At 59.9% G+C, this 111,198-nt stretch carries 105 protein-coding genes and 4 tRNA genes (2 of these 109 running past the window's edge); 46 read left to right on the top strand and 63 right to left on the bottom strand.

Annotation, left to right across the window (positions count from 1 at the left end):
- The 5 genes from ACFOSS_RS05145 to ACFOSS_RS05165 all read left to right on the top strand — a co-directional run.
- Nucleotides 1–1,551, top strand: partial view of an ATP-binding protein gene (locus tag ACFOSS_RS05145; protein WP_377151048.1) — the 3' portion only. The gene continues 243 nt to the left of window position 1, outside the view; 1,551 of the gene's 1,794 nt are visible here — the last part of the coding sequence; its start codon lies beyond the left edge, outside the window; it ends in the stop codon at nucleotides 1,549–1,551.
- A 223-nt stretch (nucleotides 1,552–1,774) separates the two neighbouring features.
- The gene (locus ACFOSS_RS05150) at nucleotides 1,775–2,317 is read left to right on the top strand and encodes a GNAT family N-acetyltransferase (protein WP_377151049.1); all 543 of its coding nucleotides are present in this window, start codon (nucleotides 1,775–1,777) and stop codon (nucleotides 2,315–2,317) included.
- Nucleotides 2,318–2,479: 162 nt separating this feature from the next.
- Nucleotides 2,480–2,902, top strand: coding sequence for a bleomycin resistance protein (locus ACFOSS_RS05155; protein WP_377151050.1), 423 nt, complete (start codon nucleotides 2,480–2,482; stop codon nucleotides 2,900–2,902).
- Between the two features lie 107 nt (nucleotides 2,903–3,009).
- Nucleotides 3,010–3,450 (top strand): hypothetical protein, encoded by a 441-nt coding sequence (locus ACFOSS_RS05160; protein WP_377151052.1) that lies wholly within the window; start codon nucleotides 3,010–3,012, stop codon nucleotides 3,448–3,450.
- Between the two features lie 85 nt (nucleotides 3,451–3,535).
- Nucleotides 3,536–4,171 (top strand): nucleotidyltransferase domain-containing protein, encoded by a 636-nt coding sequence (locus ACFOSS_RS05165; RefSeq protein WP_377151053.1) that lies wholly within the window; start codon nucleotides 3,536–3,538, stop codon nucleotides 4,169–4,171.
- A gap of 222 nt (nucleotides 4,172–4,393) precedes the next feature.
- On the opposite strand, the gene ACFOSS_RS05170 is transcribed toward ACFOSS_RS05165, so the two are convergent.
- From ACFOSS_RS05170 to ACFOSS_RS05220, 11 genes are all read right to left on the bottom strand, one after another.
- A complete protein-coding gene (locus ACFOSS_RS05170) occupies nucleotides 4,394–4,945 on the bottom strand; it encodes a GNAT family N-acetyltransferase (RefSeq protein ID WP_377151054.1) in 552 nt (183 codons plus the stop codon).
- A 124-nt stretch (nucleotides 4,946–5,069) separates the two neighbouring features.
- Nucleotides 5,070–6,473, bottom strand: a complete 1,404-nt coding sequence (locus ACFOSS_RS05175) for a hypothetical protein (RefSeq protein ID WP_377151055.1) — start codon at nucleotides 6,471–6,473, stop codon at nucleotides 5,070–5,072.
- Nucleotides 6,473–7,057 (bottom strand): hypothetical protein, encoded by a 585-nt coding sequence (locus ACFOSS_RS05180; RefSeq protein WP_377151057.1) that lies wholly within the window; start codon nucleotides 7,055–7,057, stop codon nucleotides 6,473–6,475. The genes ACFOSS_RS05175 and ACFOSS_RS05180 overlap by 1 nt, the downstream gene beginning before the upstream one ends.
- Nucleotides 7,058–7,520: 463 nt before the next feature.
- Nucleotides 7,521–7,865, bottom strand: coding sequence for a hypothetical protein (locus ACFOSS_RS05185; RefSeq protein ID WP_377151058.1), 345 nt, complete (start codon nucleotides 7,863–7,865; stop codon nucleotides 7,521–7,523).
- 168 nt (nucleotides 7,866–8,033) lie between these two features.
- Nucleotides 8,034–8,465, bottom strand: a complete 432-nt coding sequence (locus ACFOSS_RS05190; RefSeq protein ID WP_377151059.1) for a hypothetical protein — start codon at nucleotides 8,463–8,465, stop codon at nucleotides 8,034–8,036.
- A gap of 251 nt (nucleotides 8,466–8,716) precedes the next feature.
- Entirely contained in the window at nucleotides 8,717–9,679 is a 963-nt protein-coding gene (locus ACFOSS_RS05195) for a LacI family DNA-binding transcriptional regulator (RefSeq protein ID WP_377151061.1), read from the bottom strand.
- A gap of 153 nt (nucleotides 9,680–9,832) precedes the next feature.
- Nucleotides 9,833–10,954, bottom strand: a complete 1,122-nt coding sequence (locus ACFOSS_RS05200) for a carbohydrate porin (protein ID WP_377151063.1) — start codon at nucleotides 10,952–10,954, stop codon at nucleotides 9,833–9,835.
- A gap of 138 nt (nucleotides 10,955–11,092) precedes the next feature.
- A complete protein-coding gene (gene chbA / locus ACFOSS_RS05205) occupies nucleotides 11,093–11,404 on the bottom strand; it encodes a PTS N,N'-diacetylchitobiose transporter subunit IIA (RefSeq protein ID WP_377151065.1) in 312 nt (103 codons plus the stop codon).
- A 54-nt stretch (nucleotides 11,405–11,458) separates the two neighbouring features.
- The gene (locus ACFOSS_RS05210; protein ID WP_377151066.1) at nucleotides 11,459–12,841 is read right to left on the bottom strand and encodes a glycoside hydrolase family 1 protein; all 1,383 of its coding nucleotides are present in this window, start codon (nucleotides 12,839–12,841) and stop codon (nucleotides 11,459–11,461) included.
- Nucleotides 12,842–12,892: 51 nt separating this feature from the next.
- Nucleotides 12,893–14,218, bottom strand: a complete 1,326-nt coding sequence (locus ACFOSS_RS05215; RefSeq protein WP_377151068.1) for a PTS sugar transporter subunit IIC — start codon at nucleotides 14,216–14,218, stop codon at nucleotides 12,893–12,895.
- 26 nt (nucleotides 14,219–14,244) lie between these two features.
- Nucleotides 14,245–14,550 (bottom strand): PTS sugar transporter subunit IIB, encoded by a 306-nt coding sequence (locus ACFOSS_RS05220; protein ID WP_377151069.1) that lies wholly within the window; start codon nucleotides 14,548–14,550, stop codon nucleotides 14,245–14,247.
- 253 nt (nucleotides 14,551–14,803) lie between these two features.
- On the opposite strand from ACFOSS_RS05220, the gene ACFOSS_RS05225 reads away from it, so the two are divergent.
- Both ACFOSS_RS05225 and ACFOSS_RS05230 read left to right on the top strand, forming a co-directional pair.
- Nucleotides 14,804–16,126, top strand: a complete 1,323-nt coding sequence (locus ACFOSS_RS05225; protein ID WP_377151071.1) for a PTS sugar transporter subunit IIC — start codon at nucleotides 14,804–14,806, stop codon at nucleotides 16,124–16,126.
- 126 nt (nucleotides 16,127–16,252) lie between these two features.
- A complete protein-coding gene (locus ACFOSS_RS05230; RefSeq protein WP_377151073.1) occupies nucleotides 16,253–16,942 on the top strand; it encodes an aspartate/glutamate racemase family protein in 690 nt (229 codons plus the stop codon).
- A gap of 218 nt (nucleotides 16,943–17,160) precedes the next feature.
- Here ACFOSS_RS05230 and ACFOSS_RS05235 read toward each other — a convergent pair whose 3' ends face one another.
- The 5 genes from ACFOSS_RS05235 to ACFOSS_RS05255 all read right to left on the bottom strand — a co-directional run bounded on the left by ACFOSS_RS05235 (nucleotide 17,161) and on the right by ACFOSS_RS05255 (nucleotide 26,496).
- The gene (locus ACFOSS_RS05235; RefSeq protein WP_377151074.1) at nucleotides 17,161–20,346 is read right to left on the bottom strand and encodes an ImpA family metalloprotease; all 3,186 of its coding nucleotides are present in this window, start codon (nucleotides 20,344–20,346) and stop codon (nucleotides 17,161–17,163) included.
- Between the two features lie 183 nt (nucleotides 20,347–20,529).
- Entirely contained in the window at nucleotides 20,530–21,426 is an 897-nt protein-coding gene (gene rarD / locus ACFOSS_RS05240; RefSeq protein WP_377151076.1) for an EamA family transporter RarD, read from the bottom strand.
- A 240-nt stretch (nucleotides 21,427–21,666) separates the two neighbouring features.
- Nucleotides 21,667–24,750: a multidrug efflux RND transporter permease subunit gene (locus tag ACFOSS_RS05245; RefSeq protein WP_377151077.1), complete on the bottom strand. Its 3,084-nt coding sequence runs from the start codon at nucleotides 24,748–24,750 to the stop codon at nucleotides 21,667–21,669.
- A gap of 13 nt (nucleotides 24,751–24,763) precedes the next feature.
- Nucleotides 24,764–25,909 (bottom strand): efflux RND transporter periplasmic adaptor subunit, encoded by a 1,146-nt coding sequence (locus ACFOSS_RS05250; RefSeq protein ID WP_377151078.1) that lies wholly within the window; start codon nucleotides 25,907–25,909, stop codon nucleotides 24,764–24,766.
- Entirely contained in the window at nucleotides 25,906–26,496 is a 591-nt protein-coding gene (locus ACFOSS_RS05255; RefSeq protein ID WP_377151079.1) for a TetR/AcrR family transcriptional regulator, read from the bottom strand. The genes ACFOSS_RS05250 and ACFOSS_RS05255 overlap by 4 nt, the downstream gene beginning before the upstream one ends.
- A 283-nt stretch (nucleotides 26,497–26,779) precedes the next feature.
- Between ACFOSS_RS05255 and ACFOSS_RS05260 the strand changes: the two genes are divergently transcribed.
- The 5 genes from ACFOSS_RS05260 to ACFOSS_RS05280 all read left to right on the top strand — a co-directional run bounded on the left by ACFOSS_RS05260 (nucleotide 26,780) and on the right by ACFOSS_RS05280 (nucleotide 27,991).
- Nucleotides 26,780–26,856 (top strand) — tRNA-Arg (locus ACFOSS_RS05260).
- Nucleotides 26,857–26,897: 41 nt separating this feature from the next.
- A tRNA-His gene (locus ACFOSS_RS05265) sits at nucleotides 26,898–26,973 on the top strand.
- An 18-nt stretch (nucleotides 26,974–26,991) separates the two neighbouring features.
- Nucleotides 26,992–27,077, top strand: a tRNA-Leu gene (locus tag ACFOSS_RS05270).
- A gap of 47 nt (nucleotides 27,078–27,124) precedes the next feature.
- Nucleotides 27,125–27,201 (top strand) — tRNA-Pro (locus ACFOSS_RS05275).
- A gap of 133 nt (nucleotides 27,202–27,334) precedes the next feature.
- Nucleotides 27,335–27,991 (top strand): PilZ domain-containing protein, encoded by a 657-nt coding sequence (locus ACFOSS_RS05280; protein WP_377151080.1) that lies wholly within the window; start codon nucleotides 27,335–27,337, stop codon nucleotides 27,989–27,991.
- A 70-nt stretch (nucleotides 27,992–28,061) separates the two neighbouring features.
- Here the strand turns inward: ACFOSS_RS05280 and ACFOSS_RS05285 are convergent, their stop codons facing one another.
- From ACFOSS_RS05285 to ACFOSS_RS05295, 3 genes are read right to left on the bottom strand one after another with little or no spacing between them, the layout of a single operon-like run.
- The gene (locus ACFOSS_RS05285; RefSeq protein ID WP_377151082.1) at nucleotides 28,062–29,438 is read right to left on the bottom strand and encodes an efflux transporter outer membrane subunit; all 1,377 of its coding nucleotides are present in this window, start codon (nucleotides 29,436–29,438) and stop codon (nucleotides 28,062–28,064) included.
- The gene (locus ACFOSS_RS05290) at nucleotides 29,431–32,586 is read right to left on the bottom strand and encodes an efflux RND transporter permease subunit (protein ID WP_377151083.1); all 3,156 of its coding nucleotides are present in this window, start codon (nucleotides 32,584–32,586) and stop codon (nucleotides 29,431–29,433) included. Before ACFOSS_RS05290 ends, ACFOSS_RS05285 begins: the two co-directional genes overlap by 8 nt.
- Nucleotides 32,587–32,603: 17 nt before the next feature.
- Nucleotides 32,604–33,764, bottom strand: a complete 1,161-nt coding sequence (locus tag ACFOSS_RS05295; RefSeq protein WP_377151084.1) for an efflux RND transporter periplasmic adaptor subunit — start codon at nucleotides 33,762–33,764, stop codon at nucleotides 32,604–32,606.
- A 136-nt stretch (nucleotides 33,765–33,900) separates the two neighbouring features.
- Here ACFOSS_RS05295 and ACFOSS_RS05300 point away from each other — a divergent pair, with 136 nt between their 5' ends.
- Complete coding sequence (locus ACFOSS_RS05300) at nucleotides 33,901–34,554, top strand: TetR family transcriptional regulator (protein WP_377151085.1); 654 nt, start codon at nucleotides 33,901–33,903, stop codon at nucleotides 34,552–34,554.
- On the opposite strand, the gene ACFOSS_RS05305 is transcribed toward ACFOSS_RS05300, so the two are convergent.
- From ACFOSS_RS05305 to rssA, 6 genes are all read right to left on the bottom strand, one after another.
- Nucleotides 34,532–36,265, bottom strand: a complete 1,734-nt coding sequence (locus ACFOSS_RS05305; protein ID WP_377151220.1) for a methyl-accepting chemotaxis protein — start codon at nucleotides 36,263–36,265, stop codon at nucleotides 34,532–34,534. The two genes, ACFOSS_RS05300 and ACFOSS_RS05305, sit on opposite strands and share 23 nt — an antisense overlap.
- Nucleotides 36,266–36,405: 140 nt before the next feature.
- Nucleotides 36,406–37,416, bottom strand: a complete 1,011-nt coding sequence (gene mglC / locus ACFOSS_RS05310; RefSeq protein WP_377151086.1) for a galactose/methyl galactoside ABC transporter permease MglC — start codon at nucleotides 37,414–37,416, stop codon at nucleotides 36,406–36,408.
- Between the two features lie 14 nt (nucleotides 37,417–37,430).
- On the bottom strand, nucleotides 37,431–38,951 hold the full coding sequence (gene mglA, locus ACFOSS_RS05315; protein ID WP_377151087.1) for a galactose/methyl galactoside ABC transporter ATP-binding protein MglA: 1,521 nt from the start codon (nucleotides 38,949–38,951) through the stop codon (nucleotides 37,431–37,433).
- A gap of 47 nt (nucleotides 38,952–38,998) precedes the next feature.
- The gene (gene mglB / locus ACFOSS_RS05320) at nucleotides 38,999–39,982 is read right to left on the bottom strand and encodes a galactose/glucose ABC transporter substrate-binding protein MglB (protein WP_377151089.1); all 984 of its coding nucleotides are present in this window, start codon (nucleotides 39,980–39,982) and stop codon (nucleotides 38,999–39,001) included.
- A 250-nt stretch (nucleotides 39,983–40,232) separates the two neighbouring features.
- The gene (locus tag ACFOSS_RS05325) at nucleotides 40,233–43,295 is read right to left on the bottom strand and encodes a beta-galactosidase (RefSeq protein ID WP_377151090.1); all 3,063 of its coding nucleotides are present in this window, start codon (nucleotides 43,293–43,295) and stop codon (nucleotides 40,233–40,235) included.
- Nucleotides 43,296–43,486: 191 nt separating this feature from the next.
- Complete coding sequence (gene rssA, locus ACFOSS_RS05330; protein WP_377151091.1) at nucleotides 43,487–44,419, bottom strand: patatin-like phospholipase RssA; 933 nt, start codon at nucleotides 44,417–44,419, stop codon at nucleotides 43,487–43,489.
- A gap of 95 nt (nucleotides 44,420–44,514) precedes the next feature.
- Here rssA and ACFOSS_RS05335 point away from each other — a divergent pair, with 95 nt between their 5' ends.
- From ACFOSS_RS05335 to acs, 3 genes are all read left to right on the top strand, one after another.
- The gene (locus ACFOSS_RS05335) at nucleotides 44,515–44,958 is read left to right on the top strand and encodes a DUF423 domain-containing protein (RefSeq protein ID WP_377151093.1); all 444 of its coding nucleotides are present in this window, start codon (nucleotides 44,515–44,517) and stop codon (nucleotides 44,956–44,958) included.
- Between the two features lie 31 nt (nucleotides 44,959–44,989).
- A complete protein-coding gene (locus ACFOSS_RS05340) occupies nucleotides 44,990–45,880 on the top strand; it encodes a LysR substrate-binding domain-containing protein (RefSeq protein ID WP_377151094.1) in 891 nt (296 codons plus the stop codon).
- Nucleotides 45,881–45,990: 110 nt separating this feature from the next.
- The gene (gene acs, locus ACFOSS_RS05345) at nucleotides 45,991–47,874 is read left to right on the top strand and encodes an acetate--CoA ligase (protein WP_377151095.1); all 1,884 of its coding nucleotides are present in this window, start codon (nucleotides 45,991–45,993) and stop codon (nucleotides 47,872–47,874) included.
- A gap of 39 nt (nucleotides 47,875–47,913) precedes the next feature.
- Here the strand turns inward: acs and rnk are convergent, their stop codons facing one another.
- Both rnk and yciA read right to left on the bottom strand, forming a co-directional pair.
- Nucleotides 47,914–48,306 carry a nucleoside diphosphate kinase regulator gene (gene rnk, locus ACFOSS_RS05350; protein ID WP_377151096.1) on the bottom strand — a complete coding sequence of 131 codons (393 nt, stop codon included), beginning with the start codon at nucleotides 48,304–48,306 and terminating at the stop codon, nucleotides 47,914–47,916.
- A 159-nt stretch (nucleotides 48,307–48,465) separates the two neighbouring features.
- A complete protein-coding gene (yciA, locus tag ACFOSS_RS05355; RefSeq protein WP_377151098.1) occupies nucleotides 48,466–48,903 on the bottom strand; it encodes an acyl-CoA thioester hydrolase YciA in 438 nt (145 codons plus the stop codon).
- A 301-nt stretch (nucleotides 48,904–49,204) separates the two neighbouring features.
- Here yciA and ompA point away from each other — a divergent pair, with 301 nt between their 5' ends.
- Nucleotides 49,205–50,242, top strand: coding sequence for a porin OmpA (ompA, locus tag ACFOSS_RS05360; RefSeq protein WP_377151099.1), 1,038 nt, complete (start codon nucleotides 49,205–49,207; stop codon nucleotides 50,240–50,242).
- A gap of 153 nt (nucleotides 50,243–50,395) precedes the next feature.
- Complete coding sequence (locus ACFOSS_RS05365) at nucleotides 50,396–51,616, top strand: DEAD/DEAH box helicase (RefSeq protein WP_377151100.1); 1,221 nt, start codon at nucleotides 50,396–50,398, stop codon at nucleotides 51,614–51,616.
- Between the two features lie 28 nt (nucleotides 51,617–51,644).
- Here ACFOSS_RS05365 and ACFOSS_RS05370 read toward each other — a convergent pair whose 3' ends face one another.
- On the bottom strand, nucleotides 51,645–52,562 hold the full coding sequence (locus tag ACFOSS_RS05370; RefSeq protein ID WP_377151101.1) for a LysR family transcriptional regulator: 918 nt from the start codon (nucleotides 52,560–52,562) through the stop codon (nucleotides 51,645–51,647).
- A 218-nt stretch (nucleotides 52,563–52,780) separates the two neighbouring features.
- Here ACFOSS_RS05370 and aguA point away from each other — a divergent pair, with 218 nt between their 5' ends.
- Together aguA and ACFOSS_RS05380 are read left to right on the top strand one after the other, a co-directional pair.
- The gene (gene aguA / locus ACFOSS_RS05375; protein WP_377151103.1) at nucleotides 52,781–53,875 is read left to right on the top strand and encodes an agmatine deiminase; all 1,095 of its coding nucleotides are present in this window, start codon (nucleotides 52,781–52,783) and stop codon (nucleotides 53,873–53,875) included.
- Between the two features lie 86 nt (nucleotides 53,876–53,961).
- Complete coding sequence (locus tag ACFOSS_RS05380) at nucleotides 53,962–55,665, top strand: amidase (protein WP_377151104.1); 1,704 nt, start codon at nucleotides 53,962–53,964, stop codon at nucleotides 55,663–55,665.
- An 88-nt stretch (nucleotides 55,666–55,753) separates the two neighbouring features.
- Here the strand turns inward: ACFOSS_RS05380 and ACFOSS_RS05385 are convergent, their stop codons facing one another.
- Complete coding sequence (locus ACFOSS_RS05385; protein ID WP_377151105.1) at nucleotides 55,754–56,512, bottom strand: SDR family NAD(P)-dependent oxidoreductase; 759 nt, start codon at nucleotides 56,510–56,512, stop codon at nucleotides 55,754–55,756.
- A 118-nt stretch (nucleotides 56,513–56,630) separates the two neighbouring features.
- Between ACFOSS_RS05385 and ACFOSS_RS05390 the strand changes: the two genes are divergently transcribed.
- Entirely contained in the window at nucleotides 56,631–57,539 is a 909-nt protein-coding gene (locus tag ACFOSS_RS05390) for a LysR family transcriptional regulator (RefSeq protein WP_377151106.1), read from the top strand.
- A 508-nt stretch (nucleotides 57,540–58,047) separates the two neighbouring features.
- The gene (locus ACFOSS_RS05395) at nucleotides 58,048–58,524 is read left to right on the top strand and encodes a DUF2846 domain-containing protein (protein ID WP_377151108.1); all 477 of its coding nucleotides are present in this window, start codon (nucleotides 58,048–58,050) and stop codon (nucleotides 58,522–58,524) included.
- Nucleotides 58,525–58,979: 455 nt separating this feature from the next.
- On the opposite strand, the gene ACFOSS_RS05400 is transcribed toward ACFOSS_RS05395, so the two are convergent.
- The 7 genes from ACFOSS_RS05400 to ACFOSS_RS05430 all read right to left on the bottom strand — a co-directional run bounded on the left by ACFOSS_RS05400 (nucleotide 58,980) and on the right by ACFOSS_RS05430 (nucleotide 65,206).
- Entirely contained in the window at nucleotides 58,980–59,501 is a 522-nt protein-coding gene (locus tag ACFOSS_RS05400; protein WP_377151109.1) for an REP-associated tyrosine transposase, read from the bottom strand.
- Nucleotides 59,502–59,727: 226 nt separating this feature from the next.
- Nucleotides 59,728–60,963, bottom strand: a complete 1,236-nt coding sequence (locus ACFOSS_RS05405; protein ID WP_377151110.1) for a DEAD/DEAH box helicase — start codon at nucleotides 60,961–60,963, stop codon at nucleotides 59,728–59,730.
- An 88-nt stretch (nucleotides 60,964–61,051) separates the two neighbouring features.
- Nucleotides 61,052–61,681, bottom strand: coding sequence for a DUF1294 domain-containing protein (locus ACFOSS_RS05410; RefSeq protein ID WP_377151111.1), 630 nt, complete (start codon nucleotides 61,679–61,681; stop codon nucleotides 61,052–61,054).
- A gap of 96 nt (nucleotides 61,682–61,777) precedes the next feature.
- Entirely contained in the window at nucleotides 61,778–62,389 is a 612-nt protein-coding gene (locus ACFOSS_RS05415) for a pentapeptide repeat-containing protein (RefSeq protein WP_377151112.1), read from the bottom strand.
- A gap of 22 nt (nucleotides 62,390–62,411) precedes the next feature.
- A complete protein-coding gene (locus tag ACFOSS_RS05420) occupies nucleotides 62,412–63,332 on the bottom strand; it encodes a substrate-binding periplasmic protein (protein ID WP_377151113.1) in 921 nt (306 codons plus the stop codon).
- Nucleotides 63,333–63,464: 132 nt separating this feature from the next.
- Complete coding sequence (locus ACFOSS_RS05425) at nucleotides 63,465–64,355, bottom strand: alpha/beta hydrolase (RefSeq protein WP_377151114.1); 891 nt, start codon at nucleotides 64,353–64,355, stop codon at nucleotides 63,465–63,467.
- 347 nt (nucleotides 64,356–64,702) lie between these two features.
- Nucleotides 64,703–65,206 carry a hypothetical protein gene (locus tag ACFOSS_RS05430; protein WP_377151115.1) on the bottom strand — a complete coding sequence of 168 codons (504 nt, stop codon included), beginning with the start codon at nucleotides 65,204–65,206 and terminating at the stop codon, nucleotides 64,703–64,705.
- 184 nt (nucleotides 65,207–65,390) lie between these two features.
- On the opposite strand from ACFOSS_RS05430, the gene ACFOSS_RS05435 reads away from it, so the two are divergent.
- The 5 genes from ACFOSS_RS05435 to ACFOSS_RS05455 all read left to right on the top strand — a co-directional run bounded on the left by ACFOSS_RS05435 (nucleotide 65,391) and on the right by ACFOSS_RS05455 (nucleotide 68,048).
- Nucleotides 65,391–66,248, top strand: a complete 858-nt coding sequence (locus tag ACFOSS_RS05435; RefSeq protein WP_377151117.1) for a substrate-binding periplasmic protein — start codon at nucleotides 65,391–65,393, stop codon at nucleotides 66,246–66,248.
- A 72-nt stretch (nucleotides 66,249–66,320) separates the two neighbouring features.
- Nucleotides 66,321–66,587, top strand: a complete 267-nt coding sequence (locus ACFOSS_RS05440; protein ID WP_377151118.1) for a type B 50S ribosomal protein L31 — start codon at nucleotides 66,321–66,323, stop codon at nucleotides 66,585–66,587.
- Nucleotides 66,584–66,709 carry a type B 50S ribosomal protein L36 gene (ykgO, locus tag ACFOSS_RS05445; RefSeq protein ID WP_377151119.1) on the top strand — a complete coding sequence of 42 codons (126 nt, stop codon included), beginning with the start codon at nucleotides 66,584–66,586 and terminating at the stop codon, nucleotides 66,707–66,709. The genes ACFOSS_RS05440 and ykgO overlap by 4 nt, the downstream gene beginning before the upstream one ends.
- Before the next feature lie 101 nt (nucleotides 66,710–66,810).
- Nucleotides 66,811–67,314, top strand: coding sequence for a thiol peroxidase (gene tpx / locus ACFOSS_RS05450; protein ID WP_377151120.1), 504 nt, complete (start codon nucleotides 66,811–66,813; stop codon nucleotides 67,312–67,314).
- Between the two features lie 194 nt (nucleotides 67,315–67,508).
- Nucleotides 67,509–68,048 carry a DUF4124 domain-containing protein gene (locus ACFOSS_RS05455; protein ID WP_377151121.1) on the top strand — a complete coding sequence of 180 codons (540 nt, stop codon included), beginning with the start codon at nucleotides 67,509–67,511 and terminating at the stop codon, nucleotides 68,046–68,048.
- A gap of 94 nt (nucleotides 68,049–68,142) precedes the next feature.
- Here ACFOSS_RS05455 and ACFOSS_RS05460 read toward each other — a convergent pair whose 3' ends face one another.
- The 3 genes from ACFOSS_RS05460 to eda form a co-directional block, all read right to left on the bottom strand.
- Nucleotides 68,143–68,703, bottom strand: a complete 561-nt coding sequence (locus tag ACFOSS_RS05460; protein ID WP_377151122.1) for a gamma carbonic anhydrase family protein — start codon at nucleotides 68,701–68,703, stop codon at nucleotides 68,143–68,145.
- Between the two features lie 113 nt (nucleotides 68,704–68,816).
- Entirely contained in the window at nucleotides 68,817–69,953 is a 1,137-nt protein-coding gene (locus ACFOSS_RS05465) for a CobW family GTP-binding protein (RefSeq protein ID WP_377151123.1), read from the bottom strand.
- A 61-nt stretch (nucleotides 69,954–70,014) separates the two neighbouring features.
- Nucleotides 70,015–70,638, bottom strand: a complete 624-nt coding sequence (gene eda / locus ACFOSS_RS05470; protein WP_377151124.1) for a bifunctional 4-hydroxy-2-oxoglutarate aldolase/2-dehydro-3-deoxy-phosphogluconate aldolase — start codon at nucleotides 70,636–70,638, stop codon at nucleotides 70,015–70,017.
- A gap of 716 nt (nucleotides 70,639–71,354) precedes the next feature.
- Here eda and ACFOSS_RS05475 point away from each other — a divergent pair.
- Entirely contained in the window at nucleotides 71,355–71,618 is a 264-nt protein-coding gene (locus ACFOSS_RS05475) for a GNAT family N-acetyltransferase (protein WP_377151125.1), read from the top strand.
- A 232-nt stretch (nucleotides 71,619–71,850) separates the two neighbouring features.
- On the opposite strand, the gene ACFOSS_RS05480 is transcribed toward ACFOSS_RS05475, so the two are convergent.
- From ACFOSS_RS05480 to ACFOSS_RS05490, 3 genes are all read right to left on the bottom strand, one after another.
- Complete coding sequence (locus ACFOSS_RS05480) at nucleotides 71,851–72,039, bottom strand: hypothetical protein (RefSeq protein ID WP_377151126.1); 189 nt, start codon at nucleotides 72,037–72,039, stop codon at nucleotides 71,851–71,853.
- 99 nt (nucleotides 72,040–72,138) lie between these two features.
- Nucleotides 72,139–72,294, bottom strand: coding sequence for a hypothetical protein (locus tag ACFOSS_RS05485; RefSeq protein ID WP_377151127.1), 156 nt, complete (start codon nucleotides 72,292–72,294; stop codon nucleotides 72,139–72,141).
- A 115-nt stretch (nucleotides 72,295–72,409) separates the two neighbouring features.
- Nucleotides 72,410–72,844 carry a universal stress protein gene (locus ACFOSS_RS05490; protein WP_377151128.1) on the bottom strand — a complete coding sequence of 145 codons (435 nt, stop codon included), beginning with the start codon at nucleotides 72,842–72,844 and terminating at the stop codon, nucleotides 72,410–72,412.
- A gap of 226 nt (nucleotides 72,845–73,070) precedes the next feature.
- Between ACFOSS_RS05490 and fabV the strand changes: the two genes are divergently transcribed.
- Both fabV and ACFOSS_RS05500 read left to right on the top strand, forming a co-directional pair.
- Nucleotides 73,071–74,213 (top strand): enoyl-[acyl-carrier-protein] reductase FabV, encoded by a 1,143-nt coding sequence (gene fabV / locus ACFOSS_RS05495; RefSeq protein WP_377151129.1) that lies wholly within the window; start codon nucleotides 73,071–73,073, stop codon nucleotides 74,211–74,213.
- Nucleotides 74,214–74,288: 75 nt separating this feature from the next.
- The gene (locus tag ACFOSS_RS05500; protein ID WP_377151221.1) at nucleotides 74,289–75,473 is read left to right on the top strand and encodes a BaiN/RdsA family NAD(P)/FAD-dependent oxidoreductase; all 1,185 of its coding nucleotides are present in this window, start codon (nucleotides 74,289–74,291) and stop codon (nucleotides 75,471–75,473) included.
- On the opposite strand, the gene ACFOSS_RS05505 is transcribed toward ACFOSS_RS05500, so the two are convergent.
- Complete coding sequence (locus ACFOSS_RS05505; protein WP_377151130.1) at nucleotides 75,474–77,057, bottom strand: sensor domain-containing diguanylate cyclase; 1,584 nt, start codon at nucleotides 77,055–77,057, stop codon at nucleotides 75,474–75,476.
- Between the two features lie 160 nt (nucleotides 77,058–77,217).
- Nucleotides 77,218–77,736, bottom strand: coding sequence for a DNA-deoxyinosine glycosylase (locus ACFOSS_RS05510; protein WP_377151131.1), 519 nt, complete (start codon nucleotides 77,734–77,736; stop codon nucleotides 77,218–77,220).
- Nucleotides 77,737–77,950: 214 nt separating this feature from the next.
- On the opposite strand from ACFOSS_RS05510, the gene ACFOSS_RS05515 reads away from it, so the two are divergent.
- The 4 genes from ACFOSS_RS05515 to ACFOSS_RS05530 all read left to right on the top strand — a co-directional run bounded on the left by ACFOSS_RS05515 (nucleotide 77,951) and on the right by ACFOSS_RS05530 (nucleotide 80,827).
- A complete protein-coding gene (locus ACFOSS_RS05515) occupies nucleotides 77,951–78,808 on the top strand; it encodes an AfsA-related hotdog domain-containing protein (protein ID WP_377151133.1) in 858 nt (285 codons plus the stop codon).
- Nucleotides 78,809–78,873: 65 nt separating this feature from the next.
- Complete coding sequence (locus tag ACFOSS_RS05520) at nucleotides 78,874–79,593, top strand: HAD family hydrolase (protein ID WP_377151134.1); 720 nt, start codon at nucleotides 78,874–78,876, stop codon at nucleotides 79,591–79,593.
- A 63-nt stretch (nucleotides 79,594–79,656) separates the two neighbouring features.
- Entirely contained in the window at nucleotides 79,657–80,085 is a 429-nt protein-coding gene (locus ACFOSS_RS05525) for a YbaY family lipoprotein (RefSeq protein ID WP_377151135.1), read from the top strand.
- 88 nt (nucleotides 80,086–80,173) lie between these two features.
- Nucleotides 80,174–80,827: a glutathione S-transferase family protein gene (locus ACFOSS_RS05530; protein WP_377151136.1), complete on the top strand. Its 654-nt coding sequence runs from the start codon at nucleotides 80,174–80,176 to the stop codon at nucleotides 80,825–80,827.
- 14 nt (nucleotides 80,828–80,841) lie between these two features.
- Here the strand turns inward: ACFOSS_RS05530 and ACFOSS_RS05535 are convergent, their stop codons facing one another.
- From ACFOSS_RS05535 to manA, 8 genes are all read right to left on the bottom strand, one after another.
- The gene (locus tag ACFOSS_RS05535; protein WP_377151137.1) at nucleotides 80,842–81,642 is read right to left on the bottom strand and encodes a Cof-type HAD-IIB family hydrolase; all 801 of its coding nucleotides are present in this window, start codon (nucleotides 81,640–81,642) and stop codon (nucleotides 80,842–80,844) included.
- Nucleotides 81,643–81,724: 82 nt separating this feature from the next.
- Nucleotides 81,725–82,795, bottom strand: coding sequence for an alpha/beta fold hydrolase (locus ACFOSS_RS05540; RefSeq protein WP_377151138.1), 1,071 nt, complete (start codon nucleotides 82,793–82,795; stop codon nucleotides 81,725–81,727).
- 138 nt (nucleotides 82,796–82,933) lie between these two features.
- Nucleotides 82,934–83,674: a tRNA (guanosine(18)-2'-O)-methyltransferase TrmH gene (gene trmH / locus ACFOSS_RS05545; RefSeq protein ID WP_377151139.1), complete on the bottom strand. Its 741-nt coding sequence runs from the start codon at nucleotides 83,672–83,674 to the stop codon at nucleotides 82,934–82,936.
- A gap of 18 nt (nucleotides 83,675–83,692) precedes the next feature.
- On the bottom strand, nucleotides 83,693–85,816 hold the full coding sequence (gene spoT / locus ACFOSS_RS05550; protein ID WP_377151140.1) for a bifunctional GTP diphosphokinase/guanosine-3',5'-bis pyrophosphate 3'-pyrophosphohydrolase: 2,124 nt from the start codon (nucleotides 85,814–85,816) through the stop codon (nucleotides 83,693–83,695).
- 140 nt (nucleotides 85,817–85,956) lie between these two features.
- Nucleotides 85,957–86,241: a DNA-directed RNA polymerase subunit omega gene (gene rpoZ, locus ACFOSS_RS05555; RefSeq protein WP_377151142.1), complete on the bottom strand. Its 285-nt coding sequence runs from the start codon at nucleotides 86,239–86,241 to the stop codon at nucleotides 85,957–85,959.
- Between the two features lie 49 nt (nucleotides 86,242–86,290).
- Entirely contained in the window at nucleotides 86,291–86,920 is a 630-nt protein-coding gene (gene gmk, locus ACFOSS_RS05560) for a guanylate kinase (protein WP_377151143.1), read from the bottom strand.
- 386 nt (nucleotides 86,921–87,306) lie between these two features.
- Complete coding sequence (locus ACFOSS_RS05565; RefSeq protein WP_377151144.1) at nucleotides 87,307–89,205, bottom strand: PTS fructose transporter subunit IIABC; 1,899 nt, start codon at nucleotides 89,203–89,205, stop codon at nucleotides 87,307–87,309.
- A gap of 303 nt (nucleotides 89,206–89,508) precedes the next feature.
- Nucleotides 89,509–90,702: a mannose-6-phosphate isomerase, class I gene (manA, locus tag ACFOSS_RS05570; protein ID WP_377151145.1), complete on the bottom strand. Its 1,194-nt coding sequence runs from the start codon at nucleotides 90,700–90,702 to the stop codon at nucleotides 89,509–89,511.
- A gap of 108 nt (nucleotides 90,703–90,810) precedes the next feature.
- On the opposite strand from manA, the gene ACFOSS_RS05575 reads away from it, so the two are divergent.
- Nucleotides 90,811–91,677 carry a helix-turn-helix transcriptional regulator gene (locus tag ACFOSS_RS05575; protein WP_377151146.1) on the top strand — a complete coding sequence of 289 codons (867 nt, stop codon included), beginning with the start codon at nucleotides 90,811–90,813 and terminating at the stop codon, nucleotides 91,675–91,677.
- 239 nt (nucleotides 91,678–91,916) lie between these two features.
- On the opposite strand, the gene ACFOSS_RS05580 is transcribed toward ACFOSS_RS05575, so the two are convergent.
- The 3 genes from ACFOSS_RS05580 to ACFOSS_RS05590 form a co-directional block, all read right to left on the bottom strand.
- Nucleotides 91,917–92,696 carry a PTS sugar transporter subunit IIA gene (locus ACFOSS_RS05580; protein ID WP_377151147.1) on the bottom strand — a complete coding sequence of 260 codons (780 nt, stop codon included), beginning with the start codon at nucleotides 92,694–92,696 and terminating at the stop codon, nucleotides 91,917–91,919.
- Nucleotides 92,683–92,994: a PTS fructose transporter subunit IIB gene (locus ACFOSS_RS05585; protein ID WP_377151148.1), complete on the bottom strand. Its 312-nt coding sequence runs from the start codon at nucleotides 92,992–92,994 to the stop codon at nucleotides 92,683–92,685. The genes ACFOSS_RS05580 and ACFOSS_RS05585 overlap by 14 nt, the downstream gene beginning before the upstream one ends.
- A gap of 147 nt (nucleotides 92,995–93,141) precedes the next feature.
- Nucleotides 93,142–94,002, bottom strand: coding sequence for a YicC/YloC family endoribonuclease (locus tag ACFOSS_RS05590; protein ID WP_377151149.1), 861 nt, complete (start codon nucleotides 94,000–94,002; stop codon nucleotides 93,142–93,144).
- A gap of 128 nt (nucleotides 94,003–94,130) precedes the next feature.
- On the opposite strand from ACFOSS_RS05590, the gene rph reads away from it, so the two are divergent.
- The 4 genes from rph (at nucleotide 94,131) to ACFOSS_RS05610 (ending at nucleotide 98,438) form a co-directional block, all read left to right on the top strand.
- Entirely contained in the window at nucleotides 94,131–94,847 is a 717-nt protein-coding gene (gene rph / locus ACFOSS_RS05595; RefSeq protein WP_377151151.1) for a ribonuclease PH, read from the top strand.
- Between the two features lie 116 nt (nucleotides 94,848–94,963).
- Nucleotides 94,964–95,611, top strand: coding sequence for an orotate phosphoribosyltransferase (pyrE, locus tag ACFOSS_RS05600; protein WP_377151153.1), 648 nt, complete (start codon nucleotides 94,964–94,966; stop codon nucleotides 95,609–95,611).
- 10 nt (nucleotides 95,612–95,621) lie between these two features.
- The gene (locus tag ACFOSS_RS05605) at nucleotides 95,622–96,374 is read left to right on the top strand and encodes a sugar nucleotide-binding protein (protein WP_377151154.1); all 753 of its coding nucleotides are present in this window, start codon (nucleotides 95,622–95,624) and stop codon (nucleotides 96,372–96,374) included.
- 168 nt (nucleotides 96,375–96,542) lie between these two features.
- Complete coding sequence (locus tag ACFOSS_RS05610; RefSeq protein ID WP_377151155.1) at nucleotides 96,543–98,438, top strand: hypothetical protein; 1,896 nt, start codon at nucleotides 96,543–96,545, stop codon at nucleotides 98,436–98,438.
- 349 nt (nucleotides 98,439–98,787) lie between these two features.
- On the opposite strand, the gene ACFOSS_RS05615 is transcribed toward ACFOSS_RS05610, so the two are convergent.
- The 4 genes from ACFOSS_RS05615 to coaBC form a co-directional block, all read right to left on the bottom strand.
- Entirely contained in the window at nucleotides 98,788–99,615 is an 828-nt protein-coding gene (locus tag ACFOSS_RS05615; protein WP_377151156.1) for a mechanosensitive ion channel domain-containing protein, read from the bottom strand.
- Nucleotides 99,616–99,655: 40 nt separating this feature from the next.
- On the bottom strand, nucleotides 99,656–100,267 hold the full coding sequence (slmA, locus tag ACFOSS_RS05620) for a nucleoid occlusion factor SlmA (RefSeq protein ID WP_377151157.1): 612 nt from the start codon (nucleotides 100,265–100,267) through the stop codon (nucleotides 99,656–99,658).
- A gap of 72 nt (nucleotides 100,268–100,339) precedes the next feature.
- A complete protein-coding gene (gene dut / locus ACFOSS_RS05625; RefSeq protein ID WP_377151158.1) occupies nucleotides 100,340–100,795 on the bottom strand; it encodes a dUTP diphosphatase in 456 nt (151 codons plus the stop codon).
- A complete protein-coding gene (coaBC, locus tag ACFOSS_RS05630; RefSeq protein WP_377151159.1) occupies nucleotides 100,782–101,981 on the bottom strand; it encodes a bifunctional phosphopantothenoylcysteine decarboxylase/phosphopantothenate--cysteine ligase CoaBC in 1,200 nt (399 codons plus the stop codon). The genes dut and coaBC overlap by 14 nt, the downstream gene beginning before the upstream one ends.
- Nucleotides 101,982–102,205: 224 nt before the next feature.
- On the opposite strand from coaBC, the gene radC reads away from it, so the two are divergent.
- From radC to ACFOSS_RS05655, 5 genes are all read left to right on the top strand, one after another.
- Nucleotides 102,206–102,880, top strand: coding sequence for a RadC family protein (gene radC / locus ACFOSS_RS05635; RefSeq protein ID WP_377151160.1), 675 nt, complete (start codon nucleotides 102,206–102,208; stop codon nucleotides 102,878–102,880).
- A gap of 135 nt (nucleotides 102,881–103,015) precedes the next feature.
- Nucleotides 103,016–103,252 (top strand): 50S ribosomal protein L28, encoded by a 237-nt coding sequence (gene rpmB / locus ACFOSS_RS05640; RefSeq protein ID WP_345009774.1) that lies wholly within the window; start codon nucleotides 103,016–103,018, stop codon nucleotides 103,250–103,252.
- Between the two features lie 11 nt (nucleotides 103,253–103,263).
- Complete coding sequence (rpmG, locus tag ACFOSS_RS05645) at nucleotides 103,264–103,431, top strand: 50S ribosomal protein L33 (RefSeq protein ID WP_377151161.1); 168 nt, start codon at nucleotides 103,264–103,266, stop codon at nucleotides 103,429–103,431.
- Between the two features lie 159 nt (nucleotides 103,432–103,590).
- Complete coding sequence (gene mutM, locus ACFOSS_RS05650) at nucleotides 103,591–104,403, top strand: bifunctional DNA-formamidopyrimidine glycosylase/DNA-(apurinic or apyrimidinic site) lyase (RefSeq protein ID WP_377151162.1); 813 nt, start codon at nucleotides 103,591–103,593, stop codon at nucleotides 104,401–104,403.
- Between the two features lie 136 nt (nucleotides 104,404–104,539).
- Entirely contained in the window at nucleotides 104,540–105,883 is a 1,344-nt protein-coding gene (locus ACFOSS_RS05655) for a 3-deoxy-D-manno-octulosonic acid transferase (protein ID WP_377151163.1), read from the top strand.
- A 46-nt stretch (nucleotides 105,884–105,929) separates the two neighbouring features.
- Here the strand turns inward: ACFOSS_RS05655 and coaD are convergent, their stop codons facing one another.
- Nucleotides 105,930–106,415: a pantetheine-phosphate adenylyltransferase gene (coaD, locus tag ACFOSS_RS05660; protein WP_377151164.1), complete on the bottom strand. Its 486-nt coding sequence runs from the start codon at nucleotides 106,413–106,415 to the stop codon at nucleotides 105,930–105,932.
- A 107-nt stretch (nucleotides 106,416–106,522) separates the two neighbouring features.
- Here coaD and ACFOSS_RS05665 point away from each other — a divergent pair, with 107 nt between their 5' ends.
- A complete protein-coding gene (locus ACFOSS_RS05665) occupies nucleotides 106,523–107,551 on the top strand; it encodes a glycosyltransferase family 9 protein (protein ID WP_377151165.1) in 1,029 nt (342 codons plus the stop codon).
- Nucleotides 107,552–107,569: 18 nt separating this feature from the next.
- Here ACFOSS_RS05665 and ACFOSS_RS05670 read toward each other — a convergent pair whose 3' ends face one another.
- On the bottom strand, nucleotides 107,570–108,352 hold the full coding sequence (locus ACFOSS_RS05670; protein ID WP_377151166.1) for a glycosyltransferase family 2 protein: 783 nt from the start codon (nucleotides 108,350–108,352) through the stop codon (nucleotides 107,570–107,572).
- A complete protein-coding gene (locus ACFOSS_RS05675) occupies nucleotides 108,349–109,416 on the bottom strand; it encodes a glycosyltransferase family 9 protein (RefSeq protein WP_377151167.1) in 1,068 nt (355 codons plus the stop codon). Before ACFOSS_RS05675 ends, ACFOSS_RS05670 begins: the two co-directional genes overlap by 4 nt.
- A gap of 89 nt (nucleotides 109,417–109,505) precedes the next feature.
- Between ACFOSS_RS05675 and ACFOSS_RS05680 the strand changes: the two genes are divergently transcribed.
- Nucleotides 109,506–110,225, top strand: a complete 720-nt coding sequence (locus ACFOSS_RS05680) for a 3-deoxy-D-manno-octulosonic acid kinase (protein ID WP_377151168.1) — start codon at nucleotides 109,506–109,508, stop codon at nucleotides 110,223–110,225.
- A gap of 1 nt (nucleotide 110,226) precedes the next feature.
- On the opposite strand, the gene waaA is transcribed toward ACFOSS_RS05680, so the two are convergent.
- Nucleotides 110,227–111,198: the 3' portion of a lipid IV(A) 3-deoxy-D-manno-octulosonic acid transferase gene (gene waaA / locus ACFOSS_RS05685; RefSeq protein ID WP_377151222.1), read on the bottom strand. Its footprint extends 294 nt past the window's final position; 972 of the gene's 1,266 nt are visible here — the last part of the coding sequence; the start codon falls outside the window, past its right edge; the stop codon is at nucleotides 110,227–110,229.

Raw genomic sequence — 111,198 nt, forward strand, 5'->3', positions numbered from 1 at the left:
CAGAACACCAAAAACTGGTGGGGGCAGATAGAGCAGCATCAACGCAATCTGATAAACGCACGAAACAACGGCGAGCAAATATCTGGACCAATTGAGAATTTCCTAGCCAGATGGGGGCACAACCCCCAGTTAATTTCCATAATCAAAAGCGTCACCCAAAAAACCGGGAGAACTTTTGAGCAATTATCAGAAGACGATGTTTATTTCAATCTAAATATTGCAGAAGCAAATTCGGGGACACTGTTTGCGTCCCAGCTTGCCCTCATATTCAAAACATATCACGTCAGATATACGAAAAATAAGTTTAAAAAATTTCTAAACCTAGAAAACAACACCAACATACCGACCCTTTCAGATGAGGAATTTTCAAGCATTTATGGCCCCAAGCCTTGGGTGTTGGTTAATGAAATACTGGCAAAAGCAGGCCTAACTTATGAGGTGGTAAATCCAGAGGCAATCGACACTGAATCGACATATCGGCTGAGATTAGTAGATCGAGATACCGGGACTGAGATATCAGCAAATGACCTATCAACGGGAGAAAAGGTTCTGATGTCTTTGGCGCTTGCCATTTACAACACTCAGGAATCGTCTGGCAAGCCAGATGTGCTAATTCTCGATGAACCTGACGCCCCTCTGCACCCTCAATATTCGAGTCTGCTTATAGAGACGCTGCGAGATGTGGTAGTAAGCAAGGCGGGTGTGCAAGTTGTTATAACCACACATTCGCCTTCAACTGTTGCAATGTGTCCAGACAACTCGCTTTTTGAAATCAATAGGGATACAAAAATACCAGAAATGGTAAGTATAAGCCGTGGCCTTGAAGTGCTAACGGACGGCATACCCCACCTCAAGATATCCACTGACGACAGACGGCAAATTTTTGTAGAAAGCAAACTTGACGTAATTTACTTTCAAAGATTGCATCAAATTACTTCCAGATTTTCCACCATAGGTTACACGCCAATATTTCTTGAGCCGCACAGCGGTACTTCAAATTGCACAGATGTTGAATCAATTGCAAATCGACTGCACGAATCTGGCAGCGATCTAGTTCGTGGGATTATTGACTGGGATGGAAAGAATATTGACAAGCATCCCATTTATGTTCTGGGCGGAGGAAGTCGATACTCAATCGAAAACTATGTTTTAGATCCGCTTTTCCTAGGGCTTGCGCTTGTTCGTCTTGGGAAGCGGAGTCTAAGTGATTTCTCCATACCTCATCTTCATACCTACATTGATGCAGCAAAACTGACCAACGAAGAAGCTCAAAAAATCTCGGATCACATAACGCTGGCAACAGGAATATCTAATGCATCGACAGCGGACTGTGAACTCCATAACGGCTGGGTTCTTAAATTACCTACACAGTTCCTAATGATGCGAGGTCATGACTGGGAAAAGTCTGTTCTTTCGTGCATTCCGGAGTTAAATGCGATTTCCAGCAAAAATGGGGATGCAGGACTTAAGCTAGGGATTATGCAAGTTATTGAGGAATTCCCTCAATTCTTATCAACTGATATTTCAAGAACCCTGATCGCACTTAAGTAGCCCGTAGGGCGCAATAGCGTAGCGTATTGCGCCGTGTGGCCGGGGATGAATGATTTTGGCCGCAGGGTTAATCTAAATAACCGCATTGTTATATCAACGCAATTTGGCTGCGTTATCTGTGCGACTGGCTGGGCTGATAGGGAATCGGAATTTCAAATGGATGGCATTTTGCCGTTTAAAAGGTTGTTGGATTCATTCCTTGGGCGGTAAAAAAGGAAAACGAATGTTTGATTTAATAAATATAAAACTGCGAAAGCCAACATACGATGATGGTAATGGCTTTATTGCCATTTGCGCTGAAAAAGAAACCATGCGGTATTACGGTGCGGCGGGATCCAATATAACCACGGAAGCTCAAGCTAAAAACCAAATCGACTGGTGCCTTGAAGAGTTTAATAATAATGGCGGGCGATGGATTATCACATTACATGATAGTGACGAATATATAGGTGATATTGGCTTTCATAATTACGATGCGAACTCACACAAGGTAGAAATTGGCTTTAGATTGAAGAACAAATATTGGGGTCAAGGGATAATAACGAAATGCATCAAACATTTGGTGGCACATGGTTTTACAAACAATCATTACAATAGAATCGAAGCGCTGGTAGATGAAAGAAATCAAGGTTCAAAAAGCGTGCTGATAAAAAGCGGATTTAAATACGAAGGCACGCTAAGGGAATACGAGCTAGAAAGTGATGGTTATGTCAATCTTGAAATGTACTCACTATTAAAAAGAGAATATGAAAATCCGACAACGTAACAAACGTTTCGTATTTACACGTTGTAAAAAATATTGCTGATGGAGTATATCCAATAACTTGGCGTGGCGATGAGTTTATTCGCCAGCAACCTTACAATTAACCTGCGTGCGATTACGCTTCGCTAATCGCACCTACGGTCCTCATATTTATCAAGGAATGAAATGGAAGAATATTGGAATCCAATGGTTCCTGAGCTATCGGTCTCGGACTTTAATAAATCACTGAGTTTTTATCGTGATCTGCTCGGTTTCAAAGTTAGAAACCAGCGGCAAAATCCAGATTTTGCTTATCTTGAGCTTGAGCGAGTTCAGATCATGATCGAGCAGATACATCAGAGTGCTTGGATTACTGGTAGCTTAGAATCGCCATTCGGTCGAGGCGTAAATTTTCAAATGGAGTTATCAGATATTGGTTCTGTATACAGCCAACTTAAGGCAGCGCAAGTTGAGCTGTATAGAGAACTATCTGAAGCATGGTATGACATTGGAGATAAACTCTCTGGTCAGCGTGAGTTTTTAGTTCAAGATCCAGACGGCTATTTGTTGAGATTTTCGCAGTATTTAGGTGAAAAAAGTAAGTTGTAAATCGCGTTATAACAAATAGTTTAAGTCGTTCGTGGACTTGCCCGCTCACTGGGCGCGGATATGGTCCGCGACCCATAACTAACATGTTGTATACCCAAGGAATGGTCATGATTGGATCACATACATTAAGAACTATTGGCGCATTAGAGATTTTTGGTGGAATCACAGGGGTCGTATCCACTGTCACAACTATGTTGCAGGGTGGATTTGTAGGGTTTGGTATAATCTTTGCGATGTTGGTTATTGTTTTTTGTTTTTTTAGTCTTTTAGCTGGAATTTACCTAATAGAAGGTAAGCCCAAAGGCATCAAAATATCCATGGTAATTCAAGCAATACAAATACCATATCTGGTCAATAGTGTTTTCGCGTTTTTTATTGTGAGTGGAGCAAATCTTCTCATTTACATCGGAAATCCGGCAGGATGGAATTTAAATATTACCTTTGATTGGTTTATCTCTTTGAGTGGTGGAAATGGCACATCCTTTGGGATTAATTTTATTGCACTAGTTGCATTTTTGGCCCTTAAAAAAATGGCCAATAGCAATTGAAACCACAAAACCACGCATGGCTTAATGTCCATAGATGCGATTACGCTTCGCTGGCACCACCCCATAGCAGAGGAAACCGCAGACGATGCATGCCTTTAGCGCGCAGTTGGTGGCCTATTTGACGGCGACCTATCAGGCCAGGACCATAGTGTTGTATGGCTCGTTTGCCAGCCACAGTGCGCATGCCGACAGTGACATTGATGTCGTGGTGTTTGCCGACGTGGAGCAGGCGACGCACGATGCCACGCTGCTTGACGGCCATCCGCTGGATGCCTGGATCTATCCGCTGGCCGACTGGCAGCAGAGCGAACGCTTGCGCCATATTTATCCGTTCACCGTGCTGCTGGATGAGGCCGGCATCGCCGCCGAGCTGGCGCGCCGCCTGGCTGAACTGCGTGCGCAGGCAACCCGCACTCTCTCGGCCGGCGAGCGCCAGCAACTGGTCGCCTGGGTGCATAAAATGCTCAAGCGCGCCAGCCAGACGTCGCTAGAGGCCAATTACCGCTATCACTGGCTGCTGCATGATTTTCCGGAGTTATTTGCCAATTTCCGCGGCGAGTATTACGACGGCCCGGTAAAAACCCTGCGCCGCATGCAAACCGTGGCGCCGGCGTTTTATCGCGAATATGAGTCGCTATTAACCCAGGCCAAGGATGTGGCGCGGGTGGGCGCATTATATCGCCAGCTGATTGCCGATACCGACTCGCAGCCCAGTGCGTAGGGGGCAATAGCGTAGCGTATTGCGCCGTATAATCGGCTAGGAATAATAATCGCCGGAGATTTACGCTCAACAATCGCATGGCGAGACATACAACTTGTTTCGCTGGCGCAATACGCATGGCTATTGCGCCCTACTCGTTGAATTGTTTGGGGTGTTATTGGGCTAATGGTTGGGGCAATAACAAGCGGGGCGAAATAAGCCGATTATTTCGCCCCGTGTTTTTTAGCGCTGCGTCAGGCAGGCCATTTCGTAGTAGTGGTTGTTGTTGTATTCAAATTCGGCGATCACCTCGAGGCCGACTTTGCGGGTGTGGGCGGCGTAGGAGCGCGGGTTGTTTTTATTCACGAACGTCACCAGCACCGGATAGCGCCGCGCCATCTGTTGCAGCGCGAACGCGAACAGATCCTCCAGCACGCCGCTACCGCGCACGCGCTTATCCAGGCACACCGGGCCGTATTGGTAGGAGTTGTCGATGCTCAGGGTATGGCCGCGGTATTGCAGCTTCGGCAGATCCTGAATCATGTAGGCGAACATCGGCCAGGCGGACCAGAACTGCCAGGAGGCGGCCATGATGTAGCCGACGACCTGGCCCTGCTGCCGGGCAATGAACAGCCCTTGCTCCTGTTCGATCAGCGCGCTGAGCTGGGCCGCGGTGAACGGCGTGGTGACAAAGCCGTCGGCCTTGTCTTCCGGCGCAATTGAATCGACCTGGTAGGTGTAGTGCAGAGCGAGGACATCCTCGATATCGGAAAGCGCTGCGATCTTCAGTTCCATCTAGTACCACCTTGCATTGTGATGAGTCGGCCGCGCGGCCGGATGCCGGCGCGGCGAACCGCCAATCTAACAAGCTCCCCCGGCAAAATGAAGCCAAGGTTACCCGGTTGGCCGGCGGCAGCTACTAGGGCAGATAGCCGACGGTGTGGAATGCCACCACGCCGCGGCGCAGGAATTGCAGCTCCAGCCGCGGCTCGTTGAAGGCCGGCGCGACAAACGGCGGCGCCTGAAAGCGGGCCGCAGCCAGCTGTTGTGGCGCGAAAAGATCGAAGCCGGCGCGAGCGAGCACCGCTTCCGGGACCACATAGTTCTGCTCCACCAGCCCCCAGAAGGTCCAGTCCTGTTCCACGCACAGTGCTAACGCCTTGTGCTGTGCCGCCTGAATGCTGAGGGCACCCAGCGTCGAGCCGAGCAGATTGCCGAGGGTGGCGCCGAGCAGCGGAATGGGGATCAGCAGTTGCCCCAGCATGGCGCCGCCGGTGCCCATCAACAGGGTGAGGGTATCGCGCGAGCTGTTGAACGCCAGTTCCCGGCCGCTGATCTCGCCGCGGGCGTATTGCCAGCCGTGTTGCAGTGAATTCAACGCCAAGGCCGTGGCCATGCCAATCGCCGCCGGGGGGAGACGCTTCAGGGCCGGTCCGAGCAGCCCCGAGCGGCAACCCCCGGTGATGATTGCGGCCAGTCCACCGCGCAGCCCGGCATTGGCCGACTGCCCCACCAGCTGCCGGGCGGCGGTCGACCAGGCGTGGTAATCGAGCTCGCCGCTGCGCTGGGCCTGCAGCAACAGCCGGTACAGCTGTGGTGCGCAGCTCAAGGCGGCGCTGAAGGCGGCGGCATGCAGCGCCGCGGTACCGGACTCGCGCAGCAGATCAGACCAGGCGATAAAGGCTTCCGTGGTCAGGCCGTACGCCTCGGCATCCAGCTCGCCATCGCGTTGCAAATCGGTAGCCAGCGCCCTGGCATCGCCTTCGGTCAGCGGCGTGGAGGTGACACCATCCACCTCGAGCCGATCGCTGACGGTCTGTGCAGTATTCTGATTGGCGGCCGCAATATCGGGGCGCGTGTCGCGGTTGCGCGCCGCCTGGCGCTGAGCCTCGGCAATCACCTCCTGCAACTGGTCGGCCGGTACCACCTTCTGGCTGTCGTTATAGGCCGGGTTGCCCAGCTGGCGTGCGGTTTCTTCGCCGGTCTTGTAATACTTCAGCTCGGCATTCCGTGCCGTGGTCGCGTCGCCATACTGCACATCCTGCCCGGTCTTGTTGTTGCCGACGGCATTGGCCCAGATATCGGTGCGCCCCTTGGCGCTGGCGGCGACTTTCAGCGTTTCGGCATGCCAGACCTCGGCCAGATTACCCTTGACGTAATTGACGTCGACGTTGGCGCGGCGCTCGGCCTCCCGTTGCAGGGCGGCGATGGCTTCATCGAGGCTGGTCTGTACCTGGTTGACGAACTCCCGCGACAGGTTGGCTCCCTGACTGGCGGCCTGATCCCGGCTGGCGCGCCAGAAGGCGTCGGCAAATTCTGCCATCAGGCTTGATCCTGCTCGCCGAACCAGTTGTCGAGCTCGTTGGCGACAAACTGGTAGAGCGCGAGTCTGGTCTGTTCGCGGCGCAGTACCTTGCGCGCCCGCTTGGCCTGCACCAATTGCACCAACTGGTAGCCCAGCCCCCCCAGCAAGCCGCCCAGCAGTGGCGCCATAGGGATAGCCAGAAAAAACGCGGCGCCGATGGTGGCTCCGGCACTGAGACCGCCAGATAATTTGCTGGCCTGGTACAGGGTGCGGCGCAAGGCATCAAAGGCGCTGGCCTGCGCCAGCTGGCCCTCACCAAACACCACCGCCTTGCTGCCGTCAAAGCCATAGCAGGCACCCTGCTGGTTGACGATCTGGCCGATCTGTTCGAGGTAGATGCGCGAGTAGGGGTTTTCGTCTCCATCGCCGAGAAAGATGACGTGGCTGCGACCGGATAACGTCGGCAAGTTCTGCCGATAGTGGGCTATGGTCCAGGCGGCACTGTCGAAGCCATCCTGTTTTGAGATTTGGTGCTGCAAGGTAATGGCCAGTTGCTCATAGATCTCGGGATAGACCACGATGACCTGCTTGTTGAATAACATCCCGTACTCCCACTGCTGATGTGCTGCTGGCCGTTGGCCGGCGTGACCGCTGCCGGTCGCTTCTGGTGTGTCAGGCTAACGCAACTGACCGGCGGAAGAAATGGCGACACAGCGAAAATCCGGCCCGGATTGACGTTTTTATTCAATGACCGGTACGGCGCTGGCGGCAGCCCGGCAATGGCCGCCGCCGCCAATGCCGGGCACTTCAGAAAAAGCAGCAAGGTTCCCTTTCAGCGACACGTCGTAAACCCATCCATGGGCTCGCTGGCGCCATGCCTGCCGCCAGCGCTTGGTTGCATGGGAACACTGGCTGCCGTATCTGATCAGCCTTCAGCCTTCAGCCTTCAGCCTTCAGCCGCAGCCGCAGCCGGGAGTTGTCGTTGCGGTGAGCGAGTGTGGCCGGTGTGACTCCCGGCCTCTTCTGGCAGCGGCAGCGTGCTGTTGTGTCCGCCGCTCCCGGCGGCTAACGGTTGAAGCTCAGGCCGTTGATGCGCGCACCGCAGTAAAAGCAGTTGCTGCGGCGCTTGCTGATGCGATGGCCGCAATCGGGGCATTGCGTCGGTTGCGCCAGCTTGCCATCCACCTTGCCGTCACGCAGATCGATCTCTTCAATCTTGTTCATGATCTGCATCTTGGTGACACCCTGTTCATGCAACAGCTCCAGCGCGGCCAGCGTCATGATATACAGCGAGTCGATTTTTTCTTCCAGCACGCCCAGATGGCCCTCGCTGTTGCGCTGCGCCGATTTGTTCTGGGCGATATCCCGTTCATTTTGTTCAATCTGCAGGCTTTGAAACCAGTCGATCATCGTAACTCCCTTCCTTGAGGAAACATGCCCAGGTCGGGATGGGGTCCCGTCAGGGGCGGCTCTGTTATCGCCAGCGCGGATGGCCAAGTCCGGGTCTGCATGGTCTGGTCAATCGGCTGGCGGCCAGGTGGTGCCATACCGGGCTTTCGTGCACAAGACGCCGGTGAGCTAGGGCGTGGCGGGCATCTCCAGCCGTTGCCAGGTCTCGGTGAATACGCCATTCGGATCTGTCTGTTCCATCTGGTCTTGGGACAGATGGATGGGATTGCTGAAGGTGCGGCCGATCAGTGCCGAGGTGGCATCACCTGCGAAATCAACGGTTTCCTGTAACACCTTGCCATCAAAGGTGTAGTGACCCCCATGCTGGAACAGGATTTGACCGCTGACCGGGTCGGGCTGAATCACGGTCCAGTGTGTGTCGGTGAACAGCTTGAGCCGGGTTCCGATCCCGGAAGGTCTGCCTGGATGGGTCGCCTTCTGCAACTGCCAGGTACCGATCAATGAGGGGGCTACAGCGCCGCCTGATGCGGTTTTATCGTGATGAGCCTGTGCCGTGCCCGTTGTGCACAGCGCAAGCAGCAGGGGGAGTATGCGGTACACAACAGCAGCTCGTTGCATGACAGATTTAGTCTCGGTAGTGAATGTTAGGCGGTAGAACATGATGTTTGCCGCGCACAGAAGGTCACCCGCATAAGGGCGGGGACAATCGAGGCGGAGTGGCCTACGCTAGCGCATCTGGTCGGGTCCGAGAATGCTGTGGTGCAAGAAAGCCGATGCAGCTTACGTTTTTATTCAGTGACCGGTACGGCGGCGGCACCGGTCATGAACAGGGACCGCCGGCGCGGCACGGATCAGCGGCTCTGCACCGAGTCGCGACTGACGAGGCGGCCGCTGAAGCGCTGCTGTTCGGCACTGGGCAGCGGTTGCCCCTCCAGTTGTTGCACCGTCATGCGTACGGCTTCCTGGGCCAGCCGGTCGCTGGGGTATTCGATGCAGGTCAGCGGCGGATTCAACTGCTCGGCGAGGCTGGAACCCTCGAGGCTGATCAGCGAGACGTCGTGCGGGACCTGCAGATTGAATTCGCGCAACAGGCGCATCGCCTCGGCGGCCATGGCGTCCTGCTGTACCACCAGAGCAGTGAACGGCAGGTAGCGGTTCAGCAGGCCGAGCAGGGCCTGCTGGTGATCGCCGGCCTCCAGTACCAGTTGCCGGTTATACGGCAGCGACTGCAGTTGCAGCGCCTGCTGATAGCCCCGGACCATCTGCAGGCCGATCGGCGCCGTCAGCTGCTCGGCCAGCAGGGCGATCTGGCGGTGGCCCTTGCCGAGCAGGAAGCGGCAGGCGCTTTCGCAGGCGAAGGCGTAGTCATAGCTCAGATTGATGCTGCTGGCGCCGTCGATGCCGTCGAGCTGCACCACGCGATCGTCGGTTTGCAGTGCCGTGTCGGCACCGATCAGCAGCACGGCATCACAGCGCCCCCCCAGCAGTTCATCCAGCGCCTCCTGCTGGCGGGCAGCGCCGTCGGCGAAGCGCACCAGCATATGGCGGTTGTGCTGGCTCAGTTCATGTTCCAGCAGCGGGAGGAGTCGGGTCAGCCGGCCGGTATCCCGAGCCGACAAGACGATGCCGATACAGTCGGTGGTCTGGTTGGCCAGAGAGCGCGCGAGGGCATTCGGGCGGTAGTTCAGCTGCTCCACCGCTTGCAACACGGCCAGTCGGCTCTCTTCGCGGACACCGCGACTGCCGCTGAGCACCCGTGACACTGTGGCTTTGGAGACATTGGCCAGGCGGGAAACATCGGTAATATTAGCCATGGCGTTGATCCTGGTAACCGGTTTTAACTTGTTTCAGGATAACACAAGCCCGTTGGCTGACCCAGTGCAAACACCCTGGAGTGCGTCAAGTGATCACAAAAAAGGCCGGCAAGCCGGCCAAAAGCAGCATGGACGCAATTCAGGGCGCGTTGTTCAGAAGAAGTACTTGAAACGGACACGGCCACCGTAACGATCCATATCGGAAACGGTATCGGAATCCGGTTGCAACTGTGACCAGTAGGCACCGAGGTAGATGTCAAAGTTCTTCAGCTCGAGCACGGCCGGGATCTTGTAGGACGCATAGGTGGTGTGGATCTTGTGGCTGCCGACCAGCGCGCCGTAGTCGTTGCCGGCCGCCAGGTTCACGGCATCGATGTCGTTGATGGCATAGATATAGCCGAGGCCGAGGTTCTGCCACACCAGGTTGGCACCGGCTGTGGTGTCGGTTTCATCCACCGCATCCATGCGTGCCAGGTTGAGGTTGACGGTCATGTCGCTGGCCAGCCAGCTGCCGGTCAGGCCATAGCCAGTCCGTTCGGAAACCGCCTCGCCGTTGGCTTCCATCGCATGGTCGATCAGGTTGGCTTCGGCGCCGAGGGCCAGCTTGAACGACTGGTTGCTCCAGGCGACCACTGGCCGGGCGATCAGCGAATCCTTGACCTTCTCGACCTGGTAGCCGTGATACTGCTGGTCGGCGAACAGGTTGGTGCGGTCGCCGATCAGCGTCGACAACTCCAGATACCAGTTGCCGGCCTGCTGATTCAGCAGCACCTGGCCGCCCTTGCCGGCCCGACCACGCCCCTCCTTCAGCATATAGATGTAGCCATGGCCATCTTTGTACAGATCGTTGGCGCTGTCACCGGAGTGCTCGACGAAGATGTCCTGGCCGAGCGGAAACATGTCGTAGGCCTCGAAGCGGCCGACCTTCATGCCCCAGCCATGGCGTTTGCCGAAACCAAGCCAGGCATCATCGGCGCTGGCACCGGCGTTCACCGATACCGTAGGTTGCACGACGATCTGGCCATAGGCACCGCTGTCCAGCTCCTTGAGGGCGGTGAAGTTGAGCAGGATGCGGCCATCCATATCCCAGCGATCCTGTTGATGGCTTTGGCCCATCAGGGTACCGGGGCTGGTGTTGGCGGCATTCAGGTTCAACTCGGCATCCCCGCCGAGGCTGAGTTTGCCGAAGTCGCCATTGGTTTCGACGACGGCCTGACTTTGACCGGCCACGGCCAGCAGCGAGGTGAGCAGGGTAACAGAGGCGATTGTTCTCATGGTGTTTCCTTAGTGATGGATGGCAATCCAAGTTGTTGTTGTTTTGCCCGCTGACGCGGGGTTCAGGGTGCAGGACGCCGCTCCGCACGGGCAGAGTGGAGTCCGGTTTCAGGTAACAGCGGGCGTCGGCCCGCGCGATCAGGCCGCCCGCAGGCGGTAGAGATCGATCAGTTCAGTGACCAGTTCGCGGGCCAGCATCGAGGTCATCAGGTGGTCCTGGGCATGGACCAGCACCAGAGTGACCGGGATCTTGCCTTCGCCCTGATCGGCCTCGATCAGCCGGGTCTGTACGGCATGGGCGGCGTTGGCGGCGGCGGTCGCCTGCCGGAGCAGGTCGTCAGCTTCGGTAAAGTGGCCCTGCTTGGCCTGGCGCAAGGCCTCGTAGCACAGGCTGCGGGATTGTCCGGCATTGATGATGATGCCCATGACGGTCTCTTCGAGTTCAAACATGTGATCACTCCATTCGTTGCGGGCTGTGTGCGCACCGGCCCGGGGTTGTCGGCTTCAGAAACCGTTGTTGCGTGCCACCTGGGCAAACCAGTCACCGCTTTGCTTGATGCGGCGTTCGCCGCTCTCGCGTTCGAGGCGAACCAGGCCGTAACGGTTTTTGTAGGCGTTGCTCCACGACCAGTTGTCGATGAAGGTCCACAGGTGGTAGCCACGGCACTGGCACCCCTCCTGCAACCCCTGATGCAGCCAGCGCAGGTGCTCGCGGATGAACTCGATGCGGTAGCTGTCGGCGATGTGGCCGTCGGCTGCGCGGAACTTCTCCTCGCCCTCAACCCCCATGCCGTTTTCCGAGATGTAGCTGGGAATGTTGCCGTACTCGTCGCGCAGCCGGCACAGGATGTCGTAGATGCCCTGTTCGTAGATCTCCCAGCCGCGGTGCGGGTTCATCTTGCGGCCCGGCATCTCGTAGTAGTCGAAGAACCACTCCGGCAGGAAGGGGCTGGCCGGGTTGACGGCGCTGTCGCGTGCCTTGACGCGGCGCGGCTGGTAGTAGTTGATGCCGAGCAGGTCGACCTTGCCGGCTGCCAGCAGCTCGGCGTCGCCGGGGTGGCTGGCCGGCAGCTGGCCGTATTCGCGCAACAGATCAACCAGGTCCTGCGGGTAGTGGCCGAGCACGGCCGGATCGAGAAAGCTGCGATTGAAGAACAGGTCGGCCAGGTGCGCCGCCTTCAGATCCGCAGAGTGGGTCGAGCGCGGATAGGAGGGGGTCAGATTGAGGATGATGCCGATCTCGCCCTCGAGCTGGCGGGTGCGGAAGCGGGTTACCGCGGCAGCGTGGGCCAGCATGGTGTGGTAGGCGACGGTGGCGGCGCGACGGAAGTCGACGACGTTCGGGTAGTGGAAGTCATACAGGTACCCGCCTTCGACCGGCACTATGGGCTCGTTGAAGGTGAACCAGTGTTTGACCTTGTGACCGAACAGCCGGAAGCAGGTGTCGGCATAGTCGGCATAGGCGGCAATCACCTCGCGGTTCTCCCAGCCGCCCTGTTGCTGCATGGTCAGCGGCATGTCGAAATGGAACAGGCAGATGAAGGGTTCGATGCCGTTCGCCAGCAGGGTGTCGATCATGTCGTGATAGAACTGCACCGCCTCGGGATTGGGTTCACCGACCCCTTGCGGGATCAGGCGTGCCCAGGCAATCGAGGTGCGGAAGCTGTTGTGGCCCAACTGGCGCAGCAGGGCGATGTCGTCGCGGTAGTGCTGGTAGAAGCCGGAGGTGTCGGCCGGGCCAACCTGCTGATGAAAACGCTGGGGTTGCAGCGCGAACCAGTGATCCCAGATGGTCGCGGCTTTGCCGCCCTGCAGGCTGGCACCTTCTGCTTGGGCGGCAGAGGAGGCGCTGCCCCACCAGAAATGGTCAGGAAAACGGTATTGCATGCTCTTTCTCCTTTACCCGGCTGCCCGCAGGCAGCCGGTCTACATCAGCAGTTAACGGGCGGTGGCCAGGGCCAGTTCGGGTTCGGCAGCCGCTTCTTCGGCTTCCTGTTTCAGCAGGGTGCGCTCGTAGGCCTTGAGGAACGGGTAGTACATGGCAGCGGCGGTCAACATGCAGAACAGGCTTAGCAGCAGCGGGCTCAGGGACCAGTTGGCGGCCCAGGAGGCACCGAGCGGGCCCGGCGTGGTCCATGGCGTCAGTGACATGACGCGCTCGACGAGGCCGAAGTCCAGGGCGAACCAGGCCAGGGTGGCGTTGATCATCGGCACCAGCAGGAACGGCAGGAAGAACACCGGATTCATGATGATCGGTGCGCCAAACAGGATGGGTTCATTGATGTTGAACAGCCCTGGCACTATGCCCATCTTGCCGATGGTGCGCAGGTGTACCGCCTTGCTGCGCAGCAGCAGGAACGCCAGCGGCAATGTCGAGCCGACCCCGCCGATCAGCAGGTAGTGGTCCCAGAAACCTTGCAGGAAAATGTGCGGCAGCGGCTCGCCGGCAGCCAGCGCGGCCTGGTTGACGGCCAGATTGGCCATCCAGAACGGATTCATGATGCCGGTGACGATCAGGGCGCCGTGAATGCCGGCAAACCACAGAATCTGGCAGATCAGCACCGCCAGCAGCATGGCCGGCAGCGAGTCCGAGGCCGCGACCAGCGGCTTGACCAGCGACATGATGGCTTCCGGCAGGATCATGCCGGTGCTGTGTTCGACCAGCAGGTTCAGCGGGTGCAGCGTCAGTATGATGAACAGCACCGGGATCAGCACTTCAAAGGAGCGGGCAACGCCGGTCGGCACCTGGGGCGGCAGCGTGATGGTGATGTTGTTGCGTTTGAGGAAGGCGTAGGCCTCGCTGGCGTAGATCGCCGTCAGCAGGGCGGTGAAGATGCCCTGGCCGGAGAAGTACTGCATCGACAGGGCGCCGTCCTTGATGGGGGCCGCGACCAGCATGAAGGCCATCAGGCACAGCAGGCCTGTGGTGACCGGCTCCATGTCATTTTGCCGCGCCAGACTGGCGCCGATCCCCACCGAGATGAACAGCGTCATCAAGCCCATGCTCAGCTGGAATGGCAGTAGCAGTTGCGGCTGGTACCTGGCCGAGAAGTCGAGCCAGGCGCGGGCAAATCCCCACTGCGTCTCCGGCGAGAAGGGCGGGAAGATGAACACCAGCATGAAGCTGCCGACGATCATGAACGGCAGGGCGGCGATGAAACCATCACGGATGGCCTGGATGTACTTCTGCTGGCCCAGACGACCGGCCAGCGGGCTGACCTGGTTCTCTATGGTCTGTACGAATTTGTCATAAAGGGTGCTCATGGTGTTTTCCTTGTGCATTCACTGTGTCAGGCCAGCAGTGACAGCGCATGGTCCAGGACCTTGTCGCCGCGCTGCATGCCGTAATCCATCATGTTGATGACATCCACCGGGATGCCGTGCTCGGCGGCGCGGACCTGCAGGTCCGGCAGCATGTACTTGACCTGCGGGCCCAGCAGAACCACCTGGTAGTGCGGCATCTGTACTTCGAACTCGGAGGCACCATAGGCCCGGATTTCGGCTGCGAGTCCGCGGCGGTTGGCCTCCTCCTGCATCTTTTTCACCAGCAGGCTGGTGGACATGCCGGAGGAACAGCACAGCATGATTTTTTTCATCGTCATCTCCCGATTGATGTGTTCTGACAGCGGCGATTCTTGATCGTTTGGATAACAAATGGAAACCGGTTTCCGTTCGCTTTGTCCCGCTCTGTGATCCGGATCGTCAAATGTAATGAAAGCGCTATCAGAACTGTGATCCTGTCTGGAATTTCGTGATTTGACTGGCGGAACAGACGGAAACCAACGCCGGAAACGGCGAGAATGGCGCCAACAATCGCCGCTGGATGCCAGGCATGGCAGGAGAATCGGAGTGGGTCAGGGCTTGAATCTGCAATTGATGGGCATGATTGCCGGCATGATCGAGCAACGCATGGTGCCGCTCGCCAACTGGTTGACACGCAGCCAGCATGTGCTGGCTCTGCGTGACGGTTTCCAGCTGGCGATGCCCTTTATCATCATCGGCAGTGTGCTGGTGCCCTTTCTCTACCCGCCGGTCATGGCCGGCAGCCAGCATCCGCTGGCGTTGCAGTTTCTGGCGTTGTCGCACTGGCTCGCGCCCTGGCTGGCTCCGGTGTATGCCCACACCCTGGGTCTGCTGGCGGTGATCATTGCCTACGGCTCGGCGGCCAGTCTGGCCAAGGCCTACCAGTTGCCGGAGCGGCTGTGTGGTCTGAGCGGCAGTCTGGCGTTTTTGATGCTGATCGACTTTCACTCGCTGCAGCCGGGGATCTTTGGCTATCTCGGTGGTCTGGGGATCTTCACCGCCCTGTGTACCGCCTGCTACAGCGTCGAAGTGATTCGATTGTTCTATCGCTGGGGCTGGTTTATCCGCATGCCGGACGAGGTGCCGCTGATTACCCGCAAGGGGTTCCAGCTGATCGTGCCTATGCTGTTTGTGCTGCTGTCACTGAGCCTGTTGAAGGTGTGGTTGCAACACCAGTTCGGCATTACGCTGGCCGAGTTGATGATGGCCCTGTTCCGGCCGCTGCTCAGCGGGGCCGATACGTTGCCGGCGCTGTTGCTGGCCTTGCTAGTGGCCCACCTGCTGTGGTTCATGGGTATCCACGGCACCATCATTGTTACCGGCCTGCTGTCGCCGTTCTGGATGAGCAATCTGGCGAGCAACCAGACGGCGCTGGCGGCCGGCGAGGCATTGTCCCACATCTTCCTGCAGGGATTTTGGGACTACTTTTTGCTGATCGGTGGCATCGGCTCGACCCTGCCGCTGGTGCTGATGGCACTGCGCAGCCGCAGCCGCACCCTGCAATCGGTAGGGCGTCTGGGTTCGTGGCCGGCGTTGTTCAATATCAATGAACCCTTGCTGTTCGGCTTTCCAATCATCATGAATCCGCTGTTCCTGCTGCCGTTTGTCGGCGTCCCGCTGATCAATGCCGTGCTGGCATGGACGCTGACCGAGTGGGGTTTTCTCGACCGCTTCATTGCCTTGCTGCCCTGGTCGATGCCAGCCCCGCTGGGCGCGGTCTGGGCGGCGAATGGCAGCTGGCACAACCTGCTGATGTCCCTGTTCTGCATGTTCAACAGCTGGATGATTTACCGTCCGTTCTTCCTGATCCACGAGAAGGTGCTGCTGCAACAGGAACAGGCACGCAGTGAGGCGAGTGCTACCACGTAGTGGAAACCGATTGCCGTCATGCGGGAATGCGCGGCGTCAGGCCATCTCCTTGTGCCGGGCAGGGGCTTGCCTCCCGCCGGCAAAGTTGCGATGGTAGAAGGCTACAGCACGCGACAGGAGGAGACGATGCGGACCCTGGGTTTGATTGGGGGCATGAGCTGGGAGTCGACGGCCAGCTACTACCGGTTGATCAATGAGGGCATCAAGCAACGGCTGGGTGGCTTGCACTCGGCGCGGCTGGTGCTCTATTCAGTCGACTTTGCCGACATCGAGGCGCTGCAGCAGGCTGGTGACTGGGTGCGTGCCGGCATGGTGCTGGCCGAGGCGACTCGTGCTTTGCGCGCCGCCGGCGCCGAGGGGGTGTTGCTGTGTACCAACACCATGCACAAGGTGGCGCCAGCCATCGAGGCGGTCGGTCTGCCGCTGATCCACATCGCCGACGCCACGGCGGCGGTGATTCGGCAGCAGGGACTGACGCAGATCGGTCTGCTCGGCACCCGCTTCACCATGGAACAGACCTTCTATGTCGGCCGCCTGCAGCGGCAGGGAATTCGCGTGCTGACGCCGGATGCGCCAGGGCGCGAAGCGGTACACAGCATCATTTATCAGGAGCTGTGCCTGGGACAGACGCGGCCTGCATCGCGCCAGCGTTACCGCGCCGTGATGGCGGATCTGGTGGCGCAGGGTGCCGAGGGGATCATTCTGGGCTGTACCGAAATCGGTCTGCTGGTCGATGCCAGCGATGCCAGCGTGCCGCTGTTCGACACCACGGCGTTGCATGCCGACGCGGCTGTAGCGTGGATGCTGGCGAGCTAGCATCGCCATGGCACCCACAGCAAGGGGCCTGTGGCCAATGCCGTTCACTGAAGGAAAAAGCAGGCCGGTTCCTGTTCGCCAACGCACCAACAGGCCGTAACCCCACCCATGGGGGCCGGCTGGCGGCATCCCTGCCGCCAGCGGTCGGTTCAATCGGAGCACTTCCTGTCTTATCGGCTCCGCAATGGGGCCAGCGGCCCCTTGGTGGTTTCACGCCGTTACGGTGCGCATTGCGCCGGGCTGCTGCCATCCGGCCACAGGGTGCTGGCATTGTCGGTGGCCAGCGGCAGGAAGGTCAGACCCGCGCTGAGGTTGGCCGGCGGCAGGTTGGTTTCCAGCACGTACATGCCCATCGGCAATGCCCCGCGACTGGCGTTGAGCGCCACCTGTTCTGCTGCCAGCGAGCTGTAGCGCAACCCCAGCAATTCGAAGTGGCTGCGCCAGTCCAGCCCGGTCAGGCGGCTCAGCGCGACCAGCATGAAGTCGTTGCCGGGTATGCTGCTCACCTTGTTGCCGCCATACACTGTGTGCCCTTCATACGGGAACAGGCTGAAGCCGAGGCGGTCGCGGTTGGCCAGCCAGTCATCGGCATTCGCCGCATAGCGACCGAACAGCCGGCTGTGCTGGTAAAGCAGGGTGAAGAGATTGAAGCCGTTGTCCAGACCTGTGCCATCTGCCAGCGTCAGGCCATCGGCGCGCAGCGCCATCTGGATGTAGAACGCCATGCGGTAACCGTTGTGTACCGCATAGGCGTTGCTTTTCCATGGCCCTTCGTAGCGATCGCCGCTGTCGAGCGGTTGGCAGTTGGCCCCCACGACCTGACGGTTACCACTGGCGTCCTTGCGTTGCAGCACGTCGGACATGAAGACATAGAACAGATCCTTGTGGTTCATGTGACCGTCGGTGAGCGGGCTGGTATTGCCATCGCGCAGGTAGTGGGCGCGCCATTTGACGAAATAGGGGAAAAGGTTGTTGGAGTTCTCGCCGGCGCGGCTGCTGTAGCTGGGCCAGTTGTCACGGTCGTTGGCGGCCACGTACTGGACGTTGAGGCGGTTGGTCTGCAGATTGTGGCCGAGTTCGTGGTTATCGCCCCAACCGGTCGGCGAGATATCCCAGGCGGCATCCCAGGGGTTGCCGCTGCAGCCGGCGCCACACTGGGCGTTCTGGTCATAGTTGGCGTGCTGGATCAGGCTGCGGGTGTGCAGGTCGGCATCCAGACACGCCTCTCCCAGCAGCGCGCTGCAGGCGCTGACGACGTCGGCCGGCAGGCTGTCAGCCAGGCTCTGGCCCTGAATTTTAAGGCCCGCCAGCGTATAGACGGCATTGATATGATCATCGGCGATGCTGCGCAGCAGGCTGGCCACGTCCGGGGTGGCTGCGGTGCCGATGGCATTGGTCAGACGGTCGCGGCGCAGATGCTGTTCGGCGCCATCACTGCGCAGATCGACATGGGGCAGTTCGGTCTGTTGCAGCCGGGTCTGGAAGGTGGCGATCTGGTTGGCATCGCTGAAGTCGGTGATGCTGGGGTGCCAGGTGATGCCGCTGGCACTGATGTCGGTTTGCAGGGCACCGCTGCCACCGCTGAGCGCCAGATAGAGCGGGCCGCCGTAGGGGCTGGAGAAGCTCAGGCTGGCGCCGGGTTCGAGGCGCAGGCGCTGGGTCGCCAGTTCCAGCGGGCCGCGGTAGACCTTTTGCTCGTAGGCCCGGTTGGTGTTGCGTCTGTGGTAGTTGAGCTTGACCTCGACCGTGGCGGAGCTGCTGTCGTGGCGCGTCAGCGTGATGGTTTGTCCCGGCAGCACATACCAGCCGGTGGTGGTCCACTGTCCCGAATAAGGCACGCCGATGGTCTTGCGCTCCTCGCCGGTGGCCGGGTAGGCATAATGGGCCTGGCTGTTTTTCAGCACCTGGTTGCGTTCGGTGACGAACTCCCCCAGATCCGCTTGGGCGGCATTGTTCGGTCGCGCATAGTTGACCAGCCAGTCGGCAAACATCGCCTGTTGCCAGGCGGCCGATTCCGTCCACTCGATCGGATAGTCGATCTGGCTGCGGTACTTGTCGGCCAGCAGCAGCGTGGCTTTAAGCAGATCGGCGTTTGCCAGCGTGAAGGCGCTGCGCCCCTGCTGATCCAGCGTGATGACTGCGCTGCGCAACCAGTCGGCACCGCGCTTGAAGGCCGTTACAAAGCCATCGCTGTTGCAGTCAATGAAGTTGCTGCTGCAAGCCGCCAACAGCGTCATATCCAGACGCTGGCTGCGCAGATTGGCCAGCAGGGTGTCGACGCTGGCCAGCTGGCTGTCATCCGCCAGCAGGCTGCTGTAGCTGATCGCGTTGGCGTTCAGCTTCGACCAGTAGTTGCCGTAGGTGGTGAGGCCCATCTGCTGGTAGAGCGGGCTCAGCAGCGGGCTGGCCTCGCGTTGATAATTGGCCAGCAGCAAGGGGATGCCGGCGGCCTGTGCCTTGCTGATCGCGGCGGCGATGCCGGCGTAGCCGAGGCTCTGACGATCGATGTCGCTGAGGATGATCAGATCCGGTTGCCGCTCGTCGATACATTGACTCAGTGCCGCATAGTCGCAGCTGTTGGCATCATTGATGCGATGAGCATCCGGATACTGGCTGGCCAACCAGCTGCGGATCGCCTCGTTGTGCGGGAAGTAATGGCTGTCGCTGCGGCTGGGGACCTGGGCGGTCACCACACTCAGCCCGGCCTGTTCATCGGCGCCGGCAGTCAACCAGTGGATCAGCCCGCGCAGCAGGCGATCGGTTTGTGCTGAGGTGTTGACGGAGAACAGGTTGCCGGCCATCGCCACCGCGCGGCCATGCGGCAGTTCGGAGGCCATGATCAGACCGCGTACCGCCGGGTTGCCACTGCCATCGACATTTGACTGCAGCACCGTCGTCGTCATCTCCGGCAGGTAGCTGGTGAAGGTGATGGAGTCGTGGGTTGGGTGCCAGCTCAGGCTGTCGATACCGGCAAACAGGGTGCTGGCCAGGGTCCGGTGCTGGCGCTGGGCCTGCTGCAGGCTGGCCCGGGCATGATCGATCAACTCTTCGCCACTGGCCAGACTGTGCTGTTGCGCGCGGATGGCTAAGGCGGCGTGGCTGATGAAGCTGACCTCAATGGTGCAGTCGGCATCGAGTGCGGCCGTGGTGTAGGTCTGCTCGCTCAGGGTGCCGCCACAGCCACGGATGCTGTCGAGTTGATGGCCACTCTCCGCCTCGATGCGGAAGGACCCGCTTTGACCGGCCGCCAATTGCAGCCGGCTTGGCACCAGTCGGCCGCCGCTGCTGGGGCTGACCGAGGCGGTATAGCTGGTGGTCGGCTGGCGGTCGGCATCGCTACCGCCGCCACCGCCACAACCGACGATCCCCAGCATCAGGGCTAGCAGTGTCACTCTGGGTTGCATCTTCACTCCATGAAGTGTCAGGGCAGCATCGCTGCCGATAAGATATTAAAAATAAAGGTAAAACCACGAATGTGGCCATGGAGATAGCAGACACGGCTTTCCGGATGGTGTCAATTGGCGGCGGTTTCGATTATTTCGAACTGAGAGCTCGGGATGGCGGAAGCCATCCCGGGGAGCAGTGGATCAGGGGGCGGTTGCCAGCCGTTGCCGACGGGCGTAACGCCAGCTTTCAGCGCTGAACAGCGCCAGGGCCAGCCAGATAAATCCGAAGGTCAGCAGCTTGGCGCCCTGGATCGGTTCGCCATACAGCGTGATGGCCAGCAGGAACATCAGGCTCGGGCCAAGATACTGGATGAAACCGAGTGTGGATAACGGGATCAGGCGGGCGCCGGCGGTAAACAGCAGCAGCGGGACTGTGGTGACAACCCCGGCGGCCAGCAACAGCAGGTTCAGCGACAGCGGGTTGGCACTCATGTCACTGGTCGGGCTGTCGGCTATCGCCAGCAGATAGAACAGTGCCAGAGGCAGCAACAGCAAGGTTTCTACAAACAGGCCGCTCTGGGCATCCACCGGTATCTTCTTGCGAATCAGGCCGTAGATGCCGAAGGAGCCGGCCAGGGTCAGGGCTATCCAGGGCAGGTGACCGATCATCACCACCTGAATCAGTACGCCCAGGGTGGCCAGCCCCACGGCCAGCCATTGCAGGCGGCGCAGCCGCTCGCCGAGGAACAGCATGCCCAGCAGTATGTTCAGCAACGGATTGATGTAGTAGCCGAGGCTGGCTTCGAGCAGATGGTTATGGTTCACCGACCAGATGAACAGCAGCCAGTTACCGGCCACCAGCAGTGCCGACAGCGTCAGGTTCAGCAGCTGGCGCGGTTGGCGCAGCACTTGCCGCACCTTGTAGCCCTGGCGGGTAACAACCAGCAGCACCAGCAGCAGTACGCAGGACCAGATGATGCGATGGGTCAGGATTTCACCGGCCGGTACGGCCGTCAGCCATTTGAAATAGATGGGGCAAACCCCCCAGATCAGGAAGGCACTGAGGGCATACAGGATCCCTTTTTGTTCATTCGACATAACGACTCCTCGCAAGCTGTGGTCATGAGTGTAACGCTTGCGCTGCGCAACCAGAATCCTGCTGTCATGCTCTGCCAGCAAAATAGTGTTTTGTGATATGAATCGCAGTATCGGTGCAGGGTAATGGCGAGTACGACTGAGAACTTAGGTAACGGGTAGCGTTTTGTGCTGTCGCGGTCGGCGCTTGATGGTGGCAAAAAAAACCGGGCAGCCTGGCTGCCCGGTCGTGAGGGTCACACCTTAGTGATGCTGACCTTCTCCTGCTTTTGGTGGTACGGTTTCGTCGAACTCTTCGAGCGGCTTGTGCGTCTCACCCAGGTAGGTGTAGATCACCGGCAGCACGAACAGCGTGAACAGGGTACCGATTGACAGCCCCGCGACGATAACCAGACCGATGCCGAAGCGGCTGATGGCACCGGCACCCGATGCTCCCATCAGCGGAATCAGACCGGCGACCATGGCGGCTGTCGTCATCAGGATCGGCCGCAGACGGATACGGGTGGCCAGCTTGACGGCGGCCATCTTGTCCAGCCCGCGCTTGAGCTGCTCTTCCTTCGTCACTTCACAGATCAGAATACCGTGCTTGGTAATCAGACCGACGAGGGTAATCAGCCCGACCTGGGTGTAGATGTTCATCGTTGACAGCCCCCAGGCCATGGCGATCAAGGCCCCGCTGATTGCCAGCGGCACCGACACCAGGATGACCAGCGGATCACGCACACTCTCGAATTGCGAGGCCAGTACCAGGAAGATGACGAACAGCGCCAGCGCGAAGGTACCGATCAGGGCATTCCCTTCGGTCACATACTGACGGGCCTCGCCCATGTAGTTGTGCTGATAGCCGATCGGCAGTGATGGCGTGATCTCGTTTTCGAAGAACGCCACGGCGTCGCCCATCGAGACCCCGGGTGTTGGCACCACACCGATGGTGGCCGCGTTGAGCTGGTTGAACTTCGGCAGTGAACGCGGCTCGGTCTGCAGCTGGACATTCACCAGGTTGCCCAGGGGAACCGCAGTGCCATCTGCCGCCCGGACGTAGTAGCGCTTGATTGATTCCGGGTTAAGACGGAACTTGCGCTCTACCTGCGGTATGACTTCATAGCTGCGGCCGTTCAGATCGATGCGGTTGACGTAGCCATCGCTCATCATGGTGCTCAGCGTGACGCCGATGTCCTGCATCGTGATGCCGTAGGCACCGGCCTTGTCGCGGTTGACCGTGATGCGCATGGTGCCTGAGTCGTAGGCCAGGTCGAGTTCAGAGTAGACGAACTGACGGTTGGCCGAGACTTTCTGCATGATGCTGTCGGCGACCTGGAACAGGCTTTCGAAGTTGTTCGGGGTCGTGATGACATACTGCAGCGGCAGGCCGCCACCGGCCCCCGGCAATTCCGGGAACTGGAAGCTGCTGACCGTCATCTCCGGAATGTCCTGCAGCGACTCGTTGGTACGGTGCAGCACCTGCTTCAGGTCTTCACGCTGGCTCCACGGCTTCAACACCGCTATGCCCATGCCCTGGTTCGAGTTCGGAATACCGGCAAACGACAGGGTGGTGGCCATGGCCGGATCCTTCATCAGGCGGCCGGTGACTTCACCCATGGTGGCTTCGATGTAGTCGAGGTTGGCAGTGTTCGGCCCCTTGGTCATCACCATGTAGGCGCCCTTGTCCTCGGACGGTGCCAGCTCGGCCGGAATGAACTTGAACAGAATCGGCAACGAGGCGAAGACACACACCGCAAAGGCGATGACCACCGGACGGTGCAGCATCACCCGGTCCAGTGCCCGTGAATAGGCATCGGTCAGGCGATTGAGGGTGTTTTCGACACCGCGTTCAAACGCATTCGGGTTGGAGTGCTCTTTCAACATCTTGGAGCACATCATCGGCGACAGCGTCAGCGCTATGACCCCGGAGACGAACACCGATCCGGCCAGTGTCAGCGCAAACTCCTTGAACAGCGAGCCGGTCACGCCGCCCATCAGGGCGATAGGGGCATACACAGCGGCTAGCGTGATGGTCATCGAGATGACCGGCAGGGCGATTTCCCGGGTACCTATGATGGCGGCGCGGAACGGATCTTCACCGGCCTTGATGTGGCGGTCGACGTTTTCCACGACGACGATGGCGTCGTCGACCACCAGACCGATGGCCAGCACCATGGCCAGCAAGGTCATCAGGTTGATGGTGAAGCCAAACACCTGCATCAGCATGATGACGCCGATCAGTGACAGCGGAATCGTGATGACCGGGATGACGACCGCGCGCAACGACCCGAGGAACAGCGTGATGACCACCAGAACGATGACGCCAGCTTCGACAATGGTTTTCACCACTTCGTCGATGGATTCGTTGATCGCTTCGGTCGAGTCATACAGCAGGCTCATCTTGATGGTCGACGGCAGGTTGCGTTGCAGCTCCGGCATCATCTTGACGACGCTGGCGGCAATTTCCAGCGGGTTGGCTGTCGGTGAGGCGTCGAGGCCGACAACGACCGCTTCCTTGCCATTGGCCATGGCCCGGTAGACGTCATGGCTCTTCTCGAGGCTGACCTTGGCGATGTCGCGCAGGCGAATGACGGCCCCATCCCGGCTGGCGACGACCAGTTTCTCCAGATCGGCAACGTTGTCGACCTGGGTCTGGGCATCGGCGTTATACAGCGTGAAATAGCCGGTAGCCTGACCCGGAGAGGACTGGTAGTTGTTGGCTTGCAGCACGTTCATGACCTCGCTGGAGGTCAGGTTGTATGCGGCCATGCGTTCCGGGTCCAGCCAGATCCGCAGCGCAAACTCGGTACCCCCGTAGAGATTGACCTTGGCCACCCCTTCGACGGTAAACAGCTGCGGCTTGATAACCCGCTCCAGATAGTCGGTGATCTGCGATGAGTTCAGCTCGTCACTGGAGAACGAGATATACATGATCGAGGTGCTGGAGCCGGTCGACATGTCGAGGCTCGGATCCTCGGACTCCTTCGGCAGCTGGGAACGAACCGAGTTGACCTTGGCGAGGATATCCGACAGGGCTGCGTTCGGGTCTGTGTTCAGCTTCATGTTCACCGTGATGGTGGAACTGCCGAGCTGGCTCTTCGAGGTCATGTAGTCGATGTTGTCAGCCTGGGCAATGGCCTGTTCCAGCGGTTGGGTAATAAACCCCTGGATCAGACTGGCGCTGGCACCGTAGTAGCTGGTCGAGACCGTGATCACCGTATTGGTGATCTTGGGGTACTCCCGGACCTGCATCCCCTTCAGTGCCTGCAGACCGAGCAGCACGATCAGCAGGCTGATGGAGATCGCGAGCACCGGTCGACGAATAAACGTATCGGTAAATTTCATCTCTCGCTCCGCGTTACAGCATCGGGGTGGTATCCGGCTTGGTCAGCAGCGAATCCGGCATGATCTTGACATGGCTGCCGTTGGACAGGCGGACCTGGCCACTGGTAACCACCTGTTCGCCCGGCTTCAGGCCATCCAGGATATGCGCCATATCTTCCTTGCGCTCACCGACGTGCACGACGACCTGACGGGCCACCATGACCGGCTTGCCTTCGGCATCCTTCAGCGCCTCGCCCTTCTCATCCTTACCCGGCTCGACGACGTAGACGGTCTGACCGTACAGCGTGAAGTTGATGGCAGTCTGCGGAATGGCGATCTGTTGCGGCAGCAACGGTAACAGCACCTGCACCTTGGCGAACATGCCGGAACGCAGCAGGCCATCGGAGTTCGGGATCGCGGCTTGCACCTGAACCACACCGGACTGGGCACTGACCGCAGGTTCAATGGCCGAGATGGTGCCGCTGAACGGTTGGTTCGGATAGGCATCCACGTAGATGTGCAACTGCTGGCCGACCTTGACCTGGGCCAGATCGGTCTGCGGTATGGTGAAGCGGATCTTCATGACGCTGGTGTCTTCGAGGCGCACTATGTCGCTACCTGCTTGCAGGTACTGGCCCAGATAGACGTTGCGGATACCCACCTGGCCGGCGAACGGGGCTCGGATGTTCATCCGGTCAATGGTGGCTTGCAGCGACTCGATCTGACCGGCCAGTTGCAGGTAGTCGGCCTCGGCGTCATCCAGGTTGCCCTTGGAGACAGTTCCCTTGGCATACAGGCTGCGCATGCGGTCGAGATTGGCCTTGGTCGCCGGCATCCGGCCCTGGGAGGCCTTCAGGTTTGCTTGCTCAACCGAGGCATCCAGACTCAGCAGCAGTTCATTCTTCTGTACCTGCTGGCCTGACTCGAACGCGATCCTGGCCACCTTGCCGGCGGTTTCGTTGCTGATATCCAGCCCCTGATTCGGTTCAATGAAGCCAATCGCCTCTATGGTAGGTGTCCAGTCATTGGCCTTGACCTCCTGTACCGCTACCGGGAAGGTAGGGACTGGCATGTTGGCAAAATACTGGGCCATCATGTGGTTCTTGACGAGGTTGAATCCAATCACGCTGCCGAAGATAAGCAGCACCAAGACCAGCATTATTGCCGTCCACTTTTTCATTGTTGTTCTCTCCCGGATGAAGATGAGGGGCTGGCGAGAATGGACTGCCAGCTGGCCTCGGCCATGTGTTCTCTCAGTGAATCGTTTAAATCAAAATCGTAAAACTTGTGCTCATGTTGTACGCATTGCACCGTCGCCAGGCTCAATGCGCCGAGCAAACAGGGCGGCATATTGCGAAACAACCCCTGGTCGATGCCGCGCTGGAAGAAGTCGTCCAGCGGTTGCCACTGCGCCCGGGTCCAGGCGCGGACCTCTTCGGTGAAAAAAGGAGTGCGTTCATAAAGATCCTTGAACAGCATGACATCCGCATGATCCTGGATACCCTGGCAGCCGTTGAACCACATCTGGCGATAATTGGCATAGCTGGTCACGTTCAAATCCACCTGCTGGAACAGGATGTCGCAGATGTGCTGCATCGAACTACGGTACAGCTGGTGAATCAGCTCTTCCTTGCTGGAAAAATAGCGATAGAAAGAGCCGGTAGCCATGCCAGCTTGTTGAGCCATGTTCTGGACCGAACAGCCATGAAAGCCCTGTTCGATAAATAACCGCAGTGCTACCTGCATCAGCCGGGTGCGCTTATCCATATTGCCTCGTCGTCATCGCTGGCCATGCATGGTCCCATGCGGGAACTAAACTGGCGCTGAATAAGAGTTCATATTTGTGAATGAACGTTCATTCATTATCGCTGAATTCTTACGGATGCAACAAATTTTTAGTCAATTGGTTGCACTTTTCGCGCGTGCGACGCAACAAGAATGTGTGTTTTTTATTCACTCCAGTCAAAAAAACGGCAAACACGCTTTTTTTTCCAAAAAAACTGGACAAGCCGGGCCTCGGTTCGTACTATTTCGACCCGTCCGATGACGAGCGCCCGTAGCTCAGCTGGATAGAGCGCTGCCCTCCGGAGGCAGAGGCCACAGGTTCGACTCCTGTCGGGCGCGCCATGCTCAGCGGCGTGTCATCAGATGGACAAAAAACAGCAATGGTGGCTGTAGCTCAGTTGGTAGAGTCCCGGATTGTGATTCCGGTTGTCGTGGGTTCGAGCCCCATCAGCCACCCCATTTTGCTGTTACACCCGTGCGAGGGTGGCGGAATTGGTAGACGCGCTAGCTTCAGGTGTTAGTGTCCCCCGGACGTGAGGGTTCAAGTCCCTCCTCTCGCACCACATATTTTATCGATGGGCCATTGTGCCGATCAGATAACACAGTTTTTCGGTGATTAGCGCAGCCCGGTAGCGCATCTGGTTTGGGACCAGAGGGTCAAAGGTTCGAATCCTTTATCACCGACCACTTCCATAAAGCCCGGCTTATTGCCGGGCTTTATGCTTATTTACGTAGTGTGTATTTATTCTAACACGCCTCAATCCTATCCTCGGTACATCAACACAATGCCACACCCTGCCGTTTGCGTCCGAGGTGTCAAATGCAACACTCCTTTGTTCTGAATCAGGATGAGCGACTCATGTTGCGTGAGCTGTTTTCTGCACCGGCCGTGGCGGACGAAGACCTGTCTTCGTTGTCGCTAGGGTGGGACCACGCCAGTGCGGGCGATGCAGAGACCATGCTGGCGATGCTGTTGCCGTTGTTGCAACAAGCCGAACAGCTGGTGTTGCATGCCAATTATGGCCAGCACAGGTTCTCCTTTCGTCTGTCGGTGGCGGAAGATGAGTGGGGACGGCCCGAGCTGCGCTTCTCGCCACCGCTGATTCTGGATGTCACCCACAGTCAGCCTCGCGCCTGGCGAGCCTGCCACCCGAGCGGCATCCATCTGACCGATCAGGCCGGCCGACCGCTGGATTGGCATATCCGCAACCTGTCCGCGACCGGCATGCAGCTGGATGGCCCGGTGCCACCCTTGCCGGCCGGCATCCGCTTTCAGGCCTGCCTGGCGGCACCGGAGCTGGAGCCGATTCCGATCTGTGGCCAGATGGTGCGTCAGGAGGAGCTCAGCTCCGGCTGGCGGCGTTGTGTGGTGCGGCTGCACCTCGACGATGAGGCATGCTTTCAGCTCAACCAGTATCTTTACCAGCAGCATCTGCGCCAGTATCCGATCCCTGAACTGCTCAAAGCTGTCAGTTAAGCCGTTCCGCGGCGCAAAGCAGCCATGAAAAAGCCCCTGCGAGAGGGGCTTTGGTGTCTTCAGGGCCGGGCTATTTCTGCCAGCCACCGCCAATGGCCTTGAACAGCGCTATCTGGTTGCTTAGCTGGGCCAGCCGGGTCGAAACCATCGTCTGGCGGGCAGAAAACAACGAGCGCTGGGCATCGAGGCGTGTCAGGTAGCTGTCGACCCCCTCGTTGTAGCGGTAGTCAGCCAGCTGGAAATAACGCTCATTGGCGGCGACCAGTGCCTGTTGGGCATCGGCCTGCTGCTGGAAGTAAGTCTCGGAACCCAAGCCGTTCGCCACTTCTTGAAACGCCGTCTGGATGGTCTTCTCGTAGGTGGCAACGGCCTGCTTGGCCGCGATCTCGGCAACATCCAGGTCCGCTACCCGCTTGCCGCCATCGAAGAGCGGAAGGTTCAGCTGCGGAATAAAACTCCAGGTTCCGGTGCCGCCATCGAACAGGTGTCCCAGCTCTGTGCTGGCAGTGCCGGCGGTTGCCGTCAACGTGATCGTCGGGAAGAACGCGGCACGGGCAGCGCCAATGTTGGCATTCGCTGCCTTCAGGCTGTGTTCCGCGGCCAGAATGTCCGGACGTTGCTGCAGCAGCGAGGAGGGGGCACCGACCGGGATGCTGGCCAGTTTCACCTCGTTCAGCGAGGCCGGCAGCGACACATCCGCAGGCAGCGGGGTGCCCAGCAGTAACGTCAACGCATTGCGATCCTGCAATACCAGCCGTTGATACTGGGCGACACTGACGCGGGCGCTCTCCAACGAGGTCCGACTCTGCGCCAGCTCCATGTCGGAAGCCGAGCCGAGTTCATATTTCTTTTGCGTCAGAGCATAGGTTTCCTGCTCGGTCTGCAAGGTTGATTGACTCAGCGTAAGCAGTTCCTGGTCGGCGATCAGCGTCAAATAGGCGTTGGCCAGCGAGGCGACCAATGCAATCTGGGTACTGCGCTGGGTTTCGACCTGAGCCAGGTAGGTTTCCAGTGCCTGATCTTTCAGACTCTGGATTCGGCCGAACAGATCCAGCTCGTAAGCCGTGATGCCGACCTGGGCATTGTATTGTGAACCGATCTGTTCCTGGCCGGTGCCATTGGTATCACCGGAGGTCTGCTGGCGGGTGCTGGAGGCGCCGGCCGCGACGGTCGGTAGCTGTGCGGCACGCTGGATCCGGTATTGCGCCTCGTAGCTCTGAACATTCAGGGCGGCCAGGCGCAGGTCGCGGTTGTTTTCCAACCCGAGCGCAATCAGCCGCTGCAACTGCGGATCGAGGAACTGCTGTTGCCAGCCGCTGAGGGTGGCACTGGTCTCTGCGGTTTGCCAGCTGGCGCCTGCCGGCATCTCCGGGCGCTGATAATCAGGTGCCATGGAACAGCCTGCCAGCAGCAGGCCGAGGGAGAGGGCGAGGAACGACTTAGTCATGATGGACCTCCTGCGCAACCGGCGTCGTGCGCTCATGCCGCGGACGGTATTTGGTGAAGTAGCGCATGATCAATACGAAGAACAGCGGGACAAAGAAGATCGCCAGCACGGTCGCACTCACCATGCCGCCGATGACGCCGGAACCGATGGCGATACGGCTGTTCGCGCCGGCCCCGGTACTGGTGGCCAATGGCAGTACGCCGAGGATGAACGCCAGCGAGGTCATCAGGATCGGGCGTAGACGCAGGCGGGCGGCTTCGACGACGGCCTCGGTCAGCCCCTTGCCCTGGTCATACAGCTCCTTGGCAAACTCGACGATCAGGATGGCGTTCTTCGCCGACAAGCCGATGGTCGTCAGCAGACCGACCTGGAAGTAGACGTCGTTCTCCAGCCCGCGCAGGGTGGCAGCCAGAATTGCGCCCAGTACACCGAGCGGCACGACCAGCATGACCGAGAACGGCACACTCCAGCTCTCATACAGCGCCGCCAGCGACAGGAATACGACCAGCAGCGAGATGGCATACAGCGCAGGGGCCTGTGAGCCGGCCTGACGCTCCTGGTACGAGAGTCCGGTCCATTCGATGCCGATACCTTCCGGCAGCTGTTTCACCATCTCCTCAATCGCCGCCATGGCTTCGCCGGTACTCTTGCCGGGTGCGGCCTCGCCGACTATCTCCATGGCGGGCACGCCGTTATAGCGCTCCAGTCTTGGCGAGCCAAAGCTCCAGCCGGTGCTGGCAAAGGCCGAGAAGGGCACCATCTTGCCGTCACTGTTGCGGACGAACCAGAGATTCAGATCTTCCGGGTTCATGCGGAACGGGGCATCGGCTTGCAGATAGACCTTCTTGACCCGGTTACGATCGACGAAGTCATCGATATAGGAGGAGCCCCATGCCGTGGACAGTGCATCGTTGATATCGGAGACGCTCAGCCCTTGTGCCAGTGCTTTTTCATAGTCGATTTTGACATCAAACTGCGGCGCATCTTCCATGCCGTTCGGTCGGACACGCACCAGGGTATCGCTCTTCTGTGCCGCCATGCCAAGCAGTTGGTTGCGGGCGGCCATCAACTTGTCATGACCGAGTCCGGCCCGGTCCTGCAGATAGAAGTCAAAGCCGGTAGCCGTGCCCAGCTCGGGAATCGAGGGCAGGTTGAAGGCGAAGACCTGCGCCTCCTTGATGCTGAACAGGAAGCCCATAGCGCGGCCTATGATGGCGTTAGCGCTGCGGTCCGGGGTGTTGCGCTCATCCCAGTGTTTCAGCTTGATGAAGGCCATGCCGCTGTTCTGGCCACGGCCGGCGAAACTGAAGCCGGAGACGGTCAGCACAGAGTCGACATTGGCTTTTTCATTCTTCAGGAAGTAGTCGCGCATCTGGCCAAGAACCTTCTCGGTGCGCTCCTTGGTGGCGCCAACAGGCAGTTGCACCATCGACATGATGACCCCCTGATCCTCTTCCGGCAGGAACGAGGTCGGCAGACGCATGAAGAGCACACCGAGCGCGATCAGCATCGCCAGATAGATCAGGCTGAAACGCACACCCTGACGGACAACCTTGCCGACCCGGCTCTGATAACGCTGGGCACTGCTGTCGAACAGACGGTTGAACCAGCCGAAGAAGCCGCGTTTCTCTCCAAACTCGCCATGCTTGATCGGCTTGAGAATGGTGGCGCACAGCGCTGGCGTCAGAATCAAGGCCACCAGTACCGACAGCACCATCGCCGAGACAATGGTCAGCGAGAATTGGCGATAGATGGCACCGGTCGAGCCGCCAAAGAAGGCCATGGGCACAAACACGGCAGACAACACCAGGGCGATCCCGATCAGGGCGCCGGTGATCTGGTCCATCGACTTGCGCGTGGCCTCGAGCGGTGACAGATCTTCCTCGCTCATCAGACGCTCGACGTTCTCGACCACGACGATGGCATCGTCAACCAGCAGACCGATGGCCAGCACCAGACCGAACATCGTGAGGGTGTTGATCGAGAAGCCGAATGCCGACATGACGCCAAAGGTGCCCAGCAACACCACCGGCACGGCAATCGTCGGAATCAGCGTGGCGCGGAAGTTCTGCAGGAACAGGTACATGACACAGAAGACCAGGATGATGGCCTCAAACAGCGTCTGTGCTACCTCTTCGATGGAGATCTGGACGAACGGGGTGGTGTCGTATGGATAGACCACCTCCATGTTGTCCGGGAAATAGGGCTTCAGCTCGTCGATCTTGGCCCGGACCTTATTGGCGGTATCCAGAGCATTGGCGCCGGTCGCCAGTTTGACGGCGAAGGCAGCGGTTGGTTGTCCGTTATACTTGGCTTCGGCATCGAAACTCTCACCGGCCAATTCGATGCGGGCCACATCCTTCAGACGCACCTTGGCACCATCTTGTGTCACGCGCAGCAGGACATTGCCAAAGGCTTCCGGTGTCGTCAGACGGCTCTGCCCCATGATGGTGGCGGTGAACTGCTGGTCGCTGATGGCCGGGGTGCCGCCCAGCTTGCCGAGGGCGATCTGGGCATTTTGTGCCGTGATGGCGCTCTTCACATCCGCCGGGGTCAGTTGGTAGCTGTTCAGCTTGTGCGGATCCAGCCAGATACGCATGGCGTACTGACTACCAAACAGCTGGATTTCACCGACACCATCAAGCCGGCTAATTGGATCCTTGATGTTCGAGACGACATAGTCGGCGAGGTCATCGTTACCCATTTTGCCATCGGTGGAGATGAAACCGGCCACCATCAGGAAGCTGCTGGTGGTCTTCTGCACCTTGATCCCTTGCTGCTGCACGATTTGTGGCAGCTGGGTGGTGGCTTGTTGCAGTTTGTTCTGTACCTGAACCTGGGCGATATCTGGATCAGTCCCTGGCATGAAGGTCAGAGTGACCGAGACGTTGCCGGACGAGTCACTCTGGGCCGACATATAGAGCAGGTGGTCGAGGCCGGTCATGTTCTGCTCGATGATCTGGGTCACCGAGTCTTCTACCGTCTTGGCCGAGGCTCCAGGGTAAGAGGCGGAAATGGCCACGGCCGGCGGGGCTATGGTGGGGTATTGGGCGATCGGCAGCTTGAGGATGGACAGACCACCCGCCAGCATGATCACCAGGGCTATCACCCAGGCAAATATGGGTCGATCAATAAAAAAACGGGCCATGAGGAATCTACTCCATCCTACTGCTTGTTAGCCGGGGTGACCGGGGTGACATCCTTGGGGTTCACGGCGGCACCCGCCTTGACCTTTTGCAGGCCGGCGACGATGACGCGTTCACCCGCCTTGAGGCCAGATTCGACAACCCAGTTGCCGTTCAGCGCCTGGCTGACCTCAATATCACGTTGTTCGACCTTGTTATCGCCGCCGACGAGCATCACGCTGGCGCCACCGCGCGCGGTACGGGCAACGGCGGCTTGTGGTACCAGCAATCCTTGCGGGCGCTCACCTTGCTGCAACTCGGCACGGATAAACATGCCCGGCAGCAGCAGCTTGTCCGGATTCGGAACCTGAGCGCGCACCGTCACCATGCCGGTAGATTCATCTACCGTGACATCGGAGAATTGCAAACGCCCACTTTGTGGCAGTTGGCTGCCATCCTCCAGGCGGAAGTGCACCACGGCGCCGTCCTTGGTGCTGGTCAGCTTGCCGGCGGCATACAGCTGGCGCAGGCGCAACAGATCGGTCGAAGATTGAGTGACATCGACATACATGGGGTCGAGTTGCTGGATGCTGGTCAGGCTGGTGGCTTGCTGGGCGGTCACCAGCGCGCCTTCGGTGACGGCGGATTTGCCGATGCGGCCGGAAATCGGCGCTGTGATACGGGTATAGCCGAGATTGATTTTCGAGCTCTTCAGGGCCGCCTTGGCGGCCGCGATGTCGGCGACGGCCTGACGCCAGCTGGCCTGGGCATCATCGTTATCCTGGGTGCTGATAGCCTTGACCTTGGCCAGCGCCGCATAGCGCTGCGCCTTCAGGCGTGCACTCTGTTCGGTCGCTTCCGCTTTGGCCAGTGTCGCTTCGGCGCTGGCGACGGCGGCCTCGTAGGTAGCGGGATCGATTTGGTAGAGCACCTGTCCGGCGCGGACATCACTGCCTTCGGTGAAATAGCGCTTGAGAATGATGCCGCTGACCTGAGGGCGCACTTCGGCCAGACGCAAAGCCGCAGTCCGGCCGGTCAGCTCAGTGGTCAGGGTCAGCGGTGCCTGCTGCAGGGTGACGACATCGACCGCGGTGGGTGGCATGGCACCCGGTGCCGGCGCCGCCGCTTCGTTGCAACCTGCGAGCAGTGTGCCGGCCATCAGGGCCAGCGTCAGAGAACGGGAAAGTGTATGTCTTTGCATGGTTGAAAAGCCTCTGGCTGGAGAGCATGGCTGCATAGGCAGCCGAAGAATAATTGGCAGGAGTGCCACGCTATGGCAATATACATACATTCGTGTATGTATGTAAGACGCTTAACGCAGATTAACGAGAAAAGCTATGGTTCGACGCACAAAGGAAGAGGCACAGGCGACACGGCGGCAGATTATGGATGCGGCCTTGTGTCTGTTTAGTCAGCACGGCGTGAGTCGTACCAGTCTTGTCGACATCGCGCGTCAGAGCGATGTGACACGGGGTGCCATCTATTGGCATTTTTGCAACAAGGAGGAGTTGTTCAGCGCCCTGTGGCAGGAGTTCTGCGGCCCCATGATGCAGTTGATCGTCGCGTCGTCGGAGGCCTCCGAACCGGATCCGCTCGGTAAACTTCGCCTGTTGCTGATCGAGATGTTGACGCTGGTGGCTGAGAACCCCCGACATCAGCAGATGTTCCGTATTCTGCACTCGCTGCTATTGCGTGACGTCGAGGATACCGAGTTGCGCAACATGCTGAGTCTGGAGCTGCGTTTTTACCTTGAGCGTTTGCATGACGCATTGCGTCATGCCATTGATAAGCAGCAATTGCCTGCGCGGCTGGACACTCGGCGTGCCGCCGTATTCCTGCAGTGCACGCTGGACGGGTTCATCCTCAACTGGTTAAGCCGGCATGAAGACCTCAGGTTGCCAGAGCAGGCCGTCGAGCTGGTCGATGGCCTGCTGCTGGCGTTGCAACATGGTGCCTGCTGGCGTCCAGCTATTGCAGACGGAAGCGATTGACGATGTCGCTGAGCTGGCGGTAGCTGTTTGCGATATCGCCGGTGCTGGCCACGGTGGCGTCCCCGGTGGCCTGCAATTGATGAATGACTTCCTTGATGGCATTCATGTTGCGGGTAATTTCTTCTGTCACGGCGCGTTGCTCCTCTGCGGCCGTGGCCATCAGACAGCTCAGATCGTTGATATCGACGATATGGGTCGCCATTTCATCCAGCGAGTGGGTGACCTGGGCACTGTTTGCCGCTGTCCGCTGACAACTGGCCTTGGTGCTGTTCATCGCCTGCACCACGGTTTGGGTTCCCTGTTGTAACCGTCCCAGCATCTCCTTGATCTCCATGGTGCTGGTTTGGGTGCGTGCGGCCAGCGCCCGTACCTCATCGGCCACAACGGCAAATCCGCGGCCCTGTTCACCGGCGCGGGCTGCTTCGATCGCGGCATTCAATGCCAGCAAGTTGGTCTGTTCGGCAATGCCGCCGATGACCCCCAGCACTGAGCTGATTTGTTCGGCATGTCCTTGCATCGCCTGAATCGAGTGGGACGTTGACTCTACCTCGTCGACCAGGGCGGAGACGCTGTTGATGGCCGTATCGACCACCTGGCGTGAGTCCTGAGCCTGGGTGCTGGTCTCCTGTGTCAGGCGTGCCGCGGTAGCGGCATTTTCCGCGACCGAGCTGGCGGTGCTGCTCATCTCGGTGATGGCGGTGACGGCCTGGTCGGTCTCCTGCACATGATGATCCAGCAACAGCTTGCTCTCATCGGTTTGCTCACCAAGTTGACGGATGCCGTCATTCAGCCGTTCTGTCGCCTGCTGCACTTCAAGCAGCATGCTTTGCAGGCGACTGATGAACTGATTGATGCCGGAGGAGATCATCCCCAGATCATCCTCGCTGGTCACCTTGAGGCGACGCGTCAGATCGCCGTTGCCCTGTGACAGTTCGCTGACCAGGTTGCGCAGTGACAGAATGGGGCGATAAGCGACCCGGATGGCAATGATCGACAACGCTATGATGAGGACACCTGCCACCGTCAGTGCCAGGGTGATGGTCCGGTTCAGACCATTGGTAATGCCCTGGATGTAATCGCGGTCGACATAACCGGTCAGTTGCCATGTTTGGCCTTTGATATCCAGCGCATGAGGAAGCGGCTGCCAGTCGGGTCGTGGCTTGGCACCATACAGAACCGTTCCCTGACTGTCCTGCAAGGCATAATGGCTGCTACCTGCACTGGCTTTTTGCAGCATGGCCGCAACGGGCGTCAGATCCAGATAGAAGAAATAGGCTGAATCGGCACCGCGGGGCACCAGGATGCGCAACAGGGGCTTGTTATCTTCAAATAGAATCGGGCTGACTTGCACCGCCTTGCCGGCCGGGGCGATCAGACTGCGCAACTGGTTGACGCGGTTGGTATCCTCGATGACACCGTTGGCGTCAAAAGCCATGTCGCCAATGACTTTGACGATGTTATGAAAGCCGGTTTCTGCCAGCATTTTCTTGACGTTGGTGACACCAAAATTCAGGTTCGATGCCAGCAAAATCTTCTGTTGTATGTCGTCGCCGAGTTTTTGCTGTACGAATGCGATCTGCTGGTTGATGGCCTCTTCCTGAGACGACTGGATGTAGCCACTGACAACATGGTTGACGCTCAGATAGGAGGTCAGCACTGTGATGACGATGACGCAGCAAAACAGCGCATAGATTTTGGTTTTAAAAGGAATGGTCTTCATCATGCTATTCCTGTGGCGGGCAACGGGCATCTTGTCTAGTTATAGTCACTGTGTGCACAACGTGCGGAAAACAGCGCTGAGTGGGGGAGCCCCTCCGCGACAGGCGCCGGTCACCCGGCGCCTGATGGCGGTTACTTCTTCTTCGCGTATTTCAATGAGTCCAGCGCTACCGCCAGAATGATGATGCTGCCTTTGATAATGAACTGCCAATACGGACTGACACCAATGTAGGTCAGACCGTAGTTGATCAGCGTGAAGATGATGACCCCGGTGACAACTCCGGCCACGGTGCCGACCCCACCCGCAAACGAGACACCGCCCACCACACACGCGGCGATGGCATCGAGTTCATACATGAAACCGAGGTTGTTGGTGGCACTGCCGATGCGACCGGCCTCCAGCATGCCGCCAAAGGCGTAGAACACACCGGCAAGGGCATAGATCATCACCAGATTGACGGCCACATTGACACCCGACACCTTGGCGGCCTCGGGATTGCCACCGATGGCGAAGATGTTTTTGCCAAAGCGGGTCTTGTTCCACAAGATCCAGACAAAGACGATGGCGATGGCGGCATAGAACGTCAGATAGGAGAGTTTAAATCCGCCGATGCGGACGAATCCCTGCGCAAAACTCGAATAGCGGGGATCGAAACCGGCCACGGGTGATGCACCGACATAGTCGAAATAGAGGGAGTTAATCCCGTAGACGATGATCATGGTGCCGAGCGTGGTGATAAAGGGCGTCACGTTCAGGTAGGCGACGATCAGGCCGTTGATTAATCCGATCAGCCCGCCAATAAAGCAGACAATCATGATGACGACCGGAATCGGTACCTCTCCGAGTTCGGGAAACACCTTGTTGGCGTTAGTCAGCGATTGCAGCAAGGTGGCGGCGATCAGGGCAGCCAGGCCAACCTGCCGCCCGGCAGACAAGTCGGTGCCTTGGGTGATGATCAGCCCGGCGACACCCAGCGCTATGATGATGCGCACCGAGGATTGGGTCAGGATGTTACTGAAGTTGGTCAGACTCAGGAACGAGGGTTCCTTGATGACGATGATCAACAGCAGAATCAGCAAGACCGCGTAGATGCCGCTCTCCTTGAGGGTGCGCATCAGATTGAAATTTTTAGCCCACTCCATACATTCCCTTCCTGTCAGAGATAACGAGATGCCAGACGGAGGATTTCGTTCTGGTCTGTTTCTTTGGTATTGACGATACCGGCCAGACGGCCGTTGCTCATGACCAGAATCCGGTCGGTGATGCCAAGTAATTCGGGCATTTCGGACGAAATGATGACGATCCCCTTGTCCTTCTTCGCCAGTTCCAGAATCAGTTGGTAGATCTCGAATTTGGCACCGACGTCAATGCCGCGCGTCGGTTCATCAAGCATCAGCACTTCCGGCTGTGTCAGCAGCCAGCGGCCGATGATCACCTTCTGCTGGTTGCCGCCCGACAGGGAGCCGATATTGGTACGTTGACTGGGCGTCTTGACGCGCATCGAATCGATCACCCACTGGGTATCACTTTTCATCCTGGTGTTACTGAGCAGGCCCATGCCGTTCTTGTATTTGTCCATGTTGGCGATCAGCGAGTTGAAGCTGATATCCAGCTGGGCATAGATGCCGGTAGAGCGGCGCTCTTCGGTGACGAGGGCAAAGCCGTTGTGAATGGCCTCATGGGCATCGCGATTCTGCACCTCCTTGCCGTGCAGGCGGATACTGCCCTGGCTGCGTTCGCGTACGCCGAACAGTGTTTCGACAATGTCGGTCCGCTTGGCGCCCACCAGACCGGCGATCCCGAGGATTTCTCCCTTGCGCAGTGAGAAGCTGATGTCCTGAATCGAAGGCTGGTTCAGGGCGGTAAGATGTTCCACCTCCAGGATGACTTCTTTGGGCTGGTTGGTTTTCTCCGGGAAACGCTGGGTCAGCTCGCGACCGACCATCATGCCGATGATCTGGTCCATCGTGAGCCCCTGCAGCGGTTGTGTGGTGATCCACTGACCATCCCGCAGTATGGTGATCTCGTCGCAGAGCTGGAAAATTTCTTCCATCTTGTGGGAGATGTAGACGATGCCACAGCCCTTCTTCTTGAGCTTGTTGATGATCTTGAACAGGTGGTTGACCTCCTTCTCGGTGAGTGAGGAGGTGGGCTCATCCATGATGACGACCTTGGCGTCATACGAAAACGCCTTGGCGATCTCGATCATCTGCATCTGGGAGACGGTCAGGTTGGCGACCTTCTCGCGCGGGTCGATATCGATGTCGAGCTCGTCGAAGATGTGTTTGGTATCGGTAAACATCTTGCTGTGATCGACAAACAAGCCGCGGGTCGGGTAACGACCCAGCCACATGTTATCCATCACGGTGCGTTGCAGCACCAGGTTCAATTCCTGGTGGACCATGGAGACGCCATTTTCCAGCGCTTCCTTGGAAGAGGTGAAATTGACCTCCTGACCGAGCAGGAAAATCTTGCCTTCATCTTTTTCATAGATGCCGAACAGGCACTTCAGCAGGGTGGATTTACCTGCGCCATTTTCGCCCATCAGGGCGTGCACCGAGTGCGGGCGAACACGCAGGTTGACGTTATCGAGCGCCTTGACGCCAGGGAAACTCTTGCTGACGTCAATCATCTCCAACAGCCATTCGGATTGTTGCTCAGTTGTCATAGCGGCCATCGCCAGTTGGGGAAGGGCAGGGAGCGGACTCCCTGCCAGCTTCCTGATTACTTGAATTGAGCCAGGTTGTCCTTGTCGACACCGACATAAGGAACCCGTACAACCTTGTTGACGATATTCCAGCTGGTGCCTTCACCGGCTGCCTTGCCTTCGGCGAGGTTCTTGGTCAGATCGAAGGTGGCTTTGGCCTGGTTCTTCGCGTCATTCAGCACGGTCCCGGCCAGCTCTCCCTTCTCGACGAGAGCCAGGGCTTCACTCAGTGCATCCACCCCAAACACCGGGGTCTTCTTGGCTTGTGCCTTCAGCGACTCGATGGCACCCATGGCCATGGCGTCATTATTGGCGATGACCACTTCGATCTTGGCGGCGTTCGGGCCGGAGATCCAGGCGTCCATCTTGTCCTTGGCCATGGCGGTATCCCACATGGCGGTGTCCAGATGCAGCTGCTCGGTCTTGATGCCCTTTTCGTTCAGGGTCTTGATGACATAAGTGGTACGGGCTTCGGCGTCCGGATGACCGGGTTCGCCCTTCAGCAGCACGAACTGGATGGCACCATCCTTGTTCAGATCCCACTCCGGATGAGCCTTCCACTGTTTGGTAATCAGCTCACCCTGGATGATGCCTGACTCTTTGGAGTCGGTGCCAACATAGTAGGCCTTGTCATAGCTGGCCAGGTCGGCGGCGCTCGGTTCCTTGTTGTAGAACACGATCGGAATGCCATCCCCTCTTACCTTGTCGATCACAACGGAAGCCGCAGCCGGGTCGACCAGATTGATGGCCAGTGCCTTGACACCCTTGGCCAGCATGACGTCGATCTGATCGTTTTGCTTGGATTGGTCGTTCTGCGAGTCGTTCATCAGCAGTTTGACATCCGGTGCCTTTTCCGCCTCCTGCTCGATGCTCTTGCGGACCACCGACATGAAATTATCGTCGTACTTATACACGGTGAAACCCAGCGTGGTTTCGGCCTGGGCCAGGGCACTCATGGACAAACCTGCCATGATGGCGGCAACTGTAGTCAGTTTCTTCATTATCCTTCTCCGGCTTCCTATGTTGTTGAGTTAGGTTGCGCACCGTTGGCATACGACGTGGTTGTGTGCGCTCATTTCAATGTAGCCAAGTTGTTACATTTTGGTCTGTGATCGAAACAACAATATGAAAACGATTACAAAGTGTTACAAAGAAGTGCAAATATAGTTAAAACAATGAGTTGGCAAGAATGATCTGCTTTGGCTCACGATTGGTTTTCTTTTGGAACCGTGTCGGGGTTCACAGATTGGTTTACCCCTCCCAGTGCCAGCGGTGGTGGTAGCGCCCGGGCGCAATCAGGTATTCGCTTCGGACGCTGGGGCTCCATGAGTCATCGCCGCCAACACCCATATGGAATCCGTCGAGACAGAGATGGACGCCATCGTCCGACAGCAAGCTGTGCTGGTGAGACGTCTTGGCGAGGGTGGCAGGACTGAAGCGGCTCAGGCTGAAATGGAACTGGCCGCGGAGGGTGATGTCGGCAAACTGCAGCTGGCTGACATCACAGCGTAGCCCGTTCTCGCACGGGAACAGATACGGGGTGTGCAGACTGGCCAGCGGTTGCGTCCACAGCCCGAAATCGGCCGAGAGCTTTCGATCCGGGTAGTTTTCATGAGGGCCGCGGCCCAGCCAGCTGACCTGTTCAGGGATCTGTTGCAGTTGCAACAGCACGCCGAGGCGCGGCAGAGAGGGCATCTGTGCGGCAATCTGATCTTCTATGTCAACGGTCAGCTGTCCGGGGGCCGTCAGCTGGAAGTGTTTACGCCGGATCAGGCAAAGCTGCTCATGATGGTAGAAAGCATGTTCGACCAGGATCCCCGGCACCGGGCCGCTCTGGGTCGGCTGCACACTCAGGCAGCGCCGCTGCCAGCGCCCCAGCCCCACCGCCGCCCAGCGGGCAATCCATGACTGCGGGTCGAGGTGATCGGCTTCGCTGGTGCCGATATCGTTGTCCAGCGGGGCACGATAGAAATGATCCTGTAGCGGTGCCAGCAATTGGGGTGTGCCCCGATGAAACCATTGCACCAGATCGCCGTGTTGCCGTTCGAAGTGCCAGCACGCGAGATCGTCTCCCAGCTCCCAGCCATCGGCAACAGCGCGCAGCGCGTCGACAGCCCCGACGGCGGGTATTGGCAATGCCAGGGGAACGGTGAGCGGCCATTGCTGGCGCGCACAGAGGTGTCCTGCCGCCGACCAGGCCGTGGCAGCGGTCTGCTCCACCCAGACGTCGAGCCAGACCTGTTGTCCGGCCGGCAGCGGTGGCAGCGTGGCTGACAGCGTCAGTGATGTCGCGTGCTGGGGCGCCAGGGTCAGCGCTTGCGAACCGCTGGCCAGGACATCGCCATCGGCACAGATCTGCCAGTGCAACCGCTCGTTGTCACTGACGCGGAACAGGTAGTCACTGCGCACCTCGAGTTGCAACGGCTGCTGGTTGAGGAGACGAAACAGGAAAAACTGTTGCGCGCGGGCGGCTTCATACAGCGCAGGGTGAGGAGTCCGATCCGGAAACACCAGCCCATTCAGACAAAACTGCCGATCATTGGGCTGGTCACCAAAGTCACCGCCATAGGCCCAGTAGGCTTGCCCCTGAGCGTCTTGGTGGCTCAGCCCCTGATCCACCCAGTCCCAGACAAAACCGCCCTGCAGCCGCGGGTATGCATGGAAGGCCTGCCAGTAGAGATGAAACCCGCCGAAGCTGTTTCCCATCGCATGCGCGTATTCGCACAGGATTAACGGGCGTGTCTCGCCCGGTAGACCAATCCACTTCTTCAATGACCATTTCGGCACCGCCGGGAACGGCTGATCCTCGTCGACCCGCGCGTACATAGGGCACAGTATGTCTGTCGCCGGGGTATTGGCGCCACCGCCCTCGTATTGTATCGGCCGGCTAGGATCCGCCCGCTTGATCCACTGGTACATGGCATCGTGCGCGGCGCCATAGCCGGATTCATTACCCAGCGACCAGATCAGGATGCAGGGGTGATTGCGATCGCGCTGTACCATGCGGCTGGCCCGCTCGCAACAGGCGGCCAGCCACTGCGGGTCATCCGTCAGCCGGTTCATGGGGATCATGCCATGGGTCTCGAGATTGGCCTCGTCGACCACGTATAGTCCGTAGCGATCACACAGGGTGTAAAACAGCGGGTGGTTCGGGTAGTGGGAGGCGCGTACGGCGTTGAAGTTATGCTGTTTCAGCAGCCGGATATCTTGCTCCATCCGCTCGGCGGTCATGACCTGGCCAAGATCCGGATCAAACTCATGGCGGTTGACGCCGCGGATGCGAAGCGGCTGGCCATTCAGACGCAAGAGGCCGTCACGGATCTCTATTTTGCGAAAACCGACGTCGCAGGCTTCCACTTCGATCAGCTGGCCATCGGCCGCCAGCAATTCGACCGTCAGCCGATACAGCTCGGGCTGTTCGGCACTCCACTGATGGGGGCTTGAGACCTGCAGGGTATGATGAATGTGATCCGCGTAGGCCCCACGTTCGTCGATGGGCCCGGTTCCCGGGCTGAGCTGTTCACGGCAGATTTTGTCGCTGCCCCGATACAGGGTCAGCCTGACACTCGGGCTGGATGCCACATGGTTTAGCACGATGCGTACGGCCAGTCGGCCATCGCGGTAGCAAGCATCAAGATCCGGGGTCACCTGCAGATCGGCAATATGGAGTGCCGGCTTGTGCAGCAGGGTGACGTCACGAAAGAGCCCGCTGAGACGCCACATATCCTGATCTTCGAGGTAACTGCCATCCGACCAGCGCAACACCATGGCGGCAATGCGGTTGCGCCCCGCATGCAGATAGGGGGTGAGATCGAATTCTGCCGGCAGGCGGCTGTCCTGCGAATATCCGACCCAGTGGCCGTTACACCACAGGTGCAGCGCACTGTTGGCGCCATCGAAGATGACTCGCACCTGGCCTTCACTGAGCCATTCCTGCGGTAGCTCAAATTCGCGGCTGTAGCAGCCGGTGGGGTTCTGTTCCGGGACGCGTGGCGGTTGGCAGGGAAACGGGTATTTGATGTTGGTGTAAATCGGTGTATCAAAGCCCTGGCACTGCCAATTACCAGGGACTGTGAGGGCGACGGCGTCGGGTAAGTCCTGCTCTATCCAGTCGGCTGGAACCTGTTCCGGGGCGGCAAACCAGTTGAATTGCCACATCCCGTTCAGGCTCACCCGGCTGGTGGAGCGCAGATCGCAGCGCGCCGATGCCAGATCTCGCCAGCTGGAGAGCGGCGTGTGGGACGGTAAGCGATGCACATGGGTGATCGCCGGGGTTTGCCAATCCTGACGGGCGAGAATTTCTGCCAAAGACATGGGGATGCATCCTTGATACCGGGGGTGCAGCCAAGTCTAGTTCACTCCTTGTACAGCAAAGGCGATCCTTCTCACACGATCGTGAAATCGTTACCACAACATAATCCGTGCTTTTTATCCGGCTTTTCGCTGTGAAATGGCATAAAAGGCGAGTTTAATGCGCCTGATACCAGATGGTGCCCAGTTTGCAGTTATGCGTTTACATCCTGCCCTGGCACGGCGACCGGCTTGTTCTCCGCTGGCTCCGCGGCCACGAGCGGTACGCCGGCACGACGTAACTCGGCTTCAATCAGGGGTCGCATGCGCTCGACACAGACTTCCCCTTCGGCGATGGCCTCGTTGGCGCGATGAAAATCCATGATGGCGAGATGGCCAACCTGGGGATTGAGGATGATATCCGGTGGATCCCCCGCCATCCGCGCCCGGGTGATGCGCTCCTGCATGATGCTGATGGCGCCGTTCATCACACCCAGCATGCCGGGAGCACCGTGGCCGTTGCGCTTGGCCAGCCATTGCAGCAACGGGTTCTTTGGCGTGACCTCATCATCCCGGCTGGCCCAGGCATGACGCGAGTCGGAGTTCAGATTGACCGCAATCACCAGATCGGCGCCCATGGCGCGACACAGCGAAATCGGCACCGGGTTGACGACGGCACCATCGATTAACCACTGACCATCGACCTGGACCGGTACGAACATGCCGGGAATCGAACAGGAGGCGCGAACCGACGCCATGACGCCGCCCTGTTGCAGCCAGCGCTCGCGGCCGCTTTCCAGCTCGGTGGCGACACAGGCAAACGGCTTCTTCAGCTCCGAGAACGTCAATTCGCCAACCCGCTCCTCGGCGACGCCAAACACCTTGTCACCGCGCAGCAGGCCACCGGAAAACGCCGGGTCGAGCAGCGTCATCACCTGAAGGCGGGTGAAACCGCGCACCCACTCCTCCAGTGCGGACAACTCACCGGCGGCATAGGCTGCACCGACCAGGGCACCGATGCTGCAACCGGCCACCAGATCCGGGGCGATCCCGAGTTTGGCGAGACCGCGTAACACGCCGATGTGCGCCCAACCGCGGGCTGCGCCACTGCCCAGTGCAATACCGATTCGTAAGGGTTTCCTGTCCATCCTGACCTCGGATTCCGTTCTCAGTGCTGGCATCATAGCAGCAGCCGGATGGCAGAGGTATGACGGTATGTCGCAGTTGAGACCAAGGAGCAAGCATGCGGATTCGACAACAATCATGGTGGATGGGAATGTGCGGACTGGCGGGCGCGACGGCCGTGGCCATGGGCGCCTGGGCTGCCCACGGTATGGCTTCACGTCTGCCGCCGGAGGCGGTGGCCATCGTCCAGCTGGCGGTACAGTATCAACTCTGGCATGCGCTGGCGTTGGGGCTGGTGGTGGTGCTGGCGCAGCGGGCGCCGTGCAGCCGGAGTTTGTGTGTCGCCGGCTGGGCCTTTGTGGCCGGACTCTGGCTGTTTTGTGGCAGCCTCTATCTGCTGGCGCTGGCCGGCGTCAAGGCGCTGGGCTGGTTGACCCCCTGTGGTGGCCTGGCGCTGATGCTGGGCTGGGTGTGCCTGTTGGTTCATGGCGTCACGGCGTCGGGTCGCGGCTGGCGTAATTCGCAGCCGGATCCAGGCCATAACGATGCTAATATCGGATAGTAGCCACCTTGATTAGCAGGGAAAGTCGAACATGCGCGGATTGAATTATCACCATCTCTACTACTTCTGGGTGACAGCCCGTCTGGGCAGCCTGCGGGCGGCAGCACAACGTCTGCACCTGGCGCCGCAGACGATGAGCGATCAAATCAAACTACTGGAAGAACGGCTGCACCATCCGTTGTTTGAGCGGCAGGGGCGGCGTCTGGTCCTGACGGTCGAGGGACACCAGGTTTTTGCCTATGCCAGCCGCATGTTTGCTATCGGTGAAGAGCTGGCCTCGTTATTTGATGGCAAGCGCCAGGGGAGTTGGCCGGCGTTTCGCATCGGCATTACCGATGCCTTGCCCAAGCGACTGGTTCAGCAGTGGTTATCGCCGCTGTTTGCCCAGCAGCCGACACTGCATCTCAGCTGCCAGGAGGGGCCCATCACCCGGCTGCTGGGGCAGTTGAGTGTGCATGAACTCGACGCCGTGCTCTCCGAGGTGGCCTACAGCGCCGGCCTCGATGTGCAGGCGCGCAGCTATCCGTTATTGCGTACTCAGGTGGCGTTTTTTGCCGCGCCGGGCCTGCTGGCCCAAAGCGAGCTGCCGTTCCCGGCTTGTCTTGGCGAGTTGCCGTTGTTGTTGCCCGATCCCGAGCATCCGTTGCATGCCCAGTTGTTGGGCTGGTTGCACGATCAGGGCATCACCCCCTGGGTGCGAGCCGAAATTCGCGACAGCGGACTGATGCAGGTCATGGCGGAGGCCGGCGATGGTGTCATGCCGGCACCGGCCCAGATGGCGATGCCGCTGGCGCGTCGGCATGAGCTGCAGTTGCTTGGCGAATGTGGCGATCTGCACAGCGAGGTGTTTTTGATTCTTCCCGGCCAGCGCAATCCCCATCCCGCGGCCGAGGCCCTGCTGCGTCACGCCGAACAAGGTTAATAAAATGTTAATTGCGCCACAAACCCGGCGGCGCAGAGCCAGGATCAGGAACTAAGCTGAACCAGACATCGGCCTGAAGCAGGCAAACTGGACAGCACAAGGAGATCCTGATGGCGGACACTATCTATTACCCGAGCGCGGAGGTGTGCGCGCAGGCTACGGTACAGGAGTATGACGAACTGTACCGCTACTCCATCGCGCATCGCGAGGCGTTCTGGGCCGAGCAAGCGGCGACGCTGGGCTGGTACAAGCCGTGGCAGCAGGTACTGGATGACAGCAACAAGCCGTTTTACCAGTGGTTTGTCGGTGGCGAAATCAACATAGTGCACAACGCCATCGATCGGCACCTGAGCGGGGCCACGCGCAACAAGCTGGCGATTATCTGGGAGAGCGAGAAGGGGCAGGTGCGTTCATTCTCGTACCATGCGCTGAACCGCGAGGTGTGCCAGTTTGCCAATGTGCTCAAAAGCATGGGGGTCCGGCGGGGTGACATCGTCACCATTTACATGCCCCAGATCCCGGAACTGACCTTCGCCATGCTGGCCTGCGCCAAGATAGGCGCCGCACACTCAGTGGTGTATGGCGGCTTCTCTGTCGAGGCGCTGGCGGCGCGGATTGAAGATGCCGACAGCCGGGTGTTGATCACCGCTGATGGCGGCTACCGGCGTGGCAAACCTACGGATTTGAAATCCATTGCCAACGAGGCCATGCAGCGCTCGCCGAGCATCGAAGTCTGTATCACGGTCCGCAACAACGGGCTGGATGTGCTGATGGAGAGCGAGCGCGACTTCTGGTACCACGATCTGCAAGCCCTGCCGATTGCCAGCCCGCGCTGCGAGACCGAGGTGATGTCGTCGGAGGATATGCTGTTCATCCTCTATACCTCGGGTACCACCGGCAAGCCCAAGGGGCTGGTGCATACCCATGGCGGCTATGCCGTCTATACCGCGACCACCCACCGGATGGCGTTCGATATCAAACCGGAGGACCGCTGGTGGTGCGCGGCCGATCCGGGCTGGATTACCGGCCACAGTTACATGGTCTATGGTCCCTTGATTAACGGCGCCACGCTGATCATGTATGAAGGGGCCCCGAATTACCCCTATCCCAGCCGTTGGTGGCAGATGGTGGAAAAGTACGGCGTGACCATTCTTTACACCTCCCCGACGGCCATCCGCGGCCTGATGCGCTTCGGCGATCGCTGGCCGAGCCGCTACGATTTGAGCAGCCTGCGTCTGCTGGGCTCCGTCGGCGAATCGATCAATCCCGAGGCCTGGCGCTGGTACTACGATGTCATTGGCGGCGGCCGCTGCCCTATCATCGATACCTGGTGGCAGACCGAAACCGGCGGCTTCATGGTCTGTCCGCTACCGATCACCCCCCTCAAACCCGGTTCGGCGACCCGACCCTTCTTCGGTAATGAGGTGGGGGTGGTCGACGATGCCGGCAACGAGGTTCCGGTTGGAGAAGAGGGGAAACTGGTGATCAAGAATCCCTGGCCGGGGATGGCGCGCACCATCTTCCGCGATCCCCAGCGCTATGCCGAACTCTACTGGGGGGATTATCAGGCGCAGGGCTATTACAAGGCCGGTGATAGCGCAAAACGGGATCAGGATGGCTATCTGTGGGTCATAGGGCGCATGGACGAGGTGCTGAAAGTCTCCGGGTACCGCCTGGGGACGGCCGAAATCGAGAGTGCACTGGTCAGTCACCCTGCCGTCACCGAAGCGGCCGCCATCGGGCTGCCCCATGAGATGAAGGGCACAGGTATTCATACCTATGTGCTGCTGAAGACGGGTATTAGCGGGGACAAGCATCTGGAGGCCGAGCTCAAGGAGCATGTGGCCCGAGAGCTGGGACGCATAGCGGCACCGGAGTCGGTGCACTTTGTCGACACCCTGCCCAAGACCCGCTCCGGCAAGATCATGCGTCGGGTATTGCGCGCCCGGGCGCTGGGGCAGGACGAAGGCGATCTGTCGACGCTTGAGGAGTAGGGCATGACGGGGCGCCGTCTCTCGACGCCCCGTTGCGGCTCAGAGCGCGGCGTGGCTGACGTCGATCAGTTCGACTCGCAGCGGCTTGCCGCCGGGCCCTGGCCAGTCAATGCGATCGCCGACAGTCAACCCCAGCAGGGCACTGCCCACTGGCGCCAGAATCGAGATGCGTTCCTGCTGGCCCTGTACCTCATGGGGATAGACCAGTGTCAGGCAAAATTCGCTATCGCCCGGCAACAGGCGAAAACGCACGCGGGAGTGCATGCGGACCACATTGTCAGGCATCTGCGCCAGCGGCAGAATCTCTGCCCGTGCCAGTTCGGCTTCGAGTGTCTCCAGCCCGGGACACTGCTGTGGGGTCAGGGTTTCCAGTAGCGTTTCGATGCGAGCCAAGTCAGTAGCAGACATGCGAATATGAGGCGGAATGCTCATGGATTTCTCCTTGGGTTGGGTAAAAACCTCAACCGTAACGCAATGCCCTTCGGTGATGCAACAGGATGGCGCCCATCGTGCAATCACGCTTAGGCGACCGGGCCGTCGGCGCGGAGACAGCCTGGAGTGGCGAGCTGTCGTATCGGGCAGACCGCGCCGTCATTCACCCGCCGCCATGCGCTGACGGGCCAGATCGGGCACCGCGCGCGGCCGGCCGAGGGCATCGACCGCCACATAGGTGAAGGTGGCATCGGTGACCCGGCTGCGTTCGCCGATCGGTTCGCTGGCGACTTTCTTCACCCAGATTTCCAATCGGACCTTCAGTGAACTGCGGCCGATATGCACACATTCGCCATAACAACAGACCACATCTCCGACGGCGACCGGTTTGAGAAACGTGATGGCATCGACGGCGACGGTGACCACGCGCCCTTGAGCCAGCTCCTTGGCCAGGATGGCGCCCCCCATATCCATCTGCGCCATCAACCAGCCACCAAAGATGTCGCCGTTGGGGTTGGTGTCGGCTGGCATCGCCAGCGTTCTCAGCAGCAGGGTGCCACCGGGTGCAGCAGGTTGTGTCGAGCTGGAAACGGGCATATCAGGACTCCTTGGACTCTATTTTCTCGGTTTTCCTTTCAGCAATTTGCCGCGGAAAGCTGGGAAAATCACCAATTTGTAGTTCTGTTAGGCTTCTGTTTAGGTCGTTTGCTTAAAAAAACATCGTTCGGCTTGGCGTCGGAACTCTTTGAGTACTACACTACCCAGGTCACGTTTTTACGTGCAACCGGATGACTTGTCGTCGAAAAAATGCTGTGGCGAGTCAGCTTGTCCGGATCGTTCGGGTAAATACTGGCATACCTTGCTTTGATGCAATGGAACCACAACGAGGCAAACAATGATGAAAAAGACAGCAATCGCAGTGGCCATCAGTGGCCTGTTTATGGTGGCTGGCGCACAGGCAGCGCCGCAAGACAATACCTGGTATGCCGGTGGCAAACTGGGCTGGTCCAATTTCCAAGTCTCCAAAGATGATGTTTCCAGCACCCTGAACACCTACGACGTGACTCGTCACGATGATGTCGGTGGTGGTGTTTACGGTGGTTATCAGTTCAACAACTGGTTCGGTATCGAAGCCGGTTACGACTATCTCGGCAAGATGGACTTCGACTCTTCTGCCGGCGCGGGCGATCTGCAATCTCAAGGTCTCCAACTGGCAGCCAAACTGAGCTACAACCTGGGTGCCGCGGATATTTACGGCAAGGTGGGTGGTTTCGGTTACCACACCAAGTCGCTGGGTGAGAGCGACGACGGTGTTGCGCCGCTGCTGGCCTTCGGTACCGAATATGCGATCAACCGTGACTGGGCTGCCCGTTTCGAGTACCAGTGGGTGTCCAAGATCGGCGATAAAGAAGATCTGGGCTTCGAGCCGGACAACGGCTTGCTGAGCGTCGGCGTCAACTACCGCTTCGGCCAACAGGCTCCGGCTGTCGCCCCGGCTCCGGCTCCGGAACCTGCTCCGGCTCCGGCTCCGGTCACTGTGACCAAGGAGTTCAGCCTCTCCTCCGACGTACTGTTCGACTTCAACAAGGCCACGCTGAAGCCGGCTGGTGTTGAAGCTCTGGATGGTCTGTATGGCCAGATCAAGGCCGAAACGCCGAAGGATGGTTCTGCGCTGGTGATCGGTTATACCGACCGTATCGGTTCTGACCAGTACAACCAGGCGCTGTCCGAGAAGCGTGCCAAGACCGTTGCCGACTATCTGGTAGGCAAGGGTATCCCGGCTGACAAGATCTCCACCCAAGGTCGTGGTGAAGCGGATCCGGTCACTGGTACCCAGTGTGACGGCGTGAAGGGCAAGAAGAAGCTGATCAGCTGCCTGGCTCCGGATCGTCGTGTCACCATCCAGGTGACTGGCGTCAAGGAAGTGACCGAATAAGCGCGACGCGTTCACGGTCCATACAACGCCAGCCTGCGGGCTGGCGTTGTCATTTCTCCTCCGTTGAAATCACTCAGCAATCGGCTGCGGCTTTTACTTCATGCCCCGCGCTGGCTAGACTTCACCCCCGTCCTCTTTTCTGCCTGGCGTATCATGACGTTTAGTGAACTGGCGCTTGCGCCCTCCCTGCTGGCCAGCTTGCCTGCCACCATAACCACACCTACCCGCATTCAGCAGCTGGCGATCCCGGCCATCCTGGGCGGCCGGGATGTGCTGGCGCTGGCCCAGACCGGTAGCGGCAAGACGCTGGCCTTTGGTCTGCCGTTGTTACAACAGCTCGATGCAACACAACCGCAGGTTCAGGGACTGGTGTTGGTGCCCACCCGCGAGCTGGCGGCGCAGATTGCCGGCGCCTTGCACGCCGGAGCCAGCGCGCTCGGGCTGAGTGTGGTGATGCTGTGCGGCGGCGTCGATCCGGCCAGCCAGCAGGCCGAACTGGCACAAGGGCCGCAGCTGCTGGTGGCCACACCGGGACGGCTGCGCGATCTGCTGGCGCAACAGCTAGTGTCGCTGGATGACGTGCGCCATCTGGTGCTCGACGAAGCCGATCGCCTGCTGGAGATGGGTTTCTGGCCCGATATCCAGGCCCTGCTGGCGCAGATGCCGGCCGAGCGGCAGACCCTGCTCTGTTCGGCCACGCTACCGGCGGCGTTACAGCAGCTGGCGACGGCGCTGCTGCGCGACCCGCTGCGACTGGAGGCCACGCCGCTGAACAGCGTGGTCAGCGAGATTAGCGAACAACTCTATCTGGTGAACAAAAGCAGCAAGGTGGCTGCGCTGATCCAGCTACTGAATACCGAAGCCTGGCCGCAGCTGCTGGTGTTTATCAGTGCGCGCGATCAGGTCGATGCGGTGGTGAAAAAACTGACCAAAGCCGGCATCGCTGCCGCGGCGCTGCATGGCGACAAGGTCCAGGTCGAGCGCGAGCAGGTGCTGGCCGAGTTCAAGCAGGGGCGGCTACGGGTGCTGGTGGCCACCGATTTGCTGGCGCGCGGCATCCACATCGAGGCGCTGCCGGTGGTGGTCAACCTGGATCTGCCGGCCAATGCACCCGTCTATGTGCATCGCATTGGTCGCACCGCGCGGGCGGGGCAGAGCGGGCTGGCGCTGTCGCTGGTCTGTCATGGTGACAGCGAGGCACTGGCGGCGATCCGCACGCTAACGGGCCGGCCATTGCCACTCGACACCTTGGCCAATTTTCCGCTGACCGACACCCCGGCTAGCGGCAGTGGCAAGCGTCCGCCGCGCGACAAACAGGCCAACCGGCGGACCGCCAGCAAGCGCAGTATCAAGCAGTTTCAGCGCAAGGGCTGAGGCTTCTCCGCGCCGCGCTGGCTGCCGGTCAGTCGCGCAACTCATTGGCCAGCCCATGCATCTGTTCGCGCAACCAGCATTGCGCCGGCTGGCGCTCATACAGCGGGTGCCAGACACAGTTCAGGTGATAGGCCGGCATCTGCGCCGGCAGCGTGACGATGCGCAGCGGCCAGCCGCTGGCCAGCATCCGCGCCACGCGCTGCGGCAGCACCAGCAGCTGATCGCTGCGGCTGACGATGGCCGCCGCCGACATATAACTCTGACTGTTGACCGAAATGGTGCGGCTCAACCCCTGTGCCGCGAGGAACTGATCGACGATTGCGTCGCGGGTGCCGAGCGGTGAGTGGAAGACGTGCGGCATGGTGATCAGCGCCTCAAGGCTCAGCGCGTTGCCGACCGCGGGGTGATCGGCACGCACCACGCCGACCAGCGGCTCGGTGAGCCAGGTTTCGCGGCTCAGGTGCGGCGGCACCGACATGTATTCATCGAAGCCAAGCACCAGATCGATGCTGCCGCTGGCCAGCTCGCGTTCCGGCAACTGGTCGCGCAGGATCAGGATCTCCACCTGGATGCCCGGCGCCTGCTGGCGCAGCAGGCCAATCAACGGCGGGATCAGCACGCACTCCACATAGTCGGTGGTGCTGATGACAAAGCGCCGCGTCGAGCTGGCCGGATCGAACGCCTCTTCGTCGCTCAGCTGTTGCTCCAGCAACTGCAGCGCCTGGCGCACCCCGGCATGCAGTTTCTCGGCGCGCGGCGACGGCAACATGCCCTGCGGCGTGCGCACCAGCAGCGGATCATCGAAGAACTGGCGCAGCCGGTTTAGTGCATGGCTCATCGCCGGTTGGCTAATATAAAGCAACTCGGCCGCACGGGTGACGTTGCGCGCTGTCATCAGGGCGTCAAAGGCGAGCAGCAGATTCAGGTCGAGCTGGTGCAGTTTCATCGTCGATTATTCATTTTGTTCATGGGACAATAAATACTATTCATTTGATGGATGATGGTGCAAGTTTCTACACTGCGCAGTATCGCAACCGCCTGTGCTGAGCGTCGACGGCGTCAGCCTCAGGATGCGCTAAGCCAGTCAATCTAACCCAGTGGCGGGTCACGCCCGTCCGTTGCCGCTGTTCTGGCCATCCGCCTGCCAGCGCGAGGAGTCTGTTAATGAGCACACGTTTGAGCACCCTGCCTGCTGCCGATGGTTTCTTCATGCCCGCCGAGTGGGCGCCGCAACAGGCGGTGTGGATGATTTGGCCGTTCCGCCCGGACAACTGGCGCGAAGCCGGCCGTTTTGCCCAGACCACGTTTGCCCAGGTGGCAGAGGCTATCGGTGGCGCGACGCCGGTGTTTATGGGCGTGCCTGGCGAGTTTATGGAGCAGGCTCGCGCCATCATGCCAGCCCATGTCACGCTCGTTGAGATGAACAGCGATGACTGCTGGGCGCGCGATACCGGCCCGACCGTGGTGATCGACGGTCACGGCCACTGCCGCGGTGTCGACTGGGGTTTCAACGCCTGGGGTGGCCACAACGGCGGCCTCTACTTCCCGTGGGAACAGGATGAAGCCGTGGCCGGCCAGATGCTGGCGACGCATGGCTTTGACCACTACAAGGCGCCGCTGATCCTCGAAGGTGGCTCGATCCACGTCGATGGCGAAGGCACCTGTCTGACCACCGCCGAGTGCCTGCTGAACGCCAACCGCAACCCGCATCTGAGCAAGGCGCAGATCGAGCAGCACCTGCGCGACTACCTGAACATTGAACAGGTGATCTGGCTGGAGGAGGGCGTCTACCTGGACGAGACCGACGGCCACATCGACAACATGGCCTGCTTCGCCCGTCCGGGCGAGGTGATCCTGACCTGGACCGATGATGTCAACGACCCGCAGTACGCCCGCTCCAAGGCGGCGCTCGAGGTGCTGGAGAACAGCACCGATGCCAAGGGACGCAAGCTGAAAGTCTGGCTGATCCCGCAACCGGGCCCGCTGTTCTGCAGCGAAGAAGAGGCGCAAGGCGTGGTGGATGGCAGCGGCGTCCCGCGCGAATCCGGCCACCGTCTGGCGGGCTCCTATGTGAATTTCCTGATCAGCAACGACCGCATCGTCTACCCGCTGCTGGATCCGGCCACCGACGGTCTGGCCCAGGCCAAGCTGGAAGAGATCTTCCCCGACCACACCGTGATCGGCGTGCCGGCGCGTGAAATCCTGCTCGGCGGTGGCAACATCCACTGCATCACCCAGCAGATCCCGAGCGGTTACTGAGTTTTCGCGGCGGCCACGCCATCACAGCGCTATCGGTCGGTTGCGGCCGGTGGCGCCACCCCGTCACCGTTTTTTAGGAGGTCCGCATGATTGAAGTGACCGAAGTTTCCATTGCCGAGCTGCGTGCCGCGCTCGAATCTGGCCGCACCACGGCGGTCGAACTGGTTCAGGCCTATCTGGCGCGTATCGACGCCTATGATGGCCCCGAGACCGCGACCAAGCTCAATGCCGTCGTGGTGCGCAACCCCGATGCGCTGAAAGAGGCCCAGGCCTCCGATGAACGCCGCGCCCGGGGTGAGCTCTTGAGCCCGCTGGATGGCATTCCCTACACCGCCAAGGACAGCTACCTGGTCAAGGGGCTGACCGCCGCTTCCGGCAGTCCGGCGTTCAAGGATCTGGTGGCCCAGCGCGACGCCTTCACCATAGAACGGCTGCGCGCCGCCGGGGCGATCTGCCTGGGCAAGACCAATATGCCGCCGATGGCCAATGGCGGCATGCAGCGCGGCGTCTATGGCCGCGCCGAGAGCCCGTATAATGCCGACTACCTGACCGCACCGTTTGCCTCCGGCTCCTCCAACGGCGCCGGTACCGCCACTGCCGCTAGCTTCGCCGCCTTTGGTCTGGCCGAAGAGACCTGGTCCAGCGGCCGGGGCCCGGCCTCCAACAACGGCCTGTGCGCCTACACGCCGTCGCGTGGCGTCATCTCGGTGCGCGGCAACTGGCCGCTGACCCCGACCATGGACGTGGTGGTGCCCTATGCCCGCACTATGGCCGATCTCTTGGAAGTGCTGGAGGTGGTGGTGGCCGACGATGCCGACACCCGTGGCGATCTGTGGCGTCTGCAGCCCTGGGTGCCGATCCCCAAGGCGTCCGAGGTGCGTCCCGCCTCCTATCTCGAGCTGGCAGCCAGCGCCGACAGCCTCAAGGGCAAGCGTCTCGGCGTGCCGCGCATGTTTATCAACAAGGATGAACTGGCCGGCACCAGCGACAACCCCGGCATCGGCGGCCCGACCGGCCAGCGCATCCACACCCGCGCCTCGGTGATTGCGCTGTGGGAGCAGGCCCGTCAGGCGCTGGAAGCCGCCGGCGCCGAGGTCATCGAAGTGGACTTCCCGCTGGTCTCCAACTGCGAAGGCGACAGACCCGGTGCGCCGACGGTATTTAACCGCGGCATCATCAGCCCCGAGTTTCTGCACGACGAGCTGTGGGAGCTCTCCGGCTGGGCGTTCGACGACTTCCTGCGCGCCAACGGTGACCCCAAGCTGAATAAACTGGCCGATGTCGATGGCCCCAAGATTTTCCCCCACGATCCGGGCACATTGCCGAACCGCGAGGGTGATCTGGCGGCCGGCATGGACGAATACGTCAAAATGGCCCAGCGCGGCCTCAAGCGCTTCGACGAGATCGCCTCGGTGCCGGACGGCCTGCGTGGTCTGGAGCAGACCCGCAAGCTGGATCTGGAGGAGTGGATGGATGGGCTGAAGCTCGACGCCGTGCTGTTCCCCACAGTCGCCGACGTCGCCCCGGCCGATGCCGATGTGAATCCGGCCTCCGCCGATATCGCCTGGAGAAACGGCATCTGGGTCGCCAACGGCAACCTGGCGATTCGCCACTTAGGTGTGCCGACCGTCACCGTCCCCATGGGGGTGATGGCCGATATCGGCATGCCGGTGGGGCTGACCTTCGCCGGTCGCGCCTATGACGACAACAACCTGCTGCGTTTTGGCGCCGCGTTCGAGGCCACCGGCAGCAAGCGGCTGGTGCCGCCGCGTACGCCGCCGCTCAAGTGAGGTCAATCCGGCGTATGTGACGCCGGATGTGCCCTGCGTTCGTATATTAAAAACCACCTGCCTGGCAGGTGGTTTTTTATTGCGCAGGTTACAGGAACATACCGCCGGAGGCCTCGATACGCTGGCCAGTGATCCAGCCGCTGTCGTCGGCCAGCAAGGAGGCCACCACAGGGCCAATATCATCCGGCAGACCGACCCGGCCAAGCGCCGTCTGGGCCGCAACCATCTGATTAATGGCCGGATTATCCCGCACCATGCCGCCGCTGAAGTCGGTTTCGATGGCGCCCGGAGCCAGGGTGTTGACCCGGATGCCGCGACTACCCAGTTCCTTGGCCAGATAACGGCTCAACACTTCGACACCGCCCTTCATCACCGCATAGGCCGAGGAGCCCGGCAGCGAGAAGCGCGCCAGTCCACTGGAGATATTCAGGATCCGCCCGCCATCGGCGAGCGATGGCAGCAGGGCCTGGGTCAGGAAGTAGGGGGCTTTCAGATGGATGCGGAACAGTTCGTCAAACTGCGCCTCCGTGGTATCGACGAAGGCAGCATGCAGGCCGGTACCGGCATTGTTCACCAGCGCATCGAAATGCGGGCGCTGCCATTCGCGCTCCAGCAGGGTGCTCACCTCGGCGGCGAAGCCGGCAAAGCGGCTGCTGTCGCCCACATCCAGCTGCAGCACGGCCACCTGGGCCCCTAACGCCCGCACCTCGGCGGCGATCGACTCGGCCTCGTCGTGGCGGCTATGGTAGGTCAGTATCAAATCCATACCCCGTTGCGCCAGATGCAGCGCCATATTGCGTCCCAGCCCTCGGCTGCCGCCGGTAATCAAGGCAATCTTTCGGTTCATGTGGTGGCTCTCCTGATGCGGGCTCATTCCCGATAACATCAGTCTATTGATTTGCCGTGGCAGATAAATCCGTCTTATTTTGTTAGATTGTTTATCTGATTTTGACAATGGTGCAGTTATGGACCAATTACAGGCCATGCGGGTCTATCTGAGAGTCGCCGAACTCGGCAGTTTTACGGCGGCGGCGGACAACCTCGGCATGCTCAAGGCCAGCGTCTCCAATGCGGTACGGCAGCTGGAACAGGAACTCGGCACCCGGCTGTTGCACCGCACCACCCGCAAGGTGCAGATGACGCAAGACGGCCAGCAGTACTATGAACGCTGCCGCGATCTGCTGGCGGATTTCGAGGAGCTGACCACCCTGTTCAGCGCCAGCGAGGATCGGCAACTGCGCGGCCGCTTGCGGGTCGATATGCCGCTGGCGCTGGCCCGTATTCGGGTGATTCCCCATCTGCCGGAGTTCCTGCTGCGCCATCCGCAGCTGGAGATTGAACTCAGCAGCACGGATCGGCGCGTCGACATGGTACGCGAGGGTTTTGACTGCGTGGTGCGGGTCGGCGGTGTGGGGGAGCAGGGGGTGATCGCGTTACCACTGGGCGAGCTGGCCCAGTGCAATTGTGCCAGCCCCGGCTACCTGCAACGCTATGGTATGCCACAGCAGCTGGCCGATCTGGCCGCCCATCAGCTGGTGCACTATGCCCAATCCCTCGGCAGCCGACCGACTGGCTTTGAATATCAGGATGCCGAGGGGCAACTGCAACGGCTGGCGATGCCGGGCAGTGTGACGGTGAATAACTCCGATGCCTATCAGCAGGCGGCCCTGGCCGGGTTGGGCATTATCCAGGTGCCACGGCGCGGCGTACAGAGCGGGCTGGATAGCGGCAGCTTGGTCGAGATCCTGCCGCTGTATGTCCCGCCGCCGTTGCCGGTCTCCCTGCTGTATGCCAACCGGCGGCAGCTGCCCCTGCGGGTACGCCGTTTTATGACCTGGCTGCAGGAGCTGCTAAAACCGGAATTACAGGGGTAAATTCGCTGCCAGCGGTTTTGAGGTTCAGGCGAGACAACCTCTCTCGCCTTCGCTCATTGACGGGTATTACCGTCGGGCGTTTTGTTTATTTTCGTATCGGGGCGTCATTAAATCAATTTAACTATCTGTGATGATGAAATATCACTGGTTTTTTCACGCGAACAATATTGAGCTATGTGTAGGGGTGATTAGCGCAGCGTAATCGCCCGCGTGGGAGGCGAAAACAAAGCCTGTGCTATAAATGTTCTCTCGACAAGCAGGATACAATCTTGGTTAATTTTTAATTCAAGTTAATCCATTAACCATGGACGCTATTTTATACGGGCGATTACGCTACGCTAATCGCCCATACGGTCCTCCGCGCTCCTGCGGCCCTTTTATCATTGATTCTTTTTTCTGCGTGGCTCTCATTTTTTGGCTGGTTGGTTTCTGTTTTTTATGATTAACTTCATGCGTTTTTAAGTTTTGGATTGTTAAGTCATAATTAACAAAAAGCATGGAGAATAAAATGAAGTTTCAAGATTTAGCTGTAGTTTCACTTGCCAGCTGCGCATTGTTTCTGACGGGATGTGCGACCGTGCCATTGGCGGATACACAAGCAGAGACTCAAGCCAAAAGTTTTTCTGCTCCTGAAAACAACATGGCTGCCCTGTATATCTACCGTGACAGTTTCGTTGGCAAGGGATTGAAAAAGGATATTTTTGTTGACGGCAAGTGTGTCGGCGAGTCGGCAGACAGAACTTTCTTCTACCAGCTGGTCGAAGGCGGTAAAGATCACGCGGTTACGACCGAGTCCGAGTTTTCCCCCAACAAACTCTCTATTCATACTGAACCGGGGAAAAATTATTTCATCCGCCAGTATATAAAGATGGGTGTGTTTGTTGGTGGGGCGAATGTGGAAAGCGTGTCTGAAGAGGAAGGCAAGCGCGTCGTATCCAAGGATGTTGTTCGCTTGGCTCAGCCCGGCACCTGTAGCGCCAAGTAGGAATTTATTTCTGCGCTAGCCGGATAAAAAGCAGGGGCCGTCGGCCCCTGTTCTGTTTTATCACGAACAGCGTCGAATTATTAACGATGTGTTCATTCCGTTAAGTGCAAAACTGTTGGACTAGATATATTAACCGTCAATTGTCCAGCCGGCCGGCGATTCCATCATGGAATAGGTAACACAGAATGGTTGATCTGCATGTGGCGGCGATTAGCGCAGCATCATTGCCTGCATGGAAAACGAAAATAAGGTCTAAACGATTAATGCCCCCCGAGACGTTGTATAAGAGCTTGGTTAATTTTTAATTAAATTTAATGCGTTAAACCTGAACGCACTTTTATACGGGCGATTACGCTACGCTAATCGCCCCTACGGCCTATCGGTGAAAACGGTATGCGAATTGGCACGGCACGTAGGTTGGGCTGAGCTGGCGAAGCCCAACGTTTACCGCGCAACTACTCGTGCCCCAACAGGATAGCGTCTGCGGCACTCCAATCCGCCGCCATCCAACCCCGTTCGATAAATTGGTGAATCGACGAGTGTGGCCATTCGACGGGCAAGCGGTCGTGGCCATGTTTGACTGGGTTGTAATGGATGTAGTCCACATGTGCTTGCAAGTCGGCATCATCCTGAATCTGGTGCTCCCAATAGCGGCGCTGCCAGATCCCGCGTTCACGCTTGTGGAGACGACTCTGCCGGATGGCTTCGCTTTTCGGCAGGCTGCGGGAAAAGCCGGCTTTAATCAACGACCAGCGCATGGGGTAATCCGCATCGTCGGCGGGCAGCGTCCAAATCGCATGCAGATGCTCAGGCAGCACCACCATGGCGACAATCTCGAATGGGTGACGATTTTTGACCTCGCGCGTCACATCACGCAGCAAATCGACATGGCGGATCAGCAAATCATGTCCGCGCTCAGCCAGGTTAACAGTGAAAAACCAAGTTGCCCCTTGGACATTGGCTCTGCGGTAGAGCATGGGTGACATCCTACTCGCGGTAAACGTTGGGCTTCATTTCATTCAGCCCAACCTACTCCGGGTGATGGATTTTCCAAACCTGCTACTTGCTCTTTGCTCTGCTGCTCGATGAAAGTTGGGCTTCGTAAACTCGACCCAATCTACAACTTAATGTGCCGCCAGTTCGCGGAATAGGGACGGGTTATCGGCGATGGTGGCTAGCACCTTGGCGGCGAGGCCGGTCGGGTTACCGCTTGCCCTTGCTGCCGAACGCCCGCTTCTTGGCGCGCTGTTTCTCGGCAGCCTTGCCGTGGCGGCGCGGGGCGGGGGCGCTGCGCGTCAGATCCGGTTCGAAGCCGGGGAACCACTGCTGCGGCAGGCGCCGATCGAGCAGCGACTCCAGCTCCTCCAGCAGCAGGCTGTCGTCGACGCTGAACAGGGTGATCGCCAGACCGTTGCGTCCGGCACGACCGGTGCGGCCGATGCGGTGCACATAATCTTCCGGCTGGAACGGCAGCTCGAGATTGAGCACATAGTCCAGCTCGGGAATGTCCAGGCCACGGGCGGCGACATCGGTGGCGACCAGCGCCTGCAGGCTGCCGTCGCGGAAATCCTGCAACACCTGTTCGCGCGCGCTCTGCGACAGATCGCCATGCAGGGCGCGGGCGCCGATCTGCCGTGCCGCCAGCGCCTTGGCCAGCTGGTCGCAGCCCTGACGGGTGCGGCTGAAAATCAGCACCGGGCGGTAGCCGCTGACCTGGATCAGATGGCTGACCAGCTCGGCCTTGCGTTCGCTGTCGACCACGTAGACGCGCTGCTCGATCTCGCCGGCGGCGCTGTTGCGCGGCGCCACCTCGATGCGCAGCGGATCCCGCAGCCGGCTCTTTGCCAGCTGGTAGACGCCGTCGTTGAAGGTGGCGGAGAACAGCAGCGTCTGGCGCGCAACCGGCAGTTGCGCCAGCAGCGCGTTGATCTCGTCGGCAAAGCCCATGTCCAGCATGCGATCGGCCTCATCCAGCACCAGCACCTCAACACCCGAGAGCGACACCACCCCCTGACGCAGGTGGTCCAGCAGCCGGCCCGGCGTGGCGATCACCAGCTCGACACCGGCTTGCAGCACCTCGGCCTGGGCGGCGATGCTGACGCCGCCATAGACCAGTGCGGCGCGCAGCCCGGTGCCGGCGCCATAGCGCTCGACACTCTGGTGCACCTGCAGCGCCAGCTCGCGGGTCGGCACCAGCACCAGGGCGCGCACCGGGGTGGTCGCGGCGGCCGCTGTGGTCAGCAGCCGTTGCAGGATCGGCAGCACGAATGCGGCGGTCTTGCCGGTGCCGGTCTGGGCGCCGGCCAGCAGATCACGACCGGCCAGAATCGGCGCGATCGCCTGCTGCTGGATCGGGGTCGGCTGCGTGTAACCGAGCTGTTGCAGGTTGCTGAGCAGGCGCGGATCGAGGGCAAATTCGGCAAAGGACATGGTGGACACCTTGGGGCTGGAAACGGGATCAGGCCCGGCGCGGCGGGCGGTGCGCCATGGTAGCAGATTGCCGCCTGGCACGCAGGCGGCGGACACACTAGTGCGGGATCAGCGTCAGCAGCCAGGGCGGCAGGTGAGCATCGGAGAACAGGAACCAAAGACCGGCCAGCAGGCTGCAGTTCAGCAGCACCGTCAACCAGAACAGGCGCAAAAAGGCGCCTTTGCGGGTCTTGTGGCGCAGCTGGCGCTGGGCGAACAGGGCACCGGGCCAACCGCCACACAGGCCGCACAACAGCAGGGTCCGCTCCGGGATGCGCTCGCCGTTTTGCAGGGCTCGCGCTTTGTCAAACAGGTACAGCAACCAGGCCAGCAGGCTCATGCCGGTGTAGAGCAGTGCCACCGGGATCGGCAGCACGCCGGTGGCGGTCAATCCGGCCAGCAGCAGGCAGAACAGCAGGGTAAACAGCGGGGCCAGATAGCTCATGTGGCGTGCCGCGAGCAGGGTCTCCGGCGTTTCACCGCGCACGTAGCAGATTTCGCGCGCCACCGGTCGCCCCTGTTCATCTTTGCCGAGCTTGTAGATCAGCAGATCGCCGATGGCCGGATGGCGCGAGCGGTCGAGAAATTCGCGCCGGTGCACGAACGCACGGGTGCCGCCGCCATTCGGCTCGACAAAACCATATCCTTTCTCGTCATTCCATTGAAATAGCGGGCCCTGATAACGCATGTTTGTCTCACTCGGGTCTTGTTGATGTGTCGATCTTGCCGCGTGCCGTCAGCGCTGTCGAGTCTGGGCGTGCGATCCCGTTGTCGCGGTCACAGCTCACTCCACCAGTTCTATGCCGAGACCGAGCAGCAGGCGCAGCGCCTCGAAGCGGCTGAAGCGTGCGCCCTGCAGCCGGTTGTTGAGCGGATCGATGTCGTAGTCGCGGGCGTCGCTGAAGTCCGCCGCCTCCAGGTTGGTCTGGCCGAACAGGCTGCCGGCCAGATCGCTGCCCCGAAAATCGGCGCGGCGCAGACTCGCCTCACGGAAGTCGACGTCTCGTAGCTGACAGTCTCGCAGGACCAGCTGATCCAGCGGCAGGGCGAAGAAACTGCCATCATCCAGCAGGCAGCGCGCGAAGCTTAGCCGAGGCTGCGGCGCCAGCAGCGGCGTGCTGGCGCGGGTCCAGTCAACGCCCAGCAGCTTGCACTCCTGAAATGTCACGCCGGCCAGTTCGGTGAACGGCAGCTGCCACAGGCTCAGATTGCAGCGCTCGAAAAGACACTCCCGCACCTGACCGTGCCGCCAGACGGCGCCGGTCAGATCGCAGTCGAGGAAGTGACATGCCTCGAAGCGCGCCGCCGACAGGGTATGACCTGGCAGCTTGAGGTGGCGAAAGTCGGTATCGTAGTACTCGGTATTGGATATCCATGTGGCAGCGGGTTTCGCCATGGGGCTCTCCTGTGGCTGCGGCTCAGTGCTGCCGGGGCAGGGGTTTGAGCGGGTCGAGCCAGAGTTCGTGACGTTGTAACGGCGTGTCGGCCGGCAGGAACGGGTTGTCGAGATAGAAGATGCGCCGGCCCGGTAGTTTGGCTTGTTCCAGTACCGGAAGGTAGTAGTCGAAGAAAAAACGGTCGAAGCTGCCATCGGCCTGCATCTGTTCCAGGCCGGCTTGCAGGCGTCTGGCCAGTGCCGGGTTATTGCGGCTGACATAGAAGAACACCGGATAGCGGTAGACCAGCAGCAGCGTTTGCTCAATGGCCAGTTCGGGGTGGTGTTCTCGCTGGGCCGCGTACTCCAGCGGCGCCTCGTTGACGCCGCGCGGGAAGTAGTCAAAGCGGCCGCTGGCCAGCATATGGAACAGGTTCTGGTAGCTTTCGCCGGTCGTCACGCTGAATCCGTTGTGCTGGTAAATTTTGATGTCTCCCCAGTTGGCACCCTGACCAAGCCGCAACTGCTTGAGCTCATCCAGAGTTCGGATGGCGCTGAAGCGTGGTTGGTCTGCCTGGCGGATCAGGAAGATGCGGTAGCCCAACAGCCCTTTAAGCAGCGGAAACGGGATGCGGATCATCTGACTGTCGAGATCCGGGTGTCCGGCATCGCTCCACATCAGGTTGATGCGCTTGCCGCGGATTGCCTCGTTGTTCAGTCGGCGCGACGTCATCTTCCCGGTATAGGGCTGCAACTGATACGGGCCGAAGCGGGCGGCAGTGCGCGCCATCAGTTCGGCAATCAGCCGGTATTCATAGGTGTAGCGCACGGCGTCTTCCGGCTGCTGGAGGTAGCGCACCAGCAGGGGCGCCGGCTCATTGGCGTGCAGTGTATGGGCACTGGCCAGGTGCGGGTTGAACCACAACAGCAAGCACAGCCAGAACAGGCGTGAGCGCAGCGACATGACTTGGTTCCGTTGGCGAACTGACATGAGTCTAGTCGCTGCCGGCGCCGATGACCGCGATAGTGTCTCGCTTTTGCCCCATGGCTGCGGGTCAGTGCGACGGCGAGTGCATGCGCCCACCCACAGTCCGGGTTAGTCCGTGCGGGTCGACGCAGTCAGCGCCGTGGCCGGATCGGCAAACAGGAAGCGCAGGCCAAGGCGTAGCGCGCTCTTGGCATCGTCACCTGCGCCGCTGGCCATCAGCTGGGTGTGCAAGGTCAGGCCGGGGTAGTGACGGCTGGCAAGCTTGCTGGCGATCTGCTGCAGCAAGGTGCCCTGCGGCCCGCGCTGCTGGGCGAGGAATACGCGCGCCGGCAGGTCGTCACTCTGGCCGGCGTATTGGCCTTCGAGCGTCATGGCGAGGGCCTCATTGACCAGTGCCGGATCGGTGATCAGGTAGCGGTTGAACAGGCCGGTGGACTGAAACAGCGCATAGTAACCAAACAGGCCACCGAGCTCGGTGCCCACCAGTGTCCGTTCATCCGGCGCGGCACGATACTGGGTCTCGATGAATGGAACTATCTCGGCGCGCAGCGTGTTCAGGAACTGGGCCGCCCGGCCGCTGTCAGCCTGACCTGCCGTCGGATAGGGTGACAGGTCGCGCTGACGCTCGGTGGTAAAATCCGGCTGTTCGCCCTCGGCCAACCAGGCCAGGGTGTCGTCATCGGCTACCCAACTGATGCCGACGACGATCAGCTCCGGAGCCTGCTGCTGGTAGTAGAGGTTCAGCGCATGGCCGACGACATCCGGAAACCAGCGTTGACCATCCAGTACATACAGCACCGGGTATTGTTTGCCGATGTCGCGGGCATAGCCCGGCGGCAGGCTGACTGACAGCTGATAGTGCAGACCGCTCTGGCTGGCGCGTAACGTGTGCGTCTCCGGGGTGATCTTGATGCGCAACGGTGCTTCGGCCGCGATCGACGGCATGGCTGCGGCCAACAGGCTGCACCACAGGCACAGCAGGGGGAAAAACAGTCTCATGGTTCTTTTCCTTGTGCCCGCGCCAGCGCTGGGGGTGACGCGACAGTGGACGGCGGTTGCCGGTTGAGCGCATCAGCACGTCAGCAGAGCGCCGCCGGGATGTCGGTTCGCGCCTTGTGGTGTGCGGTGCATGCTGGTGGCGGATGGTAACGTAATGACTCGAATCTGAAAAGGGTTTCATGGCGGCCATGCCAGCATTAGCCTGAGGATGATGGCTGGCGGCAGCACAGGATATTAAATTGAATTTAGATCGATTCAGCTTCGCTTTCTTGCCGTGAACATGCGTGCAAAAGCTCTTGTTGATACAAGTGAGACTGCTCGCTAGTATGCGCGCAAAATCAGCAGGCTTATTCCAGCCAGACTTGGTGAAAGTCGAGGTGATGCAGCCACTCGCGCAGGATCAGCAGCGCGCCGGCGGCGTCGTTATTCGGCAGTGGCCAGCCGTTGGCCAGGGGATCGCCCTCACTGCGCGCCGCCAGTTGCTGGAAATGGCGTTCGACCTGGTCCCGGCTCAAATTGCGTTCCCCTACGCTGGGGCGCAGCAAGGCGAGCGGAGGACAGATGACATGCAGACTGCCGGGTTGCAGCCAGCGCGTCAGCGGCATGATCTGATCCTCGGTGACGGCAATGGCACGCTCCAGCTCATAAGGGCTGGGCGGAGAGTGGCGCAGGGGGCCATGCCCGAGCTGGCGAAAGCCGAGTGCTAGCTGGTGCTGACGTTTGGCGTCGAGACCGGCATGCAGGCAGCTGAGCTGCTCGGCATCGATCTGCAGCAGAGTCAGGGGTCGGGTGCCGGTTTCGCTTTGCAGCGCATGCCAGCGGGCCGCGAGCGTGACAGGAAGGGGGAGCATACTTACCTCGGCAAGGAGCGGAGACCTGTAGATTGCGCCTCGAAAATTGATTTATGTCAAGGTGTTGCTCAGCGCCATCCGTGGTGATGACCAGCATGCGGGTAAATGAATGTCATGGCTGCACCGCGCTGAGCAATCAGATCGCTATGCTTAACAAGCCGCATGATGAGTGGACGTGGATAAGATGAACAAGAGAGGCACCCGGTTATGGCTGGGGTTGTGGTTGTGGTGTCTGCCGTGGTTGGCGATGGCGTGTGAGGTGCGATATTTCCAGACCGAGGCGCGTTACGCCTATCGCACGGCCGTACTGAAACTGCTGCTCGACAAGACGGCGGAGGCAGGCGCCTGTCCGTTGCGCGCCGAGTTCACAGGCGTCACCCAGGATCGCGGCCTGGCGCTGTTACAGGAAGGGCGCCTGGATGTGGTCTCGATGCCGACGACGATGGCGCGCGAACGCGCCATGCGTCCGGTGCGTTACGACATTCTCGCCGGACTGCTCGGTTATCGGGTGTTACTGATCAATCAGCAGCAGCAGGCGGCGTTCGCCGGGGTCAGGACGCTGCAGCAACTGCGGGCTTTTACCTTCGGCTTCGGTAGCCAATGGGCAGATCTGCCGTTGTTGCAGTACAACGGTTTCGACGTGGTCTCGACGCCCCATGCCGAGGCGCTGTTTGGAATGCTGGCGCGCGGCCGCTTTGAAGCCTTTCCTCGCGGGCTGAATGAAGCCTGGCTGGAGTTGGGCGAACAACAGGCCCGCTATCCGACACTGATGGTCGAACCGACACTGGCGCTCTACTATCCGTGGCCGGTTTACTTTTTTGTTGCCCGCGAGAACAGCGCGCTGGCGGAGCGGCTGCAACTCGGGATGCAGCGGGCGCTGGCGGATGGCTCGCTGCAGGCGCTGTTCCTGCGTTATCACGGCGATTTGATTCGGCAGGCCAGACTGGGTGAACGTCGGTTGTTTCGGCTGGCCAATCCCGGCTTGCCGCCGGGGACACCGGAGTCCGACACCCAGTGGTGGTTACCCGTGACCGATCTTTAGGCTGGACTTTGAGATCTATTCTCAATAAGATGCGCGCCATGAGTGTTATAACATAACATCTGGAGCCTGAGCATGAAGCCACACATCCATCCGCAATACCGCACTGTCGTGTTTCACGACACCGCTGCCGATGCCTATTTTGTCGTCGGTTCGACAATAGCGAGCACGCGCACCATCGTATGGGAGGACGGCAACACCTACCCGTATGTGACACTGGATGTCTCCAGCGCCTCGCACCCGCACTATACCGGCAAGCAGAAAGCCGTCTCCTCTGAGGGGCGCGTGGCCCGTTTCAATCACCGCTTCGGCCAGCTGGGTCTGGGCAAGGAGGGCGTATGAAGGTACTGGCCTCGTTGAAAACCGCCAAGTTGCGGCATCCTGACTGTCAGGTCGTCAAACGCCGTGGCCGCCTGTATGTGATTTGCAAATCGAATCCACGGTTCAAGGCTCGACAGGGCTGAAACAGATTATCCCTGCGCTTGCTCGGTGTTTGTCATCGCGGCGACCGCCTATACTCAAGGCCGTCGTGCATGCTGCACCGAGCCCTACCCAAGGAGTGATCATGAGCCATACCGTAACCCTGCAAGGCAACCCGGTTTCCGTAGCCGGCGATTTTCCGGCTGCCGGCAGCCAGGCCAAACCGTTCTCGCTGGTCGCCAAGGATCTGTCTGATGTGACCCTGGCCAGCTTCGCCGGCCAGCGCAAGATTCTGAACATTTTCCCGAGCATCGACACCGGCGTCTGTGCCACCTCGGTGCGCACCTTCAATGCCGAGGCCAGCGCCCTGGCCAACACGGTCGTGCTGTGTATTTCCGCCGATCTGCCGTTCGCCCAGGCGCGCTTTTGTGGCGCCGAAGGGTTGGACAAGGTGGTCACCCTGTCGACGATGCGTGGGGCCGAGTTCCTGCAGGATTACGGGGTAGCGTTCAGCTCAGGTCCGCTGGTAGGCCTGACGGCGCGGGCCGTCATCGTGCTGGACGAGCAGGACAAGGTACTCCACAGCGAGCTGGTGCCGGAAGTGGCGCAAGAGCCGAACTATGCCGCCGCGCTGGCGGCGCTGGCCTAAGACACGCCACGCCGTTCACCACAGGGGCCATGGGCCCCTGTTTTTTTGCGTGTTAAGTGCCCAAAAGCGGCTGCTTTTTTGCCCGCCCATGCGAAAGCGTTGTCATCTCCGGACTCGATTGTAAGCAAATGTAAAGTGTGCGATCCTGCCGCCGATCGGACATGTTCGAGACTATTTCAGGGATGGAAAGGCGCATGGTGAAGCGGATGGTTGCGTTGGCGGTGCTGTTGACGTTGGCGCAGAACAGCGAGGCAGAGATTTATCGCTGGATCGATAGCAAAGGGGTGGTCAACTACAGTACGACGCCGCCTGCAGTGCCGAAGTTGCAGGAGGTTAGGCCGATGATGAACACGCCGGCGGTCACCCGGCCTGATGTCTCGGATGATTCGTCCGAGAGTTATGCTGGCGATTCCCAGGAGTACGCATCAGACCAGGAGTATGGCTCGGAGGCCGGGGGCACCATGTCCGCAGCCAGCCTGTGCAGCGCGGCCAAAGCCAACTTGCGCAGCAGCCTTGAACAGTGGCGCCAGATTGGCAAGGAAGTCTATGAGTCTGGCAAAAACGACAAGGCACGCTACGAGCAGGGGATGGCGGCGATGAGTGAACTGGAGTCGATGCTGAAGGTGGGGCTCGATAACTGTGCGGCGGAATATCACAGTGAGCCAACCCTGCAGCGCGTGGTGGATTGTGCCGCCGCGCGGGACGACGGGATGGCGATCTACTGCCTGCGCTAGCCGGGCCGTTTACGGAGGCTCGGATCACCCCTTCGCGGTGCTCGACCCATATCCCCGCCTTGGCGGGGATATGTCGTTCAGGCCGGCTTCCGAGTTAGAACTCGTTGGACAACGCCTTGTAACCGCGCACCAGATCAATATTGGTATGGGCCACGTCTTCGGAAAATTCGGTGGCATCGGCGGTGACGCGCGGGATCTGGCTCAGATCGGTTTTCGGGCCGATGCGGGTTGTCGACGGCACGTAGAAGCCGGGCGGCAGATCGCAGCCATCTACCACGGCATTGTGTCGCACCACACAGCCCTCGCCGATGCGACAGTTGAACAGCACGCTGTTGAAACCGAGGAAGACGCGATCGCCGACTTCACACGGGCCGTGCACGATGGAGCGGTGGGCGATGGAGCTGAATTCGCCGATCACCACCTGGGCACCGGATTTGGAGTGGATGACGACGCCATCCTGAATGTTGGAGTTGGCGCCAATGATGATCGGCTCCATGTCGCCATGCTCATCGACCTCGTCGGCACGGATCACGACGTAGGGACCGACAAAGACATTCTCCTTGATGATCACCTTGCCACAGATGATGGCCGTTTTGTCGATATAGGCGGATTCATCGATGACCGGCAGATGGCCGGACGGGTTCTTGCGAATCATGCTGTTTCCTCGGCTGTGGGTGAAAAGTACTCACCGCCAGCCGGCCGCCAAGGCAGCCGGCTGGCTGGTGACGGGGAGTCAGATTACGTGACACCGTCGCCGCTGGAAACAAATTACTGGTCCGTCCCCTGCTCCGCAGGGTTAAACATGGCGTACAGCCGCTCCTCGAGCGAGGGCTCCGGCGCGGCCAGCACATCGCGAAACAGGGCTTCGAGTGGCTCGCGTACCGCGGCGCGGACAATGAATACCAGCCGGGTCTCCGCCTTGCCTTCCGGCCAGTCGCCGAGGGTGGTCAGCGGATAGAGCTGGCCGTGGACGCCATGGATCACCAGCGGCTGGCTTTCGCCGGCGAGCTGGACGATGCCTTTCAGACGCAGCAGCGAGTCGCCGAAGTGGGCCTGAATCGCCTCGACGGCCGCCAGTAGCCGGGCGGCGGCGATCGGCTGACCGAGGCGCAGACTGAAGCTGGTAATGTCACTGTGGGCCGAGACCGGTGTGCTCTGGGCGCCGATGGGCGCGTTGCCAGAGGCGACGGGACGCAGCGGTATCGCCAGCCCCAGTTGCTGTGCCTCGCTCCGCAGCCAGGCCAGCAGCTGGCGCACGTTCTTGCTGCGCTCCTGATCATAGGGGCCCATCTGATCCAGTACCGCCGGAGCGAGCTGGCCATGGTCGACCAGGTGTTGCGGTGCCGCCGGATTGAGCTGGGCCAGACGCGCCTGAAGCGCTGCCAGCGTGTCGGCATCGACGCGATCCTGCTTGCTGATCAGCAACTGGTCGGCCAGGGCGACCTGCTTTACCGCCTCATACTGGCGGGCCAGTTGTCCACCGATATGCTCAGCATCCACGACCGTCAGGGTGCCGTCGAAACGGTAACGCTGGGCGATAAAGTCATCCTGACGCAGCGTGAACAGCACGGGGGCCGGATCGGCCAGCCCGGTGGTCTCAATCAACAGGCGGCGGAACGGCTTGATCTCCCGGCGCAATGCCTTCATGAACAGCTCCTGCAGTGCACTGGCCAACGAGCCTTGCACCGAGCAGCAGATACAGCCGGAGTCGAGCACCATCACCTGCTCGTCTATCTTCTTCACCAGTTGATGGTCGAGACCGACGCTACCGAACTCGTTGATCAGTACGGCGCAATCGGCCAGTTCGGGCTGTTGCACCCAGTAATTGAGCAGCGTGGTCTTGCCACTCCCGAGGAAACCGGTGATCAGGTTGACGGGGATGCGGGTATCGGCAGCAGGGGTCATGACAGGGCTCCGGGAACAACGGGAGCCCTATTCTGCCTGTCACAGGCGGCAGTGCAAGTGTTCAGCGGCCACAGAGGGCGAGCGCCGCAGTGATGCGTCGCCGAATTTCAGTCCAGTCGCCGGCGGTCAGCAGCTCCGGTGTCACCAGCCAGGAGCCGCCACAGGCCACGACGGACGGTTGAGCCAGCCAGCTGCCGAGGTTGTCGGCACTGATGCCACCGGTTGGCATAAAGCGTACCGGGTAGACGGCGGCCAGCGCTTTGAGCATGGGCAGACCGCCAGAGGGCTCGGCGGGGAAGAACTTCAGCAGGGATAGCCCCAGCTCCAGCCCCAGCTCGATCTGGCTTGGATTATTGATGCCGGGAATGATCGGGATGCCGGCTTGCAGGCAGTGGCGCACCGTGGTGGGGTTCAGGCCCGGACTGACGACAAAATCGGCGCCGGCATCCATCGCCTGATCGGCCTGGGCCCCGGTCAGCACGGTACCGGCGGCCAGGCGCAGGGTCGGGCAAGCCTGGCGCAGGCGGCGGATGGCATCCAGTGCCGCCGGCGTACGCAGGGTGATCTCGGCGCAAGGCAGGCCGGCTGTCAGCAGGGTATCACCCAGGCGTTCGGCGTGGGTGGCGTCATGCAGTGTGATGACGGGGATCAGCCGCAGGCGACCGAGTTCGGCAATCAGATCCATGGTGGGCTCCGGTAACGGGTCATGGCGCCACTATAGCCGATGGAGCGCAGAAAAATAAAAGACCGCCGCAGCGGTCTGTTTGTCACATTCAGCGTCTACGCTGCTTCAGCGTACGTAACGGAAGTAGTACTGGCGAGTCGCCGGAGCGTAGGACTCGGCCTTGTTGTCAGTGAACAAGCTGTTCAGATTGAGGAGTGCTTTCATGGTTCACCTCGTCTCGTCAGTGTGTGTCTGGTTGCGGGCCGGCTTCAGCGCTGGTAGCTGAAGTAGTAGGCGCGGGTGGCCGGTGCATAACCGGAATGACGTTCGGTGTGCAGCAAGTTGCTCAGATTTTGATACAGTGCTTTCATGATTCACCTCGTGGTCAAGGGCTGTCTGGTGGCGACGTTGCGGCTTAGCGAACGTAGCGGAAGAAGTACTGACGGGTTGCCGGTGCATAGGTTGCGGCAGGGTCGGTATTCAGCAGTGCAGTCAGGTTTTGATACAGTGTCTTCATGATTCACCTCGTGGTGTTTTGTGACCTTCGTCACTGTTGATACTAGGTAATCTGTGATGGTGATCAAGCTATTTTTTTATGAAAACGCTTGATTTTATTATGATTACGTTTTCATGCTTACTGGTAAGACCAGTGTTCTGTGATGAGAGCGCTTGCAACGCGGCGGCCGACAGGCCACGCTGAAAAAAACGGAGTGACTCTAGTCGTAGCAGGAGGTCATATGCAGGTTCAGGTCCAACATCAACACGATCTTCATCGTTTCATCATCACGCTGCCGCAGGGGGTAGCGCGGCTGGAATACTCACTGCAGGAAAAGTGGGTCAATATCTTTCATACCTGGGTGCCGGACTCGTTGCGTGGTAAAGGGGTGGCCGATGCCCTGATGCGAGCCTGTGCCGACTGGAGTACACAGCAACATCTGCAAATGGTTGCGACCTGCAGTTATGCGTTGCGCTGGCTGGATCGGCATAAAAACCGCAAGTAATTGACGCGACGGCAGGCCGTCACGCGCCTGCCGCCAGTGCACCTGGTGTGTGGCCGTGGTCGCCTTGTTGCCGCATGGTGGCAGGCTGGCTCCGTAAGGGACTGCATGTCCACGACGATACTGCCGGCGCCATCAGGCAAGGTGGATGGGGGTCTGCCCCGTTGACCACAGGATGTGGACTCGTACCGGATATCTGTTCGGATATCTCTTTTTTCTCCCCCTTTGACATGCGCTATCTCCTGGCAACCCGGGTGGATCGCGTGCGTCCGCCGTTGAGCACCGGGGGCTGGCAAGGGATGCCGGCACTGATGGTCGATGGCGTCTGGATGGCTGCGGATTCCGGCTGCGGCTGCATCAGGTCGTGGCCACGCTTGCACACCAGGGTATCCCGTTGCCGGCTATCGTCAGCCAAAGCCAGCATGCGCTGGCGCCCGGCGATGTGTTATCCGCCCGCCATCGGGGGCATCAGTCGGTGGCAGGCCAGTTACGACAAGGCCGGCTTGGGGCCGGCCTTGTTTCATCATTCTTCTTCATCGTCGAAGTCATCATCGTCGTCGATGAAGTCATCATCATCCCAGGAGCCTTCGTCATCATCCCAATTGTCTTCGTAGCCTTCCTCCTCGTCGTCATCTTCCCAGAGGTCGTCATCAGGATCGTAATCGTCGTTGCCAGCCATCAATGGATCTCCTCGTGTGTGGGTGACGATTCAAGTCTAAACACATTTTGTGACGCAAACAGATCCCCGCCATAAAAAAACCGCGGGGCAACACGCAAAACCGATGGGATACAAGTTATCCCTTTAACGGCACTATCAGCATTTCACAGGGCACTTGATTCATCAGCTGGCGCGCCGAGGAGACCAGCAGACTCCAGAAGCTCTGATGGTGGCCGCAGACCAGCAGATCGACCCCATACTGCGCTACGGCATCCTGTACCCGTTCCCCCAGATCGCCAGTCACCAGCAAACGGCGCTCCAGCGGGTAGTCACAATGGGCCAATATGGTATCAAGCCGGGTTCGGGCGGAGTCCAGGTGCTGGTCCTGCACCGTTTGCAGATCGAGATCCACCAGTTCGCTGTAGATTTCGGCCATGTTGAGATCGACATGGATGACCGAGAGTCTGGCGTGTTGACTGCGGGCCAGCGCCACGGCGCGAGCCAGCAGCTGGGTATTGTCGCCCTCCAGATCGAGTGCGACCAGCAGATGTTGATAACAGGGTTGGGACATGGTGCCTCCTGATGACCATAGCGAGAGCCGGGTTATAGTGTGCGCCCCGGACGTGGGCCTGAAAACCAAAATATTCGAGTCATTATACGAACCTGATCACGCAGTATGATTGTCATCCGGGTCCTGCTGGCGTAGCCTGACCAAGATTCGTCTCTGGAGTGCTGTTATTTCAATCGCTTGCCATTAATGGTCTGCCCCTTGGTAGACCTGTCAGCAGGAGTGCCCGATGCTAGTTCCAGAACCAGAAATTGTCGGCTGTGTGGTGCGCAATGCCAACCCGGCCGGTTGCCAGGCAAGGGTGGCGCAACAGATCGCGGCGGTACGACAACGCGGAACCTTTGCCGCGCCGCGCCGGGTGCTGATCCTCGGTTCGTCGTCCGGATTTGGCCTGGCGGCACGGATCCAGCTGGCATTTGGCGGTGGCGCGGCCACCTTCGGTGTGGCCTATGAACGGGCACCCGACGCCGAACTGACCGGCAGTGCCGGTTGGCATAACCAGCAGGCCTTTGATCACTTTGCCGAAAGCGCCGGCTTGCAGGCGCAGAGCCGGTTTGCCGATGCGTTTTTGCCGCAGACGCGTCAGGCGGTCTTGGCGTGGATCCGCGAGCAGTGGGGTCAGGTTGATTTGCTGGTCTATTCATTGGCTAGCGGGGTGCGGGTGTTGGACGATGGCCGCCGTTGTCGGGCGGTGATCAAGAGCTTGCACAACCCACTGGAGGGGTGGGGGCTGGACCTGGCGGCAGAACAGCTGATCCGCCAGCAGGTGATGGTGGCCGCTGAACAGGAGCACCGGGATACCGTGACTGTCATGGGGGGCGAACCCTGGCAGCAGTGGGTGCTGGCGTTGCAGCAAGCCGGTTTGCTGGCGCCGGGGTTTCACACCCTGGCCTTTTCCTACGAGGGGCCGGCGTTGACTCATCCCTGGTACCGGGATGGGACCCTTGGTGCAGCAAAGCGGCACCTGCAGCAAACCGCCGATGCTCTGCGCATGGCATTGCGGCCACTTCAGGGTGATGCCCGTGTGGTGATGTGCAAGGCGTTGGTGACGCGAGCCAGCTTGGTGATCCCGTTTTTACCTGTCTATCTGATGCTGCTGATGGCCGTGATGAAAGACAAGGGGCTGCACGAAGAGTGCCCTCAGCAGATGGCGCGGCTGTTTGCCGATCAACTGTACGGCCCGGGTGCGCCGCGGTGCGATGCGCTTGGCCGCTGGCGCCTCGACGAGTTCGAACTCCGCCCCGATGTGCAGCATGCGGTGCTGGCCAGGCTGTCGGAACTGACCGCCGACAACTTCCGTCAGCTCGGCGATTACGCCGCAATGCGCAGCGAGCTGCTGCATCAGCACGGGTTCATGCCGATAGCGGGGTGATCCGGCGGCGCGCTGTCGCTACAATGGCGCCCCGCAACCGATCACAGCAGGAGAGTCAGGGTGTCACAGTCAACCATTGCCCGATGGGATGTCATCATCCTCGGTGCCGGTGCCGCCGGTTTGATGTGTGCCGCGCAGGCCGGCTATCGAGGGCGCCGAGTGCTGGTGCTGGATAATGCCAAGAAGCCCGGGCGCAAGATCCTGATCAGTGGCGGCGGGCGTTGCAATTTCACCAATTTGCAGGCGGGTCCTCATGCCTACGTCTGCCGCAATCCGCACTTCACCAAGTCGGCACTGGCACGTTACACCCAACGCGACTTCATCGATCTGGTGGAACGGCACGGTGTCGCGTACGAGGAGCGCGACCATGGCCAGCTGTTCTGTACTGAATCGGCCAAGGAGATAGTCCGTGTGTTGCTGACCGAGTGCGACTGGGCCGGCGTCACGCTACAGATGCAGACCGAGATCCTCAGCGTCGAGGCTCTGGAGAGCGGGTTTGCGTTAACCACATCTCGCGGTGTCCTGGCCTGCGAATCACTGGTCATCGCCACCGGCGGCTTGTCATTGCCGAAGCTGGGGGCGACGCCGCTAGGCTATCGTCTCGCCGAACAATTTGGTCTGCCGGTTGTCGCCACCCATGCCGGTCTGGTGCCGTTTACCCTGCATACCGCCGATAAAGAGGCCTTGGCCGAGCTGTCGGGTATCAGCCTGCCGGTGACCATGACTGCCGCCTGCGGTCAGTCGTTTACCGAGGCGCTGCTGTTCACCCACCGCGGGCTGTCCGGGCCGGCGGTATTGCAGGTGTCCTCCTATTGGACACCTGGTGAGGCGGTTGTCATCGATCTGTTGCCCGGACGCGATGTGGCTGACTGGTTGGTGCGGGCACAGCGAGAAAATGGCGCTCAGGAGCTGAAAACCCTGCTGGCGCGCGAACTACCGCGTCGTCTGGTGGAGAAGCTGATGGAACAGGGCGTGCTGCTGAACAAACCACTGCGTCAATACACCCCCCGCGAGTTGGCCGAGGCGGCCGAACGGCTGACGCACTGGACGCTGAAACCAAATGGCACTGAAGGCTATCGCACCGCCGAGGTAACGCTCGGCGGTGTGGATACCGATGCGTTATCGTCAAAAACCATGGCTGCTCGCGAGGTGCCCGGGCTCTACTTCATTGGCGAGGTGATGGATGTGACCGGCTGGCTTGGGGGCTTCAACTTCCAATGGTGCTGGAGCTCGGGCTGGGTGGCCGGCCAATATGCCTGATCACTCCATGGCTGAGCTTTCCAGGGCGCTGGAATAGAAGCGGTAGGTCTGCTTGCCACTGTGTTTGGCGGCATACATTGCCAGATCGGCGTGGTGAAACAGGGTGGTATAGCTGCAGCAATGAGCGCCACTGAGGCTGACACCAAAACTGGCAGAGACCGGCACCTGTCCGCCGCTGACCTCGTCGGCCAGCTCGGTGATGCGTTGTTGCAGGCGCTCGAGAATCGGTGGTAATTCGCCAATCCCATTGCTCAGCGGAAAGGCGAGGATGAATTCATCGCCGCCCAGCCGCGCCACCAGATCGCCCAAGCGGGTTTCAGCAAGCAGCGCCTGGGCGACCCGCTGGAGTAACCGATCGCCGTGGGAGTGGCTGAGCTGATCGTTGACCTGCTTGAAGTTATCCAGGTCCATCAGACAGATAGCAATCTCAAAGGAGCGATCCGGTTGTTGTAACAAGGTCTCCAGCCGCTGCTGAAAGTAGCGTCGGTTGTAGAGTCCGGTCAGACTGTCACTATTGGCTTGCTGGCGCAGATCAATCCGTTGGCGCTCCAGTTTGCGGTTCTGACTCTTGAGGCGTAGATAGCGTTCTATGCTCCGTTCGGTACCGATTACCACGACCAGAGTCAGCGTCAGCAGACACAACAACAGCCAGTGGGCGGTATGGCTCACTGGCAGTGCATCGTAACCGTAAATGGTCAGCACCCAACGACGCTCGGGAATGGCGATCGGATAATCAAAACGCAAGCTGGCCTGGTGCGTCTGCGGGCGGGGGCGATTGCTGGCGATGACCCTGTCCTGATCATCCCGATCGGCCAGTTGCATCACAAACCGGCTTTGTCGCGGAGAGCCGAACTCATTCTGCAGCAAGACTTGTGGCGTGAGCAGCAAGATGACAAAACCGCGGAATCCTGAGCCCGGCATCGGCTCGGCGCGCCCCGGAACGCTAACCGGATAGTAGATGGCTACCGACTTCCCGGCCCCGGGATGACTCAAATTGGCAAACACGGGCGTCGTAAACGCCAGACCGGTTTGCATGCTTTGGCGTCGTAACGCCTCATTGCCGGGGCGGCCATGCACGTCGAGCCCGATCAGGCCTGGGTCAACCTGTACCGACTGCGACAGAAAGTGGATGGGCAAATAGTAGTCGCGCTGCGGCGCGCGCACCCTGTGGTGCCCGGGTTCGACTAAATCGATGATACCCAGTTGATGACCGGTATGCTGGCGCAGCTGCTGCTCGAACTCAGCGCGTTGGGTGGCGGAGACGTAAGGCGTCCACATGATGGCCGCGATTTCGTGTTCATCCCGCACCATGTAGCGCGCATAACGCGCAAACTCGTCACCTGTCACCAGGTCAGACACCGTGAACAGGGCCGCGAAACCGCGGCCGATCTGGGTGGCGCGGGTAAACAGCAGGCTGGCTCTCACCCCTTGCTCATAGGCTTCCTTCTGCCATTCCGCTTCCGCCAGGGCCTGTTCGCCAGCGCGCTGCTCAACATAGACATAGGTCGATACCAGCAGCCCGGAGAGGAGCATGAAAGCGGTGATCAGCCATTTGAAGACGATGCGGCTACCCGGGCTCTTCATGTTGACCTCATCCGACTGCGTAAGGAGGCTGCCGGCAGCGCGTTGCCGACAGCTCAGTGACCATAAAGGCGATCATGGTGAAGTTGGCGACGTTTGTCCAACGGCGCACTCCGCAGGTTGACCTGACTCACTGCGGTGGCCGCTGGCCTGTCATGGCCGCTCAACGGGCACGCAGCCAGACCGCCTGTTCCCAACGCTGTTGCTTGCTGAGCCGACTTTGGCTGGCGTTCGCCGGACTGGTGGATGGCAGGACGATGAGCTGGTAGCGCGTGGCCCATTCTGGATAAACGCTCAGCAGATGACGCCTGAATAGCTGCCAGGCCGTATTGCCGTTAAAGACGATGCGTTCGATGTGCGGGTGTTGATCCAGAAACGGCGCCAGGGCGTTGGCTTGCTCGCTGTCGCGTTCGATCTGGCTGTCGAGGCTGCCCGAGCGGCGACAGGAGTGCAGCACATCCCATAAGGCAACCTGTTGCGCCAGCAAGCACTGACAGCGCTCGGTATAACTCGCCTGCCGGGCACCCGGTGCCCGCTGCGCCTGATACATCAGCTCCCAGAACAGGTTGCGCGGGTGAGCGTAGTACTGCTGCTGCGCCAGCGAATGGGTACCGGGCATCGAACCCAGCACCAACAGGCGGGCATCGGGCGCACACAGCGGGGCCAATCCTTGCAGTGTCATCTGAACTCCAGCCGGGGGGCGATGGCAGCCACTTTAGTCTGTTTTGTGCTGTCGAGGTAGTTCATTACAAAATGGTCTCAAATGAGAATATAATTTTTAATATGGACAAAAGATCAAGCCTGACGTTTATTGCCTGTTTCCAGATCAGGAAATAAAGAGATTCTGTCAGATAAAACAGGTTTATTAAATAGTAATTTTACAGCTTGAGATTTCTGTGTTTGATTTAATCAAGCCATGGCGATTTATAAAAAATCAGTTCGCAAATTTTAGCGGATTGTTATCGTGTGTTATTCCATCGTGTGTGGAGAAATTTGCCATGAAAAAAATAGTTTATGTTATTGGTGACCGTTTTATTAATTTCAATGGAATGGATGGCGCCGTACTTTATTCGGACTGGTGCATTCTCCGTACCGGCGATGCGCTGCGGCAGGCCATTTATATTCCGGGACAAGGATTGACCACCGAACAGGCATTCCAGATTCTGGATAGCTCATTACGCATCGCCAGCGAAGAGGGCTGGCAATTCGATTGGCCAAGCCTGCAACTGGCCAGCCGGCAGCAGACCCACAAGCAGCGACCTGAGAATATTATTATTACCGCACCGGTCATGGCGGGGGATTGTATATTTGAATCCAGTCTTGTTTTGCAACGAGATAATGAATTGTTACTGGATCATACTACCGGCTTTCATATTCAGGGCATGGTGTTTCTCGAGGCGACGAGACAGGTGTCTACTGCCGTGGTGGATATTGTCTATCCCAAGGGTGAAAATTATTATGTCATGCATGATATTCATGCAGATTATTTAAGTTTTGCCTTCCCGATTGAAACGAAAATAATATTGAAATTACACGAGGAGGGGATTAATGACGAGGGAAATGAATCGTTCGTTGTCCGGCTGGATTTTATTCAGAATGGTCGCAAAATCGTCACCACGTCAGGCCGTTTCACGGCCATCACCCGCCAGTTGATGCTGGATCGGGAACAGCGCCTGGCGCAGATGACGTTGCAAAAAGGCTGCCGTTCGCTGCAGAAGCGTTTGCACCCGGCTCCCATGCTGAGTCGCGTCTAAAACGGGTTACGGAGCCGTGGCAACGCCATGGCTCCGCTTGCGTGGTCTGCATAGTGAGGTGTGATATGTGGTACTCCCTTTCTGCGATTGCTGTCGATCTGGACGGCGTGCTATTGCGTGATACCTTCAGTCCGATCCTGCAGCGCCTGGTGAGGCGCTATGGTGGTCATTACAGTCGCCAGCTGGAGGCGCGTCTATTCTCTTGTACTCAGCGGCTGGCGGCTCAGGCGCTTATTGACGAGCTCGATCTTGCGCTGACCCCGGAGTCGGTGATTGCCGATTATTTTGCCTGTCGCGCCGAATACCTGATCGACCATGATGCCGGCCTGCTGCCAGGGGCGGCGGCATTCATCGCCCGCCTGAGTCGTCTCGATGTGCGCCTCATCTGTTACGGTGGTCTGGAGGAGGCGCAGATCGATGCCGCATTTGCGCCCTGTCGACCGGCGTTCGAGCGTTATGTCTGCACCGATGCCTTTCGCCCCGGCGTGGTCGAGATCGTCCGCGATATTCTGGATGAGCCGCCACAGCAGGTGCTGTTCATCGATGACGTCAACCGGGTCGCCAGCGCGGCGCAGGCATTGGGTTGCCCGTTTATCGGTATCACCGGGGATCATCCGCTCCCTTGGCAGGCCGAGGCCATGGCGCAGCAAGGGGTGCGCTTCCGGCTGGATGCCGTGAGCCAGATTAGCGATGCGCTGCTGCGGCAAATTGCGCGAGATCCGGCGTGTTGCTACCTGCCGCGCGCGCAGTGGGCGACATCGGCCGCCGAACTGGCTAATCGGTGAGCTTAGGTTCAGCTGGGACGTGTCATACTGAGGGCTGAAAATGACAACCACGAGGAAACCCATATGCGCACAGTGTCCCTGTTCACTCCGTTTCTCCTGCTGATGACGTCGCTGCTGGCGGCCTGCCAGGCAACGACAGAGCCTGCGGTCGACACGGTGGCGGCCAAGTCCGTACTGAGTGGCGAGGTGTGGTATCGTCAGCGCAGTGCCTTGCCCCCGGATGCGGTCCTCGAGGTCAGTCTGCTGGATGTATCGCGGGCCGATGCCCAGGCGACGGTGCTTGCGCACCAGAAAGTTGAGCCGGCAGGACAGGTCCCAATCCGATTCGCGCTGGCCTACGAGGCAACGCAAATCAAGCCGAATATGAGCTATGCCGTACAGGCAACGATTCGCCAGGGCAACAAGCTGCTGTTTATCAATACGGAGCGTTTCGCGGTGCTGACCCGTGGTGCGCCGACCGATCAGGTCAAGGTGCGGGTCGATCCGGTATGACGCCATGAGGTGATTGCCAGCGGCGCTGGCTTGCTCCATGCTGCACAGGCAACCGTCAGGGTTGCCTTTTTTCTGTCTGGAGGCGGCAATGAGTCAATGGAAACTGGTAGTCGGCAACCGTAACTACTCATCCTGGTCACTGCGTGGCTGGTTGGTGCTGCAGCATAGCGGGCTGCCGTTCAGCTGTATCGACCTGCAACTGCAATCGGCGGAGTTTGCCGCCGAAGTGGCACGCTATACCCCTGTGGGTAAGGTTCCGGTGTTGCTGGTGGGGGAGATGGCCATCTGGGATTCGCTAGCCATTGCCGAGTTTGTTGCCGAGCAAAGAGCGGATATCTGGCCTGCCGATCCGCTGGCCCGAGCCCGGGCGCGCAGCCTGTGTGCCGAAATGCATGCCGGCTTCGGGGCGTTGCGTCAGCAAATGCCGATGAACCTGCAGGCGCGCGACCGGCAAGTCCCGCTGCGACCGGAGCTGGCGGCGGACATTGCCCGCATTGAGGCGATCTGGAGTCAGACCCGTCAGCAGTTTGGTGCTGTCGGGCCCTGGTTATTCGGCCACTGGAGTATCGCCGATGCGTTTTTTGCGCCAGTGGCGGCCCGCTTTCGCAGCTATGGTGTCGCCATCGGGGAGGAGGCCGCCCGTTATCAGCAGACGCTGCTGGCGGATCCGGCCATCGAGCAGTGGCTGGCCGACGGCGTCGACCAAGGCATCATCTCTGCTGCCGAGGTGGGGCTGCGCTGAGGCCTGGCCGGAGGTCAGGCGCTTTTGCCAAACAGCTGCAGCAGGTAATCGGCGACGCCATCCTCGTCGTTGGTCAACGCACGGGGGTGGTCTGGCAGCGCGTCTTTCAGGCGTGAATGAGCATTGCCCATCACGACACCCCGGCCGACCATGGTCAGCATTTCACGATCATTCATGCCATCACCAAACGCGATGGCATCGGCCAGGTGATAGCCGTTCTGTTCCAGGACGGCTTTGACCGCGTTGCCCTTGTTGACGCCTTTTTGCATCGTTTCAAGGCAGGTCGGGGTCGAGAAGGCGATGCTCAAGCGATCACCGTAGTAACTCAGCAACCTGTGCTCCAGCTCCAGCAGATCCTCGTGTTCGCCGACGAAGAAAATCTTGTTGATCTGCTGTTTGTCGCAGGCCACCAGATCCTTGACCCGGTAGCTGAAACCCGAGTCCTTGTGGTAGGCCAGCAACTCCGGGCTTTCAGCTTCGACCAACCATTCATCGCCTTGATAAACATGCAAGGCGATGTCGGGGTGCCGCTCGACTTCGACCAGCTCCTGTGCCAGCGCAGCAGGGATGGTCTGGTTATAAATGCAGTGATCCTGAGGGTCGTGTACTACGGCGCCGTTCGCCGTAATCAGGTAGATATCCAGGCCCAGCGCATCGCGAATGCTTTGCACATCGATATGATGCCGGCCAGTGGCCACCACGAAGCGGATGCCACGCGCGGTCAGCGCATGCAGGGTGCGGCGGGTATGTGGGGAAATCTGGTGATGGTTATTCAGCAGGGTACCATCGAGATCGGAGACGACGACCTTGTACATAAACGGACCTCAGAAACACGAAAAATCGGTGGCAGCTTAACCGATTCTCCGCGTGACTGAAATCACATTTTTCACTCGAAAGTTACGACTTCTGTTTGAAGAAATCGAGCATCGCCGTCAGTGCCGGGATCCGGTAGTCGTCACTTTCATTAAACAGTTCGTGGCGTGCCCCGGCGATCTGCAACACATCGCCACTGCTGCAGGGGTGGCCGCCGGCGCGCATCTGCTGGCAGAATGCGCGCTGACTGTCGTTGTCGACCACGCTGTCGTCTCCGGCCTGTAGTACCAGCAGCGGGGTGCGGAGCGTGCGGCCCCGTGCCGTGGCCTGGGCGGCAGCATGGAGCGCCTCATTCACCCAGCGTGCGGTTGGCCCACCCAGTTGCACCTCGGGATAGGCCCGGTAGGTATCACGGAACCAGGCATAGCGGACGGCATCATGGCTCAGCTCGTTGTCGGCAAAGGGCACCGGATCATAACCACCCTGCCCGGGCGCATAGGGGGACTCAATGCCCAGCAACTGGGTCACGCCATCCAGCAACCAGGTGACGAAACGCGCCAGCCAGTTTGGCAAGGCACCGAGCGCGATGCCGAACATCGGCGCACTGAGGGCCGCGGCGGTGACATCTTCCGGGTACTGGTGCAGATAATTGACGGCGATGGCGCCCCCCATGGAGTGGGAGAGCAGGAACAGATGAGTGGGCTGATCGGCCATGACCACCTGATCGCGAAACACCTTCAGATCCCGGACATAGTCGTCAAAGTGCACCACGTGGCCCTTGTGCGGGTCGGTCAGCAGGCGCCCGGAGAAGCCCTGGCCGCGATGATCGTACAGATAGACACTATAACCTTGCTGATACAGGTCGTAGGCCAGCTCCTGATACTTGATATAGCTTTCGATGCGGCCATTGACGACCAGGATGGCATCGTGGCTGGCCGGATTGCGCAGTGCGACATACCGCAGCGGTACTCCGTCGACCCCACTGATCTCACCCGGTTGCGCGTGCTGATGCCAGAACTCGGGCAGCGTTTGCTGGTAAAACTCGGGCAGAGTGGCTGCCGTTTGCAGATGATAAGGATTGTCCATAGCCAGCGCGCGACCCGTTAGCGTGAGGATAAACACCAGTAACCAGCCCGTGCGGGCACCAAACGTCATGCCGATTGTCTCAATGAGCTCCTGTTCTGGCCGGCAGTATAAAGGAAAATTGCCGGCCAGATCGCGGTTTCCCGCGTCTGAAAGCGGGTTTCAAGCGGCCTTTTTGTTTGAAAAGGGTATCAAAGTGTCATGCGGTCGTTACGAGATGACATCCTCGTCGCCAAAGGCCGCATCCTGCTGGCGGGCTTGCCAGGCGGCCTTGCTCAGTTGCATCTGTTGCCACCAGGTGTCGTCGGCCAGCAGGCTGCCGTCGTCGGCGATGGCCGGATAGGGCAGGTGCTTCATGCGGCAGACGCGGGCCAGCACCGGATAGCCGCGCTCGAACAGCAGCCGGTCCTGTTCGACACGGGGCAGCTGGCAGCTTTGCGCGTAGCGGCCGACCAACTGCCGCTGGCGCTGGGCCTCGTACAGGATCAACGCGCCAGCCACCGAGACGTTCAGCGACTGCGCCATGCCGACCATCGGAATGATGATGTCCTGGTCGGCCAGCGCCAGGGCCTCGGCGCTGATGCCGTGCTTCTCGGCCCCGAACAGGATCGCCGTCGGGCGTGTGTAGTCGATGTCACGAAAATCCACCGCCCGCTCGGAGAGGTGAGTGGCCAGGATCTGCATCCCCTGCTGGCGCAGTTGGCCGACCGCCTCGTGAATCGTCTCGTGGCGCTCGACCTTGACCCAGTAGTGACTGCCCTTGGCGGCATGGGTGTGCATGCGCATGCGGCGGGGCCAGACGGCATGGACCTCCGGGATGCCGACAGCATCGCAGGTGCGGATCAGTGCGGCAAGATTATGCGATTTGTTGACCTCTTCCATGCAGACGGTGAGGTCGGGTTGGCGCAACGCCAGCATCTGGCGGATGCGGGCAAGACGTTCTGGATTCATCGGCTCCTCGCGAGCGGGTTACTGGCGACTGCGACTGACGCGCAGGACATCGGGCATGACGCGGATCTTGCGCATCACGTCCGCCAGATGGATACGGCTGCGGGTGGTGATCAGCAGGTTGACCTGATAGACGCGGGCGTCTTTCTCTTCGGTGCTGATGCTCTGGATATTGGCGCCCGTGGCGGCAATGGTGTTTGCCAATTGGGCCAGAACCCCCTGATGGTTGATCACCTCGATCTGGATGCCGGTGCGGAACTCATGCTCGGCACTGACCTCCGGATCCCATTGCACCGGCAGGTACTTGTCCGGCTCGCGGCTGTAGCCACGAATGTTGCGGCAGCTTTCGAGGTGAATGACCAGCCCTTTACCGGGGCTGATGTGGGCGACGATCGGATCGCCGGGGATGGGGCGGCAGCAGTTGGCAAAGGTGACCAGCATGCCATCGGCCCCCTTGATTGGCAGCTTGCGCACATGTTGTGGCAGCGCGTGTTCGATATTCAGCTCTTCGACGTTGCCGAGCAGGCGGCGGGCAATCACCACGCTCATGGCATTGCCAAGGCCGATGTCTGCCAGCAGGCCGTCCAGGGAATCGTGCTTGGTGTCCTGCAGGACTTTGGCGATGTTCTCCGGCGCCAGCTCCTCGAGGCGCTTGCCACCCAGTGCATGCCCGAGCAGGCGACGGCCCAGGACGATGGACTCTTCGCTGCGCAGGTTTTTCAGGAACTGGCGGATCTTGGTCCGGGCGCGTGAGGTGACGACGAAATTCAACCAGGCGGCATTGGGTCTGGCATTCGGTGCCGTGATGATCTCGACCGTCTGCCCGGAGGTCAGTGGCCGGCTGAGCGGATACGGCTGGCGATCGACCCGTGAACCAACGCAGGCATGGCCGATATCCGTGTGTACCGCATAGGCAAAATCGACTGGCGTGGCGCCGGCCGGCAACTCCATGATGCGTCCTTCCGGTGTAAAGACGTAGATCTCGTCGGGGAACAGATCGGTCTTGACGCTTTCAATGAATTCAAACGAGCTGCCGGCACTTTGTTGCAGCTCGAGCAGACTCTTCATCCAGCGTTGGGCGCGGCGTTGTGCCGTGGTGCTGGAGCTGTCACCATCCTGCTTATAGGCCCAGTGGGCCGCGACCCCCTTGTCGGCCATCTGATCCATGTACTCGGTACGGATCTGCACTTCGACCGGAACCCCATGCGGGCCGACCAGGGAGGTGTGCAGCGACTGGTAACCGTTGGTCTTCGGTATGGCGATGTAATCCTTGAACCGGCCCGGGCGTGGCTTATACAGGCTGTGCATCTGGCCAAGCACCCGGTAACAGGTGTCGATATCCTGCACTATGACGCGGAAGGCATAGATATCCATCACCTCATGGAACTGGACCTCTTTCTTCACCATCTTGGTGTAGATGGAGTAGAGGTGTTTCTCGCGTCCCTTCACCTCGGCTCGGATATGCACCTCGCCGAGGCGACCACGGATCTCCTGCATGATGGAGTCGATGATCTCCTTGCGGTTACCGCGGGCACGTTTGACCGACTCGCGCAGCACGCGGGCGCGCATCGGGTAAAGCGCTTCGAACCCCAGCTCTTCGAGCTCGGTCTTCATGCTGTGGATGCCCAGGCGGTTGGCGATCGGGGCAAAGATTTCCAGTGTTTCGCGGGCAATGCGGCGGCGCTTGTCCGGGCGCAGCGCACCGAGGGTGCGCATATTATGGGTTCGGTCGGCAAGCTTGATCAGGATGACACGGATGTCCTGCACCATCGCCATCACCATCTTGCGGAAGTTTTCGGCCTGCGCTTCCTTGTGATCACGAAACTTCAGCTTGTCGAGCTTGGAGACGCCATACACCAGTTCGGCAACCGCATCACCAAACAGGTGGGCCAATTGCTCCTTGGTGATGGCGGTGTCTTCGATGACATCGTGCAGCAGGGCCGCCATCAGCGTCTCGTGGTCAAGATGCATGTCGGCCAGGATGCGGGCCACGGCGACCGGGTGGGTGATGTAGGGTTCGCCACTGGAACGGCTTTGCCCCTCGTGGGCATCGCGGGCGATCAAATAGGCGTGCTGAACCCGTTCCACCTGTTCGGCGGGTAGATAGGTGCTGATCAGCTCTTTGAGATGTTGAAACAGGTACAAGGCCTACTCCGGCTCACGTCATACTGCGAGGTGCAGCAGCAGCTCCCGGCAGGGAGGTGATCCTGAGTGTGCTGCCAAACGCCGAAATTGTAAATCAGGCTCGAAGCGACGGCACCGGACGGCACCGTCGCCGGGAGGGATCAGAGCATCAGGCCGCGGCCTTCAGTCAGGACAGAAACGGCAGCCAGTTCAGCGGCTTCCTGCTCCTGCAGATCCTGACGATCCTGGGCATCCATGAATTCGGTGGAGATCAGGCCTTCTTCGATCTCGCGCAGGGCGATGACGGTCGGCTTGTCATTCTCTTCGTCAACCAGCGGGTCACGACCTTGAACGGCGATCTGACGCGCGCGGCGGGCGGCGATCAGCACCAGATCAAAGCGGTTGCCTACCTGTTTAACAGCATCTTCAACGGTTACGCGTGCCATGGGGACTCCAGCAGGTAAAAAATGAGGCGAAAGTGTACTCGATATCAGCTTATCCCGCCAGTAGCTGATCCAGCAAGCTGGCATGGCGCAACTGTTGGGCTGGCAAGCGGGTGCGCTCGGCCCGAATGATACCGATCAGCTCGCCGAGTGCGGTTTCAAAGTCATCATTGACGATCAGGTAGTCGTATTCGTTGTAGTGGCTCATTTCGGCCACGGCCTGATCCATGCGATTGCGGATCACCTCGGCACTGTCCTGACCGCGGCCATGCAGACGCTGCTCCAGGATCGGCAGACTGGGCGGCAGGATGAAGATTGAGCGCGCAGATCCCAACTGGTCCCGGACCTGACGGGCGCCCTGCCAGTCGATGTCGAGGAACACATCGATGCCCTGTTCCAGACAACGCTCAATGGTCTCGCGTGATGTCCCGTAGTAGTTGCCAAACACCTCGGCCCACTCGAAGAAGGCACCGCGCTCGATCTGTGCCTGGAATTCGGCCTTGTCGACGAAGTGGTAATGCACTCCGTCCGCTTCACCCGGGCGCATCGGGCGCGTGGTATGCGAGATGGAGATCTGCATACGGCGATCGACGTTGTAACGCTCGAGCAGGGCGGACAACAGACTGGATTTACCGGCTCCGCTGGGGGAGGAGACGATGAAGAGGGTGCCAAGATGGGCCATATCTGAACCTATGCATTCGGCTGCGCGGCGTTGACAGGCAACACGGCACAGGGGAAATCGGGATGACGAATAAGGCGGCTAAGGATAGCAGAGGAGGGTGGATAAAAAAAAGCCGGGCACGAGGCCCGGTAAACAACTGTAGCTTGCTGCGGAAGTGCCCTCCACGCAGGAACAGTTGTACCCCATGCCCGGTTGTCCTGCTGCAGGTTATTCCTTAATCAGACTTCGGTTTTTTGTTTTTTGGATGATAAATTCATATATATCAATGTATTAACGTTGCCTGACAACTTAAACGGCAGCTAAACGATTCATCAGTAGTGTGATCATGCACCGTGACTTGACAAAAAAGGGCCGGCAGTGCCGGCCCCGAATAGGGTCGCGTGTTATCAGGCCAGCGCCTGACTCCCCTGCAGGCGCCACTTCTTCAGCGCCAGCGCTGTCATGCCGGTCACGGTTGCGCCGGTCGCCATGCACAGCAGGGCCAGCAACGGGTGGTTCATCGCACCCAGCAACGCAACGATGGGGCCGCCGTGGGCGACGCTGTTGGTGATGCCGAACAGGAAGGCCATGACAGCGGCGACCATGCTGCCGAGCACATTGGCCGGGATCACCGCCAGCGGATCGCGGGCGGCGAATGGAATCGCGCCCTCGGAGATCCCCACCAGGCCCATGGCTCCGGCGGCCTTGCCGGCTTCCAGCTCGCTCCCGTCGAAGATGTTCAACTTGCGCCCCAGCGTGGTTGCCATTGCCATGCCCAGTGGTGCGACAGGGATGGCGCAAGCCATGGCGCCCATGAATTGGGTCTGGCCAGAGGCGATCAGCCCGACGGAAAACAGGAAGGCAACCTTGTTCACTGGGCCACCCATGTCAAACCCGGCCATGCCGCCCAGCACTATGCCCAGCAGTACCAGACTGCCACCGCTCAGCGAGACCAGCATCTGGTTCATCGCGGCCATCAGATCGGCAATCGGTGCGCCGATGACGAAGATAAACATGGCGGCAATGAATAGCGAACCCGTGATCGGCGCTATCAGGATCGGCACCAGCGGCTGCAGCATCTTGTGGTAGTGGCGCGCGGTGATCCAGCGGACCAGATAGCCGACCAGCAGACCGGCGAGGATGGCGCCGATGAAGCCGGTACCGGCGGCCGCACCGTAGAAACTGCCGTCGTTGGCAATCCAGCCACCGATGAGACCGGGGGCCAGTGCCGGCCGATCGGCGATGGCATATGCAATATAGCCGGCGAGGATCGGGATCATCAGTTTGAAGGAGACTACGCCCAGGTTGAGGATCTGGTTCCACAAGCTGCCTTCAGGGATCTGCATGCCATTGGGGGTCGGATCACCGCCAATCGCCAGGGCCAGCGCAATCAGCAGGCCGCCGGTGACGACAAACGGAATCATGTGTGACACCCCGTTCATCAGTACCCGGTACAGTTCACCGCGCATGCCGCCGGTTTGTGCCTTGGCCTGGCGCTGCTGCTCGCTGGCATCCGGTTGATAGGCGGCGGCATGCAGTGCCTTCTCGATCACGACCTTGCCATCGTGAATCGGCGCCTTGACGCTGGTCTGTAACAGCGGCTTGCCGGCGAAACGGAGCAGGTCGACCTGGCGATCGCTGGCGACGATCACCGCCTTGGCGCGGGCGATCTCATCACTGCTCGGGCTGTTTTTGACACCGATGGAGCCGTTGGTTTCGACCTTGATCGCGTAGCCCAGTTCAGCGGCCGCTTTCTCCAGCGCTTCGGCAGCCAGATAGGTGTGGGCGACGCCGGTCGGGCAACCGGTCACGCCGATCAGCAGTCCCTGATCGGCCGGGCGAGCCGGCGTTGTTTCGGCTTTGGCCTCATAAAACAGCGCTGCCGCCGCCGCCGCACTGGGTGCCGCCAGCAGGCGCTCGATAAAGCCGGTTTCGATTAGCCGCGAGGAGAGTTCGGCCAGTACCTCGACATGCTGATTGGCGCCATTGGCCGGTGAGGCAATCATGAAGAACAGTCGTGACGGTTGGCCATCCTGGGCGCCGTAGTCGATGCCGTTGCGGCTGATGCCGATGGCGACCGCCGGCTTCACGACGGCGGCACTCTTGGCGTGGGGCAGCGCTATACCCTCTTCGAATCCGGTATTGTCGATCTCCTCGCGGGCCCAGAGATCAGAGACAAATTGCTCGATATCGTTGATCCGACCATCGGCGGCCAGACGCGCAGCCAGTTCGCGGAACACCCCGTCCTTGTCGCTCGCCGCCAGCTGCAGACTGATCAGCCGCTCATTGATGAGTGATGTGATCATGACACCCTCCTCGGGTAAGTTGATAACGCTTGCAGTATCGATGGCCTGACGCGGTGGGAAAATCGGACAAATGTGTCGTTAACTGGATTTTTGTCACATCAGGCATGATGTGTGAACTTGCTCACAGGTAGTGTGGTTTGAAAGGCATCTGATTAGCTGAAGCTAACCTATCGTTTTATATGTAATTTTATCTGGCAGTGAGCGATGGTGCGGACGGGGCCTGATGCGTCGTGCGTCTGGTGAGTAGCAAATTTGTGAGGCATGCCTTGGCGGCAAATGGCCGCCAAGGCACCCTGTGGCGGATTAAGGCTGATTACCGGCTCGGGCGAAACGACCCATCGCCGATACCTGATAATGCCGGGTCGAGGCCGGGATAAACGCCGACTGCCCCGGCTGCAGAGTCAGGCTCTGGTCTGCATTGTCGCTCAGGGTTAGAGGCCCATCGATGGCAAACAGAATTTCTGCTCCTTGCGATGCCAACGCATGGGCTCCGGCAGGGTAGACGCTGAATGTGAAATCGGGGACAGGAACCGGGTAGTGGCAGATCTTGCCGTCACGCTGCGGGGTCAGCTTCAGGCTGCTGGCATCGCGGCCGCGGCACAGGGTGCAGTGCAGCAGTTCGTCGACATCGATATGTTTTGGTGTCAGGCCGGCGCGCAACACGTTGTCCGAACTGGCCATGATCTCAAGACCGGTGCCGCGGATGTAGGCGTGCGGAGTACAGGCATCCAGGTACATGGCTTCGCCGGGTTGCAGCGTCAGAACATGTAGCAGCAGCGGTGCAAACAGACCGACATCGCCGGGGTATTGCTGGGCCAGGCTGCTGATGACGGCGAAGGTTTCCTCATCTTGCCAGCGTTGTGCGGCGTCGAGCAACGCCTGCAAGGCCCGGGTCTTGGTGTCGCCGCTGAGGGTCAGCAGGGCACGAAAAAAAGCAGCGAGGCCGGCTTCATCCGGCTGCGCGGCCAGCGCCGCGGTCAGCGGTGTCAGCTGTGGTATGGCGACGCGGGCAAACAGCGCCTGTATCTCGGGGATGGGGCGGAAGGCGTTCATCGCCTGATACGGCGTCAGCGCAAACACCAGCTCCGGTTTGTGATTGTCGTCGCGATAGTTGCGGTTGGGGGCCGTGGCTGCCAGGCCGGCTGCGTTGTCCCGCGCAAAGCCGGCTTCGGCCTGTGCCTTGCTCGGATGCACCTGCACCGACAGCGCTTTTTCGGCGGCCAGCACCTTGAACAGGTACGGCAGGCGGCCATAACGTGCCGCCGTGTCGGCGCCGAGTGCCCGGGCCGGGGCGGCGGCGATCCAGGTATCGAGTCGGACCTCGCCCTCGGGCGTGACTAATTGTGAACAGCCGTTGGGATGGGCCCCCATCCAGAGTTCGGCCTGGGGTTCGCCGCTCGGGTTGGGCAGTGAAAACAAGCGGCTGAGGGAGTCCCGACTGCCCCAGTCATAGTGTTGCAGCGGGTTGTGCATCAAAAAGAAGGCTGGCTGGCTCATCGGATTTCCCCTTGAGTGCGAGTCGAACATGGGTAGCAGACCAGAATGGAAACGGACTATAGCATGCCGCAATCCGGTGGCTGACGTCGAGATAAGGTGTCGTTAGAAATGAATTTACTGTTTCATCAGATACTTGAAGAGGTGATATCCGAAGGGCAGGCGTTGTCACAGATCTGGTTTGCCTCCGATCGAGGCGTGCCGCCCGAGTTTAGCTATCAGGTCAACTTTCCGCGCCTGGAGATGGTGTTCAGTGGCCAGTATAGCAACCAGCTGTGGTCGCCCGATGGAGGCATGCAGTCGGTGACCTTGTTGCCCCGGCAGGTGTTGTATATTCCGCCGAATGCCTGGAACAAGCCGGACTGGGAGCCGCCCTGCTCAGTGCTCAGCCTGTTGTTTGGCAAGCGTCAGCTGGGCTTCAGTCTGGTGAGCAAGCAGGCTGGGCGCGAGCAGATGTTTGATGTTCACAAGCACAGTATTCCGGCGCCCACCGGGCGTGCGCTGGAGCATATATTGCCGGCGCTGGATGCGCTCTCTCGCGAGACGGTGACGGCGCCAATGGATCATCACCTGTTGCTGGCTTTGCTCGGCTGCGTGGAACAGTTGCTCAGCGAGGCGGAGACTGACCGTCCGCGCGGAGTCGATCTGTTCCATGGCATCTGCATCTACATTCAGGAGAACTTCCACCGGCCTATCACGCGCGACAGCATTGCCGAGCGTTTCAACCTGTCACCGGGGCACTTGTCGCGGCTGTTTCGCGACAAGGGACACATGCGGTTGGCTGATTACATCACCCGGGTCCGGCTGGAACGGGCCAAGTTCATGTTGCGCAAGTACCATTTCCATCTGGCCGAGGTGGCACAGCGCTGTGGCTATCCGGATGTGAACTATTTTTGCCGTGTCTTTCGTCACAAGGCGGGCGTGACTCCCAGCCAATACCGAGAACTCAGTCAGCCGGCTGGCTCAGTGGCAAAGTAAGCAGGCGTGCTGTCGTATGCACCAGGCGGGGTTGCTCCCAATCGCAACCTCCGAGAACTCAGTCAGCCGGCTGGCTCAGTGGCAAAGTAAGCAGGCGTGCTGTCGTATGCACCAGGCGGGGTTGCTCCCAATCGCAACCTCCGCGAACTCAGCCAGCCGGCTGGCTCAGTGCCAAAGTAAGCAGGGCGTGCTGTCGTATGCACCAGACGGGGTTGCTCCCAATCGCAACCTCCGCGAACTCAGTCAGCCGGCTGGCTCAGTGCCAAAGTAAGCAGGGCATGGCGTGCCGCCGGCTGATGATCGTTCAGCAGGGCGTGCTGCAGCAGGGGGTCCATCAGGCGACGTACCAGGCGTTGCAGCGGCAGCAGTTGCTCCTGAGTCGGCGACGCCGGCAGGACCATCAGGATCAGCAGGTGCGCCGGACCCGAAGCGGAACCCCACTCCAGTGGGGAGGGGCAATGCAGGAGTGCCAGCATGGGCTGTGTCACGACCGGCGAAATCGCATGGGGCATGGCGATGCCGGCGCACAGCATGGTGGAGGCGATCGCCTCACGGGCCAGCAACTGCTGGTACAAGGCGTCACCATCGCCGATCTCCGGCAGCAGGGCGACTAGCTGGCGTAGCGCCGAGGCGGCGTCACTGTCAGGTGCCAGCACGCCCAGCATGCCGGCATCGAAGCGCAGCGCCGGCGCCTGGCGTTGCAACTGGCTCTGGGCCGCGGTGAAGTCGGGGTGCCGTCCGCCGAGACGGGTTCCCTGCTCGTTGACCCAGGTGGTAAAGACGATGCAGGCCAGCTCGGCATCCTTGCCGCTGAGCAGCAGCTGGCAGAGATCTCCAGCCCGACACCCCAGCGCCATCAGCGACAAGGGTTCGCACACCTCGGTGTGGCGCGATCGCGTCAGATTGCACAAGCGGACCTGGATGCGCGCATGCAGCCGGGAGGCCAGCCGGTACAGGCGCCGGGCATCCGGTAGCGTCAGGTCGCGATCGCAGCGAAACGTCAGTTCACGCCGTAGCATCGTGCTGCAGTGCCTTAAGTACCGCCAGCGCATTCAGCAGCACCGGCTCCAGATTGACCTGTTTCAGGCGACAGCCGATGAAACGCTCCTGTTGCTCCACCGGTCGGTCGGAGGCAATCAACACCCAGTCGGCCTGGGCGATATCCCGTGCGCTGAGCGTATTTTCCAGCCCCATGGCACCCTGGGTTTCCACTTTCAGTTTGATACCCAAGGTGTTAGCGGCCCGCTCGAGCGCCTCGGCGGCCATGTAGGTATGGGCTATCCCGGTCGGACAGGCGGTAACGGCAACGATCTTCATAGCTAACCACGGTTTCGTCATGCGTTGCCACAGCATATCACCCCGCGATCCGCGCTGCGCGGCCAGGGCTGCGAAAGTGCGGGGCAGGCAGGAGGCTGACAGACACAGGCAGAAGGTGGTCCTGCTCAGGACCACCCGGGAGGCGGATTACTCGATGTTCTGAATTTGCTCGCGCATCTGCTCGATGAGGACTTTCAGCTCGACGGCGGACTGGGTGGTTTCGGCGTTGATGGACTTGGAGCCGAGGGTGTTCGACTCGCGGTTGAACTCCTGCATCATAAAGTCGAGGCGGCGACCACAGGAGCCACCTTTGGCGAGAATCTTGCAGGTTTCGCCGATGTGGGTCTCCAGGCGGTCCAGCTCCTCGGCGACGTCGATGCGTTGCGCCAGCAGGATGATCTCCTGTTCGACGCGGGTCGGATCCAGTTCCAGCCGGGCTTCGGCCAGGCGGTCGATCAGCTTCTGGCGTTGCCAGTCGAGGATCTGTGGCATCAGGGCGCGCACCTTGGTCACTTCGGCCTGAATACCGACCAGGCGCTGTTCGATCAACGCCTTGAGTTTGTCGCCTTCACTCTGACGGCTCTCGATGAACAGACCCAGCACTTCGTCAAATGCGGCCAGCAGCGTGCTGTTCAGCGCATCCATGTCCTGTTCCGGCGTCGCCATCACACCCGGCCAGCGCAGCACGTCCAGCGGGTTGAGCTGGCCCTGTCCGGCGCGATCGATGACCCAGAGGGCGCTGTCGATCAACTGCTCGGCCAGCTCGGCATTGATGTTCAACTGGCCCGCTCCGGTCTGGCTATCAAAACGCAGGCTGCATTCGATTTTGCCGCGCTCAAGCTGCTTGCGAAAGCGTTCGCGCAGTATGGGTTCCAGACCGCGCCACTGTTCCGGCAGACGCAGATAGGTTTCCAGATAACGCTGATTGACGGAGCGGATTTCCCACACCGCTGTACCCCAGTCACCCTTGAATTCCTTGCGGGCATACCCCGTCATGCTGTGAATCATACGAATCTCGTCGGTCGGCAAAAAAGTGCGCCGATTATAACGCTGCCAGCGGCAAAAAGCCCGTCGATGTGAAAAGCCGCCGTCGATGCCGTATACTGCGCGCAATTATCAGTAAGCAGGAATCGAACATGCGCCCGAATGGCCGAGCTCCGGAGCAGATGCGTCCAATCACCATCACCCGTCACTATACTGCCCACGCCGAAGGGTCTGTGCTGATCGAATTTGGTCAGACCAAGGTGCTGTGCAATGCCAGCGTCAACGAAGGGGTGCCCCGTTTCCTTAAAGGCAAGGGCCAGGGCTGGATCACCGCCGAATATGGCATGCTGCCGCGCTCCACCCACTCACGCATGAACCGTGAAGCCGCCTCTGGCAAGCAGGGTGGGCGTACACTGGAGATCCAGCGCTTGATTGGCCGGGCGCTGCGTGCCGCGGTCGACCTGACCCAGCTGGGCGAGTACACCATCACGCTCGATTGCGATGTGATTCAGGCCGATGGCGGTACTCGCACCGCGGCGATCACCGGTGCCTGCGTCGCGTTGGTGGATGCGCTGCGCTGGATGCAGGAACGCAAGCAGTTGAAGACCGATCCGTTGAAGTTCATGGTGGCGGCCATTTCGGTGGGCGTGCATGAGGGGCAGGCGATCTGCGATCTCGAGTATGTCGAAGATTCGGCCGCCGAAACCGATATGAATGTGGTGATGACCTCCACCGGCAAACTGATCGAGGTGCAGGGCACTGCCGAGGGCGAGCCGTTCAGCGAAGAGGAGTTGGTGACCCTGCTTGGCCTGGCCAAGGGAGGCATCGCCGAGTTGATCACCGCCCAGCAGGCGGCCTTGGCAACCTGATCCTGACGCGGCGAGAGCCGCGTTTTTTTTGACGTTAATCCGCGTGCGGTGGGTTTTGCTCATCCCGCGCCACACAGAACGCGAAGACAGAAGACAAGATAAGAAGAGGAAGAGACATGAAAGCCTATCAGCGCGAGTTTATCGAATTTGCTTTGAGCAAGCAGGTGCTGCGGTTCGGGGAGTTCACCCTGAAGTCCGGCCGCAAGAGCCCTTATTTCTTCAATGCTGGCCTGTTCAACTCCGGCCGTGACCTGGCCCGTCTCGGCCGTTTCTATGCCGCTGCGCTGGTGGATGCAGGGATCGACTACGATGTGCTGTTTGGCCCGGCCTACAAGGGGATCCCGATTGCCTCGGCGACCGCGGTGCAGCTGGCCGAAGTGCACGATCAGGATGTGCCCTGGTGTTTCAATCGCAAGGAGGCCAAGGACCACGGCGAAGGTGGCAACTTGGTGGGCAGCTCGCTGCAAGGGCGCATCATGCTGGTCGATGACGTCATCACCGCCGGGACAGCGATCCGGGAATCCATGGATCTGATTCAGGCCAATGGTGCCGAATTGGCCGGCGTGCTGATCGCGCTCGATCGTCAGGAGAAGGGCAAGGGCGAGCTCTCCGCCATTCAGGAAGTAGAGCGTGATTACCAAGCCAGGGTGATCGCCATCATTACACTGGCGGATCTGATCGCCTACCTGGAAGAGCAGCCGCAGATGGCCGCGCACCTCGAACAGGTGCGTGCCTACCGTACCGCCTATGGCATCGACGCCTGAGGGTCGGCCCATGTCGCGTCTGCTGGTGACCGGTCTCACTGGTACCTTGGCCCCCCATCTGGCGGCGCAGGCCAAACGCAGGGGGATGGATGTGCTGCCCTGGCCGCGCCAGACGGTATCGCCCGATGATGCGACGGCCGGTGAGCTGTTTTTGAGTCGTGTGCGGCCGGATGCCATCGCCCATCTGGGGATGGGCTCCGAGGCGTGGGCGGCGCAGCTGGCCGGTTATGCGGCACGCCATGCCCTGCCATTTGTGTTCACCAGCAGTGCCATGGTGTTCAGCCATGAACCGCCCGGGCCCCATCGCCGTGAGGATACACCGCACACTAGCGATGGCTATGGCCTCTACAAGCAGCGCTGCGAGGCGGCCATAGTCGCGGCCAACCCGGCTGCGGCCATTGCCCGTATCGGCTGGCAGATTGACGCCGATGCACGTGGTAACAACATGTTGGCGGCGCTGGATCACTGGCAGGCCCAACAGGGCGAAGTGGCGGCCAGCCGGGCCTGGATCCCGGCCTGCTCTTTCATGGATGACACCGCCGAGGCCCTGTTGCAGCTGTTGCTGACACGGGCGAGCGGCCTGTTTCATCTCGACAGCAATGCAAGCGAAGCATGGCGTTTTGATGAGCTGGTGACGGCATTGGCCTTGCGCTTTGACCGTTCGTGGCAGATCCGTGTGCACGAGGAATACCACCATGATCAGCGCCTGTTGGGCAATGAAGGGTACATGCCGGGGCTGAGTCGACATTTATGTCGCCGCTGAGGGATTAAAACAGCCGCTGATGCGGCTGTTTTTCTTGGTAATGTGCGCCATTGCCGACAATGTGCGGCCGACCGAAAAAGCAACAAGCGTGGCTTGTTTGAGGCTGGCAGAAACGGCATCATGGCGCGTCTACAACTGGTTTACATTTTTAAGAACAGGGAGAGCAGAATGAAAAAAGGGTTGCTTGCTGGTCTGGTGGTCGCGGCGATCGCGGCCGGTGCCGGCGGTTATTACTATGCCAGCCACAACAAGGCGGCAGGTGAGGGGGCATTGGCCTATGTGCCGGCCGATACCCTGTTGTTTGCCGGTGGTCTCGAGCCGATGCCGTGGTCGGCCATGGCCGCATTTCGCGATCAATTCAATTTTGGTATGCAGCCCGAGCAGGTCAATACGCTGATCGAGGAGATGCTGAAGACGGATCCGCAAAACCCGGATGCCGCACCTGCCGGCGCGCGCCTGGCGGTCAGCCTGTATGCCGAGTATGTCAATGCCGTGCTGTCGAAGAGCTTTAAGCCGCAGATGCTGGGGTTGAGTGATGCCGTCGATTCTGCGTTCTATACCGTCGGCGCCCTGCCGGTGGTGCGTGTTGCGCTTGCCGATCAGGCGGCGTTCGATGCGTTCCTGGCCAAGGCAGAGGAGCGTGTCAAGGTCAAGGCCGAAGAGGCCAAGCTCAAGGACTTTACCTACAAGCGCTACCCGCTGATCACCGATGGCGAACAACCTGTCTATCTGGCCATCGGCAAACGCGATGGTTTCCTGATCGTCACGCTGGATGTCGGTTCGCTGATCCCGGCAGAGGAGGGGTTGGATGTGGCGTTTGGCCTGACCAAGCCAACTCAGTCGCTGGCCGCTGCCGGAACCCTGCAGACCCTGGTCAAGGAGCAGGGGCTCAAGCCGTTCTCGATTGGTTTTCTTAATCACGAAGGTCTGATCCGTACCCTGACCCGCGCCGATAGCCCGATCGCCAAGCTGCTGGACAAGGTCAGTCATGGAGAGGCGACCAAGGAGCTGTCCGCGTTCCGTACTGCCGAGTGCCAGGCTGATATCGAAGGCATGGCCGCACTGTGGCCGCGCAGCGTTTTCGGTTATACCGAGCTGGATACCAGTGGTTCACCACTGCGTGCCAACAGCCTGTTCAAGATCGTCTCCACCGATGGCAAGACCATGGAGCAGTTGCAGAAGCTGCGTGGTTTCCTGCCGCAGTATTCTGGAGATAACAGCAAGTTCTCCTATCAGCTGGGGCTGAATATGGATGAGCTGACACCGGTACTGACCAATTTGTGGTCCCGCGCCATACAAGCCAAGTTCAGCTGTGCCCCGCTGGTAGCGGCCCAGGCACAACTGAAGGAGACCAACCCGGCACTGCTCGGTGCCATGACCGGCATGATCCAGGGCGTACAGGGCGTTGGTATCGACGTGCAGGATCTGAAGCTGGGCAAGGCGCTGGCGGAAGGCGAGATGCCCAGCATTGAGGCACTCTCTTTCGTGGCCACGCTCTCCAGCAAGCAACCGCAGCAGCTGTGGGGCATGCTGGCGATGATGCAGCCTGAGTTCGCCAGCCTGAAATTGCCGGAAGATGGTCAGAGCATCGATCTGCCGTTACCGCTGCCGGTCACCTTGCCATCCCCGATCAAGCTGGGTCTGTACGGCAATCATATCGCTGTCTTCTCCGGTGAACAGGGCAAGACACAGGCCGAGAGCCTGGCCAAGCAGGAGCTCAAGCCGAACGGTCTGCTCCACTTCGGGCTGGACTACGGTTTGCTTGCCGATGCACTGGAGGTGGTCATGAACGACGAGATGGCCAAACTCGAGGCGGCCGCAGATGCGGCGGCTGAAGAAGCGGTTGCCGCGGCGGCGGGTACGGAAGAGCCGCAGACTGATGAATATGGTCTGCCGATGCCGACTGCTGCCGAGCGCAAGGAGCAGGCCGAGAAACAGGTCGCTGAGTTGAAGTCTGCTCAGGCCATGCTGCTGGGGCTGCGTGGTGCCCATATCAGCTCAGGCATGGACTTCACGACCAGCGGTATCGAAATGCGTGCCGACATGCAGTTACCGAAAAAGTAACACTGCGGTGCGGACATGAGATTGAGGGCCGGCTTGCCGGCCCTTTTTTATGTCTCCGGCTCTCGGTGGCGTGTGACGGGCTGCGACTTGCCATTGGTGTGCGGGATGGACCAACGCAGTGGGGTTAAGGTGCCAGCGACATTCATACGGCGTCCACGCTAAAGGAACAGAGCCGTCGCGGTGCGTCGGAGGAACAGCCGTGCTGCCCTGGGGCATAGCGGGGGCAGAGGCGCCGCTGGCCGGATGCGATCAGCCAGCGTGCATTGCCGGTGGTGGAGTGGGTGCCCGGCATCAGCTCATGCAGACAGGACCCGCAGGTCCTGTCTTTTTGTGATGCCAAGCTACGGGCTTATTGGGCCTGGTGAACCTTCATCTGCGGGAAGGGGATCTCAATACCCGCTTCGTCAAATGCCAGCTTGACCCGCTCCTGCAGATCGAAGAACACCCCCCAGTAGTCGGCGGTCTTGACCCAGGGGCGAACGACCAGATCCACAGATGAGCTGTTCAGTGCGGCGACGGCGATGGTCCAGGCCGGCTCCTTGAGGATGCGCTCATCGGCAGCCAGCAAGCGTTCAAGCACCGCCTTGGCCTGCTGCAAATCGGCGCCATAGGCGATGCCGAAGGTCATGTCGACACGGCGGGTCTCCATGCGCGAGTAGTTGGTGATGGTGCCATTGAGAATGGCGCCGTTAGGCACGACCACCATCTTGTTGTCGCCACTGGTCAGCACAGTGGTGAAGATCTGCACTGTCTGCACGACACCAGCAGTGCCTGCGACCTCAACGAACTCGCCGGCTTTCAGCGGGCGGAACAGGATCAGCAACACGCCGGCGGCAAAGTTGGACAAGGAGCCTTGCAATGCCAGACCAACTGCCAGACCGGCGGCACCGATGACAGCCACAAAAGAGGCGGTCTGCACGCCGATACGGCTCAGGGCGGCAATGACGACGAAGGCCAGAATGGCATACTTGACCAGGTGGCCGACAAAATCGGTGATGGTGACATCGAGATTGCGGCTCTTCATCAGCCGCACCAGACCGCCGGTGACCAGACTGGCGGCAAACCAGCCCAGCAGCAGCGTCAGCAGCGCGGCAGCAATATTGACGCTGTATTCGATGATCAGTGCCTGATTGTTGCTCAGCCAGTGGGTGGCATCGGTCAGGATTTCGGGTTCCATACACTCTCCTCAGAGTTAATGCGGGAGAGGGCTCCCGCGATCAGCTTTGCAGCAACTGGTTATGAATGAACTGCCACTGTACCTCAAAATTGGCGGTGGGTGGCAAGCGGAACTGACTGCGGACAAACTGGCTCAGTCGCCCCTCGACATAGGCTAGCAGCAGATTGGCTAACTGCGCCTCATCGACAGAAAAGCCGGTCCCTTCACGGAGGCGGCGCTCGCGCAGTACCTGCTTGAGCTGGCTTTCGAGCTTGTCGAACATGTGGGTGACCCGATCGCGTAGCCGTTCGTGCTCGCCTTGCAGCGCATCGCCGGTCATGATGCGGGTGATACCGGGATTGCGTTCGGCGAACATCAGCAACAACTGCAGTATGCGTTCACAGCGCACCAGCGTCTCCTTCTCTTCACTGAGGATCAGATTGACCCGCGACAGCAGTGTCTCCTCAATGAAGTCGATCAACCCTTCGAACATCCGTGCCTTGCTCGGAAAATGGCGATACAGCGCCGCCTCCGAGACGCCGACTTCGGCGGCCAGGCTCTTGGTGGTGATGCGTTGGCCGGCCTGATGCTCAAGCATATGTGCCAGGGCCTGCAATATCTGTTCGCGGCGATGGGGTGTGGTGGCGGTAGCAGTAGCAGCTTGCGTTGTCATGTTCGAGTAATCCCTTCACAAAGGTGACAAACAGGGCAAAACAGGGGTCTGCAACCACAGACCCCGCACGGCTTAGTGACGGCCGGACGAGCCGAAACCGCCTTCGCCGCGTTCACTGACGTCAAACTCGTCGACGACGGTGAAGCTGGCCTGGACGACCGGCAAGAACACCAACTGGGCGATGCGTTCGCCAGGCTGAATGATGAAGCTCTGCTGACTGCGGTTCCACATCGACACCATCAACTGCCCCTGATAGTCGGAATCGATAAGGCCGACCAGGTTGCCAAGCACGATGCCGTGCTTATGGCCGAGGCCTGAGCGCGGCAGTATGGTGGCACACAGCCCCGGATCGGCGATGTGGATGGCCAGACCGGTCGGCAGCAGCGTGGTCGCGCCCGGTGCCAGTTCGATCGCTTCGTTCAGGCAGGCGCGCAGGTCCAGTCCGGCAGAACCTGGAGTGGCGTACTCCGGTAGCGGGAATTCGGTGCCGATACGGCTGTCGAGAATCTTCAGTTCAATCTGCTTCATGCTGGTACTTCTTGATGATGAGAGCCATAAGGTGGCGTGCCACCTCGGTTTTTGCGGCCAGTGGCAGCGTTTGCTGTCCTCCCGGCCAGAATACGGTCAGTGCATTGTCGTCGCTGTTGAACCCTTGCCCGGCACGGGAAACATCATTGGCCGCGATCATGTCGAGCCGCTTGCGCTGTAGCTTGTCCAGTGCGTACTGCTCCACCTGCTGGGTCTCGGCGGCGAAACCGACGACAAATGGCCGGTCGGCGCGGGCCGCCACCTCGGCGATGATGTCGGGGTTGCGCGTCAGGCGTACCGTCATGTCATCGGCCGACTTTTTGATTTTTTGAGTAAAAACTTCTTCGGCGCGGTAATCAGCCACTGCGGCACAGCCGATGAAAATCTGTTGTCCGGGCAGTTGCTGCTGTACTGCTGCCTGCATCTCCAGCGCACTTTCTACGTCAATGCGGGTGACTCCGACAGGGGTGGGGAGGGCCACTGGCCCTGCGACCAACGTGACTTTGGCGCCCAGCTCGGCAGCGGCGGCTGCCAGGGCAAATCCCATTTTTCCGGAGCTGTGATTGCTGATGAAACGCACCGGATCCAGAGGCTCGCGGGTGGGACCGGCCGTGATCAACACATGCAGGTCGAGCTCGGGACGGGCGAAGAAGCGCATGCAATGATCGACCAGGGCCAGTGGATCCAGCATGCGGCCAGGACCGACGTCGCCACAGGCCTGAATACCGGCATCCGGTCCCCAAATCTGCACTCCGCGCTGGGCGAGAGTCTGCAAATTTTGTTGCGTGGCGGCATGCAGGTACATCTGCTGGTTCATCGCCGGGGCGACGGCTACCGGTGCCGGCGTCGCGAGGCAGAGCGTTGTCAGCAGCTCATCAGCCATGCCGCAGGCCATGCGGGCGAGGACATTCGCCGTTGCCGGAGCAACCAGTACCAGATCGGCCCATTTCGCCAGCTCGATATGATTCATGCCCAGCTCGCTGGCCGGGTCGAGGACGCCGTCAGGAATGGCATGGCCGGAGACAGCCTGCAGGGTGAGTGGAGTAATGAAGGCACGGGCCGAGTCGGTCATCACGACGCGCACTTCGGCGCCCCGATCGCGCAAGCGGCGCACCAGTTCGGCGCTCTTATAGGCGGCAATCCCGCCGCTGACGCCTAACAGGATGCGTTTATTGAGCAATTCCATAATTTTGATTTCCGGCTGCAAAGTCGAGGCGGCTGAGCATACCACATGCCATTCACGGGCGGCAGAAACCGCCATCACACCCCGGCGAGCTGGCGGAGGCGTCAAGCTGCAAGATGCGCACCGGAGAACTGCCGGCTATGACAGTCCCGAGATGGGGGCCGCCTGCTATCTTGGGGACGGCATGTGTCGTTGTGATGACAGCAAGAATCGTGCAAGGGGAGAGGATGACGATACGGGACTGGCCTGCTGGCGAGCGGCCGCGGGAGAAATTGTTACACCGCGGCGCACCGGCGTTGAGTGACGCCGAGTTGCTGGCGATCCTGTTGCGCACGGGTATCCGTGGCTGTGACGTACTCGAGTTGAGCCGGCGACTGCTGCAGGAGTTTGGCTCCTTGCGTGCCTTGTTTGCCGCCGATGCCGAGCGTATTTGTGCCATTCCCGGTCTTGGCCACGCCAAATATGTGCTATTGCAGGCCGTGCTGGAGCTGGGGCGGCGCCATCTTGATGAGACGATACGCCGCGGTGAGGCGTTGACCAGTCCGACGGCGACACGGCGTTTCCTGCAGTCCCGGCTACGCGATCGGCCGCGGGAAATCTTCGCCTTGCTATTGCTCGACAGTCAGCATCGGGTGCTCTCGTTTGAAGAACTTTTTCACGGTACCCTCGACTGCGCCAGTGTCTATCCGCGGGAAGTGGTGCAGTGCGTGCTCAAATATAATGCGGCCGCGGTGATCCTCTGCCATAATCACCCGTCCGGCGTGGCTGAGCCCAGCCGGGCAGACCGCAGTCTGACCGAGCGCATCAGCGCCGCACTGGGTCTGATAGACGTCCGGGTGCTCGATCACCTGGTGATAGGTGACGGCGAGATGGTTTCTTTTGCCGAACGTGGTTGGCTATAGTCGATCACGGCAAGCCTTTTGCTTGATCTTCGCCGGCCGATGCTGTATAAAATGCCGCCTTCTATATGGCCCCGCAACAGGCCAGCGGGGCTGAGAAATGCTCGAGCAAAAGAAGTAAGATTTGGAGAGACTGACATGTCTAGAGTATGCCAAGTAACCGGTAAGCGTCCGGCAGTGGGTAACAACCGTTCCCACGCCAAGAACGCGACCCGTCGTCGTTTCCTGCCTAACCTGCAAACTCACCGTTTCTGGGTTGAAGGCGAGAAGCGTTTCGTCAAGCTGCGTGTTTCCACCAAGGGCATGCGCATCATTGACAAGCTGGGTATCGAAGCGGTCCTGGTGGACCTGCGTGCCCGTGGCGAAGTAGTGTAAGGAGATAGATCATGGCTAAAGGTGTACGCGAAAAGATCCGCTTGAACTCCAGCGCCGGTACTGGTCACTTCTACACCACGACCAAGAACAAGCGCACCATGCCTGAGAAGATGGAAATCAAGAAATTTGATCCTGTCGTCCGTCAGCATGTGATCTACAAGGAAGGCAAGATCAAGTAATTGATCCTGCACCTTGAAAAACCCGGCTCTGCCGGGTTTTTTATTTTCAGCGTCTGACGTTTTCATCTCTTCTGCGTCGCTGTCATGCCCTCTTCATTCCCGCCACACTCTACGGCACAATGCCGCTCTGTTATCCCGTTGTTACAAGATGAGGTTACGATGCCGGAGTTACCCGAGGTTGAAGTCAGTCGTCAAGGCATAGCGCCCTGGTTGGTCGGTCAGACCGTGACGCGTGTCGTGGTGCGCAATCCGCGCCTGCGCTGGCCAATCCCGGCTGAAATCCAGCAATTGGTGGGCTGCCCGATTGCAAGCGTTCAGCGCCGGGCCAAGTACCTGCTGCTGCGCTCGACACTGGGCACCGCGATTCTGCATCTGGGTATGTCCGGCAAGCTGCGGGTCTTGCCAGTCGGCACGCCGGCAGAGAAACACGACCATGTCGATATTGAACTCGGCAATGGCCAGCTGTTACGACTCAATGATCCCCGCCGTTTCGGCGCCTTGCTCTGGACCAGCGGTGATCCGCTTCATCATGGGTTACTGGCAACGCTGGGGCCTGAGCCGCTTACTGATGCCTTTGATGGTGCCTATTTGCACCAACGCAGCCGGCGCAAGCACAGCGCGATCAAACCCTGGTTGATGGATAACCACCTGGTGGTTGGTGTAGGTAACATCTACGCCAACGAGGCGCTGTTTGCTGCGGGTATAGATCCGCGTCGCGCGGCCTCGGCGTTGAGTCCGGACGAGTGCGATCGGCTGGTGCTTGAGATCAAGACGGTGCTGGAGCGTGCCATCCGCCAGGGGGGAACGACATTGCGTGATTTTACCCGTGCTGACGGGCGGCCCGGCTACTTCGTGCAGGAGCTCCAGGTGTATGGTCGGGCTGGTGAAGGCTGCCGGCGTTGTGGTCACCCGCTGGAGAGTCTGCGTCAGGGGCAGAGAACCACGGTCTTCTGCCCGCACTGTCAGCGCTGAGGTGTGCGGATACGCGCGGTAATGGTTCGTTATAATCAGTATCCTGCAACTGGCTGTGCCCGTTGCGGCTGAACATGTTACAGGCTCCAAGAGGGGCTTTGTCTATCCTGTTGATTACAACTCAAGGTTTTATCCGTTGAACAAGAAAGAGACCTCGTTCTATCTGGCCGCACTGGTCATTGGTTTTGCGCTCTCCTGTTTATATGCGGCCCAGCAAATTCTGACGGGGGATCAGTTGCAGATGATCGCCAAGGGTTATCTGGGTGCACACCATGGTGTCTGGCTGAGCTATGGCAATGCTGCCAGTGCCATGGGCAACGTTCCGGGTTCGCTCTCGGCCTGGCTGGTTGGCGGTCCGCTGTTGCTGTGGGACTCGCCCTATGCCCCGATGTTGCTGTTGCTGGTGCTCAAGCTGATCAGCTTTTTGCTGTTTGATGATGTCATCCGCCGTGAGTTTGGTCCCCGCGGCCGGCTGCTGTTCATGGTGCTCTACTGGCTGAACCCATGGTTTCTCTATGAGTCCATTTTGTACAATCCGGCCTATCTCTTCTTTGCCGCCGCACTGCATTTTTGGTCGGCGTACCGGATGCGGGCGCAGCCGTCGTTTATCTGTAGCCTGCTGCATGTCGTGTCCATCGGCTTTGCGATGCAGCTCCACTATTCATGGCCGTTGCTGGCAGTGATCTCCGGTTGTCTGTTCTGGCGCAAACTGATGCGTTTAAATGGCTGGGGGGTCATGGCGGGCGTGCTGTTGCTCGCGGCCTCGCTGATTCCGTATCTGCATGAGGTATTCAACCAACCCCAGCTGGCCCGTGCCGATGCCGATACCAGCGATCGTTATATCGGTTGGGGCTTGCTGCATGTCTATCCATTGCTCAAGTCGTTGATTTACTGGCTGCGTTATGGCTCTTGGATTTTTTCCACCAAGCTGATTAACGGCACCACCTTCGACTGGCTGGGCAGCGCTGTGTGGCTGCAACAGACAGCTGTCTGGATCTGGCGCTGTGTTGTCTACCTGGCTGGAGCCGGGTCGCTGGTGCTGACGTTGCTGGCCAATCGTTATGTCTGGCGTCTGGTGCGTCCGCATCTGTCGTGGCGCTGGGCATCCCAGCCGAGTGCGGTGACGTCTCAGGTGTGGCTGGGACTGTATGTGGCGTCGGCCGTCGTGGCGATTCTGGTGTGTGCGGCGCTGGCGCCGATAGTGTTCAGCTATTGGCATCTGATGCTGGTATTCCCATTTGCCCTGCTACCGCTGATGTTATTTAGCCACACATGGCTGGAGCGTGCCGCCCCGCAGTTTATGCGTTATCTGGCCGCCGCCAGCATTTTCTGCCTGCTGGTCAACCTGGTGGCGGCTAACGACAGCCGCAAGTTCTCTTACCAGGCGGACTACGCCGCCCAGACTCAGGCATGGGTCAGTAGCATGACGCCGCAGGACGCGCGCAGCCGAGCGCTGACGCAAAGCTCTGAGGGAGAGTGACCTTAGGGGACGAGAGAAGGGCGGGCCGCCAAGGTGTCCCGCCTGGTCAGCGATGGCTCAAATGCCGGTGCACTGCATCGGCAATACCTGGCGGGACAAAGCTGGCAATGTCACCGCCATGCAACGCGACTTCCCGAACCAGCGTGGAGGAGACACAACTGAGTTCGCTGCGAGCCGGAAGAAACAACACCTCCAGTGACGGCATCAGTTGGCGATACATGCCTGCGAGCTGGTTTTCATAATCAAAATCTGTCATCGAACGAATACCCCGGACCAGAACATTGGCGTTCTGGCTGCGAGCAAAGTCGATTAACAGACCGTCAAAACCGGCTACCCGGACGTTGCCCCATTCGCTGCAGACGACTTGTGCCAGACTGACCCGCTCCGCAAGCGCGAATAACGGCCGCTTGCCGGGGCTCATGGCGATGGCGACGATGACCTCGTCAAACAGGCTGGCTGCGCGGGATATCAGATCCTGATGGCCGAGTGTCAGCGGGTCGAAGGTTCCGGGAAACAGCGCCCTGGTATGCATGTCAGTCAATCCTTGGCAAAAGTGCTGGCCGGATTATAGAAGCTGTGGCTTGTGAAAGGTACGGGGTTTGGCAAGAATAGCCCGATTCCGAACGAGGAGAGTGTGTGATGCAACGAATACTGGTGGTGCGCAACGACAAGATTGGCGACTTCATGCTGGCCTGGCCGAGCTTTGCCATGTTGAAAGCCTCCTGCGACTGCCATGTGACCGCGCTGGTGCCGAGTTATACGGCGCCGTTGGCCAGACTCTGTCCCTGGATTGATGACGTCATCCTCGATCCGGGTGTTAATGGGGATGTTCCGGCGCAGCGTCAGCTCAAGCAGCAGTTGCAAGCCGCGCGATTCGATGCCGCGATTGCGCTGTTTTCGAACGGCAGGAATGCCTGGCTGCTGTGGCAGGCGGGGATCCGTTACCGACTGGCACCGGCCACCAAATGGGCGCAATTTTTGTTCAATCACCGGCTAGTGCAGCGACGTTCCCGTTCGCAAAAACCGGAATTTGAGTACAACCTGGATCTGATTCGCCACTTCTTGCGTCAGCATGATGTCGCGATCGTCGAACCTGCGCCCCCCTACATGCAATTTGATGCACCTACCCTGGCGACGGTGCGCGCCAAGACAGCGGCTGACTTGGGGTTGGAGGCTGCCATGCCCTGGATGATGGTGCATGCCGGAACGGGGGGATCGGCGACAAACCTGTCGATGACGCAATATGCCGAGTTGGTGCTGGGCCTGCAGCGGCAGCACCGCATGCCCTGTGTCGTGACGGCCGGCCCCGGAGAGGAGGCGAATGCCGCCGAATTACAGGCGTTAATCCAGGCGCAGGGGGGCGAAGTGCGCGTCTACCATTCCCGTCAGGGGCTGGACTATTTTTGTCAGCTGATCGCCAATGCGGCGCTGTTTATTGCCGGTAGCACGGGACCTCTGCACATTGCCGCTGCGCTGGATGTGCCAACCGTGGGCTTTTTCCCGGCCCGCCGCTCGGCGACACCGCTGCGCTGGCAGCCCTTGAATTCACGCGGGCGACATCTGGCCTTCACGCCGCCGGCGGGCAGTGATAAGGAAAAGGAGATGTCGCTGATCGCCATGCCAGAGGTTCTGCTCCGGGTGAACGACTGGCTGGCCGGTCTGCACTAAGGCCAGCCGGCCAGGGGCTCACTGCACTGAGCGCCGGGGTGTTCGGGTCCGGATCCACAGGTCGGCATATTTGACGAACGTGGAGTGGGTAGAGAGCAGGGCCAGCAGCAGCCCGGCCTTGCCGTCGAGAAAGCCAAGACGGAGGATGTACATGCGGAAGAAGCAGCCCAGTGCGTGCAAGGCGCCTGTCAGCAAGGAGCCCTTTTTGCCCCGCGCGATGCGGCCATCGGCCCAGGCTTTGGCGTAGCGTGCCGACTTTATCAGGTAGTGTTCGAGATCCTGGTACGGGTAGTGAATCAAGTCACCAGCGAGGGGCGCCGTGTGCATGCTCGCATCGAGGATGACCTTTTCGTGCACCAGGGCGTCATTGTATTGGGTTAATGCCGTCGGATAGAGGCGCCAAACCCGATCTGGATACCAGCCAGAGTGACGAATATAGCGGCCAAACACCCAGTTCAGGCGCGGTATGCTGTAAACGGTGCGGCCAGCGGGCTGGCTGCAGACCTGCTGCACGCTGGCCTTGAGCGCCGGGGTGACGCGCTCATCGGCATCCAACCACAGGCACCAGGTGGCGGTGACATGCTGCTGTGCGCGTTGACGTTGTATGCCGAACCCTGGCCAGTCGGCGTCAACCAGGTAGCGGGCATTGAATTCGGCGGCGATCATCGCCGTGTCATCTGAGCTGCCCGAATCCAGAATGACAATTTCGTCAACCCAGTCGGCCACGCTTTGCAGACAGCCGCGCAGGTTATGCCCTTCATTTTTCACGATCAGAACGGCGGCGATGAGGGGCGTAGTCATGATGTTGGCTCCAAGAGGGCGTAATGCTGACACAAGGTGTCGAAACAGGCGATCACCTGATCGCTCTGGATATGCTGCATGGCGTGATCATCCTTGAGGCGACTGCGCCAGGGCAAGCTGCTAACCGGTTTCCCGCTCCTGGCTTCCATCAAGGATTGATAGACGCTGACCAGGTAGTCACGACACAGATAGGGACCCACCCGTTCCGGGTTGTGGTGGGCATACAGTGCGATCACCGGTATGCCGGCGGCTGTTGCCATGTGGACCGGCCCGGTATCGGGTGCCAGCACGACCTGAACTTGCTGAATCAAGGCCATCATCTGTTTCAGGCTGCTCTGACCGACCAGGTTACGGGGTGGGTGGCAACAGCGCTGAACGATCTCGGCCGCCAGCGTTTTCTCCAGTGCGGACGGACCACCGCACAGCAACACCTGGAAACCCCGGCGCGCGGCATGGTCGGCCACGGTCGCATACCCTTCGGCCGTCCAATTCTTGTAGGCTTTGCTCGCGGCCGGCGCAATCAGAAGACAGGGCCGGCTGGCATCGAGTTGTTGGGCAGCCCATTCGCGATCGCTGGCGGCCAGCGGGATCTGCCAGTGAGGGGTGAGGTCGCGGATCCCCAGTTCGGCGGCAAACGCCATCATGCCATCCAGCACATGCAACGCGGCCGGAGAGGGGACCGTATGATTGGTGAACCAGCGCTGACCATCGCCGGCGCGCTGGGCATCGAAGCCGAGGCGGTAACGAGCACGGACGCCCAATGTCAGCATACTGGCGCGCAATGCCGATTGCATGTGCAGCAGCGCATCAAAGCGGCGGCCTCGCAACTGGCGCCAGACCTGTACGTAACCGCGCCAACCGGCTTTTTTATCGAACGGTATCACTTCAACCCCGGGGAGATCCCCGAGCAGGCTGGCCTCAACCTTGCCCATGATCCAGGTGATGGCGGTTGTCGGCCATTGTCGTTGTATGGCTTGTACGACCGCCACAGCATGCAGGCAGTCACCGATAGCGGAGAGGCGTACCAGACACAACCGTTCGGGAGCAGAAGAGAACAAGGGCATGACGCAACTCCGGAAAGCAAATGGGCGCATTATGCAAACTCGTACCGGGGTTGTAAAATGCCCGCTTTTGAATCACGACGAGAGTCTCGATGCATCAACTGCAAACCAAGCGCTGGGGCCCCGTGACCTGCTGGTATGACGCGTCCCGCGTTCCAGGCTTCAATGAGGCCTATTTCGACCCTGCATACTGGCAACAGCGCGATGCGGTCCTGGGCCAGTCCACCGGGCGAGGGGTCACCTGGTTCGTGCAAGGGCCATCCGGTGCGCTGGTTTTGCGTCACTACTGGCGCGGGGGGCTGATCGGCAAGATTCTGGGTGATTGTTTCCTGTATAGCGGCCTGGCGCGGACACGCTGTCGTCGTGAATACGCGCTGCTGACCTATCTGGCGGAGTTGGGCCTGCCGGTGCCGCGGCCGGTGGCGGCTCGCGTGGTGCGGCAAGGGCTCTGTTATCGCGCCGATATCCTGCTGGAACGCATTGCGGAGGCGCGGGATCTGGTCAGCCTGTTACGGGAACGGCCTTTGAGCCGCGAAGAGTGGATGGCGGTCGGGGCTCTGATCCGTCAACTGCATGAACACTGTGTTTGGCATTCTGATTTGAACAGTCACAATTTGATGCTCGATGGTAGCGGTAAGTTCTGGGTCATCGATTTCGACAAATGCGATGTTCGAGCCCCGGGCAAGTGGCAGCAGGGGATGCTGGATCGATTGTTGCGTTCGCTGCGCAAGGAGCTGGTGTGCAATGTGCCTTTCTTCTGGCAGGAGTCGGACTGGCAGGATGTCATGGCCGGCTATCAGGCCGGCCGTTAAGCTAGGGTAGCCGGCGCAGGATGGCGTCCAGCGTCTTGCGCAGCGCCCCCTGATTGGCCGCTACCACGTCAAAGGCGGACATGCCCATCTGCTGGCGGGTCGCCTCATCTTGCAGCAGGGCGATCACCGCTGCAGCAACGGCATCGGCGTCCTCCAGCTGACGGCAAGCCTTGCGTTCGCAGAGTTGGCGAGTCACATCACTGAAATTGAAACTGTGCGGGCCGATGAGGGTCGGCTTGCCGAGACTTGCTGGCTCCAGAAGATTGTGCCCTCCGATGGGGACCAGACTGCCGCCGATGAAGGCCAAATCACACATCTGCAGCAGCAGGGGCATCTCACCCATGGTATCGGCCAGGTAGACGGCTGTCTGTGGCGTGATGGGGTCATGACGGCTACGGCGAGCCAGCGTCAGCCCGGCTTCCTGGCACAGGCTGGCGACCGCATCGAAACGTGCCGGGTGGCGGGGCACCAGAATCAACAGGCTGTCAGGTAGGGTCTGCCGAATCAGCGGCAGACGCTCCAGCAACAACTCATCCTCCCCAGCATGGGTGCTGGCGGCTATCCAGACCGGTCGGCCGGTCAGGGTGCGGCGCAGTTGTTCGCCAGCGGCGACTTGCTCTGCGTCGAGCTGGATATCGTATTTGAGCGATCCAGTGATCTCAATTCGATCGGGTGTCAAACCCAGACGCAGGAATCGGGCCGCGTCATCCCGATGCTGACACAGGAACAGCTGAATGTGACGGCTCATGGTGCTGAAAATCGTCTGAACTTTCTGGTAGCGCTGACAGGAGCGCTCGGAGAGTCGGGCGTTCATCACGACGACCGGCAACTGGCGTTGCCCGCAGGCGGCAAGCCAGTTTGGCCACAGCTCGGTTTCCATGATCACCAGGGCGCAGGGGTGAGCCCGTTTGAGAAATCGGGCCACGGCGCCCGGGTAATCCAGGGGGGCGTAGCGGTGTTCCACCAAATCACC

This window comes from Pseudaeromonas sharmana (assembly GCF_042649925.1).
Taxonomy (GTDB): domain Bacteria; phylum Pseudomonadota; class Gammaproteobacteria; order Enterobacterales; family Aeromonadaceae; genus Pseudaeromonas; species Pseudaeromonas sharmana.

What these genes read in the sequence shown, in the direction of transcription:
- mglB (WP_377151089.1), bottom strand. Translation starts at nt 39,982, where the DNA reads ATGAAGAAACTGACTACAGTTGCCGCCATCATGGCAGGTTTGTCCATG.
- ACFOSS_RS05580 (WP_377151147.1), bottom strand. Translation starts at nt 92,696, where the DNA reads ATGCTACGGCGTGAACTGACGTTTCGCTGCGATCGCGACCTGACGCTA.
- rpmB (WP_345009774.1), top strand. Translation starts at nt 103,016, where the DNA reads ATGTCTAGAGTATGCCAAGTAACCGGTAAGCGTCCGGCAGTGGGTAAC.
- ACFOSS_RS05420 (WP_377151113.1), bottom strand. Translation starts at nt 63,332, where the DNA reads ATGTCGCTGCGCTCACGCCTGTTCTGGCTGTGCTTGCTGTTGTGGTTC.
- mglA (WP_377151087.1), bottom strand. Translation starts at nt 38,951, where the DNA reads ATGGCCGCTATGACAACTGAGCAACAATCCGAATGGCTGTTGGAGATG.
- ACFOSS_RS05155 (WP_377151050.1), top strand. Translation starts at nt 2,480, where the DNA reads ATGGAAGAATATTGGAATCCAATGGTTCCTGAGCTATCGGTCTCGGAC.
- ACFOSS_RS05590 (WP_377151149.1), bottom strand. Translation starts at nt 94,002, where the DNA reads ATGATTCACAGCATGACGGGGTATGCCCGCAAGGAATTCAAGGGTGAC.
- ACFOSS_RS05525 (WP_377151135.1), top strand. Translation starts at nt 79,657, where the DNA reads ATGCGCACAGTGTCCCTGTTCACTCCGTTTCTCCTGCTGATGACGTCG.
- eda (WP_377151124.1), bottom strand. Translation starts at nt 70,638, where the DNA reads ATGGATCTGATTGCCGAACTCGGTCGCCTGCGGCTGATCCCCGTCATC.
- radC (WP_377151160.1), top strand. Translation starts at nt 102,206, where the DNA reads ATGACGATACGGGACTGGCCTGCTGGCGAGCGGCCGCGGGAGAAATTG.
- ACFOSS_RS05510 (WP_377151131.1), bottom strand. Translation starts at nt 77,736, where the DNA reads ATGACACTGCAAGGATTGGCCCCGCTGTGTGCGCCCGATGCCCGCCTG.
- ACFOSS_RS05435 (WP_377151117.1), top strand. Translation starts at nt 65,391, where the DNA reads ATGAACAAGAGAGGCACCCGGTTATGGCTGGGGTTGTGGTTGTGGTGT.
- coaBC (WP_377151159.1), bottom strand. Translation starts at nt 101,981, where the DNA reads ATGGAATTGCTCAATAAACGCATCCTGTTAGGCGTCAGCGGCGGGATT.
- manA (WP_377151145.1), bottom strand. Translation starts at nt 90,702, where the DNA reads ATGAGCCAGCCAGCCTTCTTTTTGATGCACAACCCGCTGCAACACTAT.
- coaD (WP_377151164.1), bottom strand. Translation starts at nt 106,415, where the DNA reads ATGCATACCAGGGCGCTGTTTCCCGGAACCTTCGACCCGCTGACACTC.
- ACFOSS_RS05390 (WP_377151106.1), top strand. Translation starts at nt 56,631, where the DNA reads ATGGACCAATTACAGGCCATGCGGGTCTATCTGAGAGTCGCCGAACTC.
- mglC (WP_377151086.1), bottom strand. Translation starts at nt 37,416, where the DNA reads ATGGAGTGGGCTAAAAATTTCAATCTGATGCGCACCCTCAAGGAGAGC.
- ACFOSS_RS05170 (WP_377151054.1), bottom strand. Translation starts at nt 4,945, where the DNA reads ATGGAACTGAAGATCGCAGCGCTTTCCGATATCGAGGATGTCCTCGCT.
- chbA (WP_377151065.1), bottom strand. Translation starts at nt 11,404, where the DNA reads ATGTTTGAACTCGAAGAGACCGTCATGGGCATCATCATCAATGCCGGA.
- rarD (WP_377151076.1), bottom strand. Translation starts at nt 21,426, where the DNA reads ATGTCGAATGAACAAAAAGGGATCCTGTATGCCCTCAGTGCCTTCCTG.
- rph (WP_377151151.1), top strand. Translation starts at nt 94,131, where the DNA reads ATGCGCCCGAATGGCCGAGCTCCGGAGCAGATGCGTCCAATCACCATC.
- ACFOSS_RS05250 (WP_377151078.1), bottom strand. Translation starts at nt 25,909, where the DNA reads ATGAAAAAGTGGACGGCAATAATGCTGGTCTTGGTGCTGCTTATCTTC.
- ACFOSS_RS05430 (WP_377151115.1), bottom strand. Translation starts at nt 65,206, where the DNA reads ATGCTCCCCCTTCCTGTCACGCTCGCGGCCCGCTGGCATGCGCTGCAA.
- ACFOSS_RS05410 (WP_377151111.1), bottom strand. Translation starts at nt 61,681, where the DNA reads ATGCGTTATCAGGGCCCGCTATTTCAATGGAATGACGAGAAAGGATAT.
- ACFOSS_RS05325 (WP_377151090.1), bottom strand. Translation starts at nt 43,295, where the DNA reads ATGTCTTTGGCAGAAATTCTCGCCCGTCAGGATTGGCAAACCCCGGCG.
- ACFOSS_RS05185 (WP_377151058.1), bottom strand. Translation starts at nt 7,865, where the DNA reads ATGATCGACTGGTTTCAAAGCCTGCAGATTGAACAAAATGAACGGGAT.
- ACFOSS_RS05675 (WP_377151167.1), bottom strand. Translation starts at nt 109,416, where the DNA reads ATGCCCTTGTTCTCTTCTGCTCCCGAACGGTTGTGTCTGGTACGCCTC.
- ACFOSS_RS05220 (WP_377151069.1), bottom strand. Translation starts at nt 14,550, where the DNA reads ATGAAAAAAATCATGCTGTGCTGTTCCTCCGGCATGTCCACCAGCCTG.
- ACFOSS_RS05245 (WP_377151077.1), bottom strand. Translation starts at nt 24,750, where the DNA reads ATGAAATTTACCGATACGTTTATTCGTCGACCGGTGCTCGCGATCTCC.
- mutM (WP_377151162.1), top strand. Translation starts at nt 103,591, where the DNA reads ATGCCGGAGTTACCCGAGGTTGAAGTCAGTCGTCAAGGCATAGCGCCC.
- ACFOSS_RS05565 (WP_377151144.1), bottom strand. Translation starts at nt 89,205, where the DNA reads ATGATCACATCACTCATCAATGAGCGGCTGATCAGTCTGCAGCTGGCG.
- ACFOSS_RS05385 (WP_377151105.1), bottom strand. Translation starts at nt 56,512, where the DNA reads ATGAACCGAAAGATTGCCTTGATTACCGGCGGCAGCCGAGGGCTGGGA.
- ACFOSS_RS05295 (WP_377151084.1), bottom strand. Translation starts at nt 33,764, where the DNA reads ATGCAAAGACATACACTTTCCCGTTCTCTGACGCTGGCCCTGATGGCC.
- ACFOSS_RS05400 (WP_377151109.1), bottom strand. Translation starts at nt 59,501, where the DNA reads ATGCTCTACCGCAGAGCCAATGTCCAAGGGGCAACTTGGTTTTTCACT.
- ompA (WP_377151099.1), top strand. Translation starts at nt 49,205, where the DNA reads ATGAAAAAGACAGCAATCGCAGTGGCCATCAGTGGCCTGTTTATGGTG.
- fabV (WP_377151129.1), top strand. Translation starts at nt 73,071, where the DNA reads ATGCTAGTTCCAGAACCAGAAATTGTCGGCTGTGTGGTGCGCAATGCC.
- ACFOSS_RS05210 (WP_377151066.1), bottom strand. Translation starts at nt 12,841, where the DNA reads ATGCAATACCGTTTTCCTGACCATTTCTGGTGGGGCAGCGCCTCCTCT.
- rpmG (WP_377151161.1), top strand. Translation starts at nt 103,264, where the DNA reads ATGGCTAAAGGTGTACGCGAAAAGATCCGCTTGAACTCCAGCGCCGGT.
- ACFOSS_RS05465 (WP_377151123.1), bottom strand. Translation starts at nt 69,953, where the DNA reads ATGACCCCTGCTGCCGATACCCGCATCCCCGTCAACCTGATCACCGGT.
- ACFOSS_RS05335 (WP_377151093.1), top strand. Translation starts at nt 44,515, where the DNA reads ATGCGGATTCGACAACAATCATGGTGGATGGGAATGTGCGGACTGGCG.
- ACFOSS_RS05440 (WP_377151118.1), top strand. Translation starts at nt 66,321, where the DNA reads ATGAAGCCACACATCCATCCGCAATACCGCACTGTCGTGTTTCACGAC.
- ACFOSS_RS05340 (WP_377151094.1), top strand. Translation starts at nt 44,990, where the DNA reads ATGCGCGGATTGAATTATCACCATCTCTACTACTTCTGGGTGACAGCC.
- ACFOSS_RS05520 (WP_377151134.1), top strand. Translation starts at nt 78,874, where the DNA reads ATGTGGTACTCCCTTTCTGCGATTGCTGTCGATCTGGACGGCGTGCTA.
- ACFOSS_RS05460 (WP_377151122.1), bottom strand. Translation starts at nt 68,703, where the DNA reads ATGATTCGCAAGAACCCGTCCGGCCATCTGCCGGTCATCGATGAATCC.
- ACFOSS_RS05200 (WP_377151063.1), bottom strand. Translation starts at nt 10,954, where the DNA reads ATGAGAACAATCGCCTCTGTTACCCTGCTCACCTCGCTGCTGGCCGTG.
- pyrE (WP_377151153.1), top strand. Translation starts at nt 94,964, where the DNA reads ATGAAAGCCTATCAGCGCGAGTTTATCGAATTTGCTTTGAGCAAGCAG.
- ACFOSS_RS05425 (WP_377151114.1), bottom strand. Translation starts at nt 64,355, where the DNA reads ATGAGACTGTTTTTCCCCCTGCTGTGCCTGTGGTGCAGCCTGTTGGCC.
- tpx (WP_377151120.1), top strand. Translation starts at nt 66,811, where the DNA reads ATGAGCCATACCGTAACCCTGCAAGGCAACCCGGTTTCCGTAGCCGGC.
- ACFOSS_RS05215 (WP_377151068.1), bottom strand. Translation starts at nt 14,218, where the DNA reads ATGAGCACCCTTTATGACAAATTCGTACAGACCATAGAGAACCAGGTC.
- ACFOSS_RS05605 (WP_377151154.1), top strand. Translation starts at nt 95,622, where the DNA reads ATGTCGCGTCTGCTGGTGACCGGTCTCACTGGTACCTTGGCCCCCCAT.
- ACFOSS_RS05165 (WP_377151053.1), top strand. Translation starts at nt 3,536, where the DNA reads ATGCATGCCTTTAGCGCGCAGTTGGTGGCCTATTTGACGGCGACCTAT.
- ykgO (WP_377151119.1), top strand. Translation starts at nt 66,584, where the DNA reads ATGAAGGTACTGGCCTCGTTGAAAACCGCCAAGTTGCGGCATCCTGAC.
- ACFOSS_RS05365 (WP_377151100.1), top strand. Translation starts at nt 50,396, where the DNA reads ATGACGTTTAGTGAACTGGCGCTTGCGCCCTCCCTGCTGGCCAGCTTG.
- ACFOSS_RS05415 (WP_377151112.1), bottom strand. Translation starts at nt 62,389, where the DNA reads ATGGCGAAACCCGCTGCCACATGGATATCCAATACCGAGTACTACGAT.
- ACFOSS_RS05370 (WP_377151101.1), bottom strand. Translation starts at nt 52,562, where the DNA reads ATGAAACTGCACCAGCTCGACCTGAATCTGCTGCTCGCCTTTGACGCC.
- ACFOSS_RS05680 (WP_377151168.1), top strand. Translation starts at nt 109,506, where the DNA reads ATGCATCAACTGCAAACCAAGCGCTGGGGCCCCGTGACCTGCTGGTAT.
- yciA (WP_377151098.1), bottom strand. Translation starts at nt 48,903, where the DNA reads ATGCCCGTTTCCAGCTCGACACAACCTGCTGCACCCGGTGGCACCCTG.
- ACFOSS_RS05395 (WP_377151108.1), top strand. Translation starts at nt 58,048, where the DNA reads ATGAAGTTTCAAGATTTAGCTGTAGTTTCACTTGCCAGCTGCGCATTG.
- trmH (WP_377151139.1), bottom strand. Translation starts at nt 83,674, where the DNA reads ATGAATCCAGAACGTCTTGCCCGCATCCGCCAGATGCTGGCGTTGCGC.
- ACFOSS_RS05235 (WP_377151074.1), bottom strand. Translation starts at nt 20,346, where the DNA reads ATGCAACCCAGAGTGACACTGCTAGCCCTGATGCTGGGGATCGTCGGT.
- slmA (WP_377151157.1), bottom strand. Translation starts at nt 100,267, where the DNA reads ATGACAACGCAAGCTGCTACTGCTACCGCCACCACACCCCATCGCCGC.
- ACFOSS_RS05380 (WP_377151104.1), top strand. Translation starts at nt 53,962, where the DNA reads ATGATTGAAGTGACCGAAGTTTCCATTGCCGAGCTGCGTGCCGCGCTC.
- ACFOSS_RS05285 (WP_377151082.1), bottom strand. Translation starts at nt 29,438, where the DNA reads ATGACTAAGTCGTTCCTCGCCCTCTCCCTCGGCCTGCTGCTGGCAGGC.
- ACFOSS_RS05490 (WP_377151128.1), bottom strand. Translation starts at nt 72,844, where the DNA reads ATGTCCCAACCCTGTTATCAACATCTGCTGGTCGCACTCGATCTGGAG.
- ACFOSS_RS05290 (WP_377151083.1), bottom strand. Translation starts at nt 32,586, where the DNA reads ATGGCCCGTTTTTTTATTGATCGACCCATATTTGCCTGGGTGATAGCC.
- ACFOSS_RS05255 (WP_377151079.1), bottom strand. Translation starts at nt 26,496, where the DNA reads ATGGATAAGCGCACCCGGCTGATGCAGGTAGCACTGCGGTTATTTATC.
- ACFOSS_RS05540 (WP_377151138.1), bottom strand. Translation starts at nt 82,795, where the DNA reads ATGACGTTTGGTGCCCGCACGGGCTGGTTACTGGTGTTTATCCTCACG.
- ACFOSS_RS05480 (WP_377151126.1), bottom strand. Translation starts at nt 72,039, where the DNA reads ATGCTGGCTTTGGCTGACGATAGCCGGCAACGGGATACCCTGGTGTGC.
- ACFOSS_RS05665 (WP_377151165.1), top strand. Translation starts at nt 106,523, where the DNA reads ATGCAACGAATACTGGTGGTGCGCAACGACAAGATTGGCGACTTCATG.
- ACFOSS_RS05610 (WP_377151155.1), top strand. Translation starts at nt 96,543, where the DNA reads ATGAAAAAAGGGTTGCTTGCTGGTCTGGTGGTCGCGGCGATCGCGGCC.
- ACFOSS_RS05485 (WP_377151127.1), bottom strand. Translation starts at nt 72,294, where the DNA reads ATGGCTGGCAACGACGATTACGATCCTGATGACGACCTCTGGGAAGAT.
- aguA (WP_377151103.1), top strand. Translation starts at nt 52,781, where the DNA reads ATGAGCACACGTTTGAGCACCCTGCCTGCTGCCGATGGTTTCTTCATG.
- ACFOSS_RS05180 (WP_377151057.1), bottom strand. Translation starts at nt 7,057, where the DNA reads ATGTTATTCAACAAGCAGGTCATCGTGGTCTATCCCGAGATCTATGAG.
- rssA (WP_377151091.1), bottom strand. Translation starts at nt 44,419, where the DNA reads ATGGACAGGAAACCCTTACGAATCGGTATTGCACTGGGCAGTGGCGCA.
- ACFOSS_RS05175 (WP_377151055.1), bottom strand. Translation starts at nt 6,473, where the DNA reads ATGGCAGAATTTGCCGACGCCTTCTGGCGCGCCAGCCGGGATCAGGCC.
- ACFOSS_RS05195 (WP_377151061.1), bottom strand. Translation starts at nt 9,679, where the DNA reads ATGGCTAATATTACCGATGTTTCCCGCCTGGCCAATGTCTCCAAAGCC.
- ACFOSS_RS05160 (WP_377151052.1), top strand. Translation starts at nt 3,010, where the DNA reads ATGATTGGATCACATACATTAAGAACTATTGGCGCATTAGAGATTTTT.
- ACFOSS_RS05230 (WP_377151073.1), top strand. Translation starts at nt 16,253, where the DNA reads ATGCGGACCCTGGGTTTGATTGGGGGCATGAGCTGGGAGTCGACGGCC.
- acs (WP_377151095.1), top strand. Translation starts at nt 45,991, where the DNA reads ATGGCGGACACTATCTATTACCCGAGCGCGGAGGTGTGCGCGCAGGCT.
- ACFOSS_RS05530 (WP_377151136.1), top strand. Translation starts at nt 80,174, where the DNA reads ATGAGTCAATGGAAACTGGTAGTCGGCAACCGTAACTACTCATCCTGG.
- ACFOSS_RS05150 (WP_377151049.1), top strand. Translation starts at nt 1,775, where the DNA reads ATGTTTGATTTAATAAATATAAAACTGCGAAAGCCAACATACGATGAT.
- gmk (WP_377151143.1), bottom strand. Translation starts at nt 86,920, where the DNA reads ATGGCCCATCTTGGCACCCTCTTCATCGTCTCCTCCCCCAGCGGAGCC.
- ACFOSS_RS05535 (WP_377151137.1), bottom strand. Translation starts at nt 81,642, where the DNA reads ATGTACAAGGTCGTCGTCTCCGATCTCGATGGTACCCTGCTGAATAAC.
- rpoZ (WP_377151142.1), bottom strand. Translation starts at nt 86,241, where the DNA reads ATGGCACGCGTAACCGTTGAAGATGCTGTTAAACAGGTAGGCAACCGC.
- ACFOSS_RS05300 (WP_377151085.1), top strand. Translation starts at nt 33,901, where the DNA reads ATGGTTCGACGCACAAAGGAAGAGGCACAGGCGACACGGCGGCAGATT.
- ACFOSS_RS05615 (WP_377151156.1), bottom strand. Translation starts at nt 99,615, where the DNA reads ATGGAACCCGAAATCCTGACCGATGCCACCCACTGGCTGAGCAACAAT.
- ACFOSS_RS05280 (WP_377151080.1), top strand. Translation starts at nt 27,335, where the DNA reads ATGCAACACTCCTTTGTTCTGAATCAGGATGAGCGACTCATGTTGCGT.
- ACFOSS_RS05475 (WP_377151125.1), top strand. Translation starts at nt 71,355, where the DNA reads ATGCAGGTTCAGGTCCAACATCAACACGATCTTCATCGTTTCATCATC.
- ACFOSS_RS05455 (WP_377151121.1), top strand. Translation starts at nt 67,509, where the DNA reads ATGGTGAAGCGGATGGTTGCGTTGGCGGTGCTGTTGACGTTGGCGCAG.
- rnk (WP_377151096.1), bottom strand. Translation starts at nt 48,306, where the DNA reads ATGAGCATTCCGCCTCATATTCGCATGTCTGCTACTGACTTGGCTCGC.
- ACFOSS_RS05585 (WP_377151148.1), bottom strand. Translation starts at nt 92,994, where the DNA reads ATGAAGATCGTTGCCGTTACCGCCTGTCCGACCGGGATAGCCCATACC.
- dut (WP_377151158.1), bottom strand. Translation starts at nt 100,795, where the DNA reads ATGAAGCAGATTGAACTGAAGATTCTCGACAGCCGTATCGGCACCGAA.
- ACFOSS_RS05575 (WP_377151146.1), top strand. Translation starts at nt 90,811, where the DNA reads ATGAATTTACTGTTTCATCAGATACTTGAAGAGGTGATATCCGAAGGG.
- ACFOSS_RS05505 (WP_377151130.1), bottom strand. Translation starts at nt 77,057, where the DNA reads ATGAAGAGCCCGGGTAGCCGCATCGTCTTCAAATGGCTGATCACCGCT.
- ACFOSS_RS05670 (WP_377151166.1), bottom strand. Translation starts at nt 108,352, where the DNA reads ATGACTACGCCCCTCATCGCCGCCGTTCTGATCGTGAAAAATGAAGGG.